82 protein-coding genes and 1 pseudogene are annotated in these 96,251 nt (G+C 60.9%); 38 read left to right on the forward strand and 45 right to left on the reverse strand.

What is annotated here, in order from left to right:
- The first annotated feature begins 98 nt into the window (after window positions 1–98).
- The 3 genes from GRI97_RS08720 to recN all read left to right on the forward strand — a co-directional run bounded on the left by GRI97_RS08720 (window position 99) and on the right by recN (window position 3,662).
- Window positions 99–1,019 (forward strand): CmcJ/NvfI family oxidoreductase, encoded by a 921-nt coding sequence (locus tag GRI97_RS08720; RefSeq protein ID WP_202392609.1) that lies wholly within the window; start codon window positions 99–101, stop codon window positions 1,017–1,019.
- Between the two features lie 101 nt (window positions 1,020–1,120).
- Entirely contained in the window at window positions 1,121–1,912 is a 792-nt protein-coding gene (locus tag GRI97_RS08725; RefSeq protein WP_161390647.1) for an outer membrane protein assembly factor BamD, read from the forward strand.
- Window positions 1,913–1,982: 70 nt separating this feature from the next.
- A complete protein-coding gene (recN, locus tag GRI97_RS08730) occupies window positions 1,983–3,662 on the forward strand; it encodes a DNA repair protein RecN (RefSeq protein WP_161390648.1) in 1,680 nt (559 codons plus the stop codon).
- A gap of 56 nt (window positions 3,663–3,718) precedes the next feature.
- Here the strand turns inward: recN and GRI97_RS08735 are convergent, their stop codons facing one another.
- A complete protein-coding gene (locus GRI97_RS08735; protein ID WP_161390649.1) occupies window positions 3,719–4,675 on the reverse strand; it encodes a hypothetical protein in 957 nt (318 codons plus the stop codon).
- Between the two features lie 117 nt (window positions 4,676–4,792).
- On the opposite strand from GRI97_RS08735, the gene ligA reads away from it, so the two are divergent.
- Window positions 4,793–6,913, forward strand: coding sequence for an NAD-dependent DNA ligase LigA (gene ligA, locus GRI97_RS08740; protein ID WP_161390650.1), 2,121 nt, complete (start codon window positions 4,793–4,795; stop codon window positions 6,911–6,913).
- Here the strand turns inward: ligA and GRI97_RS08745 are convergent, their stop codons facing one another.
- Genes GRI97_RS08745 through GRI97_RS08765 form a run of 5 tightly spaced genes read right to left on the reverse strand, consistent with a single transcriptional unit; the run spans window position 6,914 to window position 10,498 of the window.
- Window positions 6,914–7,234 (reverse strand): YnfA family protein, encoded by a 321-nt coding sequence (locus GRI97_RS08745; RefSeq protein ID WP_161390651.1) that lies wholly within the window; start codon window positions 7,232–7,234, stop codon window positions 6,914–6,916. It abuts the gene before it with no gap.
- A gap of 43 nt (window positions 7,235–7,277) precedes the next feature.
- A complete protein-coding gene (locus tag GRI97_RS08750) occupies window positions 7,278–7,964 on the reverse strand; it encodes a DUF2459 domain-containing protein (protein WP_161390652.1) in 687 nt (228 codons plus the stop codon).
- Window positions 7,964–8,872, reverse strand: coding sequence for a 50S ribosomal protein L11 methyltransferase (locus tag GRI97_RS08755; protein WP_161390653.1), 909 nt, complete (start codon window positions 8,870–8,872; stop codon window positions 7,964–7,966). Before GRI97_RS08755 ends, GRI97_RS08750 begins: the two co-directional genes overlap by 1 nt.
- Window positions 8,869–9,798, reverse strand: coding sequence for a subclass B3 metallo-beta-lactamase (gene bla, locus GRI97_RS08760; RefSeq protein WP_161390654.1), 930 nt, complete (start codon window positions 9,796–9,798; stop codon window positions 8,869–8,871). Before bla ends, GRI97_RS08755 begins: the two co-directional genes overlap by 4 nt.
- Window positions 9,788–10,498 (reverse strand): SDR family NAD(P)-dependent oxidoreductase, encoded by a 711-nt coding sequence (locus GRI97_RS08765; RefSeq protein ID WP_161390655.1) that lies wholly within the window; start codon window positions 10,496–10,498, stop codon window positions 9,788–9,790. Before GRI97_RS08765 ends, bla begins: the two co-directional genes overlap by 11 nt.
- Before the next feature lie 117 nt (window positions 10,499–10,615).
- Between GRI97_RS08765 and sdhC the strand changes: the two genes are divergently transcribed.
- The 3 genes from sdhC to sdhA are packed head-to-tail and all read left to right on the forward strand — an operon-like array spanning window position 10,616 to window position 13,202.
- Complete coding sequence (gene sdhC, locus GRI97_RS08770) at window positions 10,616–10,996, forward strand: succinate dehydrogenase, cytochrome b556 subunit (protein WP_161390656.1); 381 nt, start codon at window positions 10,616–10,618, stop codon at window positions 10,994–10,996.
- A gap of 11 nt (window positions 10,997–11,007) precedes the next feature.
- Complete coding sequence (sdhD, locus tag GRI97_RS08775; RefSeq protein WP_161390657.1) at window positions 11,008–11,394, forward strand: succinate dehydrogenase, hydrophobic membrane anchor protein; 387 nt, start codon at window positions 11,008–11,010, stop codon at window positions 11,392–11,394.
- Window positions 11,394–13,202 carry a succinate dehydrogenase flavoprotein subunit gene (sdhA, locus tag GRI97_RS08780; protein WP_161390658.1) on the forward strand — a complete coding sequence of 603 codons (1,809 nt, stop codon included), beginning with the start codon at window positions 11,394–11,396 and terminating at the stop codon, window positions 13,200–13,202. Before sdhD ends, sdhA begins: the two co-directional genes overlap by 1 nt.
- 84 nt (window positions 13,203–13,286) lie before the next feature.
- Here the strand turns inward: sdhA and GRI97_RS08785 are convergent, their stop codons facing one another.
- The 6 genes from GRI97_RS08785 to GRI97_RS08810 form a co-directional block, all read right to left on the reverse strand.
- Window positions 13,287–13,442 carry a DUF2256 domain-containing protein gene (locus tag GRI97_RS08785; protein WP_161390659.1) on the reverse strand — a complete coding sequence of 52 codons (156 nt, stop codon included), beginning with the start codon at window positions 13,440–13,442 and terminating at the stop codon, window positions 13,287–13,289.
- Between the two features lie 33 nt (window positions 13,443–13,475).
- Window positions 13,476–15,011, reverse strand: a complete 1,536-nt coding sequence (locus tag GRI97_RS08790; RefSeq protein WP_161390660.1) for a cryptochrome/photolyase family protein — start codon at window positions 15,009–15,011, stop codon at window positions 13,476–13,478.
- A 6-nt stretch (window positions 15,012–15,017) separates the two neighbouring features.
- A complete protein-coding gene (locus GRI97_RS08795; protein ID WP_161390661.1) occupies window positions 15,018–16,382 on the reverse strand; it encodes a cryptochrome/photolyase family protein in 1,365 nt (454 codons plus the stop codon).
- A 40-nt stretch (window positions 16,383–16,422) separates the two neighbouring features.
- The gene (locus GRI97_RS08800) at window positions 16,423–19,536 is read right to left on the reverse strand and encodes a sensor domain-containing protein (protein ID WP_161390662.1); all 3,114 of its coding nucleotides are present in this window, start codon (window positions 19,534–19,536) and stop codon (window positions 16,423–16,425) included.
- A gap of 198 nt (window positions 19,537–19,734) precedes the next feature.
- Window positions 19,735–20,370, reverse strand: coding sequence for a peptidylprolyl isomerase (locus tag GRI97_RS08805; RefSeq protein WP_161390663.1), 636 nt, complete (start codon window positions 20,368–20,370; stop codon window positions 19,735–19,737).
- Between the two features lie 77 nt (window positions 20,371–20,447).
- A complete protein-coding gene (locus tag GRI97_RS08810; RefSeq protein ID WP_161390664.1) occupies window positions 20,448–21,623 on the reverse strand; it encodes an alpha-hydroxy acid oxidase in 1,176 nt (391 codons plus the stop codon).
- Between the two features lie 133 nt (window positions 21,624–21,756).
- On the opposite strand from GRI97_RS08810, the gene GRI97_RS08815 reads away from it, so the two are divergent.
- Window positions 21,757–22,146 (forward strand): BlaI/MecI/CopY family transcriptional regulator, encoded by a 390-nt coding sequence (locus tag GRI97_RS08815; RefSeq protein WP_161390665.1) that lies wholly within the window; start codon window positions 21,757–21,759, stop codon window positions 22,144–22,146.
- A complete protein-coding gene (locus GRI97_RS08820; RefSeq protein WP_161390666.1) occupies window positions 22,143–23,567 on the forward strand; it encodes a M56 family metallopeptidase in 1,425 nt (474 codons plus the stop codon). The genes GRI97_RS08815 and GRI97_RS08820 overlap by 4 nt, the downstream gene beginning before the upstream one ends.
- Window positions 23,568–23,577: 10 nt before the next feature.
- Here GRI97_RS08820 and ypfJ read toward each other — a convergent pair whose 3' ends face one another.
- Window positions 23,578–24,456, reverse strand: coding sequence for a KPN_02809 family neutral zinc metallopeptidase (ypfJ, locus tag GRI97_RS08825; RefSeq protein ID WP_161390892.1), 879 nt, complete (start codon window positions 24,454–24,456; stop codon window positions 23,578–23,580).
- A 116-nt stretch (window positions 24,457–24,572) separates the two neighbouring features.
- Between ypfJ and GRI97_RS08830 the strand changes: the two genes are divergently transcribed.
- The 5 genes from GRI97_RS08830 (at window position 24,573) to GRI97_RS08850 (ending at window position 28,941) form a co-directional block, all read left to right on the forward strand.
- On the forward strand, window positions 24,573–25,331 hold the full coding sequence (locus GRI97_RS08830; RefSeq protein ID WP_161390667.1) for a 3-hydroxybutyrate dehydrogenase: 759 nt from the start codon (window positions 24,573–24,575) through the stop codon (window positions 25,329–25,331).
- 168 nt (window positions 25,332–25,499) lie between these two features.
- Window positions 25,500–26,951 (forward strand): IMP dehydrogenase, encoded by a 1,452-nt coding sequence (gene guaB / locus GRI97_RS08835; protein WP_161390668.1) that lies wholly within the window; start codon window positions 25,500–25,502, stop codon window positions 26,949–26,951.
- Window positions 26,952–26,960: 9 nt separating this feature from the next.
- Window positions 26,961–27,203 carry a hypothetical protein gene (locus GRI97_RS08840; RefSeq protein ID WP_161390669.1) on the forward strand — a complete coding sequence of 81 codons (243 nt, stop codon included), beginning with the start codon at window positions 26,961–26,963 and terminating at the stop codon, window positions 27,201–27,203.
- Window positions 27,200–28,381 carry an RsmB/NOP family class I SAM-dependent RNA methyltransferase gene (locus GRI97_RS08845; RefSeq protein WP_161390670.1) on the forward strand — a complete coding sequence of 394 codons (1,182 nt, stop codon included), beginning with the start codon at window positions 27,200–27,202 and terminating at the stop codon, window positions 28,379–28,381. The genes GRI97_RS08840 and GRI97_RS08845 overlap by 4 nt, the downstream gene beginning before the upstream one ends.
- Window positions 28,382–28,437: 56 nt before the next feature.
- Window positions 28,438–28,941, forward strand: coding sequence for a tetratricopeptide repeat protein (locus tag GRI97_RS08850; protein WP_161390671.1), 504 nt, complete (start codon window positions 28,438–28,440; stop codon window positions 28,939–28,941).
- 55 nt (window positions 28,942–28,996) lie between these two features.
- Here the strand turns inward: GRI97_RS08850 and GRI97_RS08855 are convergent, their stop codons facing one another.
- Entirely contained in the window at window positions 28,997–29,479 is a 483-nt protein-coding gene (locus GRI97_RS08855) for an RNA pyrophosphohydrolase (protein ID WP_161390672.1), read from the reverse strand.
- 119 nt (window positions 29,480–29,598) lie between these two features.
- Between GRI97_RS08855 and GRI97_RS08860 the strand changes: the two genes are divergently transcribed.
- Window positions 29,599–30,015: a hypothetical protein gene (locus tag GRI97_RS08860; protein ID WP_161390673.1), complete on the forward strand. Its 417-nt coding sequence runs from the start codon at window positions 29,599–29,601 to the stop codon at window positions 30,013–30,015.
- A 72-nt stretch (window positions 30,016–30,087) separates the two neighbouring features.
- The gene (locus tag GRI97_RS08865) at window positions 30,088–31,017 is read left to right on the forward strand and encodes a metal-dependent hydrolase (RefSeq protein WP_161390674.1); all 930 of its coding nucleotides are present in this window, start codon (window positions 30,088–30,090) and stop codon (window positions 31,015–31,017) included.
- On the opposite strand, the gene GRI97_RS18880 is transcribed toward GRI97_RS08865, so the two are convergent.
- The 4 genes from GRI97_RS18880 to purF all read right to left on the reverse strand — a co-directional run bounded on the left by GRI97_RS18880 (window position 30,965) and on the right by purF (window position 34,436).
- Window positions 30,965–31,762: a phosphatase PAP2 family protein gene (locus GRI97_RS18880; RefSeq protein ID WP_328598520.1), complete on the reverse strand. Its 798-nt coding sequence runs from the start codon at window positions 31,760–31,762 to the stop codon at window positions 30,965–30,967. The genes GRI97_RS08865 and GRI97_RS18880 overlap by 53 nt on opposite strands.
- Window positions 31,763–31,783: 21 nt before the next feature.
- Entirely contained in the window at window positions 31,784–32,131 is a 348-nt protein-coding gene (locus GRI97_RS08875; protein ID WP_161390675.1) for a PilZ domain-containing protein, read from the reverse strand.
- Between the two features lie 92 nt (window positions 32,132–32,223).
- A complete protein-coding gene (locus GRI97_RS08880; RefSeq protein ID WP_161390676.1) occupies window positions 32,224–32,961 on the reverse strand; it encodes an SDR family NAD(P)-dependent oxidoreductase in 738 nt (245 codons plus the stop codon).
- Entirely contained in the window at window positions 32,961–34,436 is a 1,476-nt protein-coding gene (gene purF, locus GRI97_RS08885) for an amidophosphoribosyltransferase (RefSeq protein WP_161390677.1), read from the reverse strand. Before purF ends, GRI97_RS08880 begins: the two co-directional genes overlap by 1 nt.
- A gap of 480 nt (window positions 34,437–34,916) precedes the next feature.
- Between purF and GRI97_RS18885 the strand changes: the two genes are divergently transcribed.
- Entirely contained in the window at window positions 34,917–36,317 is a 1,401-nt protein-coding gene (locus GRI97_RS18885; protein ID WP_161390678.1) for a sugar transferase, read from the forward strand.
- A 395-nt stretch (window positions 36,318–36,712) separates the two neighbouring features.
- On the opposite strand, the gene GRI97_RS08895 is transcribed toward GRI97_RS18885, so the two are convergent.
- On the reverse strand, window positions 36,713–36,883 hold the full coding sequence (locus GRI97_RS08895) for a hypothetical protein (protein WP_161390679.1): 171 nt from the start codon (window positions 36,881–36,883) through the stop codon (window positions 36,713–36,715).
- A 319-nt stretch (window positions 36,884–37,202) separates the two neighbouring features.
- Here GRI97_RS08895 and GRI97_RS08900 point away from each other — a divergent pair, with 319 nt between their 5' ends.
- Together GRI97_RS08900 and GRI97_RS08905 are read left to right on the forward strand one after the other, a co-directional pair.
- A complete protein-coding gene (locus tag GRI97_RS08900) occupies window positions 37,203–39,689 on the forward strand; it encodes an O-antigen ligase family protein (RefSeq protein ID WP_161390680.1) in 2,487 nt (828 codons plus the stop codon).
- A 124-nt stretch (window positions 39,690–39,813) separates the two neighbouring features.
- Window positions 39,814–40,797, forward strand: a complete 984-nt coding sequence (locus GRI97_RS08905) for a glycosyltransferase (protein WP_235917737.1) — start codon at window positions 39,814–39,816, stop codon at window positions 40,795–40,797.
- Window positions 40,798–40,896: 99 nt separating this feature from the next.
- On the opposite strand, the gene GRI97_RS08910 is transcribed toward GRI97_RS08905, so the two are convergent.
- Both GRI97_RS08910 and GRI97_RS08915 read right to left on the reverse strand, forming a co-directional pair.
- On the reverse strand, window positions 40,897–43,065 hold the full coding sequence (locus tag GRI97_RS08910; protein ID WP_161390682.1) for a GumC family protein: 2,169 nt from the start codon (window positions 43,063–43,065) through the stop codon (window positions 40,897–40,899).
- Window positions 43,066–43,100: 35 nt separating this feature from the next.
- Window positions 43,101–43,829: a polysaccharide biosynthesis/export family protein gene (locus GRI97_RS08915; protein ID WP_161390683.1), complete on the reverse strand. Its 729-nt coding sequence runs from the start codon at window positions 43,827–43,829 to the stop codon at window positions 43,101–43,103.
- A 187-nt stretch (window positions 43,830–44,016) separates the two neighbouring features.
- Between GRI97_RS08915 and GRI97_RS08920 the strand changes: the two genes are divergently transcribed.
- Complete coding sequence (locus tag GRI97_RS08920) at window positions 44,017–45,195, forward strand: acylneuraminate cytidylyltransferase (protein WP_161390684.1); 1,179 nt, start codon at window positions 44,017–44,019, stop codon at window positions 45,193–45,195.
- Window positions 45,196–45,214: 19 nt separating this feature from the next.
- Window positions 45,215–46,171: a hypothetical protein gene (locus GRI97_RS08925; protein ID WP_161390685.1), complete on the forward strand. Its 957-nt coding sequence runs from the start codon at window positions 45,215–45,217 to the stop codon at window positions 46,169–46,171.
- Here the strand turns inward: GRI97_RS08925 and GRI97_RS08930 are convergent.
- From GRI97_RS08930 to GRI97_RS08955, 6 genes are all read right to left on the reverse strand, one after another.
- Window positions 46,150–47,415 carry a glycosyltransferase family protein gene (locus tag GRI97_RS08930; RefSeq protein WP_161390686.1) on the reverse strand — a complete coding sequence of 422 codons (1,266 nt, stop codon included), beginning with the start codon at window positions 47,413–47,415 and terminating at the stop codon, window positions 46,150–46,152. The genes GRI97_RS08925 and GRI97_RS08930 overlap by 22 nt on opposite strands.
- Before the next feature lie 11 nt (window positions 47,416–47,426).
- Window positions 47,427–48,590 (reverse strand): polysaccharide pyruvyl transferase family protein, encoded by a 1,164-nt coding sequence (locus GRI97_RS08935; RefSeq protein ID WP_161390687.1) that lies wholly within the window; start codon window positions 48,588–48,590, stop codon window positions 47,427–47,429.
- A 49-nt stretch (window positions 48,591–48,639) separates the two neighbouring features.
- Window positions 48,640–50,010, reverse strand: a complete 1,371-nt coding sequence (locus tag GRI97_RS08940; protein ID WP_161390688.1) for a surface carbohydrate biosynthesis protein — start codon at window positions 50,008–50,010, stop codon at window positions 48,640–48,642.
- A 4-nt stretch (window positions 50,011–50,014) separates the two neighbouring features.
- Window positions 50,015–51,793, reverse strand: a complete 1,779-nt coding sequence (locus GRI97_RS08945) for an ABC transporter ATP-binding protein (protein ID WP_161390689.1) — start codon at window positions 51,791–51,793, stop codon at window positions 50,015–50,017.
- A gap of 8 nt (window positions 51,794–51,801) precedes the next feature.
- A complete protein-coding gene (locus GRI97_RS08950) occupies window positions 51,802–53,091 on the reverse strand; it encodes a polysaccharide pyruvyl transferase family protein (protein WP_161390690.1) in 1,290 nt (429 codons plus the stop codon).
- A 68-nt stretch (window positions 53,092–53,159) separates the two neighbouring features.
- Complete coding sequence (locus GRI97_RS08955; RefSeq protein WP_161390691.1) at window positions 53,160–54,044, reverse strand: N-acetylneuraminate synthase family protein; 885 nt, start codon at window positions 54,042–54,044, stop codon at window positions 53,160–53,162.
- Between the two features lie 349 nt (window positions 54,045–54,393).
- On the opposite strand from GRI97_RS08955, the gene GRI97_RS08960 reads away from it, so the two are divergent.
- Complete coding sequence (locus GRI97_RS08960) at window positions 54,394–56,265, forward strand: right-handed parallel beta-helix repeat-containing protein (RefSeq protein ID WP_161390692.1); 1,872 nt, start codon at window positions 54,394–54,396, stop codon at window positions 56,263–56,265.
- On the opposite strand, the gene GRI97_RS08965 is transcribed toward GRI97_RS08960, so the two are convergent.
- Window positions 56,166–56,609, reverse strand: a complete 444-nt coding sequence (locus tag GRI97_RS08965) for a hypothetical protein (RefSeq protein WP_161390693.1) — start codon at window positions 56,607–56,609, stop codon at window positions 56,166–56,168. The genes GRI97_RS08960 and GRI97_RS08965 overlap by 100 nt on opposite strands.
- 163 nt (window positions 56,610–56,772) lie before the next feature.
- Here GRI97_RS08965 and GRI97_RS08970 point away from each other — a divergent pair, with 163 nt between their 5' ends.
- A complete protein-coding gene (locus GRI97_RS08970) occupies window positions 56,773–58,167 on the forward strand; it encodes a sugar transferase (RefSeq protein WP_161390694.1) in 1,395 nt (464 codons plus the stop codon).
- A 126-nt stretch (window positions 58,168–58,293) separates the two neighbouring features.
- Complete coding sequence (locus GRI97_RS08975) at window positions 58,294–59,604, forward strand: UDP-glucose dehydrogenase family protein (RefSeq protein ID WP_161390695.1); 1,311 nt, start codon at window positions 58,294–58,296, stop codon at window positions 59,602–59,604.
- Between the two features lie 53 nt (window positions 59,605–59,657).
- On the opposite strand, the gene galE is transcribed toward GRI97_RS08975, so the two are convergent.
- Window positions 59,658–60,674 carry a UDP-glucose 4-epimerase GalE gene (galE, locus tag GRI97_RS08980; protein ID WP_161390696.1) on the reverse strand — a complete coding sequence of 339 codons (1,017 nt, stop codon included), beginning with the start codon at window positions 60,672–60,674 and terminating at the stop codon, window positions 59,658–59,660.
- A gap of 198 nt (window positions 60,675–60,872) precedes the next feature.
- On the opposite strand from galE, the gene GRI97_RS08985 reads away from it, so the two are divergent.
- Complete coding sequence (locus GRI97_RS08985; protein WP_161390697.1) at window positions 60,873–61,601, forward strand: class I SAM-dependent methyltransferase; 729 nt, start codon at window positions 60,873–60,875, stop codon at window positions 61,599–61,601.
- A gap of 19 nt (window positions 61,602–61,620) precedes the next feature.
- On the opposite strand, the gene GRI97_RS08990 is transcribed toward GRI97_RS08985, so the two are convergent.
- Together GRI97_RS08990 and GRI97_RS08995 are read right to left on the reverse strand one after the other, a co-directional pair.
- Window positions 61,621–62,523, reverse strand: a complete 903-nt coding sequence (locus GRI97_RS08990; RefSeq protein ID WP_161390698.1) for a glucosamine inositolphosphorylceramide transferase family protein — start codon at window positions 62,521–62,523, stop codon at window positions 61,621–61,623.
- A gap of 19 nt (window positions 62,524–62,542) precedes the next feature.
- Complete coding sequence (locus tag GRI97_RS08995) at window positions 62,543–63,346, reverse strand: metallophosphoesterase family protein (protein WP_161390699.1); 804 nt, start codon at window positions 63,344–63,346, stop codon at window positions 62,543–62,545.
- A 267-nt stretch (window positions 63,347–63,613) separates the two neighbouring features.
- Here GRI97_RS08995 and GRI97_RS18805 point away from each other — a divergent pair, with 267 nt between their 5' ends.
- Together GRI97_RS18805 and GRI97_RS09005 are read left to right on the forward strand one after the other, a co-directional pair.
- Window positions 63,614–64,081 (forward strand): glucuronosyltransferase, encoded by a 468-nt coding sequence (locus GRI97_RS18805; protein WP_161390700.1) that lies wholly within the window; start codon window positions 63,614–63,616, stop codon window positions 64,079–64,081.
- Entirely contained in the window at window positions 64,078–64,566 is a 489-nt protein-coding gene (locus tag GRI97_RS09005; protein WP_161390701.1) for a glycosyltransferase, read from the forward strand. The genes GRI97_RS18805 and GRI97_RS09005 overlap by 4 nt, the downstream gene beginning before the upstream one ends.
- Here the strand turns inward: GRI97_RS09005 and GRI97_RS09010 are convergent.
- Window positions 64,535–64,768, reverse strand: coding sequence for a hypothetical protein (locus GRI97_RS09010; protein ID WP_161390702.1), 234 nt, complete (start codon window positions 64,766–64,768; stop codon window positions 64,535–64,537). The genes GRI97_RS09005 and GRI97_RS09010 overlap by 32 nt on opposite strands.
- Here GRI97_RS09010 and GRI97_RS09015 point away from each other — a divergent pair.
- Together GRI97_RS09015 and GRI97_RS09020 are read left to right on the forward strand one after the other, a co-directional pair.
- Window positions 64,752–66,026: an O-antigen ligase family protein gene (locus GRI97_RS09015; protein ID WP_161390703.1), complete on the forward strand. Its 1,275-nt coding sequence runs from the start codon at window positions 64,752–64,754 to the stop codon at window positions 66,024–66,026. The genes GRI97_RS09010 and GRI97_RS09015 overlap by 17 nt on opposite strands.
- Window positions 66,027–66,028: 2 nt before the next feature.
- Window positions 66,029–67,093 (forward strand): glycosyltransferase family 4 protein, encoded by a 1,065-nt coding sequence (locus GRI97_RS09020; protein ID WP_161390704.1) that lies wholly within the window; start codon window positions 66,029–66,031, stop codon window positions 67,091–67,093.
- On the opposite strand, the gene GRI97_RS09025 is transcribed toward GRI97_RS09020, so the two are convergent.
- The 5 genes from GRI97_RS09025 to GRI97_RS09045 form a co-directional block, all read right to left on the reverse strand.
- Window positions 67,062–68,063 (reverse strand): glycosyltransferase, encoded by a 1,002-nt coding sequence (locus GRI97_RS09025; RefSeq protein WP_161390705.1) that lies wholly within the window; start codon window positions 68,061–68,063, stop codon window positions 67,062–67,064. The genes GRI97_RS09020 and GRI97_RS09025 overlap by 32 nt on opposite strands.
- On the reverse strand, window positions 68,060–69,247 hold the full coding sequence (locus tag GRI97_RS09030; protein ID WP_235917653.1) for a polysaccharide biosynthesis protein: 1,188 nt from the start codon (window positions 69,245–69,247) through the stop codon (window positions 68,060–68,062). Before GRI97_RS09030 ends, GRI97_RS09025 begins: the two co-directional genes overlap by 4 nt.
- Window positions 69,248–69,407: 160 nt before the next feature.
- A complete protein-coding gene (locus GRI97_RS09035) occupies window positions 69,408–71,531 on the reverse strand; it encodes a GumC family protein (protein ID WP_161390707.1) in 2,124 nt (707 codons plus the stop codon).
- Window positions 71,532–71,569: 38 nt separating this feature from the next.
- On the reverse strand, window positions 71,570–72,952 hold the full coding sequence (locus tag GRI97_RS09040) for an outer membrane beta-barrel protein (RefSeq protein ID WP_161390708.1): 1,383 nt from the start codon (window positions 72,950–72,952) through the stop codon (window positions 71,570–71,572).
- Window positions 72,953–72,971: 19 nt separating this feature from the next.
- The gene (locus GRI97_RS09045; RefSeq protein ID WP_161390709.1) at window positions 72,972–73,550 is read right to left on the reverse strand and encodes a polysaccharide biosynthesis/export family protein; all 579 of its coding nucleotides are present in this window, start codon (window positions 73,548–73,550) and stop codon (window positions 72,972–72,974) included.
- A 225-nt stretch (window positions 73,551–73,775) separates the two neighbouring features.
- On the opposite strand from GRI97_RS09045, the gene rfbA reads away from it, so the two are divergent.
- The 7 genes from rfbA to GRI97_RS09080 all read left to right on the forward strand — a co-directional run bounded on the left by rfbA (window position 73,776) and on the right by GRI97_RS09080 (window position 80,659).
- Window positions 73,776–74,660: a glucose-1-phosphate thymidylyltransferase RfbA gene (gene rfbA / locus GRI97_RS09050; RefSeq protein ID WP_161390710.1), complete on the forward strand. Its 885-nt coding sequence runs from the start codon at window positions 73,776–73,778 to the stop codon at window positions 74,658–74,660.
- Window positions 74,657–75,202 (forward strand): dTDP-4-dehydrorhamnose 3,5-epimerase, encoded by a 546-nt coding sequence (gene rfbC / locus GRI97_RS09055; RefSeq protein ID WP_161390711.1) that lies wholly within the window; start codon window positions 74,657–74,659, stop codon window positions 75,200–75,202. Before rfbA ends, rfbC begins: the two co-directional genes overlap by 4 nt.
- Entirely contained in the window at window positions 75,199–76,056 is an 858-nt protein-coding gene (gene rfbD / locus GRI97_RS09060; RefSeq protein WP_161390712.1) for a dTDP-4-dehydrorhamnose reductase, read from the forward strand. The genes rfbC and rfbD overlap by 4 nt, the downstream gene beginning before the upstream one ends.
- A 133-nt stretch (window positions 76,057–76,189) precedes the next feature.
- Complete coding sequence (locus tag GRI97_RS09065) at window positions 76,190–77,254, forward strand: glycosyltransferase family 4 protein (RefSeq protein WP_161390713.1); 1,065 nt, start codon at window positions 76,190–76,192, stop codon at window positions 77,252–77,254.
- 272 nt (window positions 77,255–77,526) lie between these two features.
- On the forward strand, window positions 77,527–78,672 hold the full coding sequence (locus tag GRI97_RS09070) for a DUF1972 domain-containing protein (protein WP_161390714.1): 1,146 nt from the start codon (window positions 77,527–77,529) through the stop codon (window positions 78,670–78,672).
- The gene (locus GRI97_RS18890; RefSeq protein WP_161390715.1) at window positions 78,669–79,760 is read left to right on the forward strand and encodes a Gfo/Idh/MocA family protein; all 1,092 of its coding nucleotides are present in this window, start codon (window positions 78,669–78,671) and stop codon (window positions 79,758–79,760) included. Before GRI97_RS09070 ends, GRI97_RS18890 begins: the two co-directional genes overlap by 4 nt.
- A 23-nt stretch (window positions 79,761–79,783) precedes the next feature.
- Window positions 79,784–80,659, forward strand: coding sequence for a hypothetical protein (locus GRI97_RS09080; RefSeq protein ID WP_161390716.1), 876 nt, complete (start codon window positions 79,784–79,786; stop codon window positions 80,657–80,659).
- A 503-nt stretch (window positions 80,660–81,162) separates the two neighbouring features.
- Here the strand turns inward: GRI97_RS09080 and phoB are convergent.
- The 8 genes from phoB to GRI97_RS09120 form a co-directional block, all read right to left on the reverse strand.
- A complete protein-coding gene (gene phoB / locus GRI97_RS09085; protein ID WP_161390717.1) occupies window positions 81,163–81,852 on the reverse strand; it encodes a phosphate regulon transcriptional regulator PhoB in 690 nt (229 codons plus the stop codon).
- Window positions 81,853–81,912: 60 nt separating this feature from the next.
- On the reverse strand, window positions 81,913–82,581 hold the full coding sequence (phoU, locus tag GRI97_RS09090; RefSeq protein ID WP_202392611.1) for a phosphate signaling complex protein PhoU: 669 nt from the start codon (window positions 82,579–82,581) through the stop codon (window positions 81,913–81,915).
- A complete protein-coding gene (gene pstB, locus GRI97_RS09095) occupies window positions 82,581–83,369 on the reverse strand; it encodes a phosphate ABC transporter ATP-binding protein PstB (protein ID WP_161390718.1) in 789 nt (262 codons plus the stop codon). The genes phoU and pstB overlap by 1 nt, the downstream gene beginning before the upstream one ends.
- The gene (pstA, locus tag GRI97_RS09100) at window positions 83,363–84,613 is read right to left on the reverse strand and encodes a phosphate ABC transporter permease PstA (RefSeq protein ID WP_161390895.1); all 1,251 of its coding nucleotides are present in this window, start codon (window positions 84,611–84,613) and stop codon (window positions 83,363–83,365) included. The genes pstB and pstA overlap by 7 nt, the downstream gene beginning before the upstream one ends.
- Window positions 84,606–85,985, reverse strand: coding sequence for a phosphate ABC transporter permease subunit PstC (gene pstC, locus GRI97_RS09105; RefSeq protein ID WP_161390719.1), 1,380 nt, complete (start codon window positions 85,983–85,985; stop codon window positions 84,606–84,608). Before pstC ends, pstA begins: the two co-directional genes overlap by 8 nt.
- 17 nt (window positions 85,986–86,002) lie before the next feature.
- Window positions 86,003–87,052, reverse strand: a complete 1,050-nt coding sequence (locus GRI97_RS09110) for a substrate-binding domain-containing protein (RefSeq protein ID WP_161390720.1) — start codon at window positions 87,050–87,052, stop codon at window positions 86,003–86,005.
- A gap of 342 nt (window positions 87,053–87,394) precedes the next feature.
- Window positions 87,395–88,582: a sensor histidine kinase gene (locus GRI97_RS09115; protein ID WP_235917655.1), complete on the reverse strand. Its 1,188-nt coding sequence runs from the start codon at window positions 88,580–88,582 to the stop codon at window positions 87,395–87,397.
- Between the two features lie 66 nt (window positions 88,583–88,648).
- Window positions 88,649–92,485 (reverse strand): Mur ligase family protein, encoded by a 3,837-nt coding sequence (locus GRI97_RS09120; protein ID WP_161390721.1) that lies wholly within the window; start codon window positions 92,483–92,485, stop codon window positions 88,649–88,651.
- A 317-nt stretch (window positions 92,486–92,802) separates the two neighbouring features.
- Between GRI97_RS09120 and GRI97_RS18975 the strand changes: the two are divergent.
- Together GRI97_RS18975 and GRI97_RS09125 are read left to right on the forward strand one after the other, a co-directional pair.
- Window positions 92,803–93,123 (forward strand): annotated as a pseudogene (locus GRI97_RS18975) (BapA/Bap/LapF family prefix-like domain-containing protein); the annotation flags it as partial.
- 118 nt (window positions 93,124–93,241) lie between these two features.
- Window positions 93,242–96,251 (forward strand): hypothetical protein (locus GRI97_RS09125; protein WP_235917656.1); only part of this gene is annotated, 3,010 nt, incomplete at its 3' end.

Below are 96,251 nucleotides of genomic sequence, written 5' to 3' on the forward strand. Positions count from 1 at the left end.
CATGCCGCCCTTCCGCGTCCGGTTTTGGCATCCCTCTTGTCGGGCATGGCCCGGCCATGGCACATCCCGCAGCAAGAGAACAAAATTGGGAGAGCCTGATGGCCAGCATTGCACCGGCAGCAGATACCGCGACGATCGAAGACAGCGTGCGCAGCACCCGCGCCCTGATCCGCTATGTCGATCCCGGTGATTTCATTACCCGCCGCTATGTCAGCCAGGGGGATGAGATCAACACCGGCACCTATTCCGATCATGAGGTGACCATTCGCGACGGCATGCCGATCCGCGATCATTTCCAGCTCGATGTGCATGGCTTCATGATCGCGAAGAACGGCACTGCCGTGCGTGATTTCCATGACAAGGCGGAGGTGGACGGCATCTATGAGCGGGAAGTGGAAAACCACATCCGCCAGCTCACCGGCGCAGACAAGGTCGTGGCACGCGGCTGGATGGTCCGCACCAGCGAGGATCTGACCGGCCACAAGCAGGAAAAGGTCGAAAATTACCAGCACACAGGCGGGGTCCAGCCCCCTGCGGGGGAGGCTCATGTCGATCTCAACACCCCTACGTCGCAGCGCATGGCCGATTTCACCTATCGCAAGAATTTCCCCGATGGCCCGGGGTACAAGCGCTTCTTGATCAGTTCCTACTGGCGCAGCTTTTCACCCGGTCCGCAGGATGTGCCGCTCGCCCTGTGCGACGGGCGCACCAGCTTCGGTGGGGAGGAGAAGAGCAACACGCTGTTCGTGGTCGATGAATTTCCCACCGGCGATGCGCTGACCGCCCCGGTCGAAGGGGAAGAGAACATGATCGCCGCGACCATCCCCTGCTACAGCCCGCAGCATCGCTGGTGGTATTTCTCCAACATGCAGCCCGATGATATCCTGCTCTTCAAGTTTCACGACAGCGATCACGCCCGCACCTGGCGCTGCCCGCACAGCGCCTTCAACGACAGCAGCTTTGCCCATGCGAAGCCGCGTTCCAGCATCGAAGTGCGCTCTGTGGCGTTCTGGGAATGATACGGGGCGGGGCCAGCGGCAAGGAACGGGATTTCACAGGATTTCGCAAAGGCGGATTTGCTTCACTTGGCGTTCACGCCTGCGCTGGCTATAGGCGACGCATGACCGCTCGTTCGCCTTTCAGGCTTGCCGTTTTTGCCGCAGGTGCGGCCGCCGTGACTCTGACCGGATGTGCATCCGGATCGAAGGGCGGCCCGCGCGAAACCGCCTATGTCGCCCGCGATGTCGAATCGCTCTATGCGGCTGCGAAGGATCGGCTCGATCGCGGCGATGTTCGGGTGGCCGGCGCGCTGTTCGACGAAGTGGAACGCCAGCACCCCTATTCGCCCTGGGCCCGCCGCGCCCAGTTGATGAGCGCGTTTTCCTATTATTCGCAGAAGAACTACAATCAGGCGATCCAGAACGCCCAGCGTTTCCTGTCGATCCACCCTGGCAACCGTGACGCACCTTACGCCTTCTACCTGATTGCGCTGTGCTATTACGAACAGATCAGCGACGTGGAACGCGATCAGAAGATCACCGAACAGGCGCTGACTGCGCTGACTGAAGTCAATCGCCGCTATCCCGAAACCCGCTATGCGGCCGATGCGCGGTTGAAGATTGACCTCGTGCGCGACCATCTGGCCGGCAAGGAAATGGAAATCGGTCGGCATTACGAACGCAGCGGTCGCTGGCTGGCGGCGCAGATTCGCTTCCAGAATGTGGTCAAGGATTACCAGACCACCAGCCATGCGCCTGAGGCACTGTTCCGCCTGACCGAAACCAGCCTCGCGCTGGGCGTTCCGGAAGAAGCCAAGCGCTATGCTGCCGTGCTCGGCGCCAACTATCCCGGCAGCCGCTGGTATGATCGCGCCTACAATCTGATGCGGGACAAGGCCCCGAGCGAAATCTGATCGCGAAACGGGCAGTCAGCATGTCTGCCCGCGTGACGCGCGATGGGGCTTGGGGTAAGAGCATGCACACATGCTGACTGCCCTTTCCATCCGCAACATCGTGCTGATCGAAGCGCTGGACCTGAATTTTGCACCCGGTCTCGGCGTGCTCACAGGCGAAACCGGCGCGGGCAAGTCGATCCTGCTCGACGCACTCGGCCTGGTGCTCGGCAATCGCGCCGAATCCATGCTGGTGCGGGCGGGGGAGGATCAGGCCAGCGTCACCGCCAGCTTCGAATTCGCACAGCTTCCTGCCCAGGTTCGCACGGCCCTGGCCGATGCCGAAGTGGATGTGGAACCGGGCGAACCGTTGATCATCCGGCGCCGGCTCAAGGCCGATGGCGGATCGCGGGCCTTCGTCAATGATCAGCCGGTCGGCGTCGCGCTGCTGCGCGAACTGTCCGGCGCGTTGGTCGAACTCCATGGCCAGCATGATGATCGCGGCCTGGTCAATCCGCGCGCCCATCGCGCTTTGCTCGATCGCTACGCTGCTGCTGATGCAGACAATGTCGTGCAGGCCTGGCAGCATTGGCAGGCGGCGCGCGATGAACTGGCCCGCACCCGGGCCGACATCGATCAGGCCCGCGCGGAGCAGGATCTGCTCCAGGCCCATCTTGCCGAACTGACCACGCTGCAACCCGAAGCGGGGGAGGAGGAACGCCTCGCCCTCTCGCGCGCCGATATGCAGAAGGGCGAAAAGCTCGCCGGCGATCTCGATGGTCTGCGCTCGCTCTGGGATGGGTCGGATTCGGCCCTCGCGCTGCTGCGTGGTGCCGCCCGCCGGCTGGATCGCGTGGCCGATGAACACCCGCTCCTGGCCGAAGCGCTGGCCGCGCTGGACCGCGCCGTGATCGAAGCGGGCGAGGCGGAAGAAAAGCTCGAAGCCGCCGGTCTGGCGCTTGCGTTCGAGCCGGCGGAACTCGACCGGATCGAAACCCGGCTGTTCGAACTGCGGGCCCTGGCGCGCAAGCACAATTGCCAGCCCGATGATCTGCCGCTGCGGATGCAGGCAATGCAATCCGCGCTCGATGCCATCGAAGCCGGCGATGCCGCGCTGGTCGATCTGGAGCGCGCCGAACAGGCCGCCGGCGCCGCCTATCGTGCCCATGCCGAAACGCTCCACAACAGTCGCCATGCGGCGGCAGCGCGTCTTGATGCGGCGGTGGCGCGTGAACTGGCGCCCTTGAAGCTGGACGCGGCACGCTTCCAGACGGCCGTCGCGATCCTCCCCGAAGACCAATGGGGCCCGCATGGCATGGACCGGGTGGAATTCCTGATCGCCACCAACCCGGGCGCCGATTTCGCCCCCCTGGCCAAGATCGCCAGCGGCGGCGAACTCAGCCGTTTCATCCTCGCGCTGAAGGTCGCCTTGGCCGAACAGGGCGGCGCGGCCACTGTAATCTTTGACGAAATCGATCGCGGAGTCGGCGGCGCCGTCGCCAGCGCGATCGGCGAACGGCTCGCCCGCCTGGCCACCAACAATGGCGCGGGCGGCGGCCAATTGCTCGCCGTCACCCACTCCCCGCAGGTCGCGGCGCGCGGTAGCCAGCACTATATGATCGCCAAATCCAGCGAAGGCACGGTCACCCGCACCTCGGTCGCCCTGCTCGACGCCGCCGGCCGCCAGGAAGAAATCGCGCGTATGCTTTCCGGCGCGGAAATCACCAGCGAAGCCCGGGCACAGGCCGACAGGCTGCTCGAAGGCGTGTGAACAGGTGAAAAAACGCCGTTGTTAACACGGCGCTTTTTCAGATCCCTGTCCCGGAATTATCCGGTGTAAACGCGGCCAGACTGCGCCAGCCGCTGACGCGATGTATTGCCCGGAACCGCAATGGCCTTGCCCGGATCATAGACTTTGCCGACCGCACTGCTGTTGGCTTCCACGAAGATATCGACATGAGTATTGGTGTAGCCATTGGGGCGATAGCGGACCCAATAGCCATCCGGATGCCGGCTCCACCGCGACGCGGGCACATCGACACTGCCCGCGCCCATCGGCGCGACACCGGCCAGCACGGCCACGCGTTCCATATCCTCATAGCTGGATGATCCGCTGGACAGCATCCCGCGCAGCTGCGATTCGGCTTCGACAATCGTGCGAAGAGGGCCTGGCAAACCACCGGTAACGCTGGACAATTCGCTGCTGGTCAGGATCGACAGCGCATTGCGGTTCAGCGATGCCAGCTGCCGCGTGGTCAGCAATTGCCCGGCAACCAGCTTCAGCCGGTTGTCGAGATCCTCGAACTTGGCCCGCGCCACGATCGCCCACAGCAATTGCTGGATATCGCGCTGGGCAATCTCCGGATGCGCATTGGAATTCTGCAGGATAGCAATCACCGCATCTTCCGCCGAACCCTTGACCGGGGCGTAGAGATAGCCGTCGCCGCCGCTCGGCCCATGGGTGCCAGCATGCAGGCAATAGCTTTGCGCGAGCATGGTGTAATGGCCAGGGGCGAGGACAAAGCCGCCCTTGTCATTGCGGTTCAGGCTGGTCAGCGCCTGTGCCGTGCCAGCATCAAATCCGTCGCGGGACGGATCGGCAAAAGTGGCATCCTTGATGCTGGTGGAAACAGGCTGCGGGCCAGAAAGGAAGTTCGGAACCCCCACTTCTTTCGCCACGCTGCCCAAAACTCGGCCAAGCCCGCCGAACTGCGCCTGCGCACCGGTGGTTGCCATCAGCGCCATGGCCATGCCTGCCATGCCAAGAAACAGTCCGCGCTTCATCCCGATTCCCCTCGAAACACGCTATCCGATGGCGGGGGAATAGGCTGCCGTCGCGGCGCTGTCGAGCATCGGCGAAAGCTGGTGGAACCGCTGCGGCGGAGCGGTTAGGGATGGGGCATGGACACGCCTGAAACGCCATCGACCGCCTCTGAAGCCGAAGCCGCCAATGAACTGATGCGGCTCGCCAGGCAGATCGCCCGCCATAACCGGCTGTATCATCTGCAGGATGCGCCGGAGGTGTCGGACGCAGAATATGACGCGCTGGTCCGCCGCAACGCGGAGCTGGAGGCGGCCTATCCGCATCTGATCCGTGCAGACAGTCCCAGTTCTGCCATCGGCCATGAAGTGGCAGCTTCGCCCCTGGCCAAGGTTACCCATACGCAGCGGATGATGAGCCTCGACAATGCCTTCAGCGATGAAGAGGTGGCCGAATTCGTCGCCCGCGTGCGGCGTTTTTTGGCACTGGCCGATGATCATCCGCTCGCCTTCACCGCCGAAGACAAGATCGACGGCCTGTCCTGTTCCCTGCGCTATGAGCAGGGGCAATTGGTACTGGCGGCCACCCGCGGAGATGGTCAGGTGGGCGAAAACGTCACCGCCAATGTCCAGCACATCAGCGATATCCCGCAAAGCCTGGGCAGCGGCGCGCCCGATGTGTTCGAGGTTCGCGGCGAAGTCTATATGGACCGCGCCGCCTTCCTGGCGCTCAACGCCCGGTTGATGGAAGAAGGCCGTACCCACGCAGAGACACGGGGAGAGATTTTCGATCCGGCCCGAGTTCGCCAATTCGCCAATCCGCGCAATGCCGCCGCCGGATCGCTGCGGCAGAAGGATGCCAGCGTCACGGCCAGCCGCCCGCTGAAATTCTGGGCCCATGGCTGGGGTGCCGCGTCGCATGTTCCGGGCGAGACCCAGCATGAGGTGATGCAGATCATCAAAAGCTGGGGCCTGCCGATTTCGCCCGAGCTGACCCTGTGTGCCAATGTCGAAAAGATGCTGGCGCATTATCGCCAGATCGGTGAGCGCCGCGCCGGTATGCCCTATGAAATCGACGGCGTCGTCTACAAGGTCGATCGGCTGGATCTGCAGCAGCGGCTGGGCTTCGTGGCCAAGGCCCCGCGCTGGGCGATGGCGCACAAGTTTCCCGCCGAACGGGCCGAAACCACGCTGGAACAGATCGATATCCAGGTCGGTCGCACGGGCAAGCTGACCCCGGTCGGCCGCCTCGCGCCGGTGCTGGTGGGCGGGGTGACGGTTACCAATGTGACGCTGCACAATGCCGATGAAATCGCCCGGCTGGGCGTGCGCCCGGGTGACCGGTTGGTGATCCAGCGTGCGGGTGACGTAATCCCCCAGGTGGTGGAAAACCTGACCCGGGAAGAGGCGCGCACGCCCTATCTGTTTCCGGATCATTGCCCGCAATGCGACAGCGAAGCGGTGGCGGCCGAGGGAGAGGTGGATATCCGCTGCACCGGCGGGCTGATCTGCCCGGCCCAGCGCAGCGAGCGGCTCAAGCATTTCGTGGGCCGCCCGGCGCTCGATATCGAAGGGCTGGGGGAAAAGTCGATCGACCAGTTCTTCGCCCTCGGCTGGCTGGAAAGCCCGGCCGACATCTTCCGCCTGCGTCAGCGACGCGATGCGCTTTGCGCGCTGGACGGGTGGAAGGACAAGTCTGTGGATAACATGTTGGCAGCGGTCGAGGCGAAGCGTTCGCCCGATGCCGCCCGCCTGCTGTTCGGCTTGGGCATCCGCCATGTCGGGGCGGTGACCGCGCGCGATCTGCTGAAGAATTTCCACGATCTGCCGACCCTGCGCAATATCGCCGAACGCGCCCGCGCCGGGGATGAGGAGGCGGTCGCCAGCCTGCTCAGCATCGATGGCGTCGGGCCGGTGGTGGTGGAGGCGCTGGGCGATTTCTTCCACGAACCGCACAATGTGAACGTGTGGGACGATCTGCTGAGCGAACTGACCCCGCCGCGTTACGAGGTGCAGACCACCGCCAGCGCCGTCACCGGGAAGACCGTGGTGTTTACCGGCAAGCTGGAAACCATGAGCCGCGACGAAGCCAAGGCGCAGGCCGAACGGCTGGGCGCAAAGGCGGTGGGCACGGTCAGCGCCAAGACCGATCTGATCGTCGCCGGGCCGGGCGCAGGCAGCAAGCTGAAGAAGGCGACCGAACTGGGGATCGAGGTGATTGACGAGGCGGCCTGGGCAGAGATCGTCAAGGCCGCCGGCTGATCAGCTGCGTGGCCCGAACAGGATCAGCGCCGCTCCGCCAAGGCACACGCACGCCCCGATGATATCCCAGCGATCGGGCCGGGCGCCTTCGGCCAGCCACAGCCACATCACCGACGATATGATGTAGATCCCGCCATAGGCGGCATAGGCGCGCCCGGCATGCTCGGCATCCACCAGCGTCAGCAGCCAGGCAAACAGGCAGAGCGAGGCAACGCCCGGCACGAGCCACAGCGGTGACTTGTCCATCCGCAGCCAGGCCCAGAAGGCAAAGCAACCGGCGATTTCGGCCAGCGCGGCACCGATGTAGATGAAAATGGTCATGCCACAGGATCACTGCCAGAACCGCATGCGATCTGACCAGTCTTCACTGCGGGCTCTCGATCCATTTCATCACCCCGCCGGAAAGCGGCGTCCAGCTGCCGATCCGGACACCTGCGGTCGCCAGTACATCGCTGGTCCATTGATTGCAGGTGTTCGTGATCGTGTAGCGGCCCGGCGCATCATAGAACACGTCCTGCCGGCCATAGCCGGGGTAGCGGACGCGCGGTTCGACCGGCAGGGATTTTTCGATCGCGGCAACCAGCCGCGCATATTCGGCCCCGGTCAGGCGCAGCGGGCGCAGATTGGGGCTGGCGGCCGGGCGTTCGTAATGCGCAATATGCAGCAGGCCATCCCCGCCAATGCCGATGATGCGCAGCACTGTCATGGGCGACAGATCCGCCCAGGTCGGCGTGTTGATGAACACCTCCTTCTCGCCCCAGCTGATCGAGACATGGGTATAGGCACGAACGGCCTGCACATCGCCGGCGGGAAAATCGCCGCGCCAATCTTTATCAGCCGTTACGAGCGGCAGCACCAGCGCGGTGTGAACGCCATTGGTCTCGACCATGATCTCGACCGAGCCCGGCGTGCCAGGGGCGGGCTCTTTCCACTCATCATTGCGGGCAATGGAACTGCCGATCCAGCCGGAAAGCGCGAACAAAGCCGCCAGCAACAGGATCAAGCCGAGCGCGATCGCTGCCCACCGTCCAATCAGGCGGGCGATGCGCATCAGGCAAATGTCGCCCGCTTGCGCAGCCAGAGGATGGACCAGTCGCCGTTCACGATCCGCGCCGCCAGCCGGAACCCGGCCGCGCGATAAGCCGCGCGTACTGCCGCTTCCTGCGTTTCCAGCAGCCCGGCCAGCAACAGCGATCCACCCGGCGCCACCGCCCAGCCAAATTCCCCGGCCAGGCTCACCAACGGGCCGGCCAGGATATTGGCCATCAGCAGGTCATAGGGCGCGCTGGTCTGCAGTTGATCGTCATCCAGCCCTTCGGCGATGACCATGGTCAACTGCCCCGCGCCGCTGCCCATGGCAATGTCGTTGAGCGCGGCATTGCCTTCCACCACCGGCAGGCACACCTTGTCGATGTCGCTGGCAATGGCATGGGCACGCGGCCACAGCGCCAGCGCGCCGAAGGCCAGCAGGCCGGTGCCGGTGCCGATATCGGCGCAATTGCGCACCACCAGCCCGCTGCGCTTCATCGCATCCAGCATCGTCAGGCATCCCGCCGTGGTGGCATGCTGCCCGGTGCCGAAGGCCTGGCTGGCCGGGATCGTGAAATCGATCACGCCCTCGGCCTCTTCCGCCGGATAATCGGGGGTGTGGACATGGAACCGCCCGGCGCGGATCGGCTGGACCATCTTCTGGGTCTCGACGACCCAGTCGGTTTCGGGCAGCTTTTCCGCCTTGAGTTCCGGCGCGCCATCGGCAAACAGCGATGCCACGGCCAGCCGGTCAGCCTTGAGCGGGCGGCGCGGCATATAGGCGTCCAGCTGCCAGTCGTCAGGAAGATGTTCGGCCACTTCCGATCCGGTCAGGATGATTTCCTCATCCCAGTCTTCCCGCTCCTCATGCGCGGCGAGGGCGGATTGCACGACGGCCTTGGGCGCGAATGCCACCAGCTTCCAGCTCATTGTCCGGTTTTTTCCTTTTCGGCCGCGAGCCTGGCGTCAAATGCCTGCGTCGCGCGTGCGCCATATGCGCGGCACGCCCCCGTCTCGGCAAGAGCATTGGCAGACAGGCGTTCATAAAGCCCGCTCGCCGACGGATGCGGCGTGATCAGCAGGTCGCAGTCCAGCGCCGTGATCGCGGCCAACCCTCGGCGAACCTGCGCCACATAGTCGGGGTGGTCGGCAAAGCTGTACTCGCCGCTTACGGGCGTGGTGGCGCTGTCGGCATAGGCGATCTTGCGGCACTGCGCCCCCTCGCACGACGTCCAGGTCCAACTGGTCGATCCCGACGTATGGGCCGGGGTGGCATGCGCGGTGATCGCCAGCGATCCGATCGTCAGCACCTCGCCATCGGTCAGCGTCCGGTCGATCCGGATGGGCGGAAAATCGGGCAGGCCGAACGCCTGGGGATCGACCGGATTGGCCTTGCCGCTGCGCAGCGAAGCCTGCCCGGCGGCCAGCGCCGCCACTTTCGCCCCGGTGCGGCGCTGCAGTTCGGCCACGCCACCGACGTGGTCGAGATGCTCATGGCTGGTCACGATCCATTTCACACTGTCCAGCGGCTGCCCCAAAGCTTCGATATTGGCGGCAATCGATGGCGCGGCGTCGTCCATCGCCCCATCGATCAGCACATTGCCGTCTGTCGAAACGATCAGCAGGACGGTGATGCCGCAGGTGCCGACCTGATAGACATTGCCGAACAGCCGCACCGGCGGCGCTGCATCGCTCCAACCGTCACGGCCTTCGCAGGCCGCCAGATATTGCGCCACCGGAGTCGCGGCGGGCAGGGTGGTGGCAGCTTGCGCCGTCGTGCTCGCGGCCTGATCGCCATTCGCGGTGCAGGCCGCCAATGCCAGCAACGCAGGTGCGGCCCATTTCTTAGCGGACATAGCTGGCTCCATTGGCGTCGATGGTGGCGCCGGTCATACTGGCGGGCGCTTCCAGGGCACAAAAACTGGCGATGGCCGCAATCTCCGCCGGGGTTGCCACGCGCCCCAGCGGGATATCCGCCAGCAGCGCGGGACCGCCGCGACTGGCCAGATAATCCTCGCCCTCGCTGCTGTCGGTAAATCCGGGTGCAATGGCAAAGCTCAATATGCCCTGCGCCGCATAGGCCCGCGCGATCGTCTTGTGCAGCGCCAGCAGCCCGGCCTTGGCTGCGGCATAGTGCCAATGCGCCGGCGAATCGCCGCGATGGCCGGCGCGGCTGGCGATGTGGACGATCCGTCCGGGCTGGCCGCGATCGATCCATTGGCGGATGGCGAACCGGCTCAATTGTGCAGCGGCAGTCAGATTGATCCGCAGCGTATCTTCCCATCCATCCAGCCAGGCAATGTCGGACAGATCGATCGGGTTGGCCGAAAACAGCCCGGCATTGTTGATCAGCACGTCGATGCTGCCTCCGCTGCGTTCCATGGCTTCATCCCACAGCAGCTGTGGCGATGGCGGATCGGCGAAATCGGCCGCAATCGTGCTGGCATCGACTGCGCTGGTGGCATGGCCGATGATATGGGCGCCACGGGCGCGCAGGGCTGCGGAAATGGCGCTGCCGATCCCGCGGCTGGATCCGGTGAGCAGAATCTGTGCCATGTCATATGTACTAATCATGCCACAGCCTCCGGCATAGGGGGGATGTGGGCAGGGCGCGGGTTGCCTCCCCGGCAACATTCGCTAGAGGGGGCGCATACAAAATCAACGGGACATGCCATGGCCAACCGCCCGCTTTCACCGCACCTCCAGATCTGGAAATGGGGGCCGCACATGCTGGTTTCCATCCTTCACCGCGTTACCGGCGACGGGATGGCCTTCGTCGCACTGCCAGTGCTGCTCTGGTGGCTGGGCGCGCTTGCCAGCGGCCCGGAAGCCTACGCCACATTCACCAACGCGGCCACCAGCCCGATCGGCTATCTGGTGCTGGTCGGCATCAGCTGGGCCTTTTTCAACCATATGTCTTCGGGCCTGCGCCACTTCGTGATGGATATCGGCGCCGGCTATGAACTGAAGACCAATCGTGGCTGGTCGATCGGATCGATCGCCATCGGCTTCATCCTTACCGTGGCCTTCTGGGCCGCGATCGTGCTGCTGTAAGGGGGCGCAACGTGGGTAACGGAACTTCACTGGGCCGCGTACGCGGTCTTGGCTCGGCTCATTCGGGCGCGCATCACTGGCTGCTGCAGCGTTTCACGGCGGTCGGCAATCTGCTGCTGGTTGGCTATTTCATCGTTTCGCTGGTGCTGCTGCCCGATCTTGCGCATGGCACCGTCATCGAATGGCTGCGGCACCCGGTTTCGGCCTCGGCCATGGCCTTGCTGGTCATTTCCACTTTCTGGCACGCACGGCTGGGCCTGCAGGTGCTGATCGAGGATTACCTGCCTGACGCGGGCAACCGTTTTGCGGCCCTGGCCGTGCTGAACTTCGCTGCCTTCGGTGGCGGCGCATTCGGTGTCATCAGCATTGCGCGCATTGCATTGGGGGGGGCAGCCTGATGTCCGGCGCATCGTACAAGATCATCGATCACATCTATGACGTCGTGGTTGTCGGCGCCGGCGGTTCGGGCCTGCGCGCCACCATGGGCGCGGCCGAAGCCGGGCTGAAGACGGCCTGCATCACCAAGGTGTTCCCGACCCGCAGCCACACCGTGGCGGCGCAGGGCGGCATCGCTGCCAGCCTGGGCAACAATTCGCCCGATCACTGGCAGTGGCACATGTTCGACACCGTCAAGGGGTCGGACTGGCTGGGTGACCAGGACGCGATCGAATACATGGTCCGGGAAGCACCCAATGCGGTGTATGAGCTGGAACATGCCGGCGTGCCCTTCAGCCGCAATGCCGATGGCACGATCTATCAGCGTCCGTTCGGCGGCCACATGCAGAACATGGGCGAAGGCCCGCCGGTGCAGCGCACCTGCGCCGCTGCCGACCGTACCGGCCATGCCATGCTTCACGCGCTCTATCAGCAAAGCCTGAAGTATGATGCGGACTTCTTCATCGAATATTTCGCCATCGATCTGATCATGCAGGGCGATCGCTGCGTCGGCGTGATTGCGATCTGCATGGACGATGGTTCCATTCACCGCTTCCGCTCGCAGGCCGTGGTGCTGGCGACGGGCGGCTATGGCCGGTCCTATTTCACCGCCACCAGCGCCCACACCTGCACCGGCGACGGTGGCGGCATGGTGCTGCGCGCGGGCCTGCCGCTGCAGGATATGGAATTCGTGCAGTTCCACCCCACCGGCATCTATGGCGCCGGCGTGCTCATCACCGAAGGTGCTCGCGGTGAAGGCGGCTATCTGACCAATTCGGAAGGGGAGCGTTTCATGGAGCGCTATGCCCCGTCCGCGAAGGATCTCGCCAGCCGCGACGTCGTCTCGCGTTCGATGGCGCTGGAAATTCGTGAAGGGCGTGGGGTCGGTCCGAACAAGGATCACATCTATCTGCATCTGGATCACATCGATCCGGCGATCCTGGCAGAACGTCTTCCGGGCATCACCGAAAGCGGCAAGATCTTTGCCGGCGTCGATCTGACCCGTCAGCCGCTCCCCGTGGTGCCGACCGTGCATTACAACATGGGCGGAATCCCGACCAATTATCATGGCGAAGTCATGACCATCGGCGCCAATGGCGATCCGGAAACCGTGGTGCCGGGCCTGTTCGCCGTTGGCGAAGCCGCCTGTGTTTCGGTCCATGGCGCCAACCGCCTGGGTTCCAACTCGCTGATCGACCTCGTGGTTTTCGGCCGCGCGACGGGTCATCGTCTGAAGGAACTGCTCAAGCCCGGTGCGGCGCAGGAAGAACTGGCCAAGGACAGCGCCGATTTCGCGCTGACCCGCCTCGATCACTTCCGCAACGCCAAGGGCGGCACGCCCACGGCAGCCCTGCGCACCGACATGCAACGCTGCATGAGCAAGCACGCCGCCGTGTTCCGCACGGACGAGCTGATGGCCGAAGGCAAGACCGAACTGGCGCAGATCTACAAGCGGATGGAAGACGTCGCCGTGTCCGACCGTTCGCTGATCTGGAATTCCGATCTGATCGAAACGCTCGAACTCGACAATCTGATCAGCCAGGCGACGGTGACGCTGCATGGCGCGCACAACCGCAAGGAAAGCCGCGGCGCCCACGCGCATGAGGATTTCCCCGATCGTGATGATGCGAACTGGATGAAGCACACCGCCAGTTGGTTCAACGGCTGGGGCGGCAAGGGTGGCGAGGTCCGCCTCGATTACCGCCCGGTCCACGAATACACGCTGACCGACGACGCCAGCTACATCAAGCCGAAGAAGCGGGTGTACTGATCCTGCCCGGGTGCCCCTGGCACTCGGCAATGGCAATTCCCGGGGCGCGAGCGGTTTGCCGTTCGCGCCCCTTGCTTTTCCGGATCAGGATTGACCATCGGGCTTGGTGCGCTGGCCGCGGCAACGATCCGAACAGAACTTCACATTGTCCCAATCGCGTTGCCATTTCTTGCGCCAGGCGAAGGGGCGCTCGCATGCGGCGCAGATCTTGGTTGGCAAATGGGGTTTTTTGTGCGCCATCAGGGCTCTATCCCCAATACCTGCTGCCCGGCATCAATAATCATCGCCGCCTAGTTGCTGCAGAAACGCCTCTGCCTGCGCCCGCGTTTCTTCACGCACGGCATCGCTCTGCCGGTCCCAGTTGCGATAAGGCATGGCTAACCGCTGATTGCTTCCCAGCCGTTCGCGGTGGCGGTCGAGAAAATGCCAATAGAGCGCATTGAACGGGCAGGCATCCTCCCCCACGCGCTGCTTCACGTCATAGCGGCAATGCCCGCAGTAGTCGGACATGCGGTTGATATAGCCGCCGGAAGACACATAGGGTTTCGTCCCCAGCAGGCCGCCATCGCCGAACTGGCTCATCCCCAGCGTATTGGGCAGCTCGACCCATTCATAGGCATCGAGATAGACCTCCAGATACCAGCGATGGACCTGCTTGGGGTCCGCCCCGATCAGCAGGGCGAAATTGCCGGTCACCATCAGCCGCTGGATATGATGCGCATGGGCGGTGGCCAGCGTCTGGCCGATCGCCTCGCTCAGGCAATGCATCTCTGTCTTGCCGGTCCAGTACCAGCCGGGCAGGGGGCGTCGATGGTCCAGGAAGTTGCGATCGACATAGCCCGGCCCCTCCCGCCAATAGATGCCGCGCATATATTCGCGCCAGCCGATGATCTGCCGGATGTAGCCTTCGACGGAATTCAGCGGCGCGCGCCCTTCGATATACTCCCGCTCCGCCCGCCGGCACAGCTCGATCGGGTCGATCAGCCCGGAATTGATGTAGGGTGACAGGATCGAATGCCACAGGAACCGCTCCCCGGTCAGCATGGCATCCTCATAGTCGCCGAACTGCGGCAGGGCATGGGCCAGGAAATTGGCCGCCTGGCGCTCTGCATCGGCAGCCGTCACGGCATAGTCGAACCCTGACAGACTGCCGGGATTGCCGGCAAAGCGATCCTCCACCAGCGCGATGACGTCCCGCGTGATTGCGTCGGGCGGGCAGGAGATCGGGCGCGGCATCAGCAGATCGCGCTGCGCCGGCTTGCGGTTCTCCTTGTCGAAATTCCAGCGCCCGCCTTCGGGCTTGCCGTCCGTCATCAGCAGGCCCGTCCGCTGGCGCATCCCGCGATAGAACCACTCCATCGTCAGTTCGGACCGGCCGTCGGCCCATTGTTCGAAATCGGCATGGCTGCACAGGAACCGGCTGTCGGTGCGGATCTCCACCGGAATACCGAACAGCGTTTCCCAGCTCTCGAGCATGGCGGACACCCGCCATTCGCCCGCCTCGGTCACGATGATGCGCTCAGCCGCATGGCGGGCCAAGGCGCGGGCGATTTCGCCGTTGAAGCTGCCGGTGTTCTCGGGATCGTCCAGCCGGATGTAATCCACCTGCCAGCCGGCATTCTTCAGCGCCTCGGCATGGTGGCGCATGGCGGACAGGATATAGACCAGCTTGGCCTTGTGATGGCGGACATAAGTGGTTTCCTCCGCCACCTCCATCATCAGCAGCACGCTGCTGCCCTTGTCGGCCGACGCCAGCGACGACAGATCGAATGACAACTGATCGCCGAGTATGGGGATCAGCGTGGTCATCCCCGCTCAGTCCAGCTTGCGCCCGGCCGCCAGCGCACGTTCGCGGCCCTCGCGATGGCCGATGATCTTGGCCGGATAGTCCTTGGGCAGAGCCTCCGCCGCTTCCGGGTCATGGATGGCGGAATCGGGCAGGTCGGCCAGTTCGGGCACCCAGCGGCGGATGTAATCACCCGCGTCGAATTTCTCCGACTGGGTCAGCGGCGCCATGATTCGGCCGAACATATTCGCATCCACGCCGGTGCCGGCCACCCATTGCCAGTTCACCGAATTGTTGCCGTAATCGGCATCGACCAGGCAATCCCAGAACCATCTCTCACCCGCCCGCCAATCGATCAGCAGATGCTTCACCAGGAAACTGGCGCAGATCATCCGCACGCGATTGTGCATCCAGCCGGTGTGCCACAGCTGGCGCATGCCTGCGTCCACGATCGGATATCCGGTCATGCCCTGCTGCCAGGCGCGCAGGTCACTCTTCGCTGCCGCTCCGCTCCGCCAGCCGAGCTTGTCATATTTCGCGCGTCCATTGCGCCGGGCGTAATCGGGCAGGGCGGTGATAACCCCGGCGGAAAAATCGCGCCAGGCCAGTTCCTTCAGGAATTTGTCGGCATGCGCCCGCCGGTGAACCTGCTGGTACAGCGTCCGGGGAGAGATCTCGCCGAAATGCAGATGCGCCGAAAGCAGCGACGTTCCTTCTTCCCCGGGCAGATCGCGCATTTCGGCATAGTCATGCACATCATCGGCCCATTCCTCCGCCCGGGCCAATGCCTGGGCTTCTCCTGGCGTCCATTCCGCGCTGAACCCTTTGGCCCAGTCCGGCTTGTGCGGCAGCAATGCCCAGCTGGCCAGGCTCTCGCTTTTTGGCCAGCGCTTGGGCGCAGGGATGTTCTCCGGCGCGGGGGCAGGCGCGCCGGGCGGCAAGTGCTGCTGCAGCTTGCGCCAGAACGCCGAATAGACGCGATAGGGTTCGCCGGATCCGTTCTGGATCTGCTCGATCGGCACCAGATGGCTGCCGTCATGCAGGCACAGCACATCTTCAAGCGCCGCCTCTGCCTTGCGCCACCAGGGCTCATAATGGCGGATCGCGTGAATCCGGCGGGCCCCGGTTTCTTCGATCAGCCTGCGCAGAACGGCCTCCGCCGGACCGCTGCGCAGGATCAGGCGACTGCCGCATTTTTCCAGATCGTCGGCAAGGCTGGCCAGGCTGTGATGCAACCACCAACGTTGTGCCCCGCCCATGCGCCAATCGCCCGGCCCGTCATCGTCCAGTACATAAACAGGGATGACCGCACCCTCGCTAGCGGCAGCGAGAAGAGCGGACTGGTCGGCAAGGCGAAGGTCCTGGCGTAGCCAGAGCAGGGTGGGGGTGGGCACGAATGCTTTACGCCGAAACTGGCCAGCGGTTCCCCTTGGCTCAGCCGACGCAGGCTTTGTGCTCTATTGCCTGCTCGACCGCATGGGCGATGTGGTCCGTATCCACCGCACCCAGGCGAATGAAGCTGTGCAGCGCTTCGGCTGCATCCACTTCGAAGGCGCAGGTGTCGGTCAGCGGTAAAGCCGCTTCGATGGTTTCTATCGCCTTGTGCAGCGGGTGGGATTGGCGCTGCAGCAGATTGCGCAACCGCATGTCCACGATCACCCGATCCACACCGGGGGATGCGTTCGCCGCGAGGATGCTTTCCCCCAGGAAACCATCTTGCGCCACGATCGTGACCCCCATCGCGCGCAGCCTGGCCAGATCTGCGCGCAGACTTTCCGGATTGACCCGTGCGGTGCCGCGTTCCAGCCGCAGTTCCAGGCGGTTTCCTTCCAGCCCGCTTTCGCGCAACGCGAATGTCAGCCTTTCGGGCAGATCGCTGACCAGCAATTGTCTGGGATAAATCGGAATGCACAGCGTGACCACGGGAAGTTCCATGGCCAGCCGGCAGGCTGACCGCAGTATCCAGTCGCCCAGCGGAGCGATCAGGCCGCTCTGTTCGGCAACCCGCAGAAACCTGTCGGTGCCGATGCGCCCCAAGGTCGGATGATTCCACCAGGGCTCAATTTCCACCGCAGCCTGCGGTCCGTTAGACAGGCGAACCGTGCAATCCAGCTCGAACTGCCGCGCCTTGATCGCAAAGATCATTTCATGCGCCAGATGACGCTCGGCCTCGGCCGACACATCGGCATCCTCGGTATAGAAGGTGAAGGTGCCACGCTGATTGCCCTTGGACCGATACAGCGCAACATCCGCGAAGCGGAACAGTTCATCCTCGTCCAGCGTGTCCTGCGGGGTCATGGCGATACCAATCGACAGCCCGACCTCCAGCCAGCGGTCCCCATGCGCGATCGGTTGCGAAACCGATGCAATCAACCTTTCTGCCAGAGCGGAAATCTCCGGCAGCGACAGGTTGGAGGCCGCCACCACGAACTCATCCCCACCGATCCGTGCGACAACCTGTCCGACACCGGCTTCAGCCTTCAAACGCGATGCCACTGTCCGCAGCACATGATCACCAACATCATGCCCGAAGGTGTCGTTGATCGGCTTGAAATGATCGAGGTCCAGATAAAGCAGAGCCAACTCGCTGTCCGTTTCGGCCAGCACTTCGCGCATGAAGCTGCGCAGCCCCAGGCGATTGGGCAAACCGGTGGCCGGATCGTGCTGCACCTCTATCTGGGCCCGTGTCAGATCCGCCGCGAGCATCACATCGGCGGTGATATCTGTCGCGATCTTGACGATCTTGAAGGGCTTGCCGTTCAGATCGTAGATCGGGTTGTAGGAAGCCTGAATCCATACATCGGCGCCATCGCGGGCCATGCGACGGAACTTCGCAGACATGAATCGCCCCTGCCTCAACTCGTCCCAGAACCCGGCATATTCTGCGCTGCCGATTGTTTCGGGATGAACGAACATCCGGTGGTGGTTGCCCACCACATCGGCCAATTCATATCCCATCAGAGTCAGGAAATTGTCATTGGCATCAATGATCGTGCCGTCGAGGGCAAAGGAAACCACCGCCTGCGATTTGTGAATGGCGGCAATCTGTCCCTCATAATCGCCCTGCTGCAGCTTCTGCTCGGTGATATCGACTGCGTTCTTCACTACCTTGAACGGGCGACCGTTCAGATCGAGGATCGGATTGTAGGATGCCTGCAGCCAGACCTCGCGGCCGTCTTGGCAGATGCGCTTGAACTCTCCGCTCTTGTATTCACCCGTGGCCAGATCGCGCCAGAATTCGCCATAGGCGGCGCTGTCGCGCTCTTCGGGTGAAACGAACATCGCATGGTGATGCCCGCGCACCTGCGACAGGCGATAGCCGGTCAGGTCGAGGAAATTGTCATTGGCATCGATGACAGTTCCGTCGATACCAAAAGAGACGACGCTCTGCGATTTGTGAATCGCGGCGATCTGCCCCTGATGATCCGCCTGTCGCAGCTTCTCGCGCGTGACGGCCGTGGCATATTTGACGACCTTGAACGGCTGCCCGTCCTGATCCAGCACCGGGCTGTAAATGGCCTGGAACCAGATTTCGCGCTTGTCCCGGCCAATGCGGCGGAATTCGCCACTGCGATGGCGTCCGGCGGCCAGATCGCTCCAGAAAATCTCATATTCCAGGCTGTGGGCGTGCGCCGGATCGACGAACATCCGGTGATGCCGCCCCTCCAGTTCGTCCATCGTGTAGCCCACCGCATCCAGGAAATTGCGATTGGCATCGATGATGGTGCCATCGGGCGCAAAGGTGACAACGCATTGCGACTTGTCGATCGCGGCGATCTGTCCATGGAAATCCGCGGTCTGCTTCTTGTCCGGGGTCACATCGACGGCATATTTGACGATCTTGAAGGGGCGCCCTTCCAGATCGAAGATCGGGTTGTAGGTGGCACGCAGCCACACGGCCCGGCCGTCCTTGCCGAAGCGGCGATATTCGCCGGAAGCATGCGATCCATCGCGCAGCCGGTCCCAGAATGCCTCGTAGGATGGATCGGATGCTTCTGCCCGGTCTACGAACATGCGGTGGTGCTGGCCGACAATCTCGTCCAGCCGATAGCCGGTTGCCGCCAGAAACCGTTCGTTTGCATGCAAAATCGTGCCATTCATCGCGAAATGAATGACTGCCTGCGATGTGTTGATGGCCGCGATCTGCCCGGCATCGTCCACCGCCGACATCATCCGTTCGGTAACGTCGCGGATCAGCACCACCACTTCGCTGACAGCGCCGACATCGTTTGTCACAGGCACACAGGATGCTTCCGCCCAGAACACGGTCCCGTCGCGTCGCATCTGCCGGATTTCGCCACAGAAGCGCTCGCCGGTCTCGAATACCTGGTCGATCGCGTCAGGCTGATGCGGGGGAGGGGAGACCGGTCTGAAGATACTGCGATTGCGACCAACGAGATCCCAATCACCATAACCGAACAGGGTGAGGCACTGATCATTCACACGCAGTATGGTACCATCCCGCGCATAGGCGACCCGTCCCAGGGTTCGCTCTATTGCCTCGACATCGGCAGGCGTGAGAAGGGGCTCGATTGTCTCTTGAAACATTAACCTGTTGTCCGGCTTGCGTAAGGGTACGCTCGCAGACAGAGGTTAAGATCACCTTTAGTCTGGCCCTGAATTCATTGTGATTTCGCAGCCAGGTGAATAGGTTACAGACCTGTTCACCGAACGCCACCATTTCTCGCGGAGCAATCGGCGGAGCACCTTGGTTGGTGATGTAACAGGCTTATGCAGTCGCGCGCATCATTCTCCGTCACCAATGGCGCGCCGCGCAGTTACGATGCGAACCGGTTCGGCCAGCATCTGGCCTTTCATCCAACCTTCGCCCTTTTCGGGATCGACCGGGGCATCGAAGATCGCGCGGACAACATCCATTCCTTCCACCACATGGCCGAAAGCGGCATAGCCAAGCTTCTGATCCTCGTTTGTGGCGTCAGGATCCGCGTCGAGACCTGGCTGCGGCGCCAGCATGATCGAAAAATCGCCCGTTGCCGTGCCAGGGCCAAGCCGCGCCATCGAAATGGCGCCGACCGTATGCTTCACGCCGGTTTCGCTGGTCGCCTCATGGGCAATCGGCGGCAGAATGCGGCGGGGTTCGTTCTGCGTGCCACCCTGGATCAGCCCATTGGGCTGTTCGCCCCAGTCGAGCCGCATGGCGCGATAGAACACCGTGCCGTCCAGCCGCTTTTCATCGACATAGCGCAGGAAATTGCCGGCAGAGATCGGCGCCCGCTCGGTCTCCAGCGCGATCGTGATGTCCCCCAATACGGTCGTCAGCACCACATTGGTCATCTGCTGGGCCCAAGCCGAAACCGGCGACAGGATCAGGGCGGCAGGGGCGGTGATGGCCAGCAAGGGGCGTGCGAATCGCTTCAACATGGTTTGAATGTGCCCGTCTACTGACAGCAGGTGAAGCTGGCTGATTGATCAGACATGATGCATCTTATTGCATTGCCTCACCGCCAGCGCAGATTCTCCCGCTTCAGCTGATCAACAGAAGTCTTGCCCATCAGCTTCATGTCACGGACAATTTCCGCTTCCAGCAGACCCAGTGCGCGTTCCACACCCGGCTGGCCGGCGGCGGCGAGGGCGTAGAGATAGAGCCGCCCGCCGGAAACGGCGGTGGCGCCCAGGCTCAGCGCCTTGAGCACATGGCTGCCGCGCCGCACCCCGCCGTCGAGGATCACCTCCATTTTGTCGCCCACGGCATCTACGATCTCTGCCAGCTGATCGAACGGGGCGCGGCTGCCGTCGAGTTGGCGGCCGCCGTGGTTGGAAATCATGATCGCATCGACGCCGATCTCGGCCGCGCGGCGGGCATCGGCGACCGACATGATGCCCTTCAGGCAGAACTTGCCGCCCCAATCCTGCCGCAACCGGTCCGCCGCGACCCAGTCCATCGACTGGTCCAGCATGGTGCTGAAATAGGATTGGATGGAGGTGGCGACATTGGTGCCGGCGGCAACATGCTTTTCCAGATTGGGCAGGGCAAACCTTTCGCGGAACAAATAATCCAGCGCCCAGCGTGGCTTGGTGGCGTAAGACAGGACATTGGCCGGGGTGAAGCGCGGCGGGCTGGTGAAGCCGGTCCGCAGGCAGCGTTCGCGATTGCCGCCGATGATCGTATCGACGGTCAGCGTCAGCGCGTCGAACTTGGCCGCCTTCGTCATCTCCAGCAGGGCTGCGTTCAGCCCCTTGTCCTCGTGATAATAATACTGGAGCATTTTCGGGCCGGAGAAATTGGCGCCGATCTCATCGATCCCGACCGTGGCCAGGCTCGAAATGCCGAACCAAAGCCCGAATTTCTCGGCCGCAGCGGCGACCGCGCGCTCCCCCTGCCAATGGAACAGGCGCTGCAGTGCCGTGGGGGAGAGCATCAGCGGCAGGCGGGTTTTCTTGCCCAGGACGGTCACCGATGTGTCGATGTGCTCGACCCCGGCCAGCACGTCCGGCACCAGATCGACTTCGTCGAAGGCGCTGGTGTTGCGATCCTTCGTCGCCTCGTCATCGGCCGCCCCGTCGATGTAATGAAACACCGGGAAGGGCAGTTTGCGCCGTGCCAGCTCGCGGAAATCGGCGATCTTGTGACAATCGGACAGGCGGGTGACGCGATGGCGCAAAGATGATGGCATGGCCGCACTATGGCAAAGCGCAAGGAAAACGCCAGAGGGGCGGACAGCCGTGATCAGCCGGTCATGACATTTGTGTTTACAGATGTAGTCGTATTGACTACGCCTGTAATCGAATTGAAGTGGGACCTGCGGCATGAACGATGCAGATGATCTGAAAACCGAACGGATCAGCGACGCTGAATATGCGGTGATGGATGTGCTGTGGGATCAAAGCCCGCTGACCGCCACCGAAGTGTTCGATCAGGTTGGCGACGGGCGCGGCTGGACCATGCCGACGGTCAAGACGCTGCTGTCCCGGCTGGTGGCCAAGGGCGCGCTGGCGACCCGGCCCGATGGCCGCCGGTTCCTCTATTCCCCGCTGCTGAAGCGCGATGCCCATGCCGGCGGGGAAAGCCGCCGGCTGGTCGATCGGCTGTTCGGCGGTCGCGCCGCGCCCCTGCTCGCCCATCTGGCAGAGGCAGAGGCACTGAGCGATGACGATATTTCTGAAATCGAACGGCTGCTGGGGGAGTTGCGCAAATGAGCGTCTGGCTGATCGATACGCTGCTCTACACCGGTCTGCTGATCGGTCTGGTGCTCCTGCTCCGCCGGCCGGTCGCGCGGCTGTTCGGTCCGCAGATGGCCTATGCCCTATGGGCGCTTCCTTTGGTGCGGTTGCTCCTGCCCCCGGTGGTGCTGCCAGCCACTATGGCGGAACGGGCTGAGCCCACTGTCATGCCGACCGAGGTTCCACTTGTCGCTGCTCCGGCAGCGGCTGGTTGGCCGTGGCAGGAAATGCTGGTGTCCCTCTGGCTTGGCGGGGCGCTGGCATTCCTGCTCTGGCGCGTGGTCGAATACCGGCGGATGCGCCGCATCATGCTGCGCGGCGCGCGGCCGATGGGAGATTCGGGGCCGATCCGGCTGGTCGAAACGCCGGCTGTCGGATCGCCAGTGGCCTTCGGTCTGCGCGACAAGGTCGTCGCCCTGCCACCGCGTTTCATGGCGCTGGCAGACCGGACCGCGCGCGACATGGCCATCGCCCATGAACTGGAACATCATCGCGGGCGCGATCTCCTCGTCAATCTGCTGGCCCAGCTCCTGCTGGCGGTACACTGGTTCAACCCGATTGCCTGGCTCGGCTGGCGCGCGATGCGCCGTGATCAGGAAGCGGCCTGCGATGCACGGGTGGTCGCCGGGCGCGATCGGACGGAGCGCGCTCGTTATGCCGAGGTGATTGCCGGTTTCGCCATGGGCCCGCGCGCCCTGCGTCAGGCGCCGCTGGCCTGTCCGATGCTGGGCGAAAAATCGATCATCTATCGGCTGCGCAGCCTGGCCAGGGACGACATATCCTCTCCCCGCCGATGGGCGGGGCGCTGCCTGCTGCTGATTGCAGCGCTGGCTTTGCCGCTGACGGCATCGGTCACCTACGCCGCTGCTCAACTGCCTGCTGTTCCCCAACCCCCAGCCCCGCCAGCCGCGCCTGCCGCTCCGGTTCCTCCTGCCCCACCGGCGCCCCCTGCCGAGCCACCGGTGTTGCACCACGCGGCTGAACCCGCCGTCGCTGCGGAATGGGATCGGGTGGCAGCGCAGGCTGAAGAGGATCATCGCCAGGCTGCCGCCGATGCCGCCGAAGCGCATCCGCGCGCAGGTGGGGCGTACTCAGGCGCAGGTGGGGCGCGCGCAATCGCCACCGCAGAACCCGCCGCGGCGGTGGCCGATCGGTCCGTTGCCTATGCCCGGAGCACGGTCGGCAACCAAGTCGCTGTGGCGATGCAGGGAAGCAGCGGACTGTCCGCCTGCATCACCACCGGCGGCGAAGCAGCTTGCGAACATTACGCAAACACAGTCGCAATCTCGGCCCTGCGCGGGGCACGGGCGGCGATTGCCGGCAATTCAGCCATCCCTGCCGATGTCCGCGCGAATATCCTGCGCGACCTTGATGGCGAGATAGCCAACCAAAGCTGATGGTGCCGGATCAGCCCTGCATGATCCGATCGCATTGCGTGTCATCGCCGCTCTCCAGCCCCAGCTTCAGCGCCTGCATCCGCTGCGCGCTGGTGCCATGGGTGAAGCTTTCAGGGCTCACCTGCTGCCCGGCGTTGCGCATCAGCGTATCGTCACCGATCGCGGCGGCGGCGGCCATCCCTTCTTCGAAATCGCCAGGTTCGATCAGGTTGCGGTTCTTGCCCGCCCAGACCCCGGCATAACAATCGGCCTGCAGTTCCATCAGTACTTGCAACTGGTTGGATCGACGCGGATTTTGCTGTTGCGCGCTGCGGATCTGATTGGCCACGCCGGTGATCTGCTGGATATGGTGACCATATTCATGCGCCATCACATAATAGCGGGCAAAGTCACCGCCGGCGCCCAGATCGCGTTCGAGCTGGGTGTAGAAACTGGTGTCGATATAGATGCCATGGTCGGCCGGGCAGTAGAATGGCCCCATGGATGAAGAGGCTGATCCGCAGCCGGAATTGGTGCCGCGCTGATAGAATACCAGTTCCGGCTGACTGAACTTTACCCCGGCCTGTTCGAACACCGGCTGCCAGGTCTGGTTGAGCGAGGCGAGCGCGTTGCAGGATTCCTGCGCGAAGGCGTTATCGCTGCAAATAGTTTCTGCCGAATCGCCTTGTGGCACAGGCTGGCTCTGGCCAGGCTGGTTCTGCTGCATGCCGTCGATCGTGCCGAGCATCTGGGCGGGATCCGCGTTGAAAAACAGCACGCCGATCAACACGATGGCAATCGTGCCACAGCCGATCTTGCCGCCACCACCACCCGGAAATCCGCCTCCGCTGCCGCCCCCACTGCCTCTGCGGACACGGATATTGCCAGGGTTGAAATTGTTGAGCCGCAATGGAATCTCCCCAGGAATCACATGTTCCGCAATTGGCGCTGTACCCAGCAGCCAGCCTTGTTAACACAGCGCCACATCATCACCATAACCCACCGACAGAACGCAAGGATTTGACCATGTTCCTCACCGGCAAACGCGCGCTTATCACCGGTTCGACCTCCGGCATTGGCCTTGCCATCGCCCGGGGCCTTTACGCCGAGGGGGCCCAGATCGTGCTTAACGGGTTTGGTGATGCCGATGCCATCGCCGCGATCCAAAATGAATTGGGTGGCGCGGCTTGGGTCAACGAAGATCTCACCACGGCTGAAGGCGTGGAAGCGCTGATGGCCGGGGCAGGGGATGTTGATATCCTGATCAACAATGCCGGAATGCAATATGTTTCCCCGATCGAGGATTTTCCGCCCGCCACCTGGGACAAGATCATTGCCCTGAACCTGTCCGCCGCCTTCCACACCTCCCGCCTGGCCGTACCGCATATGAAGACACAGGGCTGGGGGCGGATCATTGCCACTGCCAGCGCTCACTCGCTCGTCGCAAGCCCGTTCAAGAGCGCCTATGTCGCGGCCAAGCACGGTATCGCCGGTCTGACGAAAACGCTTGCCCTCGAACTGGCGCAGCATGGCATCACGGCCAATTGCATCAGCCCAGGCTATGTCTGGACACCGCTGGTCGAAAACCAGATTCCCGACACGATGAAGAGCCGGGGCCTGACGCGGGATGAGGTGATCAACGATGTCCTGCTCGATCAGCAGCCGACCAAGAAATTCGTCCAGTCGGAAGAAATCGCCGCGCTGGCCGTGTTCCTGTGCCGTGACGAGGCGCAGAACATCAATGGTGCCAATTATTCCATCGATGGCGGTTGGACCGCTGAATAGCTCGGGGGTGGGGTGATCAGGCCACAGCATTCCCGGAAAAATGCGCATTAAATCGCGGGCGGCGGCAAAAACCGTCGTCCGCCCCCTAGCAGCCTGCCGGTAGTGCGGTTACATGGGCCGCCACGAATCCACCCCCAGTATCTCGGCGCGCAAGGCTCAGTGGCACACATGGAAATCGAAACCGGCTACACTTTCGACGACGTTCTTCTGCGTCCCGCCGAAAGCGACATTCTCCCTTCTCAAGCCAGCACCAAGACGCGTTTGACGCGCGATATCGCGCTCAACATTCCCGTGCTGTCGGCCGCGATGGATACCGTGACCGAAGCGGACATGGCGATCGTCCTGGCCCAACTGGGCGGCATCGGCGTGCTGCATCGCAATCTGACAATCGAAGAACAGTGTGACGCCGTCCGCCGCGTGAAGCGGTTCGAAAGCGGCATGGTGATCAATCCCATCACCATTACGCCGGATTCCACGCTGGGTCAGGCCCAGATGCTGATGACCAATCATCGGATCAGCGGCATTCCCGTGGTTGATCATACCGGGATTCTGGTGGGCATCCTGACCAATCGTGATGTCCGCTTCGCTGACAATCCGGCCCAGCCGGTGCGCGAACTGATGACGCGTGAAAATCTTGCCACCGTGCGTGAAGGCGTCAGCCAGGAAGAAGCGCGCCGCCTGCTGCACCACCGCCGCATCGAAAAGCTCCTGGTGGTGGATGATGCCTACAAGTGCATCGGCCTGATCACCGTCAAGGATATCGAGAAGGCAGTACTGAACCCCGATGCAACCAAGGATGCCAGCGGCCGCCTGCGCGTTGCAGCCGCCACCACCGTGGGCGACAAGGGCTTTGAACGGACTGAGGCGCTGGTGGATGCTGGTTGCGATGTGATCATCATCGACACCGCGCATGGTCATAACCGCGAAGTCGGTCGGGCTGTCGAACGGGTCAAGAAGCTGTCGAATTCGGTGCAGGTCGTCGCCGGCAATGTCGCCACAGCCGAAGCAACCAAGGCGCTGGTCGATGCTGGGGCCGACGCCGTCAAGGTGGGTATCGGGCCGGGTTCCATCTGCACCACGCGCATCGTCGCCGGTGTCGGTGTGCCGCAGTTGACCGCCATCATGGAAGCAGCCTCCGCTGCCGGTGATGTTCCGATCATCGCAGATGGTGGCCTGCGCACATCGGGCGATGCGGCCAAGGCTCTGGCCGCTGGCGCATCGACCGTAATGATCGGCAGCCTGCTCGCCGGTACGGACGAGGCACCGGGTGAAACCTTCATCTATCAGGGCCGCGCCTACAAGGCCTATCGCGGCATGGGTTCCGTCGGTGCTATGGCACGCGGCAGTGCTGACCGCTATTTCCAGCAGGATATCAAGGACCAGATGAAGCTGGTTCCCGAAGGCATCGAAGGCCAGGTACCTTACAAGGGTTCCGCGCGCGATGTCGTGCATCAGTTGGTCGGCGGGATCAAGGCTGCCATGGGCTATACCGGTTCGGCCACCATTCCGGATCTCAAGACCCGGGGCAAATTCATCCGCATCACCAATGCCGGCCTCTCGGAAAGCCATGTGCATGATGTGTCGATCACGCGGGAAGCGCCCAACTATCCGACGCGTTAAGGCGCCAGCGTGATCGAATTCATCCCCTACCTACTGATACTGATCGGCTGGAACCCGGCGGCGCCGGCAGAAACCATGCTGATCAGTCGCAGCCTCTATCCGGATAAGGCACATTGTCTCGCAGAAGGGGATCGGCAGCTTGCTGCCGGTCCGCAGATCCAGGGCCTGCCGACAGATGCCGCTTTTCGGTATTTCTGTGTTGCGGCACCCTCCGGAGATGAAGCCGAGGCCTTGTTCGAGCAGGTGAAATGACACCGGCAGCCCGCGTTGCGGCCGCGATCGAGATTCTCGATCAAATCATCGCTGCCGCGCGCAGCCAGGGCGCTCCGGCGGATCGCCTGCTGTCCGAATGGTTCCGTCAGCGCCGCTTCGCCGGGTCCAAGGACCGGCGCGCCATTCGGGAGATCGTCTATGGCGCAATCCGCGCCTGCGGGCCTCTGCCGGATAGCGGCCGGGCGGCAATACTGCGTCTGGCGCAGGATGATGCGGTGCTGCTGCCCTTGTTCGATGGTTCGGCCTATGGGCCCGCGCCGGTTGTGCCTGGCGAACCGATCGCTGCCGGGGGGATTGCCCCGGCATGGATCGAACAACTGCTGACCCGATCCGGTATTGCCGATGGCGAAGCGGCCGCGTTGCTCGATCGCGCGCCGCTGGATATCCGGGTCAATGCGCTCAGGGCAGATCGCGCCACCTTGGTCCTGCCCGTATCCGGTGAACATTTGCCGGCCCCGCAAGGCCTGCGGCTTCCGTCAGGGACGCAGGTGGATCAGTGGAATGCCTATAGGGATGGGCAGATAGAGGTACAGGATTGCGGCAGCCAGTTGGCCTGTGCCGCTCTGGATGCGCAACCGGGCGAAACGATCATCGATCTTTGCGCCGGTGCCGGGGGCAAGACCCTGGCTCTGGCGGCGGCCATGCAGAACAATGGTCGACTAATTGCCGCCGATACCGATCGATCGCGTCTGTCGCGCCTGGCGCCCCGGGCGGAACGGGCCGGCGCGCTGATCAGTGAAACGCTGCTGCTCGATGGCGGGCGGGAAGATCGCGCGCTCTCCCCCTGGTACGATTTGGCCGATGCGGTGCTGGTGGATGCGCCCTGTTCGGGCAGCGGCACCTGGCGGCGCAATCCCGAAGCACGCTGGCGGCTGGATCCGGCTGCTTTTGATCGCCTCACCAGCCTGCAGGCCCGCATTCTCGACATGGCGGCACAGCTGGTGCGTCCGGGCGGTCGGCTGGTCTTCATCACCTGTTCCGTCCTTGATGCGGAAGGGGCAGATCAGGTGGACCGCTTCCTTTCCGCCAGATCGGGCTGGCGCGCGGTCCAGCCCGATCTGCCGCTTGGCACGGCGCGGGGGCAGGGCATTCGCCTCTCGCCGATGCGCGATGGGACCGATGGATTTTTCATCGCGCGGCTGGAAAAGCCGTGGTAGCCTGAAGTTTCATGGCCGACAGCCGCCCTTTATGGACTTCGTTCCAGGAGTACGCGATGCGTTACACACCCGCCGCCCTTGCCTTGTCGATGCTAGCGGCATTGACATCGAGTGTGGGCTACGGCGCACCTTATCAGCCTGATCCGCGCTCGGTGGTGCTGGCTGATCAAGGGCGTAGCGCGCTTGCAGCCGGCAGGGTGCAAGATGCGATCGACAGTTTCGAGGCGGCTCTGGCGATCGATCCGGGCCATGTCGCTGTCTATCTGGATCTGGCTCAGGCCGCGCGGGACGATGGTCTGCAAGGCAAGGCGATCTATTATTACCGCTCCGCTCTGGAACGCGAACCGGGCAATCTGGCTGCTATTTCCGGAGAAGGAGAAGCCATGCTGGAAAAGGGCGCCGTGGAAAAGGCGCGGCGCAATCTGGCCAAGCTGGAAAGCCTGTGTGGTGGCAATTGCCCGGAGACCCGGCAACTGGCGCGTGCTCTAGAAAAGGGGCCGTCTGCGGCAGTGCTGACGGCGGAAGCTATAACGCCCGAGACGGTCGTGACCCAGAACTGATCGCAAAGCCTGGCTCAGGGCGGGATTTGGACACAGACCCTGAGCGATAATGACCTCAGATGCGTGAGCGAAAGCCGTCGACGATTGTCTGATAGACATCGCGTTTGAACGGCACGATCAGTTCGGGCAGCAGTTCCGCATCAACCCATTTCCATTCGCAGAATTCCGGCGGGCTGTGGGCTTCCAGATCAATGTCGCCATCTTCCCCCGTGAACCGGGCCAGGAACCATGTTTGCCGCTGGCCGACATATTTGCCGCCCCACAGCTTGCCATGCAATTCCGGCGGCAGATCGTAAAACAGTTCGTCATCCAGGCTGGCGATGATTTCGATATGGTCATCGGTTGCGCCGGTTTCTTCCCCCAATTCGCGAATCGCGGCGGCGACAAGATCTTCTCCCTTGTCGACCCCGCCTTGCGGCATTTGCCACCAATCGCCTTCCTTGTTGTCAATCCGTTTGCCGACGAAGACCTTTCCTTCATCATTGATCAGCATCACGCCCACACAGGGCCGGTATTTTTTCGGGTTGCGTTCGATCATGCCCGCTAGCTACGCCCAAGCCGACCTCAAATCCAAGCAGTTTGCACCGGCCGGTCAAAACTTGTCTTATGCCGCCCCGGGCAACCGGTGGGAACGGGTCAACATCAAGTGGCAGATACATGACGCCCAATCGCATATTCTGGGGTGTGATGGGGCTGATCGGTGCAATCGCCGCCAGTGTGCTGCTGGCAGACGCGATCGGCAAATCGACTGATTCGGTGCTGCTGGTAACCCTGTTCGGCGCGCTTATCGCCGGTTTCGCGCGCATCGTGCTGCGGCCCTATTGGGATCGGATCATGGCCGAGGGTTTTCTCGGCGCCTTCGATGTTGCCGATGCGGATGATGTGGATATCAAATCCCCGTTCGGATCTGATGTCACCACCCTGTTCCTCGGGCTGCTGCTGATCTTTGCAGGCGGGCTGGCCATGCCATGGCAACCCCATTTCCCGCTGGCTCTCTCTGGCGGGGCAATGATCGGTTGGCAGGTGGGCGGATTGTTCTACCGTGGGGAGCGCGAGGACGATGCTGGCACCTAAACATCCATCGTCACCCACAAACGCCTGGCCTCGCTCGGCTGAACAATGATGCGCCTGTCGGGAGAAGGCTGAATGGACAATCTGACACACAGCCTTGTCGGCGCGCTGATCGGTCAAGCCGGGCTGAAGAAGAAAACCGGTCTCGCCATGCCAGCGCTGATCATCGGCGCAAACATTCCCGACATAGACGCCACCTGCACCATTTACGGGCTGGAGAGCCTGGCCATGCGGCGTGGGCTGACGCACGGGCCGATTGCCTGGGTGCTCCTGCCACTTGCCCTCGCGATGCTTCTGTGGGCCTGGGATCGCTGGCAAGCGAAACGGGGCAAGCGGCCCGCCGCCAGGGCACCCGTGCATTTCTGGTGGCTCTATGGGCTGGCTCTGATCGGTTGCCTCACCCATCCCGCGCTTGACTGGATGAACAATTACGGCGTGCGACTGCTCGAGCCTTTCAGCCAGCAGTGGTTTTATGGCGATACGCTGTTCATCATCGATCTGTGGATGTGGATCGGTCTCGGCCTCGCAACCTGGTTCTCGCTGCGCCGGGAAAAGCGGGGCGGCGAATGGCGCTTGCCGGCGCGCGCCGCGCTGGCCGGATTGCTGGTCTATATCGGTGCAAACATGCTCATCACCTACCGAACGGAACTCAGTGGCCAGGGAGTCGAACCCTATCCCAACCAAGTGATAGCCTCACCGCCGCCGGTTGCCTTCTGGCGGCGGGATGTGATCACCTCAACAGGCCCGGGGCTGTGGCAGGTCAACGGCGAAGACGTGGGCAACATACCGCTCAGTCGCTGCGATCTTGACGCTGCCGGTCAGACGGATCCCAGGGTTGCGGCATTCCTGTTCTGGTCGCGGGCGCCATTTCTGCATCGCAAAGCCGATGGGCAGTGGGTGCTGGCAGATGCGCGGTACGTTCGGGCACCTACAGGCGGCGACCGCTTCTCGGTCATCCTGCCCCACGGGCTGTGCCGGGAAGAGTCGCAAAAGGAAGCAGGGTAACCAGCAGCAGCGTCCAGCCCACGCCGCCCAGCCAGCCGGCAATTACGTCGGATGGGTAATGTACCCCCAGCCATACCCGCGTCCAGGCAACCGATGCGCTCAGCAGCAGTGCCCCGCCAATCAGCAGCCGACGGGCGGTTGCGTGCCTCGCAAAACCGCAGCAGACCAGCGCCAAGGCCAGCATGATGGTCGCTGCGCCAAAGCTGTGCCCGCTCGGGAAACTTGATCCTCCTGCCTCAGTAAGATGAGGCAGGAAATCCGGGCGGGGTCGCGCGAACATCAACTTCAGGCCCGTGTTGATCAGCAACCCGCCAGCCATCGCTACACCCACGAACAAGGCAGCCAGCCGGCGCTGGAGGCGCAACAGTACGAACGCCGCCATCATGGCCGCCAACAAACGTAGGCTCGTCCCGCCCAGCGCGGTGATGTCACGCGCCGCTTCAGAAAGAAACGCCGGGCCCCAAGGGTTCAACTGTGCGTCGCGTCCGAGCATCAGTCCGGCGCGATCGAAGGGGGCGGTTTTGCCGTCGGCCACGAGCCAAGCCATCGCCAGAAAACCGGCCCAGCATAGCACCGATCCGATCAAGGCCTGGCGCCGAAAGATATGCCAAGGGCAAGGTTCCCGCTCAATCGTGGGTCTGGATTGCGGATGGATCGGGTGTGTCCTGTGCGATTGATGCCAATGATTGGCTATCTGCATGGCGCAATATCGCGGCAATTTATACAGCTGGCGGTCGGCGGTCACTGACGGCCGCAGCGCCGGTGCCTATTCCTGGATCTGACCGCGCCTGGCGTGGCGTGCAAACAGGCTTTCGAGAACGAAGGGGCTTAACAGCCTGTCAAAGGCGCCCCCGCATCGATTGTCTTCCCACCAGATGATTTCTGACTGCATGGGCCCCATCCCGGGCAAGGTCAGCCAGCACACAGTGCCGGGGTGCAGAATCTGCACCGATGATGCGCAGAATCCGGACAGGGACAGATCACTGACGATCGTGTGGAAACGTCGCGTTCCGCTGGCTCTCAATTCAGCCGGAATGGCAATTCGCCCACGGACGGCCGACCGGTCTTCCTGCGCTGCACGCGCATAAGCATCGGCGCGATCAAATCCTGTCATTCCACGACAATCCAGAGATTGTGCAAGGCGCCAGCCGCCTTGCGAAAATCGACATTCGCAGGTGGATGTTACATCTCAGGCAATAGGCATGGTTAAGCGTTTGTTGACGCTCTTTCGCGATGCAGATTGTCAAAATCCACAGTAACCATATCCACGATCTGATCAGCCACAACCTCGGGCGCCTTCACGGTTTGGGGGTCTTCACCGGGATAGGCGCGCGCGCGCATTTGCGTCCGCGTTGCCCCCGGATCAAGAATGGCGACTCTTGTGCTGGAGATTTTTTCGACTTCCTGCCCATAACAGGTCAGCAGCGTTTCGAATGCAGCCTTGGTCGCGCCATACGCACCCCAATAGGGGCGCGGCTGTGAGCCGACCGAACTGGTGACACCGATTACACGCCCTGCTGTGCTACGCTTCAGCAATGGATCGAGGCTGGCGAGCAGCACCTGGTTGGCCAGCACATTCAGGGTCAGCGCCTGGTTGAAGCTCTTGGCTTCGATCTGCGTCACCGGCGTCAATTGCGGCAGTGTGGCCGCATTCAGCACCAGAATATCGAGCTGATCCCAACGTTCTGCAATGGCCGAGCTCAGCCGGGCAATCGAGTCGCTCTCGACCAGATTCATCGGCGCGATCGTTGCCGTGCCGCCGGTATTGTGAATCGCATCCTCGACCGCCTCGAGGTCGCTGACCGTGCGTCCGGTCAACACAACATGCGCACCAGCGGCGGCCAAGGCCTTTGCTGTGGCAGCTCCGATGCCGCGGCTGGAGCCAGTAACAAGAGCGACCTTGCCGGCCAGCGGGCCGGCAGCTTCCAGATTTTCAGCGGACATCAGGCAATCGCTTCTGCAACAGGGAGGGGCAACTGCGTCTCTGCATCGCGCCTTCCGGCAAGGTCGGTCAGCGGCGTCGGATAATCCCCGGTAAAGCAGGCATCGCAATATTGCGGGCAGGCGTTGTCGCGCGCGGCAAGCCCGACGGCACGATAAAGCCCGTCGATGGAAACGAAAGCAAGGCTGTCAGCCTTGATAAAGCTGCACATCGCATCGACATCCATGCGCCCGGCGAGCAGCTTGGACCTTTCGGGCGTATCGACACCGTAATAGCAGCCGTAACCGGTGGGCGGGCTCGCGACACGGAAATGCACTTCACGCGCACCAGCATCGCGCATCATTTCGATGATCTTGAGGCTGGTGGTGCCGCGCACGATCGAATCGTCGATCAGTACGATACGCTTGCCTTCCACCAGCGCGCGATTGGCATTGTGCTTGCGCTTCACGCTGGCGTTGCGCGCGCCATCGGATGGCTGGATGAAGGTGCGCCCGACATAATGTGACCGAATGATGCCCAATTCGAACGGGATGCCGGACTGCTGAGAATAGCCGATCGCTGCGGGCACGCCGCTATCCGGCACCGGAACGACCAGATCAGCCTCCACCGGACGCTCCTTGGCCAGCTCAATGCCGATGTGTTTGCGCGATTCGTAAACCGAACGGTCATTGAACACCGAATCCGGGCGGCTGAAATACACATGCTCGAAGATGCAGGGCCGCGGTGCGGGGGCGCCAAACGGGCGGTGCGAGCGGATGTTGCCGTCCAGATCGACCTCGACCATTTCGCCCGGATCAATCTGCCGCGCGAAATCGGCGCCGACGACGTCCAGCGCCACGGTTTCGCTCGCGAACACCACGGCATCGCCGATCTTGCCCATCACCAGCGGGCGAATGCCCAGCGGGTCACGGCAGGCGATCATGCCTTGCGAAGTCATGCAGATCAGCGAATAAGCGCCTTCTACCATCCGTAAAGCATCGACGAAGCGGTCGAGCAAGGTCGGATAGCGGCTCGTCGCCACGAGGTGAATGATTACCTCGGTATCGGAAGAGGAATGGAAGATCGCGCCGCGCTTCACAAGCTCCTTACGCAGGGCGGTCGCGTTGGAAATATTGCCATTGTGCGCCACGGCAAAACCGCCGCTCGCCAGATCGGCATAGAGCGGCTGCACATTGCGCAGGTCGGATCCGCCCGTAGTCGAATAACGGACATGGCCGGCGGCCATAGAGCCGCGCAGTTCAGCGAGCGATTCACCGGTGGAGAAATTCTCGGCCACATGGCCCAGGCCACGACGGGAGGTGAATGCAGTGCCATTAAAGCTGGTAATGCCGACAGCTTCCTGCCCACGGTGCTGCAGGGCGTGCAGACCTAGGGCGCAGACAGCGGCGGCTTCGTTGGCGCCGAGGACGCCGAATACGCCGCATTCTTCATGCAGCTTATCGCCATCGTCACCGAAATGCGGTTTGGGCAGGATCATGGCTCTCGCAATTTTTGGCTGGGGGTGCGCGCGCCTCCAATGGCGATTGTTTGCCGAAATTACAAGATGGTCAGCAACGGGTCGCGAATGCGTCTGTCGTGTCCGTTTCTGCAGCGGGACTAGCGGGTGACGAGATTATGACCGAAGAATTGCAACGCTAAAGCCTGATGTATCTGACTGGAAAAAATCCGCGATCAAACAGTTTGCACAAATTGCGCCGGTGACTGCTGTGGCAAGAGGTCACCAGGATCCTTCGCATTCTGCAACACATCGGCATCACCGATTGTCTGAACCGAATTTTTGGTGCAGTGCAGCGCAGCTCGCCATAGAGCTCTGAAAAAATTCGGCATGTCTTGCCGGTGATCTTGTCTCAGGTTCTTGTCCGGTATGTAAATTTGGGGTTGCCTGCCAAACGTCAGCCACCTACCGCTCCGGACGCACAGTAGCTGAAACGATCATGGTTTCGGATGGAAATTGACCGTGGAACAGGCAATGGAACATCGACCTGACACTTTTCGCTTTGGAGATCGTGCAGGGCGACCATTGGCGCCATCGTTCGAGCGCCGCCGCCTCCAGCTTTCCGTATTGATGATTCTGGTGGACAGCCTGGCGATTGTCGGCTGTTTCTTTCTGGCGAAGGTCGCGCTGGCTGGCGGCATGCCGACCTTTGTTGCGCCGGCAGAAGCAGGCTTGCTCCTGCCGCCTTATCTGATCGTAGGCGCCTATCAGGGTGTTTATTCGATCGATGCGCTGGGCAGTTGGCGGGTTGCCATATCGCGGCTGGCGATCACCATGGCTTTGGCGGTCGTGTTGGTGCTGCTGGTAACCTTTTATGCTTCCAACACCCATATCGTTTCTCGCGGTATCTTCACGCTGGGCATTTGCATCAGCTTCATCACCTTGATCGCGCTGCGTTTTGGCCAACGCCGTTTGACGGAACGGTCATGGGGGCCGAACATTCTCAACCGCCTGATCATTCAGGACGGTGGGCCGCGTTTGCCTGCAAGTAATGCCTTCGTGGTGGATGCGGAATCGCATCACCTGTTTCCGGACCATACCAATCCTGAGATGCTTGACCGCCTGGGTCGATACTTCAAGAACATGGATCAGGTGATCGTCAGTTGTCCGGTTGAGCGGCGCGGGCATTGGTCCTTCGTGATGCGCGCTGCCGGTATTCGCGGCGAGGTGGTGTCCGAAGTTCTGGAAGAACTGGGCGCCTTGGGGCTGCAGCGACATGATGGCTTTACGTCATTGATCATTTCCAGCGGGCCGCTCGGCCTGCGTGCACGGTTGATGAAACGGGCGCTGGATTTGGTTCTGACGGTGCCAGCCATCGTTGTTCTCAGCCCGCTGATGCTGGCGATCGCTGCTGCAATCAAGATGGAAGACGGCGGTCCCGTCTTCTTCAAACAGCGGCGCCTGGGGTTAGGGAACCGGTTCTTCGAAGTTTACAAATTCCGCTCCATGAGCGTTGCCGGCTCCGACAAGGATGGCACCCGCTCGGCATCCAAAACCGATGACCGGATCACCCGCGTCGGCCGCATCATCCGTGCGACCAGCCTGGATGAGATTCCGCAGCTCTTGAATGTTGTGTTCGGCGACATGTCGCTGGTTGGCCCCCGGCCGCACGCAGTAGGATCGCTGGCAGGGCACAAGCTGTTTTGGGAAGTCGATCATCGCTACTGGCACCGCCACGCGCTCAAGCCTGGGATGACAGGTCTAGCGCAGATTCGCGGCTTCCGTGGAGCCACCGATCGGGAAGAGGATCTTTCGGATCGTTTGCAGGCTGACCTTGAATACATCCGTGACTGGACCCCGCTGCGCGATCTCGGGATCATCATCGCGACTGTACGCGTCGTCGTGCACGACCGGGCGTTCTAGATCGGTTTGCGATCCGATCCCATCGGATAGCTCTCCTGTGCCTCTTATCCAAATCAGCAGTTCGCTATGCCTGCTCGGAGGGCGTTTTTAGCTCTTTTGGGGGCGGGGCGCGTGGTGCTACGCGCTGACTTTCATAGTATCTTGCCGGACGATGCTGATCTTTGTGCTGGCGGAATACGGCGCTGTTTTCCGGCAGGATGTTGTCGAAGCGTGCGATTGAAGGTTGTCGATCGGCGGCCTATTCACGCCGGCCTTATCTTTGCGGTCGCCTAATCAAGGAAGACCACACCAAAAGGTCAATATTTACTCACCACCAAGGGCGCTGTGTAAATAAGGCAAAAAAAACCGCCCGGGAATCACCCGGACGGTTCTTGAATTCCTGCTGATCAGATCAATCAGGCCGGGCTGACCGGAGTGGTCGGAAGATCGTCATCGTCATCGTCAGCGATCATCACGAGCACCACGCCGATGGCAATCAGACCACCGATCAGCCAGCCGCCAAGCGCGCGCTTGCCAGTTGCCGAACTGACATCGCCCGAAAGAGCGCCGCTTGCGCGATCCGGCATCGAATCAAGCGAAGCGCTGGAAGAGAAAGAGGCTGAACCCGGGCGAACCGGCGTTGCGGCACTGGCGACGCTCGAGATGAGAAGAAGCGGTGCTACCGTAGCCCCGATGGCAAGTTTGGTGAGCCTCATGTTCTAAACTCCACTATTCAGCTTTTTGCCTGTGCCGCTCCCAACGAAGGGGCGGCGATGTCGTTCCGTCTTGTCTGCTGCATATGCGAATAAGACCTATGGTGCAATGCCCTGATTGAGTGAAAATCCTGTAACCGCCGAGCCTCGATATGCTTTAGGGCGTGTCTTCTGGATGAAAAGGGGCGCTTCTTTGCTGAGCTTTCGCAAGTTGGACTGGTTGACGGTTGGACCCGTGGCAGTAGCCCTTCTCGGGGCGCTTTTCCTAGGCGGAAGCAGCGCCGTTCCGCCGTTTCGCACCCTGCTGGCCGAAGCCATCGTCTTTCTTGCTTTCGCGATCGTGGTGTTGCGACGCGGTTTGTCCGTCCCCGGCTGGGCGGCACGGATGCTCGTCTTGCTACCTATGCTTGTGGCGTTTGTGCAGCTGATGCCGGTTCCCCCCGCAATTTGGCGAATCGCCTCGGGCGGCGGTGCAGTGGCGCAGGGGCTGGAACTTGCTGGCGTAAGCGGCTGGCGCCCTCTGACTTTGGACGTGGAAGCCACAGTTCGGTCGGTCCTGTTCATGTTCACCTGCGTTGCCACATTTCTATCTGTGCTTGTGCTTGATCGCAGGGAAAGGCTGGGCTTGGTGGCAGCATTCATCCTCACCGCTCTGTGCAGTCTGTTGCTCGCTGCAGCGCAGAAATTGACGGGTTCTTCCAGTTTTTATCTGTTTGATGGTGCGGTGAGGGGGACCTTCACCGGCCTGTTCGGCAATCGCAATCATCACGGCGATTTTCTGGTCATGGCAACAGCCGCCACAGTCGGAATGAGCCTGCTGACACCCGACACCAGAATGCGGGCGATACTTTACGGAATTGCCGGTTTGTTCGCAGCTGCCGCGATTGCCACCATGTCCCGATCGGCCATTCTGCTGCTGGTTTTTGCAGTGGCCGCAATATTGCTGATGAATTTGCGCGTTCACCGGCGCGCCGCCCTGCTGGTCGGTGGCGGCGGACTGGTTGCCTTGATGCTGCTGTTTCTAAGCCCGGTCGCGCAAACGGCGCTTTCCCGCTTCGGAACGGAGGGCGGTCCACTCAACAGATTGGTCATCTGGCGCGAAAGCATGGTGGCTGTCAGCGAATTTTTGCCGATGGGTGGGGGATTGGGCACTTTCCCTGAACTCTACGCCAGTATCGAGCAACTCGATCTGGTTTCTCCTTACTTCGTCAATCAGGCGCACAATGATTTGCTGCAGTTGCTGGTGGAAGGTGGCGTAATAGGCGGGCTTGTTGCCCTGGCACTTGTCGTGATCGTCATATGGCAGATCTGGCTCGCACTGCGTTCTGGTCCTGATGGCGCTCTTGCGCGATTGGCTGCCGTTTGCCTGGCCATTCCATTGTTGCATTCGCTCGTCGACTATCCTCTGCGTACGATTGCGCTTGGCGTGGCAGCCGCCATGTTCGCAGGCATGCTGTTCCCGTCGAGAGACCGGGCAACAGAGGATTCGCCTAGCCCGGTCGTCAATTGGCCGCTTCGGGCCATGCCTGCGTTGATCGCCGCAGTCTTGCTCTGCCTGACTTTGCAGACAGGTATGGCCGGCTTGCTGCTTCAGCGCGGAGATGCGGAGCGGGCATTGCAGATCATGCCCTATTCCTCAGAGGCAATGACACAGATTGCCGTGGCTCAACTGGGTACTGATGGCGATCCGCAAATCGCGATTGCCCAGGCAGGTTATGCGGTGCAGCTCGATCCGCTTGATTCAACGGCTTGGGCCATGCTGAGCGTTGCCCGTAGAGGGATTGATGGGGAAGGGGGGGCTTCCGATGCCGCGCTGCTCCAAGGGGCAGCGCTTGGCTGGCGCAACCGGCTTGTTCAGGCCCTTGTGTTCGATCGCGCCGTGGCGACGGGTTCGGCGGATCTGGCGGCCCAGTCGGCCGATGCCTTGTTGCGCCAGGGGGTGCGATCCGATCTGGTGATCTCGCAAATCGATGCCCTGATGGTCGATGAAGGTTTTCGCAATGCTCTAGCAGAACGTCTTGCGGTGGGGCCGAGGTGGTCGAACGATTTTATCGGGCAGTTGAAGACGGATGATCCCCGGCTTGCCGCCGCCCACCTGGATTTGCTGACCCGTCTGGCTAGCAAGCGGGGCGACACCTCTGGTGCAATCCTGCTGCCTTATGCCCGCCGGACGATTGCAGAAGGCCATGCATCGCTGTTGCTTCAGGCCTGGCGGACATTGCATCCCGATATGGGCGATGATCCCTCACGCGGGATTGTCGATGGCGGATTCGAGCGGCTGGGGAAGACAGAGCAGCCTTTCGGCTGGCTGATGCACAGGGATAGTGCGATTGCGATGGAGATCAGGCCCGCTGATGGCGGTCAAGAACTGCATGTCGAAAGCTATGCAACAGATCCAACCCTGGTCGTGTCACAGCTCACGCTGTTACCCACCGGCCGGTATGAGATTGATTATTCGACACAGGGCAACGCGCGGTTCCAAGTCAGGGTGAACTGCATCGGGGGGGGCGCACGCCCGGTGCGCGGTGGCGTAACTGATGCGCAGGCATCGGGCAGGGTCTTGTTCAACGTCCCAGTTACCCGATGCCAAGGCCAGCAAATCCAGTTCCTGTTGCTGCCGTCACCGGATACGCCCGTAACCGGCAGCCTTGATCGCGTGGCGATCCTGCCGGCATCCTGATTTCGAAAGGCACTGGCCGATGCGCATATTGCATATTGCGCAGATCCTGCAGGGCGGGACTGCCAGCCATCTGAGCGAGGTTCTGCCTCATCAATCCGCGTTGTGGGGTCGAGATAATGTCGCCATGCTGGCTCCAGCTGATCAGGCGCATTATCTGACCGCGCTCGACCGGCAGCAGATCCGGACCTTTCCCACCGCAGAAAGAAGCTTCGGGGCGTTGGCAGCGCTGATGCGCGCTGCTGGCCGGCTGATAGAGGAATGGCAGCCAGACATCATTCACCTCCATGGCACATTTGCCGGCTTGATGATCCGTCTGCGCCGTCTCATGAATGCTCGCAAGCGCAGGGTGCCATTGGTCTATTGCTCGCATGGCTGGTCTTTCAACATGCAGGTGTCGCCATGGGTTCGCACCGGATATGGCCTGATCGAGCGCGTACTGGCCAGTCAAGCCGACCGCATCATCTGCATTTCGCGTTTCGAATACGATACCGCACTGCGGCGCGGCATTCCGGCCAGCCGCTTGCGCACGATCTACAACGGGATTGCCGATATTGGTGATGACAGCTTGGCCGCAGCGCCGCATGATGATCCTGATGGGCCGGTTCGCTTGTTGTTCATGGGCAGGGATTGCGCGCAGAAAGGATATGACACGCTGGTCGCTGCGATGCGCCTGATCCCACCGGCGCAGGCACAGCTTGTCTCGGTTGGGCCGGAGGCATCCTCGCTCGATCCTGCAAGTTTGCAGGCGCTCGGGTGGGTCGGGCGTGATGATATTCCAGGGCATGTTGCACGATGCGATGCGGTGGTCGTTCCCTCCCGCTGGGAAGGTTTCGGCTTGGTTGTTATCGAGGCCATGCGCCAGTCGCGGGCAGTGATTGCCAGCACAGTCGATGCCTTGCCAGAGATTGTTGCGGACGGGGTAACAGGTTTTCTCGTTCCGCCGGACGATGTGGCGGCCCTGGCAGCCAGGCTGAGCAGCCTGGACCGTGGAACGCTTTCCGCTATGGGCGCGCGGGGGCGGCAGGTTTATGTTGATCGCTTTACAGCGGACATGATGAACAGCCAGATCATATCTGTGTATGAAGAATTGCAGACATCCAGCCGTTAAGTAGGTGACTGCTAGCCTGGCCGATACCAAAACGCCTTGGCTCAAACGAAAATGGCAGGCCCTGAGGCCTGCCATTTTCGTTTCCAGAGGGCGCGAGAATCAGTCGCGACCGTAGCTGTAGCTGTATTTTTCGTAATTATACGCATAGCCGTAACCGGCGGTGCGGTTGCTGAACTTTGCCAGCACCACGCCGAGGATCTTGCCGCTGCTACCGGCCAGACGCTGCAACGCTGCGCGGACCGAGGAAGGATGGTTCCGCCCGGCCTGCGTCACGAAGACATACCCCTCGGTCAGATTGGCAAGCAGCGGGGCATCAGCGAGGCCGAGAACTGGCGGGCTGTCGATGATCACCGCGTCATATTGTGCGGAAAGTTCCGCGAGCGGTGCGGCAAAGCCGATCGAGATCAATTGCGCCGGATTGGTCGGGATCGGCCCTGCCGGAATGAAGTCGAAATTGCGCGACGGGATATTGATGATCGCATCAGCCAACGGGGTTTCCCCACTCAGCACATTCGACAGGCCGACCTTGCGATCAAGCCCGAAGCGGTTGTGCAGGGATGGACGGCGAAGATCGGAATCCACCAGGATAACCTTCAGGCCGCGCGCAGCGACGCTTTGCGCGATGCCGATGGCGGTTGTGGATTTGCCTTCTTCCCGGTCGGCACTGACGACCATGAGCGTCTTGGGCAGGCCATGCGCAGTTGACAGGCGCAAAGCTGTCTGAAGCGAGAAATATGCTTCGCTGAGTGAGGACTTTTGATCGACCAACGCATCGTCGACATTGTCCCGAATATCGGGAGTAATGCCGAGCAGTGGAAGACGCAGCTTGTCGATGACGTCTTCCGGGGTGCTGATCCGATCGTCGATTGCGCTTTTGATGAAGGCGATACCGACGCCGATGCCAAGGCCGGCGACCAACGCGAGCAGCAGGTTTAGAGCCAGAATCGGGCTGTCCGGCGATGTCGGGGTCAAAGCCTCATCGACCTTGGCGAAATCGCTGGCGCTGCCGCTCGATACGCCGATTTCCTTGTAGCGCTGAAGCAGGGCATCATACAGCGCGCGGTTGGTATCCACTTCACGCTGCAGCGTGGCATAGCGAATGCCGCGATTCTGCGTGTCGAACACCGAGCTACGCAGCGTTTCGAGCTGACGCTGCAGTGCCTCCTCCTGCTGCATGGCCAATTGATAGGCTGCACGCAGGCCATCGACGTTCTGGCCGCGAATGCGCGACAGTTGCGAACGGGTCAGGTCGATTCTGCTGCGCAATTCCTGCATTGGCCCAAATTCGGGTTTGAAGGTCTGCAGCTTCTGCTGATATTCCGATTGCATCGCTGCCAGCTGCATTTCCAGCCCGGCCGCGCGCGTATCAGTTTGCAGGGCGGGCAGGTTCGCTCCCCGGCCAGATTGAGCGATGCGCCAGCTTTCCTCTGCGACGATGCGCTGAGCCCGGGCTTCGGCAACCCGCTGAATCAGCGAATTGAGTGCAACGGTGTCGAGCGATTGCGAAGACGATGCGCCTGTTTCGGTGCTCTGCAGTGCCAAAATGCCATTGGCACCGGCGTAATCGATCAGCTCTCGTTCGGAGGTTTCCAGCCGTTCCTTTAACTCGGTCAGACGACGGCCGAGAAAATCGCGGGCGTAACTGGATGCAGCGAACCTGCGCTCAACGCTTGATTGGATGAACTCATCGATAGCCGTATTGGCAATCCGGGCAGCCAGCTGCGGGTTGTCGCCGGTGAAGGTGAGCTCGATCACGCTCGAATCGTTGAGCATGGTCGCTTCCAGTCCGGCACGAACCTTATTGATTGCGCTGTTGCGTCGACGATCACGAGACGCTGCCATAGCCTTTGCGTCCTCGCCTTCGGCAGCAGCCCCTTCGATAAAACCAGTATTGTCCGCCAGTTTAAGGCGATCGACCACCTGGCCGGCGAGCGCACGGCTCTTAAGCAATGTGATCTGGGTTTGCAGGAATGATCGGTCGGAAGGCGATGCGCCTTCAGCCCCTTCGATATTGGTTATGGGCGGTGTATCGCGTTGCACTTCGAAGGAGGCGCGCGCGCTGTAGATCTTGTCCGTCAGCAGGGTGAAGATCAGCGCCAGAACCAGCGCCAGAACCACACACACAGCTATCAGGGCGCGATTGCGTCCGAGAACCTGCAGTGATCTGCGGAGAGAGGAGCCGCTGTTCACCCAGCGATCGCCGTCTGACACAAGGTCATCCAGCGGCGCGGCGCCATTCGTCTCGAGGGGGCGAACCGTATCGTTCAAATCAATACTCCAGCATTCTCGGGCGTGCAGGCGTCTTAGCGGCTGATGCGTTGAACGGTGTAAAAGGCGCCAATCAGCGGCACGGTGCCGATAATATCGCGCAGCAATTGTTTTCCAGCCGATGTTTCGACGATGATCAGATCATTGCCGTAAATCGTCGGATCAGCCATCGTGCCTTCGCGGATCATGTGAAGGTCAAACAGGGCTACCATTCGCTGGTCGTTGACCTGGCGGAAAACTGCAACGGTCCGGTCATTGGCCAGATTGCTGGTTCCCTGCGCGAGCGCCATGGCCCGCATCAGCGTGGTGGAACCGGCAATCGGATAGATCCCGGGCTTACTCACGGCGCCTTCGATAGCCAAACGCTGGCTAACCGTCTCGCTGATCCCGACGCTCACCTGCGGGCTGACAAGCACGCTGGTGCGAAGGCGTCGCGTAATTTCTTGGCCAACCTCTTCGGTCGTCTGCCCACCGACGAACACACGGCCGACGTATGGAAGAGAGATGTAACCGGCCGGATCGACCATCACGGTCTGGGCCATGTCCGGTAAATCGGCGACGAAGATGGCGAGCTTGTCTGATGGTCCGACATAGTAGGCGCTCTGGATCGATCCGCCCACATCGCGGGGATCGGGCGCCGGCAGATCGGTCGAAACTACGGCAGCGGTTGCATATCCATCACGGATCGCATTGCTCGATGCACAGGCAGAAAGGCCCGATGCGCACAGGCACAGGGCGACGATTCCAGCTTTACCGGGGCGCATAGACTGCAAAAGTTCCGATCCCTCAACACATGGCGCGGCAGGCATGCCAATTCGCAATGCCCCTGCCCTTTAGCGCAGGTGAGTGCAACAGGCTAGTTACGGCGGCGCGACTTCAACATCATTGTGCAATGCACATCACTGTATAATGACAATCGTCACAGATTAAGGTCAACAAGGCATTCTGGATATGGGCGAACAGGTTTTGGCAGTGATCCCCGCACGCGGCGGGTCGAAGGGTATCCCGGGCAAGAATATCAAACTGCTGGGTGGTATCCCGCTGATTGCCCACAATATTCGCGCCGCCCTTGCCGCCCGTACGGTCAGCCGCGTGGTGGTTTCCACCGATGATGACGCGATCGCGAAGATCGCCCGCGATTTTGGCGCCGATGTTGTCATGCGCCCGGCCGCTCTGGCCACGGATACGGCCAAATCGGAAGATGCCTTGCTGCATGTGCTAACGGCACTGGAGGAAAGCGAAGATTATCGGCCCGATGTGGTGCTGCTGGTGCAGTGCACCTCGCCCCTGACGAGTGCAGAGGATATCGATGGCGTGGTCACCGCTCTCTTCGATGGTGGTGCCGACAGTTCCGTCGCGGTGGCCCCGTTCCATTATTTCCTCTGGGGCCGCGATGCCGCCGGAGAAGGGGTGGCGATCAATCACGACAAGCGCGTGCGGCTGATGCGGCAGCAGCGCGAACCCGAATTCATCGAAACCGGCGCAGTCTATGCCATGCGCGTGCCCGGTTTCCGGCAGACGAAGCATCGTTTCTTCGGCCGGACGGTGCTGCATGAAACACCGATCGAAAACCGGCTGGAGATCGATGACCCGATCGATTTCCAACTGGCCGAAGAACGGCTGGCCATGCGGCGGCGCCAGGGGCAGATCGATGCGCTGCAGGCCATGCCGCAGGCCATCGTGTTCGATTTCGATGGCGTGTTCACCGATGACTGCGTCGTGGTGGATGAAAACGGAAAGGAAAGCGTCATATGCTCGCGCCGCGATGGCATGGGGATTGAAAGTCTGCGCAAGGCCGGCGTGCCGATGGTGGTGATCTCCAAGGAGAAGAACCCGGTGGTCGCAGCGCGTTGCCGCAAGCTGCAACTGGACCATTTCCATGGGGTCGAGGCCAAGCTGGAACTGATGACGCGATGGTTGGCGGACCGGGGCTTCGATCCGGCAGCTACGGTTTATATCGGTAATGACATCAATGATGTCGCTTGCATGGCCCATGTCGGTACGGCAGTCGCGCCGCGCGATGCCCACCCGTCTGCGCTCGCGGCCGCGGATATCGTTCTGGATGCCGATGGTGGGCAGGGGGCGATCCGCCTGTTCGCCGATCTACTGGAAGCGCGTTTTCCGGTCTGATGTTGGCAGACAGAATATCGTGACCAGCGCTGCCCTGCCGCGCAGCCGGCTGCATCTGCAGTTCCTGATCGACAATGGCGCCGATCCAGACATTGTGCTGCTTCGTGATGAGATGATGCGCGCACCGGTGGCAGAGGCTTTTCCGGGGCGCGGTGTCCATCTCGGGCGGGAAACGCTGGCGGGGAAGGCGCTTTGGCGCTGGCCCGGCGTGCATCGGGCCAATCGCGGTTATTATCGTCAGGTCGGGGAACGCATGGCCGATCTCGGCATCACCCGCCTGACGATCTTCCTCGAAGGCGAACCGCTCGAACGATATCTCTGCAGCCTGCCGCAGATCAACCATCTGGAACTGTGGGAAGATGGGCTGTCGCATTATGTCGATCTGACCAGCGACCATTGGTACGCTGCGCGCGGGCTCGTGCAGGCGGCGATGGGTTTCTATCCGGCCGGCATTACCCGGCGGCGAATGAACCGTGCCCAGGCTCTAGTGCGCGACCGGTTCGAACAGCGCAATCTCGTGCTCGTGGCTCCCGCCGAACCTCAATCTTGGCGCGATGAACTGCTGCTGGTCGGCTCGCCTCTGGTGGAAGATCGAATCGTTCCGCGAGAACGCTTCCTGGCCGGGCTTGCTGCCATTCGCGCTGCGGTTCCCCTGGACATCCGCTACTTGCCACACCCGCGGGAAGATCTTGCCCGGCTGGCCGGCGATCTGGTGGCAGCCGGTATCACGCTGGAAGACAATGCCGGCGGCCTGCTCGATCATGCGGCACGCTGGGGCTATCGCGGCTATGCGGCGGCGGTGTCGACCGGCCTGCTGGATATGGGCCGCTATGATCGCAGCATCTTCATGCCGGCCCTGTTTGGGCTCGACCGGATGGACCGGGTGCTGCGAAACTGGCCTGCGCTTCCGCTGCCGCTGGCCGGGGATGCGGCGGCGCTGGGGCGCGCCGTCGCTCAGTTGCCGCCGCTGGGCTGATCCACCAGGTGGAGAATCGCTCGGGCCGCGCGCGCGGTTGCCTGGCCGTCGATAACACCGGTTTCCTGTGCCACCATCACACAATCGATATCCGCCAGTCCGTCGTGGCTGCGCAGATGGCGCAGCCCCGACGCCAGTTCCTGCGGTGTACGGGCAATGGGCAGGCCGGTTCGGGTCAGCCAATCCTGCTTGTCGGCTTCCGACTGTTCGGCAAAGGCGGCGCGCGGAATGGGAACGACCAGTACCGGGCGCCCGAGCACCAGACTTTCCAGCAGGCCGGTGGAATAATGGCCGATCACGACATGGGCGGCGCCGATCGCCTGTTCGATCGGGCGGCGCCCTTCATCCTCGACCACCTCAATGCTGGTGGTTTCGCGCAGCCGGTGAATATCGTCCCCGCTCGATCGCGGATGCAGCCGGATCGTCAGCCGGATCGCGCCATCCCCTGCTGCGGTGCTCAGGCCTTCGGCGATCACATGCAGGGCCTCAGCGGCGGCTTCCACCGTCACCTTGCCATGGGCGGCGAAGGGCTGAACCAGATACAGCAGTTCCAGCCTGTCGCCTGCAGGCAAGGGGGGCACTGCGTTGCGCAGGGTATGCAGCGCATCGAAACGCGGAACCCCGGCTAGCGCAACCTGCGCCGGGTTCACCCCTGCGGCGGCCCAACGGTCGCGATAGGCGGCAGAGGCGGCCACGACCAGATCATGTCCGGCCAGCCCGTAATCGGGAATCGCCGGCAACAGGCCGCTGCGGTCGAGCAGTGGCGCCAGCATGGCCTTCAACCGCAGTCTGTTCGCCTGCGGGCGGGCATTGCCGATGGCGCAGAAAGGTCCTTCCTGCAGCAGCACCGTGGGTGTGCCCTGGGCCCGCGCCGCGCGCAGTAGTGCGGTTTCGATATACATGCGATCATGGCACATGATCAGCGCATCGATCGGTCCGGCCAGCAGGCTGCGGGCGCGCCGCAACAGCCGGCGATAGGCCAGTGGCCCACCGCTCAGCAGCAGGTTCATGGTCTGGCTGCCGGTGCGATTGCGGATCCCGCAATCCTCCGGCGACACGGTGCGAACCTCGCCCTGACCGGGATAGACGGTCTTTCCGCGCGTCCGCAGATTGAACGGCTGGGTATCGATAAACAGAAACTGGCTATCGGGCGCCTCGGCGCGGATCGCCTGTTCGACGGCCGCCAGCGTATGCCCTGACGAACCGCCGGTACCGACAAGGGCAAAACGCAAGGATTGGCTCATATCGGGCGGGCTCAGGCGGATGGCGGGGTGGCGGAACCGACGCTGTCGATCACCTGGCGCATGAAACTGTCGAAACGTGGCCCGAAATCGGCGACCGCCTTGTCACGATCCGCGAAATAGCGGGATTCGCCGTTCAGCAGCTCTTCGGCCCGCGCAATGAGCAGATCGGCCGAATTGCCGGTCAGCGGCACCGACCAATGGGCCAGATCGCAGTCTTCCATGAACCCGACCACCTTGGGGTGGGTGGACAGGGCAATGGTCGGGCGCCGCAGGCCGACACCACAGATCACGGCATGGCCGCGCATCCCAACGATCATCTGGGCTGCCGCGTAGCTGCCGAAGAATTCGCCTGCGTGATCGGGATGTGGGGTTCCTGCCATGCGGAATGGCCGGTGCAGGGCATCTTTCCCGGCTCGAGCATAGAGCGCGCGCGAAATCGCGGCGCAAATCGGAACATCATGCGGAATATGCGGGGTCAGCTGAATGTCGAAGCCGTGGTTACGCCACATGTGCAGGCTGAACTGGACCAGCGCCTGTTCCAGCGGCGAAAGCACATCGCCGCTGCGCAGACGCTTCATGACCCGGCTGATCCGCGACACGGGGGATCGCAGATGCAGCGAATCGCCCGCTGGCTGCACAACGATGTAGGGGCGGGCGCTGGCGGATGCGGGGCGGCGGGCCGGCGCGTCGACGAAGAAACCCGGATCGGGGATTTCCACCACGGCTTCGGTTTCCGCATGGCCAAGATCGCGCTGCAGCCGGGCCAGGGACCCATCGTTCCTGACCGAGAAGAAATCGCCCTTTTCGCGAACATGCCGCAGCAGTTGCTTGAGCTGTTCGGCATGGCGGAAGGGATCGCCTTCGAACAGATTGTGTCCCAGGCCGACGAAAGCGAAGCGCGCCTTCGACTTCACATATTCGTCCATGGAAATCGGCATTGGGGTGCCGGTACGCGCAGCAAAGGGTCCGTTGGAAATTCCGCCGCCGCCGCCGACGACAACCAGATCATAGCTGTCCAACTCTGCTGCGGTCAGTTCCTTCCGAAACACCGCGACATCCTGCAGGTCGAATGAAACCCCTGCGCCGACGATGTCCAAAATCCGGGCCCGAATGGCGTGGGTCAGGGCGCCATCCCCGACATTGATTTCATGGGATGCGAGATGCAGAACTTTCATGTCAATCCTGCCCTTTTTCAAGAAGGCCGCGCGCGCCGATCATCGGCAATCAATGCCCGGAGCGCGCGATGATGTAGGTATCGGGTTCCAGCGGGGTCACACTCAGCGGGCACTGGATCATGCCGCCGATGGCGTCTGCCAGGCGGTTGACTTCCGCCAGGGGCAAACCCGGAAAACGTCGGCGGTCATCCTCGCCTGCACGCAGCCGCACGCCCAGTTTTTCGCCCATTGCCCCCGCGGCACGGCGCAGCCGCCGGATGGGATCCGGCCCTCCCAAAACGGGTGCAGGCAATCCCTCGGCGAGCTGCAGGGACAGATCCGCAATTAGTTCGCTCGACAGCGGCCCGTCGAACCCACCGATATAGCGCCGGGCGGTCGCGATCTGTTCGGCCGATTGCCAGTTCTGCTGTGGCTTGCCTGGCAGGCTTTCCAGCGCCGCAATAACATCCTCCCAATCGGCGCAGCGACGGCTGAGCAGATTGGGCAGGGGCGATGCCATACCATCGGTCTCATCTGCGGTCGGCGGGGCATAGGCGATGGGCGGCACGTCGAGCATGAAGGCCTCGAGCGCGGTGGTGCAGCTGTTGTGCAGGATCGCCTCGGCACCCAGGATCCACGGCAGCACGGAACCGCTCGCCGGCTCGATGCTCAGCCGGGGCAGGGTGTCGGCCAGCGCCTGATATGTGTCGACGGCTTCGCTGGGATGCGGACGCAGGACGAAGGTGAACTGCGGCAGCGCCTCATGCAGCCGGGGCAACCCGTCAAGGAAGGCATCGAACATCATCTGGCGAAATGCCGACCATTCGATGAACTTCTGTTCGTCGCGCGCGGTCGACAGGCGACCAGTGGCGCGCAATCGCCGCTCGAGCCCACCGGGGCCGTCTGCGTGATTGACCATGTCGAAATTGGTGTTGACCAGAATATAGCGGCCAAACCGCTGGCGCAGACCTTCCCCGTCCGCAGCGTGCAATTGGCGGAACGGGGCACGCAGCAGCTCAATCCGCGCATTGCCCAGCGGCAGTGGGCGGGGCGTGCCGTCAGGCAGGGTCTGTTGCCAGTCTTCTCCGGCCACTTCGCCCCAGGCAATCAGGGCGTCGGCTTCGGCGGCCGCCTTGCTGTCGACCCGATTGGCGAAATACCAGGCAGGGTCAGGGTAGACGAGCCCTTCCTCATCCCAGGCGATGATCCGGTGTCCGCGCGCACGATAGGCTTTCAACCGCTGGTCCACACCCGGCACCAGCAAGGGGCTGAAGACTATCGCATTCCTTGCGTAACGCGCGCGATAGTCGACAAAGCTCTGGCTGCCGACAACCACCTGAAAACCGGATTTTGCCAGATGCGCCGCCAACAGGATGCGCGCGTCCAACTCGCGCGCCTTGGTCACGATCGGCAAAAAGGCGAGCGGAGCGGCGGAAGGCATGCGCTTATGCCTTTGCCGCATGGGTTTGTGTGGGCAGTTCGGTCAGCACGCCGTAACGAACTTCCAGAATGCGGTCGCACAGCTCCAGCGTGGCCGGGCGATGGGCGATCAGGATGATGGTCGCGCTGCCTTTCAATTCGGCCAGGGTCTGGCTGATCAGGGCTTCCGATCGCGCGTCCAGCGCGCTGGTCGGTTCATCCATCACGATCAGGGCCGGCTGGCCGAGCAAGGCGCGGGCGATCGAAAGCCGCTGGGACTGTCCGCCCGAAAGCCCGCGTGCGCCGGGGCCGATCACCGTGTCATAGCCATGGGGCAGCGCCATGATTTCATCATGCACATGCGCCGCACGCGCAGCCGTTTCGATCTGTTCCTGCGAAAATCCGGGACGAAAAAACCGGATATTGTCTGCCGCTGTACCGAAAATCAGCCGGCTGTCCTGCGGCACATATCCGGTCAGCGCAGCCCAGCTTTCCGCCGACACATCCATCAGCGGCACGCCGGCTGCAGTCACCTTCCCGCTGGTCTGCTTGCGAAGGCGCAGCAACACGCCCGTCAGCGTGCTCTTGCCGCTGCCGGACGGGCCAACGATGCCAACCATCTCCCCCTGATCGATCGAAAAACTGATGTCCTTGAGGACGTTTTCGCCCGGCTTGTAGGCGTAGTTCACCCCTTCGAAACGCAGGCTTTCCAACGCGGTCAGGGCGTGGGAACCCGTATCCCACGCGTGCTCTTCCAACTGCTCCAGTTCGGTTTCGACCGCAGTGATATAGGGCGCCATCTCACGTGCGGTGTGGAAAGATCTTTGCAGCTGCCGGACGTAGGTCAGCGCTCGCACCAGCAGCAGCGCCAGCGGTGCCACACCTTCCATCCCGCCAGCCGACGTGCTCGCCAGCGCGGCAATCAGGATCAGCACCAGACCGATGGCGCCATACTGGAACAGATTGGGCACCAGCCGGGCTTCGAAACGCAGCTTGCCCATGGCCGTGGCGGCGATCTTGATTCCGCCAAGCAATTGCCTGGCTACGGCATCCGCTACGTGGAACGCCGAAATCTCCTGACCGATGCGGGCTGCCTGGGCAACATGGCCGACGATTTCCCGATTGGTCAGAACCGGCTTGGTCACATCCTGCCGAAATCGCTTGGTCACCGGCGCCAGCAGCGCAAATGTGATGCCGAGGCCGATGATCAGGCCCAGCGCAAGCAAGGGAGAACTTACGATCGCCCCGGCGATGACGGCCGCAAACATGGCAACGCCAACACAGCCCAGCGCCAATTGCTGCACGGAATTTTCCGCCCGCAACGCATATTCGCCCACCAGTTGCTGCAAAAGGCCTTCGCGCTGGGTGTCGCGATACTGCAGCGATGAATGGAGATAGGCCGTCAGCATCCGGCCACGCAGCCGCAGCATGGCCCGCGTGCTCAGCGATGCCATCAGCTGCGCCAGCGGGATCGACAGCAACATCAGCGTCGCCACCAGCGCCAAGCCGATGCCGCAAGCGCTCGGAATGCTGACCTGGATGCCAAGATCGGCCGGCCCTAGCCGGGCTAGGTGAGAATTGCCGGAGATTGCAATGGCCACCGCCGCCACCATGTAGAGCAGCGCGGTCTCGATCACACCGACGACAAATGCCAGCGCGACCGTGCCCCACAACCGTTTGCGATCGGGACCGATTACCGCAAGGCCGTTGCGCAATACGCCTAGCGGCCCGCCTGATGGCGGGGGCAGGGCAGGGCGATCTGATCCGGAAGCCGCAATCGTTCCGCGCGGGTTTTCAACTGCCATGGCGCTGCTCAGTCCAGAACCTGCAGCATATGCCAAGCCTCTTCCGCTCTTTCTGCGGCAACAGCAGCGATCTGCTGTCGGCGGTCTGCACCCTGGGCCAGCAAAACCTTCGTCCCGGCTACAATGCGGTCGATATCTGCTGAGCTGGGGAAGGCTGAGTATTCATGGGCTGCCGGGTAACCCAGCATATCCTGCAACGCGGCCGTCTTGTGCGAATTGGAACTCATGAACACGCTCGGGGTGCCGCCCAACGCCGCCATGATGCCGGGATGCCAGCGCCCGCTGACGAAGGCGCGGGCATTGGCCATCACCGCTGCGCCCGCCATGATCGGAGCATTGACGCCCAGTCGCGGCAGACCTGTTCGCCGTGCCACATCGCGCAGAAACACATCGCCCACGCAGGTCTCCACCAGCAGCACCGGCAGGCCGAGAGATGTCAGCGCCTGCGCCAATTGGGTGTAGCTTTCCGCCGCTTGTTTCTGGTTCTTGGCCGACTGCGAACTGCCTGACAGCGCAATATACGGCTCATCCGTGCATTTCGGGCGGGATGTGGCAGTGCGGTCAAACGCGGGGATCAGCCGCGACGCGTCATAGGAGAGGGCGGCGTTGCGGCGGTAGAACGGCGACCAGGTAAACAGCGCATCGGGAAAGGATGCGCTGACCATGCCCGGCAGAATATCCCGCGCCAGCGCAAGCGAACGCGGATCGCGCACCGCGATCTTTGCGCCCTTGAGCGCCTGCTGGGCGGCATCCCGCGTTGCCAGATTGAAGGCACTGGCGGGATCCAGCGAGATCATCCCGTTGATCCAGAAAATGCCCTTGCCCATCCGCCGCGCCAGCGCACAGATCGCCAGCGTCTGCAGCAGGCTGTCACGCGCGGGGGTGGAAAAGATCATTTCCCCTTCGCCATTCACCACGATGGCATCGCAGGGAGCGATTTCTGCGATCAGACGCTGCGCCTTGGCGGAATTCTCCCGCAGATCCCACAGCAGTTCGGCATCGGTTTCGATGTCATGGCTGGGTGGAAAATACTGTCCACCGGCGTCGATCGCGCCAAATGCCAGCTTGCCCAGAACCGGAACCCGCCCAACCCGTGGTCGCCGCAACCGGCGAACAAGCTGTTCATGCAGTCCGACGGGCAGGCGCCCACCAACTGTCAGCGGTGCCTTCAGCAGATCGCGGTCGATCGAACCGACGATCTCATGCCGTGTGGAAAGCACTTCCCGCAGGGCAAAGCTTGTTGCCCGGCAACCCCAATTGGGGGAGGTCGAATTGTCAGCGACCAGCGTCAGGCGCATCGCAAAGCCGGCCTATCCTGAGTAAAAATGGCCGGGGGCGCAGGCCCCCGGCGGATACAATCAATGGGTCAGGCGACTTCGGCCGATGCGGGCTGTTCGCGCCACTTCAGCTTGTCCCGCTGGGGAAGCTCGATATCGAGAATGTCGCTCTGCTTGTAGGTCAGCGCCTTGGAAACGGCACGCGCGTCGCGCACCAGGCGGCGCAGGCCATCGGGCTCCAGCGATGCGGCATGGTCGGTGCCCTTCCAGGTGCGGTCGATCGTCACATGGCGTTCGATCCATTCCGAACCCAGCGCAACGGCGGCCATGTCGGCGGCAATGCCCAGATGGTGACCGGAGAATGCGATCGCCTTGACCACTTCGCCGAACTTTTCACGCAGACGGGTGATTTCCAGCAGGCACAGCTCGTCAAACGCAACCGGATAGCCGGAGGTGCAGGAATACAGCACCACATCCTTGGCGCGACCGCGCTGGACGAAGAAATCGACGATCTGGTCTTCTTCTTCCTTGGTCGTCATGCCCAGCGACAGGTGAATTTCACCCGAATATTCATCAGCCAGCACGCCGAGCATTTCGAAGTGCAGGTTACAGGCCGAAGGGACCTTGATCAGCACCGGGTTGAGCGATGCGATCTCGCGGGCAGAGGTCACATCCCACACCGAAGTGGAATAGATGATGCCGTTCTTTTCGCATTCGGCCATCAGTTCGCGGTGCTGGTCCACGCTGAATTCCAGGAATTCGCGGTGGGCGCCATAGGTGTCGCCATAGGAATTGGCCGGATTGGGGTGCGGCGTATTGTACTGTTCTTCGGTCAGCAGCTCGCGGTTGTTGCGCTTCTGGAACTTCACCACGTCGGCCTTGGCATAGATTGCCGCCACGCGGATCAGTTCCTTGGCGATTTCCATGTCGCCCTTATGGTTGCAACCGACCTCGGCAATTACCTTAACAGTCATAAAACGCTCCCGCTTCGTACCGGCCGGCGTGTTGCCGCAATGTGCTGGCAACCAATCAACAGGCAGGTCGGTAAATGGATATTGGGCGTGGCTAGCAGCAATCGCTGCCCGGTTCCACCGTTTGCACGCATGTTTTGTTGCATCTGCGAATAGCTCTCTTCACAACACGGTTATCCTGAATGGGATCGACTGTAAAATCCCATGTTGTCACGGGCTTGCCGTGATGAACGCCAGAGCCGGAATCGGAGCGGGCAGGGTCACTGCCCGTTCATCGGCCCCCGTCGATCCTGCACCAGAAGCCGGAGCAGAGCCTCCACCCTGACCATGACGACAAGGATGCTGGGGCCGCATGAGTTTGACACGAAGGAGCATGATCGGGCTGGTCGCAACCTCGCCATTGCTCGCGCAATTGGGCCGGGCGGCGGGCCCCGATGGGGAGGCTGCGGACTGGCCGGCCTGGGCTCGCACCCGCTGGCAATTGTATGATGAACTGGCTGGCCTGGCCCGGCGCGGTACGGATGTCCGCGAATTTGGTGCCCGGCTGGATGGCACCAGCGATGATGCCGATGCGCTGGAACGGGCGCTCGCCGCCGGCGCCGCGGCGATTCTCATCCCTGCCGGGCCGGGCAGGAGCATGCGGATCGGGCGGCAGATCCGGATCACGCGGCCTACCGTGCTGATCGGCACCGGCGGACAGGCGGCCATCGAATATACCGGACGCGAAAAGGATATGTTCCTCGCCTGCGCCCTGGAAGAAGATCCCACCCGTTTCCTCGGTCCGATCCGGCTGGACAATCTGCGCATCATCCGTCCGGAACCTCTGCGCCCCCACGGCAAACTGCTGCTGGGGTACAATCTGCGCGGCGTCAGTGTGACACGCTGTACCTCGGAACGCATGGGGCTCGTCGGGATGCACCACATGCTTCAGCGCCTGCGGCGATACCGCCGTGCTGGCGGAAGCATCGCGGAAGATCCTGCGCTGAAGTCCGGCTTTTCCGCCACGCTCGATGATCTGTGCGAAGATCTTCAGGTCCATGACTGCCGAACTGACGCCCGTACATACATGAGCCAGATGGTGCGGTTCGATTTCACCCGCCGGGTGGCGATCTCCCACTGCCATGGTCGCTTCGCCAATGTCAGCTGGTGGGGCGGGGGTGGGCGGCGAGATGAAGGTGGCGATTTGCGCCATCCGCGCCGTGTGCGCGATGTCTATGTCGCAGACAGCGAATTCTCCCATGCGCTCGGCGGTATCTATGGCAACAATGGCCAGGATATTCTGATCGCCCGCAATAAGGTGGCGATGGTGGTCGATATCGGCATCGATTTCGAAGGCTGCGTCAACGCCGTCGCGCGTGACAACATCGTCACCAATGCGGGCAATTTCTGCCTGGCCACTTTCTTCGCAGCGAAGAACATCCTGTTTGAAAACAATCTCTGCATTCAGGATGGTGGAGCGACCAATATTCACCTGCAATTGCGGGCCCGCAAGATGGGGGCCGCCAATGGCCGCACGCTGTTGGCCCTGCGCAGTGCGGGCTTCGGTGCTGTCGATGGTGCTATCGAGGTGGCGTTTCGCAACAATCGCTTCGTCTGGCAGGGGTCTGACGGTGTCGGCGGATGCGTGCCCAGTTTCTTCGGCAGGCTGGAAGTAAGCGGCAACCGCTTTGAGAATGTCACCTGCAATCTTGCCTATCGCAGGACCGGCAGCCTGATCGTTGCCGACAACCAGCTCACCTTTGGCAAGGGCGTTCTTCCCGTCAGGCCGGTGATCTCGGGCAATGCGGCGCAACTGTCTGTGCAGCGCAACAGGATTCGCCTGGCTGATGCTCCCACTGGTCAATTGCGGGCCATCCAGCTGGCGCTATTGCCCGGCAGCAAGTTCGCTCTGGTGGAGGGCAACCGGATCGAAGCCGCTGCAGATCTGCCGATCGTGATGGTCGCACCCTCGGGTACCCCAGCCAGCGTCATACTGCGCAACAACCATGGCGGCACCTTGCTGGTTACCGAAGGGCTGACGGTGCGCGCCGATGGCAATCAGGATGGGTCAGATCGACCGGTTGTGCCACGCACCATCCCAGTGGAATTCGCCACAGCCGACGCGTCACCGGCCGATTCGGCTGATCAGGAAACATCTCCGTCTGCGGCTGATGCCGATGAAACTGCACTGGAAGCGGAAGCAGTGCCTGCCTTCCTGCGCTCCCATAAACCGGCAAGTGCATAAAGCACTACCGGCCAGAACAGCGTGTTGAACAGATCCGCCAGCGTATCATGCCACAACCAAGCCGGAATTTTGGGAAAAAACCGGGCCAAATCGAGGATTTCATTGCCGATTTCCAGCAAGCTGATCAGCACCAGCCCGGCCCGGCTGCGCAGACCCTGGCGAGTAAAGGCCCCGACCAGCAGATAGATGCCCAGCCCAAGATGGAAATGCATCGTGGCGCGTATTGCTTGGCCATCGGGGAGCCCGGCGTGCTTGATAGCTTCCCAGGATGTGACAAGTTGATCGATCATCGCCGGGGGCACCCAATTTTTGTTGCTTTGACAGGGTTTGTTGCGATGCAACACACTGCATAAGACATGATATGGGTAGTAGGTGTCATGCAGTTGGGATAGGACGCCCCTATGGTCGGACAGGTTGGGGCAATATCGCGGATCGTCGGTGCAGAATGTTGACGATGACAAACGATTTCGGTCAATCCGGGCCTCCGTACAGGGAAGGCATCCGGTGATGCTGCAGATTCCGCGGGATATATCCAGCCCGACAGTGGAACACACGACGTCGGAATTGATGACCAAGCGGTCGCGTCGGCGCAAGCTGCTGATGGCGCTGGTCGCGCTGGATGCCGCTGCCATCTGCGTGGCATTTCTGATCGCTGCGATCCTGCATCATGTGATCGAAAAATGGCATTGGGTCGGCATGGTCGCTGCCATCGTGCCGGTCTATCTGGCTTTCGCTGCCAACAGCAAGGCCTATTCCGGCCGGGTATTCGGCAATCAGCGCCTCGGCATTTCGCGCTGTGTCAGCGCGCTGATTTCCGCTTTCGGCATCGTCGTGCTGATTGCCTTCCTGTTCAAGGTCAGCGACAATTTCTCGCGCGTCAATTTCGCGCTTGGCGCAGTGCTGGCGATGTTCCTGCTGGCGCTGGTCCGGCTGGTGTTCCTGCGTTTTCTTCACCGGCTGTTCGCTGGCGATCCCTATTGCGTGGTGTTGATCGTCGACGGCTCCATCCCTCTGCCCAAGGGCAGGTTTGCCGCGACCGTGGATGCCAACGACTGGCTGATCGGCGATGGATCGGTCGATATGCCAGCGCTTTATGACCGGCTTGGCTCGTTGCTTGGTCAGGCGGATCGTGTGGTGGTGGCCTGTGCGCCGGATCGGCGAGAACAGCTCGTCCATGCGCTGAAGGGGGCCAATGTTCTGGCGGAGGTGCTGACACCGGAACTGGGCGGGCTTGCCCCGCTCTCGGTGGACCGCAGTGGCAATGTGCCCACGCTGGTTGTCTCGATCGGCCCGCTGTCTCCCTTCGACGAATTCCTCAAACGCAGCTTCGATCTGATCGTCTCGTTCCTTGCGATCATCGCCCTGTCCCCGATCATGATCGGGGCAGCGATTGCGGTGAAGTTTTCCAGCAAGGGGCCGGTGCTGTTCGTGCAGCAGCGGATCGGTCACGGAAACCGGGTGTTCCGTATGCTGAAGTTTCGCAGCATGCGAACCGAAGTGGCGGATGCAAAAGCGGATCGGCTGGTCACGCGCGATGATGACCGCGTCACGGCGGTTGGCCGCTTCATCCGCAAGACCAGCATCGATGAACTGCCGCAGCTGTTCAATGTGCTGCTCGGGCATATGAGCATTGTCGGCCCGCGCCCGCATGCGCCGGGTGCCAAGGCCGCGTCCAAGCTCTATTGGGAAGTGGATTCGCGCTATTGGTACCGCCATGCGGTCAAGCCGGGGCTGACCGGTCTGGCCCAGGTGCGCGGCTGGCGCGGCAACACTGTGTGCGAAAGCGATCTCACCAACCGGCTGCAGGCTGATCTGGAATATCTGCATGGCTGGTCGCTGATGCGCGACATGTCGATTCTGGCGCGCACTTGCCAGGTGGTCATGTCCCGCAATGCCTATTGAAAATGGTTGATCCTTCTTGCCGCGCGGGTGAGCGCGTGATTGCAATTCGGGTGTGAAGGAAACATAGACGGCCCGTCCCGCGACAGCGGGCATTCGGGCGTGAATTTCTCTTTCGGAGCTTCCCTCATGAAGATCGCAATGGTGGGCTCAGGCTATGTCGGCCTGGTATCCGGGGCATGTTTTGCCGACTTTGGCCATGAAGTGGTCTGCATCGACAAGGATGAATCCAAGATCGATCGCCTGCGTCAGGGCATCATGCCGATTTACGAACCGGGGCTCGATGCGCTGGTCGACAGCAATGTGAAGGCTGGCCGTCTGTCCTTCACCACCGATTTGGCGCAGGGCATCGCCGGCGCGCAGGCCATCTTCATCGCGGTAGGCACGCCGTCGCGCCGGGGTGATGGGCACGCAGACCTCTCCTTCGTCTATGCGGTGGCCCATGAAGTCGGTGAAGCGCTCTCGAATGATGCGGTTATCGTCACCAAATCCACCGTACCGGTCGGTACTGGCGATGAAGTCGAACGCATTCTTGAAAATAGCGGTACGCCGTATCGTTATGCGGTGGTTTCCAATCCGGAATTCCTGCGCGAAGGCGCGGCCATTGGTGATTTCAAGCGGCCTGACCGCATCGTGATCGGTGCGGAGGCTGAGTTCGGCCGCGAAGTGATGCAGGAGGTGTATCGCCCCTTGTTCCTCAACCGCGCGCCGCTGCTGTTCACCAGCCGCCGCTCGGCTGAAATGATCAAATATGCCTCCAACGCATTCCTCGCAGTCAAGATCACCTTCATCAACGAAATGGCTGATTTGTGTGAAAAAGTTGGTGGCGACGTGCAGGATGTCGCGCGCGGCATCGGCCTCGACAACCGTATCGGCCCCAAGTTCCTGCATGCCGGGCCGGGCTATGGCGGAAGCTGTTTCCCCAAGGATACGCTGGCGCTGCTGAAAACCTCTGAAGATTACGACAGCCCGGTCCGTATCGTCGAAGCTGTGGTCAAGGCCAACGACAGCCGCAAACGCGCCATGGGCCGTAAGGTGATCGATGCGCTGGGCGGGGCGGAACAGGCACGCGGCAAGCGGGTGGCCATGCTCGGTCTCACGTTCAAGCCCAATACGGACGACATGCGCGATTCACCGGCCATCGCCATTGCCCAAGCGCTCGCCGATGGTGGCGTCAGTGTCGTCGCTTATGATCCCGAAGGGATGGAGGCTGCTGCGCCGCTCATGCCCGAAGTGGTGATGGCGACCGATCCCTATGCGGCCATCACCGGCGCTGACGCGGTGGTGATCGTGACCGAATGGGATGAATTCCGCGCGCTTGACCTCAAGCGACTGAAGACGATCGCCAATTCCAATGTGATCGTCGACCTGCGCAATATCTATGATCCGCAGGATATGCGGGCAGCCGGCTTTGCCTATGTGAGTGTAGGGCGCCCCTGATCGCAACCGCAACCGGGCGCGGCAGGTTGCTGCCGGCCCGGAAAGCTGCGGGATTATCCTGCCCTCAGTTCTGCCAGCTTGCGTTCCCACTGCAACGCATCCTGGATGATCTGGTCCAGGTCGGCGCGCTTGGGCTGCCAATCCAGTCGCTGGCGCAGCAGGGACGGGTCGGAAACCAGCGCGGCAGGATCGCCCGCCCGGCGCGGTTCAAGCTTGCGGTTGATGGTACGGTTGGTCACACGATCGACGGCATCAAGCACTTCGAGCACTGAAAAACCGCGCCCATAGCCGCAATTCATGATCGGCGGCGGGCTGGCATCATCGACCAGCGCCTGCAAGGCCAGCACATGGGCTGCGGCCAGATCTGCCACATGGATGTAGTCGCGGACACCGGTGCCATCCGGTGTATCGTAATCGGTCCCGAACACCGCAACATTGTCGCGCTGTCCCAGGGCAGCTTCCAGCGCAACCTTGATCAGATGGGTCGCGCCGACCGTGGATTGGCCGGTCCGGCCCAGCGGATCGGCGCCGGCGACGTTGAAGTAACGCAGCGCGCAATAGCGGAACGGGTGTGCTGCGGCCGTATCGGCCAACATCTGCTCGGTCATCAGCTTCGACCAGCCATAGGGGTTGATCGGTTGCTTGGGGATCGATTCCCCCACCGGCGAAGTCGCCGGAATGCCATAGGTGGCTGCCGTAGAACTGAAGATGAAGTTTCGCACCCCGCCTGCGACCGCTGAAGAGATCAGGCTATGGCTCTTCAGCGTATTGTTCTCGTAATATTTCAGCGGGTTCTCAACCGATTCCGGGACAATGATCGAACCGGCAAAATGCATGATCGCACCGATCTCCTCGCGCGCGATAATGTCTGCGACCAGGCTGCGATCGGCTATGTCGCCTTCATAAAGGGGAACATCGTCGGGCAGGGCGAAACGAAATCCGGTCGACAGATTGTCGATCACGGCAACGCGCCAACCGCTGTCGCGCAGCGCCAGCACCGCATGGCTGCCGATATATCCGGCGCCGCCGGTTACCAGCACGGCTGGTCTGTCATTCTTTGCTGTCATCATGATACCTGCAGTGCATCCGAACCACTGAACGTCCAGTAAACACACCGATGCGGGCTGTCTTCCGGTCATGGCCGACCGCTGCAATTAAACATTGCCTGACGGTTTGGCCGGGCGCTATGTCGAAACGCAATTTCCGGGAATATCTGTTTATTGCAGCCTGACCCCCGCGCCCGTCCCATCCCCAGTGCTGGAGTAATGATGCCGATCCCATTCGAACGCTCGCACCTGGCGGCCTTTCGGGATTTTCCCTCGACCCTCTATGGGCTGGTTTCCCGATATCCCAATGCGCGCGTGCTTGAACTGGGTGGGGGCAGGGCGCCTTCCTTCCCGATTCACGACATGCCCGACAATATTGCCAGCTACACCGTCAATGACATCGATCCGTCCGAATTGGCGCGCGCCAGCGATGATTACGACAAGGCTTGTTTTGACGTTACCGGCGATGTCTCGGCCTTCAATGGCCAGTATGACATCATCTTCTCGCGCACGTTGATCGAACATGTGGCCGATGGCCGCAAGATGCATCGCAATGTGCGCGATCTGCTGCGTCCGGGCGGGGTCGCCTTCCACATGGCGCCGACGCTCTATGCGCTGCCCTTTGTGATCAACAAGCTGTTGCCCGAAACGCTCTCAACCAAGATCCTCTACACGGTCTTCCCCAAGCGTCGGAACAACAAGAACAAATTCCCCGCACATTATTCCTGGTGCTATGGTGATCGGGCGCGGATGGAAACCATGCTGAAGGAAATCGGCTTCGATCAGGTGGCCATTCGTTCGTTCTATGGCCATGCCTATTTTGACAAGTTCCCGGTCATCCGGGAGGCAGATCGGGCACTGGCCACCATGGCGGAGCGCAAGGATTGGTCCTCGCTCGGCTCCTATGCCCATATCACCGCTTTCAAGCCGGCTGCGCTGCCGGGCGGCTGATCAGGAAAGGGCGGCGGGATTACCGCCGCCGCATCAGCCGGTCCCATTCGCGGCGCGGCCGCATGGTCAGGGCTCGCGCGGAAAAACGCCGCGCTTTCACATCGATCAGCGTCACCGGGCCAGCACCGGCGAAGGTGTGGCATCCATCTATCAGTGGTGTGGCCTGCGCTGGCGCACGCAGCAGCGGTCCCGCGCTGGCGTTGAAATGCACGGAATCCAACTGCTCGATGCGAAGGATCCGCAGAGCCGCGCCATAGCTGCCGCGCGAATCCTGTACCGGCAGGTGCAGCAGGCCATCGATCAGCTCTGGCCGCCCACCGGGGCGGGCGCCGCCCAGATCGCTGATCAGCGGGTTTAACGGATGCTCTGCCCAGGGGCCGGTCAGGTCCTCGGCATATGCGGCGCAAAGGGTGGACACGCGCTCCTCTGCCGTGCCAGCCGGGGTGTAGAACAGCCACCAAACTCCGTCATGAAGGAAGGGGGTCGCGTCGATCGGCGCACCATCCAGGTCCAGCACCGCGTAGGGTTCCCAATGCCAGGGAAAGGATCGGGCGCGATACAGCGTCAGCTTTCCTGATGCGCAGGCTTCCGGCAGCATCCACAGTTCGCCTGCATGTTCGAAGACCTGCGGATAGGACAGGTGCCAGTCTTCACGAAGAACGGGCCCATGCTGGATCAGGCGCAAACGATCATCGAAGCAATAGACGCTGATCGTACCGTGCGAATGGCGGTAGTCGAACATTTCGACAAAGGCGTACAAGATGCCTTCACGCCAGATCCCGAAGGGATCGGCCGCATAGGCCAGATCGCCCGCATCGGGAAACCAGCGGAAACGGAACGGCTCGATGCTGCCGGCAGAGATGATCTCCCGCGCAGACGCTTCCACGATCAAGGGGCGCCAGAAATCCTTGATCAGTTCCATCGGTCAGAGATCCGTTTGGTCAGCGCGAAGAAGACGGAGACTGCGAACTGGACCGGCGCGGCTCGGGCCGGGCTTCGCCGGCTGTGGCAATCACTTCACGCTCCATGCCTTCCAGATACAGCGCAGACAGCACACCAGACTTATAAGCGCCGGTGTCCAGCCCGATCCGATTGCTCTGGAAATCGACCTCTGGCGAAATGCTGTGGCCATGCACCACCGTTGCACCGTGATCGCGCGCACTTTGCAGAAATTCGTCGCGGATCCAGATCAGGTCTTTCCGATCCTGCCGATTGAGGGCAACCCCGGGCTTCACCCCGGCATGGCAGAAATAATAATCGCCCGATTGCGCGGTCAGGGGCCAACCGGCCACGAAATCCATCAATTCGCGCGGCAGCACTTCACCCACAAGTTTTGTGAAACTGCCATCCTCCCGCTCCTCACGGCGCGGGATCTTCAGGCCGAAGCTTTCCAGCGTTTCGCGCCCGCCAATCCGCAGCCACGGCGTCAGCAGTCGCGCTTCGCCGGCATAGACGCGCAGCATGACCTCTTCATGATTGCCCAGCAGCATCAGCTGCCCTTCGGTGTTGCGTGACCAGTCGTGGAGGAAACGCAGCACCTTGGCTGAATCCGGGCCACGATCGACCACATCGCCCAGCAGCAGCACATGCAGCCCGGCTGGTGCTGGCAGACCTTTGGAATGCGATTCGATCCGACGCAACAGATCGCGCAGCAGATCATATCGACCGTGGATATCCCCGATCGCGTAGATTCTGTCGCCGGCGGCGCAACTCGGAATTTTGGATCGGCCTGGGCTTCTGCTCATTGGATTGTTACAAAGAGTTTCCGGCTTGGATGCCACCTGACGGAAGATCCGGTGTCATCGCGGCTATCTTGAAGAGGAGGATGCCCGGCCTTCTATCGTGATAACGGAGAAGATCGCAAGGCGTTGCCGTATTGCACCGGAAAGCGGCGGTTTTTTGCTGTTAATCGGTTGGTTGATCGTGCCATGTTGCAACCAATGCAGAATGTGCCATGAACGGATTCATGTCCGGACGCGCGTTCTTGTTGGATGTAACAAAGGGAAGCAGGGGTGCAGAAGGTTCCGGACGGTTCGTCCAAGATTTTGGTTGCTGCATCCGGGGGCGGGCATTGGGATGAACTCATGCTGCTCCGCCCAGCGCTGGACAGGTTCAATCCGGTTTACGTTACAACAAACGCCAGGCTGGCGGCACGTGACCGAGTCGGCGACATCAGGGTGCTGCCGGATGCCAATCGTGATCAGCTGCTGAAAGGGTTTCGCTGCTTCTTTGCTGCATTCAAGCTGATCATGAAGGAAAAACCAGACATTGTGTTGAGCACCGGCGCATTGCCGGGTCTGTTCTGCGTGATCATTGCGAAGATGGCGGGTGCCCGCACGATCTGGGTGGACAGCATCGCCAATTCCGACGCTCCATCGCTCAGCGGCAGGATTGCCCGGCCGTTTTCATCTCTCTGGGTTACCCAGTGGGAACATCTCGCCCGGTCGGACAATGCCCGTTATTTTGGGGCGCTTTTGTGATATTGCTGACCGTTGGAACACAGCTGCCCTTTGATCGCCTGGTAAGGATCGTTGACGAGATCGCACCGACACTGGGCGAACCGGTGACAGCGCAGATCGGCTGCGGCAAATACATTCCCGCCAACATGGAATGGCGACGGGTGATAGACCCCGTCGAATTCGAAGATCTGATGGACAGGGTAACTCTGGTGATTTCCCACGCCGGGATCGGCACCATCGTCACGGCTCAGCGGCATTCAAAACCACTGATATTGTTTGCTCGAAGCGCGCAGCTTAGCGAACATCGCAACGATCATCAGTTGGCAACGGTCAATGCGCTGGCGCAGCAGCAGGGAATTCGGGTCGCCAGCACGGTAGAAGAGCTGGAGATGCTGCTCCGCGAACCTGTAACCAAGGTGACGCGGATGGAGATTACCGCACGTCGGCAATCGCTGTGCGATGCCGTGGCCGATTTTATTCAAGACAGCATCGAAGGGCGGTCATGACCGGCGATCCAGCATCTGGCACCTCCGGCGGAAGCGGCATGAAACGTCGCTCTGGCAGATCTTCAGGCTCCAGATCGCGATCGGGATCGAGCGGCCGTAGCCGTTCGTCAGCGTCCCAGGGCGGCAGTACGCGCAGCAAGTCCATGCCTGTGCGGATGAATGCGGCAATCATTGCCTTCGTCGTGATGATGCTGCTGACCATGCTCGGTCCGTTGATGACCTATGAGTCCTCAGGCACAGCCGGTACCGGCAGCCTGGTCAGACAGATCGGCTATCTGGCTGTCGCACTGATCACCGTCTTTGCCATTCATGCCGAAACAAGGCTGAAGCGGCTCGATGCCATACCCTGGCCGATGCTGCTGGCGCTTGCCTGGTGCTGGGCCAGCCTTTTCTGGGCTATCGAGCCTGGCATTGCCTTGCGGCGCATCGTCCTGACGACCTTGGTGATCTGGTCGGTTTTCGCTTTGGTGCGAGCGATGGGCGTCGACAGGACGATCCTGATCGTGCGGGTCATATTGGTGCTGACCTTGCTGGCCAACTACGCTGCCGTCTATTGCGATCCCACGGTGGGCATCCATATGGTCGAAGAGCCTGGCGATGGCGGCCTGATGGGCGATTGGCGCGGTTACATGGCACACAAGAACATGGCCGGTCTGGTCACGGCGATGTGCGTGCTGTTCTTCCTGTTCTATCGGGAAAACATGCCGCGATATGTGCAGCTTCCGGTGCTGCTTGCGGCCGTGTTTTTCCTTGCCATGACCAGTTCGCGGACTTCGGTGGCTGTTTGTGCTGCTGCTGCCGTGATGGGGCTGTTCTTCACCCGGTACAATTTTCGCTATCGCGGTATTGCCTTCACTGTCCTGCTGGCTCTGGTGATCGCCGCAGCTGTGGTACAGAATGTCTACCAGGATCCTTTCCTGCGCACGCTCAACGATCCCACGGCCTTTACCGGCAGAACGGTGATCTGGGATGCACTGCTGCGCTATTATCGCGACAACCCGCTGCTTGGTTCCGGCTATGGATCCTTCTGGAATATCGGCCCGGCAAGTCCGATGAATCGTTACGGTTCCGACTGGCTCATCGGTGTGCAGCAGGCTCACAACGGCTTCCTGGATATGCTGATCCAGATCGGTCCGATCGGGCTGGGCGTGGTCATTTTCGCCACTATCGTCATGCCGATGATCAAGCTTCTGACCGCGCGTCAGGTGGAAGGCGCGCTGGGCGGGCTGCTGTTTGCGATACTGGTGTTTTGCATCGGTCATAACGCAACCGAAACCTCGCTGTTCGACCGCGATTCGGTGGGACAGGTGTTCGTCGTGCTGATGATCGCCTTGCTCTGGACGGCAGCCTCCAGGCGCAAGAATGCGTCGCGCGGTGGCAGCACCGATCTGCTGAGCTGGGCCAACCGCGATGACGATCAGCAATTCGACACCGCTGGTGCAACTGCCGGCAAGGATTGAGTTTGCGCATCTGCATTCTCGGCGGCTCTCCGCAGCAATGGGGCGGGCTGGAATCCTATTGCGATCGCGCCCATCGCGCGCTGGCACCATTTTCGCCCGTCTGGTTGCCCAGCCAGACCGCCTATATGCGCTTGTCGCGGCTCAAGGATGTCGGTCGCTCGCTTCGCCAATTGCAGATCCTGCAGCGCGACGGGCTGGATGTGGTGTGGTTGCAATTGAGCAATCTGCCGGATCTGGTCTATCTGCTGTGGGCCAGGCTGCTGCGGTTGCCCGTCATCGTCACCCCCCATTTCGGCTCCAACAGCCGGCTTCAGACCAAGCCATTGCGCCGCGGGTTGATCAAGACCTTGCTTCGCCAGGCCGACGCATTGGGTCTGCTGTTTGCTGGGCAGGAGCGGGAGATCGAACTTCCCGCCGGGCCAAAGCGGCATGTTGTCGGCACCTTTCTTCCGCAGGCATCGTTGTCCCTGACGGCAGGATCGGATGGGGCGGTGCTAACATTGCTGCACGCGGCCCGTTTTTCGCGGGAAAAGGGCAGCTTCCTCACGGTTGATCTCTGCCGGGCATTGGCCGACCGAGGCATCGCCTTCTCGGCGCGGCTGGTCGGCCGGGCCGATGCGGAAACCATGCGGGCCCTGGCTGACGCCATCGCTGATGCCGGGCTGGGTGACCGGATCACGATCATCGACTGGCTCGGGGAAGAGGAATTGCAGTCTGCCCTGCGTCAGACCGATGTGCTGGTGCATCTCTCGCTGCTGGATGCCTATCCGCTGATCGTGCTGGAAGCGCTGGCCGGCGGAGCTGTGCCGATCGTTTGCCCTATGGCTGGCGCGGTCTCCATGGTTGACCGCTATGGTGGCCGGGTCGTTGAGGGACATGATCCTGCGCGCGATGCCGCCGATTGGCTGGCCAGTTTGTCACTGGATGATCTTCGCGCGCAGGGACGCCGTGCCGCTGTTGCTGTCCGGGCGGATTATGACTGGGCTGTCTGTGCGCAGCAGGTGGTGGATATCGCCACCACCGTGCTTGCCGATCTCAGGACGCCGGCAGCTCCGCCCGGGGACTGATTTCGACTGAAGGGACAGGTCGGTCCGGCGGGCGACGCGGGCGGAAAAATCCGATCACGGAACTCACCGCACACAGATTCCAGTAGCAGAAGGAATAGAGACCCAGCCCGAACGAGCGACGCCGCCACGCCAGCAGGGCAACAGGCAGCGCGACGAGCGGAATGATTGCGATTGGTTCCACCATTGCGGCGAAAATCAGCATCAGCCACCAGGCCAGGATCGCTCCGATCACCTTGATGTGTCCAAGTCCGGTCAGCACGGAAGGCAGGTGAGCCTGGCCTACCGCCGCACGGAGCACCTGGCCCGCGCCCCCCAATTGACCCGAACGAAGGCGGTAGAGCATCAGCCGGTAACCGCCGCCGCCATGGCCCGTGTGGTATACGGCGGGCAGGGGCAGCCGGGCAAATTTCCACCCGTTTGCCCGCAGTCGCGCCGCCAGATCGAATTCCTCGAACGCCTTGAGATTGCTGTCGCTGAAATATCCGGCTGCCCGGATGGCGTCGGTTCGATACAGCCCGCCGCCATCCAGTCGATCCACCTCACCTGCCCGCCGGTGTGCTTCCGTGTCCATCGCCTTGGCGCGGATCTGAAATTCGGCATTCTCGAGATTGCGTTCCAGCACCTGCCCGCCGACTCCGGCAAATTCCGGATTTGCCTCCAACCAGTCATGCGCATGCCGCAGGAACTCGGGATCGATCTCCATGTCTCCATCCATCAGATAGAAATATGGCGTGTCGATATGCTGGAACGCCAGCTGTGCACCTGCTCCGCAACACCGCTGGGCCGGGTCGGCAAGCTGGTAAACTCTGGCCGGCATGGCACGGGCAATGGCAATTGTACGATCCTGTGATCCACTGTCCGCCAGCACCACCTGCCCGTCGAAGGGGGCAACGGCTGCCAGCGCGCTCGACAGTGCCTGCGCTATATGCCGTTCCTCGTTCAGCGCCTTGATGCCAATGGTGACCGTCATGCCGCCCCTTCCAGACTGTTGCCATTACCGGGGCTGGCGCTGAGCGTTGCCGCAAGAGTTGCGCGCGCGGCCAAGAAAATAAGGAATGCCGCCACCAACTCCCCGGCAGCAATCGCGGCGAGGGACCAGACGGGCTGGGCAACCATGATCAGCCCCATCGCTGCCACAACGCTGACGGGTGCCGACCACAATTTGGGATAGGCCAGTGCATCAAAGGCGCCGCATGCCTGAAGCACAACGGCTTCCGGCATGTAGGCGCAGCGGATCAGCAGCACCAGAGTCCAGAGCGCTGCCCCGATGTGCAAGGCCCGTTCGTCATGTGCCCCCCCGGTCAGCAGCTCGGGGGCAAAGCCAAACAGCAACAGGATCCCGGCTATTGTAGCCAGCAAGCCCGCTGCCAGCACGGAACGGAACAGCAGCACATTGTGCCGCAGTTCGGCCTCTTCGCCGCGGGCGATCAGCCGCGCCATCCGCGCGCGCTCAAACTCAGAGAGCGCTTGCAAGGCCACGGTTGCAGGCCGGATCAGCACGGAACTGACGGCAATCGGCACGAAAGCCTCCGCCCCCAGGGAGAATGCCACGATATAGCTGTGGGCATTCGCCGTCGCCTCCGTCGCCACCACCCCGATCAGCGACCAGGATGAAAAACGCCGCCATACGGCCGTGTAATGGAGGATGGCGCCGATGTCTCCCAGCCGTATTCTCAGGAAAGGCAGCAATGCCGATATCGCCACCAGGCTGCCGACTGCCAGCAGGATGAACACTGCCTCCATTCCCACAGCCGGATTGAAGAACAGCACCGGCAGGCCGATCAGCGCCACCGCCGTGTAGATGACATCCGATCGCACAACGCTAGACGGTTGGCCTTCTGCGTAGGCGGCGGCGCGCCCGAACAACCGCATGTTGTTGGCTATCACCATGCAGGCGAACACGGCGGATGCTCCGGGCGAGATATTGAACCGCCATGCACCGAACAGCGCCAGGGCGCCAATCAGTAGGGAAAACAGGAAGTTCGCGCTATCGAGGCTGGCTCGCGCCCTGCGGCCTTCAGGATGGGCGACATCATGTTCCAGCCGGGCAAGCGGCGCGCTGAACAAGGAGGAGCCAATAGCCCACGAAAACTGGGCCGCGATCAGGAGGAAGGTGAACCGGCCAAAATCTGCCGGGGCCAGCCGGTACAGCAACAACAGGGTCAGGATGAACTGGACGGCCGATCCGCTGGCAGATCCCCCGATGGCGAGGACGTAACGCCACACGTCACGTACTGCCCTGTCTGCATTTGGCCTCATATGGGCTCAAGCCCGCGCGCACCGAAGTGCGCGCGGATGAATTCAGAGCGTCTGATCACTGCTGATAATACTGCGAGTAGCGACGGAGGTAATACCCGCCACCCAGCAGTTCAGAGCTTTCAGCAACGGCGTTCACGATGATGCCGCTGGCTTCATGACCGCTGGCTTCCAGCGCTTCGAGCGCCTTTTGCACTACGGGGATGGGGGTTTCGTCCCACCGCGCAACCACGGCTACAGCGTCGGAGAACCCCGCGAGGGTTCGGCCATCGGCCAAGCCCAGGATCGGGGGAAGATCGAGGACGATGTGGTCGTAACGCTGGCGCATCTGATCGATCAGTTGACCCATTCTTTCGTTTTCGAACAGGTTGGCGGAGGAAAAATAGGGCGAACGCACCATCAGCAAATCCAGCCCTTCGGTGCCGGAGGCGACGATGGTGTCATCTGCAGTGGCATCAGCGGTCAGGTACTCCACCAGACCCTTGGCACCCGGGGAAACACCCGAAGACAACTGTACGGTGGCTCGACGGATATCGCATTCCAGCAGCAGCGTACGCGATCCGGCCATCGCGAGGGTTCGGGCAAAGGCAACCGATGTGGTCGTCTTGCCTTCCCCAGGCAGAGCCGAGGTAATGGCGATGACAGATACGGTGCTTCGGTTGTCTGCAGTACCCAGCAGACTCGTTCGCGCGATCCGGAATGCTTCCGCATAGAAAGATGTCGGATGGGTAACCAGCGTGTCGGCCGGCGTCTTGCCGGTGACCTGGGGGACGGCCGCGAGCAGCGGCACGCCCAGACGGTCTTCGACGTCTTCGTTAGTCCGGATTCCGCTGGACAGCGATTCCTGGATGGCAATGAACCCGATGCCGATACCCAGCCCTGCGATGAGAGCAAAAATCATGAACAGCGGCTTGTTGGGCTTGCTCGGCTTTTCCGGCGGGCGGGCCATATCGACGATCGTCGCCGATGCCAGCGAGTTGCTGGCAGCCTGCGTTGCCTTCAACGATTCTTCGGTCAGTTGCTCGTACAGCGCACGCTTGGCTTGGGCCTCACGGTCGAGGCTGTCGGCAATCACACCGGCACGCGTCTGCGATGCGCGGTCGTTTTCCAGTTGACCCAAGCTGTTACGCAGGCTCGACACCCGGGCATCAGCGGCAGAGGCGGTTGCGGAAAGTGCAGTCAGGATACGGTTTGTTTCCTGGTTGATTTCCTGATCGACGCCCCGCAGCTGTTCCTGGATCTTGATGCTTTCAGGGTGCATCGCACCATAACGGGCTTCGATGTCAGCCTTGGTATCAAGGATGGCGCCGCGTTGTACGCGCAGGTTGGAAATGGTCTGCGATTGCAGCACTTCGCTGACGCTGGCGCCCGGGCGACCAACTTGGCTGCGGGCAGTCTGGTAGTTGGCGCGAGCCTGGGCGGCAAAGCTCTCTGCCTCCGCCAGAATGCCCGAGAGCGGGGCAACCTGCTGATCGATGATCGTGCCGGAGCTGAAGCCGTCGTTCTGACCCTGCGACAGGCGGTTCTCGATCCGGAAACGGGCCGCAGCAGCGTCTGCCGCTGTCACCTGTGCGCCTAGTTCGGCCAGTTGTTCCTGGTACCATTCAGCCTGGCTGGCTGCGACGCTGGTTCGTGTTCCGACAGCGCCCTTGATGTAGTTATCCGCGAAGGAGTTGGCGATTTCGGCAGCCTTGATGCGATCGGCATTTTCATAGCCAACGCCGAGCACGTAGGTCTGATTTTCGCGAAAAACGCCCAGATTGTCGAGCAGGTAGGAAGCGATCGCCGTCTCGCGATCTTCCGGGGACGAAATGCGCTCCGGCGGCATGTCGGCAATGGCTTCCTGGAACTGGGGAACATCCGCCAAGTCCAGATCTCGCACGACGGCACGTGCGAGATCGAGCGAGTAAAACGCTGAAACCTCGGTCTCGATGGCTTCATCGGAAAGAGCAGCGTTTACCGTGCCATTCTGCGAGGCAACTGGATCGCGCGATGGGTCGATGCGCACGCGCGCCGATGCAAAATACTGCGGCGTCATCATGAATGTCAGCAGCGTGCCCAGCGCGAAAACAATCGCTGTCACGATCGCCAGCATCTTCCATCGGCGGCGAACCGTGTTGATGGCATTCCTCAACACTTCTCCCAGCTTGGGCTCATTCTGATTGGCGACTGCGATTTCCATGGTTTAATCCACCATTCGAGTAAATATCAGGGCTTACCTTAACGTTTGAAGGTAACTTCGACCCCTGTTCGGATTTCACTGTATCTGCGTTCGGTGCTGGATCTGTCAGGCACACGTTGACTGTAGTTGAGGAAACCCCCGAATTCGAGCTTGGGGGAAACCAGATAGGTCACGCCTGTATTGGCTATGAACGACCGTGCTCGCAGCGAGCTGCTCACATAATTCTGATAAAAGGCCCGAACCGATGCTTCCAGCAGTAGGTTCCTGCGCACGGCGTGATCGATACCGGCGGAATAGTCGGTCACGAAAAACGGCAAGCCGTCGATGATCCGGCTGTCCGCCAACCGGCGTGTCGCCCGAAACGTCAAAGTGGTCAGTGCGGAGGGAAACACCAGCACTTCCATTTCGGCGGACAGTCCATCGACGCGGCTGCTATTGTTGTCGTCGTAGTCCCTAAGGGTATATCCCGCCGCAATGGTGGCGCGTGCCAGTCCCACAAAATCGACGCGCGTGCCAGCAAGAACGCGCACCCCGTTCGAGTTCGCCCTAGCAATGGAGGTGCCTACAGGTGTGTCGAACTCGATCTTGCTGCCGCTGATCTGGCTGAAAACAGCAACACTTGGAGAAAAGGCATATTCGATCTGCCCATTGAGCCGGGTCACAGAACGATCGTTGGCCTCTTGGCTGAGCTCACTTCCGTTCAACAGCTTGAGCGGATTGAAATGTAGGTCGAGATGTTCGGCATTCAACGTAATCTGCGCACGCCCAGCTGCATAGCGGGCCCCAAGCAGAGTGTAATTGCGGCGATAGCTGGAAACAGAAGCAAGCTCGGTAAAAACATCGCCGGAGAAGCGATTGACGGTGATTTGCGCGATCGAGGTCGTCGAATTGAACGACAATTCTTTGGTTGCGTCAAACCTGCTGCTTGCTGATAATAGCCAATTGGCCTCGTCGCGGTTTCCCTCACCGATGTATTTGTAGAACGAACCGTCTGCGTGAAGGCGCAGGTCATGGCGATTCCAGTTTGATCGGAGGTCAAGACTGGGCACAGCTGTGATAACAGGCGCGGCAACAGTGTTGCTGGCATTTTGATATGCGTTGCTGGAAAATTCAGCGCCGGTGGAAACGCGGGGAAACAACCGAAAAGATCCAATGGCCATGCCAACCGCGTCGTAATCCTTACGTGGCTGCTCGCGCACTGGAACGTCCCGGCCTGCTCCAAACCCTGGCGGCACTACGGGCTGGATCAGCAGGCTGTCATTGTCTTGTGCCGATACCGCAGGCGCCCACAGCGATCCGGCAATCGCAGCAAGTGCCGCGCTCTCACGCCATGCATTCGCAACCCGCATCCTGGCACAAAATGCGTTCATATACCTGCCGGTCGTTTGCGCCAGATCTGGCGCCAGAAAGAAAAAGATCATGCGCCTGAATCGCTAGCGATCAAAAATAGCGCTCGCCGACGCGGATCGTGTCTCCAGGGAATATTCGGAGGCTGGGTGTCACTTCGAAGATTTGCTCTTCGGTACCGCCTTCGCGACGAATGAACAGGACCCGTTGTTCCGCGCGCGGAGAGAAGCCTTCTGCCGTGGCGATTGCACTGAGCGCATTCATGCCGGGCCGGTAATCGAACGCGCCCGCCTTGCTTACTTCGCCCAGTACGTAATAGCGGCGATAGCGGGTAACCTGCGCATTCACGCTGGGCAAACGCAGATAACCCGCGCCATACTTGCTCTGGGCTTCCGCCGCGATCTCGCTAGTCGTCTTGCCTGTCGCCTGAATATTCCCGATCAGGGGCAAGGACACATAGCCATCAGCGCCGACGATGAAAGTGCCCGACAGAGCCTCTTCGTTATAAACGATGATCCCGAGTTCGTCGCCTGCACCCAGATGATAGGTCTCAACGCCGGTGAACGCTTCGTACCGCTCGCCGGTGGAAACTACAGAAGATGTGTCGAAACTCGCGCAGGCTGCGGTGGTAAACAGGGCGCAGACTGTGACAACCAGACGAAAAACCTTCACTAGAACCCCACGAAGACTGACAATCCCATCTGGCAATTGCACGGGTGTGCAGGAGGTGCAAGTTTTCGAAAAAATTATTTTTGCACTGCGGCAAAGCTACCGTCACATTATCGTTGTTTATGGCACTTGCGCGGCAAGGTTGTTCAGCCAGGCAAAAAAATTTCGCTGCCGGGTGGACATGCAAACTCCATTGAGAAATGGAGGCTCGAATGTAACGGAGGTTCAATGCGCAGGGGAATTATTCTCGCCGGTGGTTCGGGAACCCGGCTGTATCCGCTCACCAGAGGTGTGTCGAAACAGCTGATGCCGGTTTACGATAAGCCGATGATTTATTATCCTTTGTCGACGCTGATGTTGGCGGGGATCAGGGAAATTCTCATCATCACAACGCCGCATGATCAGGCTGCGTTTAAGGCCGTGCTCGGAACAGGTGAGGAACTTGGCATCGAACTGCACTATGCAGTGCAGCCTGAACCTGCAGGTTTGGCTCAGGCCTATCATATTGGGGCTGATTTCATCGGCGAGAGGCCTTCGGCATTGGTGCTGGGTGACAATATTTTTCAGGGCCACGGGCTGGTGGAACTGCTAAAGAATGCTGCGGTGCAGCAGGCTGGCGCAACAGTTTTCGGTTACTATGTCCGCGATCCCAAAGCCTATGGCGTGGTGTCGTTCGACGCCAATGGCCGCGCCGAAACAATTGAGGAAAAACCGGAAAATCCTAAGTCCAATTATGCCGTCACCGGCCTTTACTTTTACGATGGCAAGGCCGTCGATCTGGCGCGCGATCTGCAGCCTAGCCCGCGCGGCGAATTGGAAATCACCGATCTCAACCGTCTTTATCTGGAAGCAGGGGAACTCTCGGTTGAATTGATGGGGCGGGGTTATGCCTGGCTTGATACGGGAACCCATGGCTCTTTGATGGATGCGGCGAATTTCGTCCGTATTACCGAAGAGCGGCAGGGTCTGAAAATCTGCTGCCCGGAAGAAATCGCCTGGCGGCAGGGCTTCATAAGCGATGTCCAACTTGAGCAGGTGGCTGCGCCGCTGCGCAAGAGCGGTTACGGCGAATATCTGATGGGATTGTTGCAGGGCAAGGCGGCCATGGGATGAACATTGTCGAAACATCCGTCCCCGATCTGCTGATCATCGAGCCGCGTGTGTTTGGTGATGATCGGGGCTTCTTTCTCGAGAGTTGGAACCGCAAGATTTTCCGCGAGATCGGGCTCGATCTCGATTTCGTGCAGGATAATCATAGCCGCTCGGCGCGTGGCGTGCTGCGCGGGCTGCATTTTCAGAACCCCAACCCGCAGGGCAAGCTGGTACGCGTCGTTTCCGGCCGTGCTTGGGATGTCGCTGTCGATCTGCGCCGGTCCTCGCCCAGTTTCGGCAAATGGGCCGGAGTGGAACTCTCTGCGGAAAACAAGCGGCTGTTCTGGGTTCCTCCGGGCTTTGCGCATGGTTTCGTCAGTCTCGAAGATGGCACCGACTTCCTCTATAAATGCACCGATTTCTATCAGCCGGCTGACGAGCATAGCCTGATGTGGAACGATCCCGAAGTTGGCATTGAATGGCCACTCGAGGGGATTGAGCCGCAATTGTCGGTAAAGGACCAGGCTGGTGTTGCTCTAGGCCAGTTGGAGCCTTTCGCATGAAGGCCCTGATCGTCGGCAGCAACGGGCAACTCGGACGCGGCCTGATCGGCTCGGCGCCCGCAGATGTGGAAATTGTCGGTCATGACATCGATACGCTCGACGTCACGGATCGGGCAGCGGTAGATGCGATCATAGCGGTTGAGCAGCCGAATCTGGTCTTCAACGCCGCTGCCTATACGGCGGTCGATAAGGCGGAAAGTGACCAGCAATTGGCAGAGGCGGTCAATGCCACGGCGGTTGGCCTGCTCGCCAATGCGGCGCGGCGACAGGGAGCGTCCTTTGTCCATGTCTCGACCGATTTCATTTTCGATGGGCTTTCGGGACTGCCCTATGCCCCGGATGCTTCGCCCAACCCATTGAGCGTCTATGGTCAGACCAAGCTGGCCGGTGAGCGGGCGGCTGGCGATGATGCGCTGATCGTGCGCACCGCTTGGGTTTATGCGCCCCAAGGCGACAATTTCGTCCGCACGATGCTGCGGCTGATGGCCGAAAGGCCGGAAGTGCGCGTCGTGGCGGACCAGGTGGGTACGCCTACCTATGCGCCTGATCTCGCCCGGGTGCTGTGGCAACTGGCCGAACAGCGCCAGCGCGGCGTGTTCCATTACACCGATGCGGGTGCTGCCAGTTGGTATGATTTCGCCGTAGCCATCCAGGAAGAAGCCTTGGCTGCCGGCTTGCTGCAGGCGGCAGTCCCGATCATTCCCATTCCCACCACTGCCTATCCCACACCCGCGCGGCGTCCCTCCTATTCGGTGCTGGACAAGGAAGCGACCTGGGCTGCGCTTGGCCGTGTCGCTCCGCACTGGCGTCAGAACCTGCGGGTGATGTTGCAGCATTTGCAGGCCGCCGGCTGAGTCTTTCTTCGCCGGCGCGCTTGCGCCTTCATCCGGCCTGCCTGCCGGGTTCCAGGTCTGCCTGCGTGGCCGACGAAACGATCATGTCCGACGGGGTCAAAGCTAAGATGCACTTTCCCAAGGGTAATCTCTGATGAGAACCATTGGTGTCGATGGCCATGTGCTGACCGGCCGGTTCCAGGGTACGCGCAGCACGCTGTCCGCATTGCTGCGCGCCGTGGCGCCGAAGATCGGCAGCCGTCGCCTGATCGTCTATTCGGATGCCCCCGATGAAGCACGTGCCATGCTCGGGGTTGACGGGTTCCAGTATGAAAGCCTGAACCATGTAGGTTCGATCAAGCGACTGCTGAATCTGTTCCCCAAGCTGTTCCGGCGCGACAATGTCGATGTCGGCGTCTTCCAGTATATGGCGCCGCTGACGGGGCGGCATATCGTGTTCATTCACGATCTTTTGCCGATCACCCATCCGCATCTCTTCCCGCTCAAGATGCGCATCCGCACGCGGATCTTCTTTTCCCTGGCGATCTGGCGCGCCGCCATGGTGATCGCGGTCAGCGAATTCACCAAGGGGGAGATTGCTCGGCTCTATCCTGGTTGTGTAAACCGCATCACCACGGTGCTCAACGGCCCGTCATTCCCAGTTGAAACCTTCCAGCAACCGCGCCGGCCTGCCGGGGAGCGCTACATTCTCAACGTTGGGCGGATCGAACCCCGCAAGAATGTGCCGATGCTGGTGGATGCCTTCTTGAAGGCCGATCTGCCTGATGTGAAGCTGGTTCTGGTCGGCTCGCACGACAATGGTTTTGATTACAAACTGCCTGCTGATCCGCGCATTGTGTGGAAGCAGGGCATCGACAATGATGAACTGATTAATCTCTATCGCGGTGCGGAACTGGTGGTGTATCCCAGCGAGGCGGAGGGCTTCGGAATTCCGCTGCTGGACGCGCTGTTGTTCGGTATTCCGGTGATTTCTTCCCGCCTGACGGCCATGTCTGAAATCGCCACCGGCAATGCGGTGCTGTTCGATCCCACCGAAGCTGGGGCGGGTCAATGGCTTGCTGGTCGTATCCGTGGCCATTTTACCGATCAGCCCGTCGCGGTCCCCACTGCGGAACAGCGCCGTGATCTGTTGGCCCGTTTCAACTGGGATCGCGCAGCCGATGATTTCCTGATTGCGGTCGATGCGGCCACGCGCTGATACGCTGAACACGGTTAATAATGGCCGGGGGACAGGGCCTGTTTTTCCGTCAATATAGTTTCGAACGTTATCGAAAATCCGCGCGTGTTGGTGTGCGCAGGCGGTATATTCTTACCCTTCACACATTTGACTATGTCACCATGGACGGGGCCGGGAATTCACCATGTTTGTGGGGAATTCCTCGGTTGACTACGTCTGTGTCGCGCTGCATTGCCGCAAATGTAAAGGGTGCTATGCTGCACTGCACAAAATCGACCAATCTGGAGTGAGTCTTGCGCCCAACGGTTCGAATTCTTGGCACCCATGGCGTGCCGGCAAACTATGGTGGGTTTGAAACGGCGGCAGAGAACATTGCCCTCTACCTCGTTCGAAAAGGCTGGCGGGTGATCGTCTATTGCCAGCAGGATGGCAACGGCCCGATCACCGAAGATGTCTGGCGCGGAATTGAACGCGTCCATATTCCGGTCGATCTGCCGGGCTGGCGCGGAACCTCCAAATTCGACTGGCTGTCGATCAAGCATGCCTGCCAGTTCAAGGATATCCACCTCACCCTGGGCTACAACACCGGAATTTATAATTTCTGGCAGCGGCTGAAGGGCATTCCCAACGTCATAAATATGGATGGGATCGAATGGTCCCGTTCGCGCTGGGGTTTCACCAAGCAGGCCATTCTCTATATCAATGAACGGTTTGCGGCAGCTTACGGCAATATGTTGATCGCCGATCATCCTGAGATCGAGAAATATCTCTGGACGCGGGCGCCGGCGCGCAAGATCGTCACGATCACCTATGGCGCGGATCCGGTTCCTGACGCGTCGACCGATCCTGTAACCGATCTGGGGCTGGAACCTGGCGGCTATTTCAATCTGATCGCGCGCCCGATCCCGGAAAACAGCATTCTGGAAATCGTGCAGGGCTTCTCTGCCCGGCCGCGCGGCGTGAAGCTGGCGTTGCTCGGCACCTATGGCAATGATGATCCCTATCATCAGGCCGTGCGCGCTGCTGCTTCGGACGAGGTGGTATTCCCCGGTTCGATCTATGAACCTGACAGGGTGAAGGCGATCCGGTTCCACAGCCGCGGCTATTTCCATGGTCACACCGTTGGCGGCACCAATCCTTCGCTGGTGGAGGCGCTGGCGGCAGGCAACCCGGTGATTGCACATGACAATATGTACAATCGTTGGGTAGCAGGCGATGCAGCGCTGTATTTCAACAGTGCTGACACATTTGCGGCGCAGTTGGAAACCTTGCTCGATTCACCGGCACAGGCGCAGGCCATGCACCAGGCTGCGCTGACCCGGTTCGAGGAAGAATTTACCTGGGATCATGTCGCGGGTCAGTATGAACAGCTCTTGCTGCGCTATGTGCGCACCGGCAAGGGCATCGAAGATGCAACGAAGAGCGGGGTATTGGCGTGATCAAGGTTGCGGTAGTTGGCTTGGGCAAGATGGGGATCTCGCATCTCGGGATCATCCGCCCTCACAAAGATGTCGAATTGGCCGCGGTTTGTGATTCGACCGGCTATATTCTCGATATTCTTTCGAAATATACCGGGCTCAAGACCTACACGAGCTATGACAAGATGCTCGAAGAGGCTGAACTCGATGCGGTGATTATCGCCACCCCGTCGAAGGCGCATGTGCCGATGGTGAAGGCTGCGCTCGAACGCGGCATCCATGTGTTCTGCGAAAAGCCGTTCACGCTCAGCGCCGAAGATTCCCAGATGCTGGCCGAACTGGCGGCGTCGAAGGGTCTGGTTAACCAGGTTGGTTATCACTACCGCTTCGTTGGTGCCTTTCAGGAAGTGAAGCGCCTGCTCGATGCCGGTGCGATCGGTGAAGTCAGCCATGTGATGGCCGAAGCCTATGGCCCCGTGGTGCTCAAGCCCAAGGGTTCGACCTGGCGCACCCAGCGCGTTGAAGGCGGTGGCTGCCTCTATGATTACGCCGCCCACCCGATCAACCTGCTGAACTGGTATTTCGGCATGCCGTCCGCCGTTGGTGGCAGCGTGCTGGGCAAGATTTTCTCGAGCGACACGGACGATGAAGTCTATGGCACGCTCTATTTCGACGATGGCAAGACCGCCCAGGTCTCGGTCAACTGGTCGGATGAATCCTACCGCAAGATGTCAACCAAGATCACCGTCTGGGGCACCAAGGGCCGCATCTATGCGGATCGTCAGGAAGTGCAGGTCTATCTGCGTGACGATGCAACGCCGCCCGAAGGCTATACCGATGGCTGGAACGTCCGCTACACCACCGAACTGACCGAAGAGGTCGATTTCTATATCCGTGGTGAGGAATATTCGGCGCAGCTGGATTACTTCGTCCGTTCGATCATCGACAAGAACATGGACAATGTGAACGGTTTCACCTCGGCCGCACAGACCGATGGTGTGATCGCAATGATGATTGCCGATGCAGAAGCCGGTCCGGCTGATGCAACCGAATCCCTGGCACAGCGGACGGCACCCAAGCGCAAGCGCTTCTCGCTGTTTTCCCGTTGAACGCGAAAGAATCTGAGGGTCAAATGGATAAGCTGCTGTTCGGCGATAACCAGTTTTTCGGCATCAACCACATGTCGGAAGAAAAGGCGCGCGCCCAGTCGATGCGCTTTCAGAAAATCGAAGCGGTCATTGATGTTCTGGATGCCGCCTATGATGAAGGCGTGCGGACTTTCATGTGCACCACGCATGATCGTATCGGCCTGGTAGCGGATCATATTCGCGCCAATCCGACCCGCTATTCCGATTTCGTCTTCTACCCCTGCATGCCCTATGCGCATAAATACGCCAATGCGGTGACCGAAGACGGCCCGCTGGGTGCGCTCAAGCGCTTCATTCCCAACGAAGGCCTGTTCAACGCCGCCCTGCGCGGCGGCATGTCGCTGGCGCGCAAGGATGTCGAAGGCGTCGGCACGCTGCTGATCGACGCTGAAATGAAGATGTTCGAAGGTCTCAACACCCCGATAATCTTCGTGCAGAATGTGGTGACCGATCTCATCCTCGGTCTCGGCTTCAACGAAGCCTTCCGCATCTTCGCGGATCACATTCGCAACCGTTACGGTGCCGAACCGGGCTTCATCACCATGAACACCCCGCGCCTGGTGCCAGTGCTGGAAAGCCTCGGGATCGAAAACCCGATCGTCTGCTCGAACATCAACAAGATCGGCTTCCGCATGTCGGGCGGCATGGAAGCCTACGAACGTACGCTGAAGAATCACAGCTTCCGCGCGATCGCGATGTCGGTCTTCGCTTCCGGCGCGCTGAAGCCCGATGAAGCGATCGAGTGGATTTGCAATCAGCCGAACATCGAGAGCATTGTTTTCGGTGCTTCGAGCCGCGGCAATATCCGCAACACCAAGGAACTGGTCGACAAATACTGGCCGGTAACCCAGCCTGCGTGATCAATTTCCAATCTTGCAAAACTCAGAGGGGCCCGGAATCGGGCCCCTTTTCTGTGCGGCGACGGTAAAGAGCATTGCGTCTGAAGGCCGGCGGCAAGCCTTTCGGGTGGGATCCAAATGCACTGTTAGTCTTCGATAGCCCATGAGGGGGGCGGCCTTAAGCCGGTCCATGTATTTGCTGGAACGGGAACTATCGCCATGCCAGGCATACGACGTCGGATAGAAATGAGGTGGCGCGGACATCGGACATGTTGGTTGACCGGCAGGGGATCCTACAAAACCGTGCTGTGAGTCCACACTTTCATACAAGCTCCCTTAGCGCAGCCTTCGATGATCCAACCCTAAGCGTGTGTAGGCATGTTGGATAGAGCGCCAGATCTTCCCACCAAGTGATTCCATATGGGATATACCGCTAAGCGATTGAAGATTTTCTTCTCAAGACCAAACGCCTGGATATCAACTCTCGCGTGGACATCGCGGCTATTCAAATGCCGCTATTAACTTTAAACCGGCTCGAGAGCATAACCGGCGGAGCGAACAGTACGGATCGGATCACGCAGGTTTTCCAAGGAAATTGCCTTACGCAGACGGCGAATATGCACGTCCACGGTTCGCTCTTCGATCTCGCTGCCCATACCCCAAACTGCATCGAGCAACTGGTTGCGTGAGAAAACCCGCCTGGGATGTTCCATAAAGAACTTGAGCAGGCGATACTCAGTCGGGCCGATTTGCAATGGACGACCGCGACGCTCAACCCGATGCGCCACCGGATCAAGCTTCATGTCGCCCGCTTCGATCGTTTCACCGGCTAGGGCGGGGCGAACGCGTCGCAAAACGGCCGAAACCCGTGCCAGCAGTTCACGCGGAGAAAACGGTTTGGTGATGTAATCATCCGCGCCGGTTTCAAGCCCGCGAATGCGATCATCTTCACCTTCCCGAGCAGTCAGCATGATGATCGGAACGTGGGCAGTGGCCTTTTCTCGGCGCAGCCGCCTGCATACTTCGATGCCGCTCGTGCCTTCGATCATCCAGTCCAGGATCACCAGATCCGGCGCTTCCTCTGCGGCGAGGACCAGCGCTTCGTCTCCGTCGGCAGTGACCCGAACGTCATAGCCTTCGCTTTCGAAGCGATAATCCAGCAGTTCCGCCAGGGCGAGGTCGTCTTCGACGAGCAGCAGTTTGGGCGCGGACACATTACTTCCTAACAAATGAGGTCTGACCGCTCCTTATGTCACATATGCGACAATTATGTTTCAGCGATCGATATCGTTAGGATAGGTGCCGACAGCAGCAAAATGTACCATTTCTGCCACATTCGTTGCGTGGTCACCGATCCGTTCGAGATTGCGGGCGACAAACAGCAGATGGGCAGCACTGCTGATCGTCGCAGGGTTTTCCATCATATAGCTGACCAGGTTGCGGAAGATGCTGTCGTAAAACGCATCGACCTTGTCATCGCGCAGGATGACATCGCGCGCCAGTTCGGCATCTCTGGCGGCATAGGCAGTCAGGACGTCATGAACCATTTCACCAGCCAGATCAGCCATGGCCGGGATCAGGGTGAGGGGCTCGAAATGACTGCGGCCTTCGATTCTCTTCACCCGTTTGGCGATGTTCTTGGCGTAGTCGCCCACGCGTTCGAGAACGCCGCCGATCTTGAGCGCAGCGATGATCTCGCGCAGATCGTCAGCCATCGGAGAACGAAGCGCCAGCATCTGAATTGCCATCGCATCAACTTCGGTTTCGATGGCGTCCAGCTTCTTGTCGCGTGCCACAACCTCTGCAGCGAGAACTTCGTCACCGCTGACCAGCGCTTCCATCGATTGCTGGATAGACAACTCTGCGAGCCCGCCCATTTCGGCAATCAGACCGCGCAGCCGGGTGATATCCTCGTCGAATGCCTTGACCGTATGCTCTGCCATCAGCCGTACCTGCCCGTGATGTAATCCTTGGTCCGTTCTTCCCGCGGATTGGTAAAAATATCGGCAGTCTGGCCATATTCCACCAGGCTTCCAAGATGAAAGAACGCCGTGCGCTGTGATACACGCGCCGCCTGCTGCATGGAATGGGTGACGATCACGATCGCATAACGGCCGCGCAGATCATCGATCAGTTCCTCGATCCTGGCCGTGGCGATCGGATCAAGCGCAGAGCAGGGTTCATCCATCAGGATTACTTCCGGCTGAACAGCAATGGCGCGCGCGATGCACAGCCGCTGCTGCTGACCGCCGGAAAGGGCGGTGCCGGCATCGTTTAGCCGATCCTTTACCTCGTCCCACAGACCTGCGCGCCGGAGCGATTGTTCAACCGTCGCGTCAAGATCAGCCTTGTTGTCGGCCAGGCCATGAATGCGCGGACCGTAAGCGATATTCTCATAGATCGATTTGGGGAACGGGTTGGGTTTCTGGAACACCATCCCCACGCGCGCCCGCAATTGGACCACGTCCATGCCAGACCGGTAGATGTCATCGCCATCAAGCTCGATCGCGCCGTCCACGCGTGCTGATGCGATCGTGTCGTTCATCCGATTGAGCGTGCGCAGGAAGGTTGATTTTCCGCAGCCGGAGGGTCCGATAAAGGCGGTCACATGCTCGGTGTGAATGTCGATCGACACCTCATCGATCGCCTTTTTTGCTCCATAGAAAACGGACACGTCTCGTGCACGCATCTTAGGCTCAGTTTGCGGTTGGGTTTGAATATCGGTCACCATTTCTTTTCGAACCTGTTGCGCAGATAGATTGCGATACCATTCATCACGAGCAGGAACAGCAGCAGCACGATGATGGCTGCACTGGTCCGTTCGACAAACCCGCGATCAATTTCATCTGACCACAGGTAGATCTGCACTGGCAGCACGGTGGCTGCGTCGGTCATGCCATCAGGGGGCGTCGCGACGAATGCCCGCATACCGATCATCAGCAAGGGGGCTGTTTCGCCCAGCGCGCGGGCCATGCCGATAATGGTGCCGGTCAGGATGCCGGGCAGCGAAAGCGGCAAGACATGATGGAACACGACCTGGATTGGCGATGCGCCCAGTGCCATTGCTCCGTCGCGGATCGATGGCGGCACAGCTTTGATGGCATTGCGTCCTGAAATCACGATTACCGGCATGGTCATCAGAGCCAAAGTCATCCCGCCGATCAGAGGCGCAGACCTCAATCCGGGAAACAGCGTCAGGAAGACAGCCAGCCCCAGCAGCCCGAAAATGATCGAAGGGACGGCCGCGAGGTTGTTGATCGACACCTCAATCAGATCGGTCCACCGATTGCGCGGCGCATATTCTTCCAGATAAAGCGCCGCCAGAACGCCAATCGGGAAGGCCAGCACCAAGGTGACGAGCATGGTCAGAATGGATCCCTTGAGCGCCCCCCAGATACCAACCTGCTGCGGATCGGTTGCATCGGATCTCGTCAGGAAACCGGCATCAAATCGACGCTCAAGCTTGCCGGCAGCGTGAAGCTGATCTGCCAGCGGGCGGAGCTGCTGCTGGCCGTCTCCGGCGAAAGCAGCGGCGAGCTTGCCTGTCGCTGGCAGCCAGAAATCATGCTGGCGGCTCAGCAATGTGGGATCGGAAGAGATCGCCCTTGCCACATCGCGCCACGCGTTGGGATTCAACTGGGCTGCTCCATCCTCGCCGAGCGATCTGATCGCACTCTCATGGACGAGGTCGTCAAGTCCGGCTGCCTCAAGCGCACGCATGTGAGCGGTATCGCCACTAACGCCAGCCGGCAATGACAGGCCGCTGCCGGAAAAGTCGACCTGCACAGCCAGTTCGGCTCGCTGGAAACCACCGATACCGTTGAAAGCCATGTTGAAGAGCAGGATAACCAGCACAGCGAGGGAGAACAGCACCGCGCCGAGCCCGGCCAGGCGAAAACGCCGCTCCGCAGCATAACGCCGCTTCAGTCGAGCCTCGAATGCGGCGGTGCGCGTCGGGTTGAGAAGATCACTCATAGGCTTCACGGAACCGCTTAACGACGCGAAGCGCGATAAAATTGAGCGCAAGCGTGACAAGGAACAGCACGAACCCCAGCGCAAAGGCGCTGAGTGTCGCAGGGTGATCAAAGCTGGCCTCGCCGGTCAGCATGGCAACAATCTGGAATGTCACCGTCGTCATCGCTTCGAGTGGGTTTGCTGAGAGGTTGGCCGTCGCCCCCGCTGCCATGACCACAATCATGGTTTCACCGATCGCCCGGCTGACGGCCAGCATCACACCGGCAACGATGCCGGGCAGGGCTGCCGGCACGAGCACGCGGCGGATGGTCTCATTGGTGGTTGCTCCCATCGCCAGCGATCCGTCACGCATGGCTTGGGGCACTGCTGCAATGGAATCGTCAGCCATGGATGACACGAAGGGAATTATCATCACCCCCATGACAAGACCGGCAGCAAGCGCGCTTTCGCTCGATGCATTGGCAATCCCGACCGACAACGCCACATCGCGTATGGCCGGCGCAATGGTAAGCGCAGCGAAATAACCATAAACCACCGTGGGCACGCCAGCGAGCACCTCCAGCGCCGGCTTGACCAGCTTGCGCAGCCCAGAGGGCGCATATTGGGTCAAGTAGATCGCGCTCATCAAGCCGAGCGGGATGGCAACGATCATGGCGATGATCGCGCCAATGAAAATGGTGCCCCAGAACAGCGGCAGAGCGCCATAGCGTGTCGGATCGGGGTTGGTCGCCATCGGATCCGGGCTCCAATGGGTTCCGAACAGAAAATCGATCGGGTTGACCATTCCGAAGAAGCGCACAGTCTCGAACACGAGGCTGATAAAAATGCCCAGCGTGGTCAGGATCGCGACCATGGATGCCAGATAGAGTGCAGCCATTATGGCCCGCTCTACACGCGGTTGGGCGCGGAAATCTGGCTTGACGCGCATATAGGCCCAGGCACCACCGATAAACGCAATCACCAGCGTAACGGCAAAGCCGATCGCGTTAAATCGGGCCATGGCGTCCCGGAAGGGTTGAACCAACACGGCTGCATCGGGGTTGAACACAGCGGGGGCGGATCCGGTCGCCACTGCATAGGCCTCAGCCAGCAGGGTCTGTCGCTGAAGTTCGAATTCGGGCAGCTTCTCGGCGGCCGGACTGGCAAGAACCGATTGGGTCACCAGTTCGGGAGAAATGGTCGACCAGCCAACGATACAAATCACGGCCGGAATGAGCACCCAAAGCGCGACATACCAACCATAGGATGACGGCAGAGCAGCCAGCCTGGCTGTTGGGTCCAGGCGCTTGAAACTCCAGGCGCGGGCACGGGCGGCCAGCCAGGCGGCAAGGGCCAGGCCGATAGCGAGAAGATAGAGAAAAGTCAGAGTCATCGCGCCACGCGCCAGCCTTACTTGAGTTCGGTTGCTTTGAGCGGGGTGAATTCGGTAGCAGCCTGCACGTTGCGCGCGGCAACGTCAGGTGGACTGGTGACCAAGCCGATTGCTGTCAACGGGCCATCAGCCTCCCAAGACAGTGCCCATGTGCCGACAAATTCACGCAAACCACGGATCGCCGCAACATGCGCATTCTTGACGTAAATATAGAGCGGGCGAGCACCGGGATAAGCGAAACTGGAAATATTGGCATAGGTCGGGGCAACGCCGTTCATCGGCAATCCCTGAACCTTGTCGATATTCTCTTCCAGATAGGAAAACCCGAAAATCCCCACGGCTGACGGGTTCGCCTCGATCTTCTGGACGATCAGATTGTCCTGCTCGCCCTGATCAACATAACGGCCGTCCGACCGCACTTCCGTGCAAAGCTGTTCATGCCGATCATTGTCGGTTTCGCTGGCGCTATCCTTCAGTGCCTTCATCGCCGGATCGATATTGCAACCGGGCAGCAGGATAAGCTCTTTCAGAGCGTCACGCGTACCGGATGTCGATGGCGGGCCATAAACCAGGATCGGTTTTTTCGGCAGTGTGGGGTCGACATCGCTCCACAACTGCGCTGTCTGCGCCTTGCCGTAAGGCGCCGCAGCAAGCGCGCGGTAAACGATCTCTGGGGACAGGTCCATGGTGATGCCATTGCGCGCTGCACCAAAGGCTATCCCGTCAAGGCCAACCTGAACTTCAGTTACAGAATCCACCCCGTTGGCAACGCATTTTTCGAACTCGCTGGCCTTCATCCGCCTTGATGCATTGACGATATCCGGCGTGTTCGCCCCAAGCCCGGCGCAAAAAAGGTTGATCCCGCTACCGGTGCCGTTCGCTTCAATGATCGGCGATTTGAATTCCGGGTTCGACAGGCTGAAATTTTCAGCCACCAATTTGGCAAACGGATAGACGGTTGACGATCCGACTGCACGGACGGCGTCGCGCACGCCAACCGGGCCGCCGCAACTGGCCAGCGCCAGTGCAGCTAATGCCACAGCGGCATATCGCGGTTGCAGTCTCATCATAGTCCCCGATCGGTTCATTCGTTGGGCATGCGCTAGGCATGCTGTGTTACGGACTGACGACATAGCTTGTCATCTTCTGGTCGTGCCTCGCGTGACATTTTCGGTCTTTCTACTCACGACTGACAGTCAGTCTGAGTGCCGTAGTCAGGCCTTTTGTTTTACTGGTAAGGCAGTGAAATAAAAGGAAAATATGTTCTTTACTCAACTTGTGTTGCGATTGCCCTTTTGATCCCAATGCCTTGGTAACTGCAGTTCCGGGACGTCGCAGCACCAAATATGACAAAAAAGCTTCATTTTTGTGACAGGTGTGGTGCCGTCGAGGTTTCTTCCATTTTTTGCCTATCCGGCCGCTGGTAGGCGAACTGTTACCGTTGTTCCTTCTCCCTGGACACTTTCAATATCCAGCCGTCCGCGATGCCGCTCGACGATATGCTTGACGATCGCCAATCCCAGTCCGGTGCCTCCGGCGGCTCTGCTGCGGCCAGGGTCGGTGCGATAAAAGCGGCGAGTGAGATGCGGCAAATGTTCCGCTGCAATGCCATCGCCACGATCCTGAACCGTCAATACGATCTGGTCGCGCAGCGTAGGGGCGATGGACACCGTCACAGCTGTATCAGCGGCACCATATTTCAGAGCGTTGTCGACCAGATTCCGCACCAATTGTTCCAGCTGGCGGCGATCGCCCAAGACGGCAAAACTTCCCGGAGCGTCTGCAAATTCCAGCCTGTCCTGACGATCGGGGCCAGCGCCGTCACGCGCCGATTGGTGGATCAAAGGCACCAACTCGATACGCTCGCGCGGGCGTTCATGCTTTTCGGCTTCCACTCTGGACAGCGACATAAGGTCATCGACCAGGCTTTGCAGTCGCCGCGCTTCTCGCAGCACGATGGCGTGGAAACGGTTGGCGCGGGTCATGTCGATCCGGTCGCCTTCCTCGATCAGGGTCTCCATGTAGCCAATGATCGAGGCGAGGGGCGTACGCAACTCATGGCTCGCATTGGCCACGAAGTCAGTATGCGCACGACTGACATCGGCCTCTGACGTGCGATTGATCAGTTCGATCAGACTATAGCGACCGTCGATGGGCTGGATGGTCATGTGCCAGATGCTCCGCGGACCGGTGAGGCCCTGAACGATTTCCGTCCCGCCTGTGCCCCGGTCGAGCAGTTCGACTGCCGTCGGATGGCGGAGAGCCACCCGGGCATCCTGACCTACAATGTGCGCTCCGATCGCCTCTCGCGCAGCAGCATTCGCTACGATGATCCGATTGCCATCCAGCATCAGCATCGGCAGGCCAGAATGCTCGATCAGATCGCGCATGCCGGTATGCGTAAGCTGTACACCTTCCGCGGGTTCTGCCTTGCTGATGGGCGAGGGCCGCGGAATGGCGATCCAGAGCGATGCGATCCAGACCAGCATGGCGCCTGCCACCGTCCAGATGTTCGACCCCGCCATCACCATGAGAATGCAGGTAGCCACCGCCAAAGCGATGCCGACCGCAGGAATTGTCCGCTGTTGATCCATCATGCAACCAATAGGCTGGCTATGTTACGGCTTCCAGACGGAATATGAAGCGGGCCTTGGCCAATGCGGTCAGACGGATGATTGCTGCCAACTGCTCAGCATCGTCCGAACGGCATCATCTCTCTCGAACCGGGACTTGGCCCCCAGCACGATCGCCACCTGATCGCGGCCTTGATGTGTGATGGAGAAGATCAGATTGAAGCAGGGTCCCAACCGTCCGGTTTTCAATCCGGTTGCTCCGGGAATTTCCCGCAACAGATCGTTGGTGCTCTTTTGCTGTTTGCCATTCCACTCGAAGGATCTGGCTTTGGCCATCCCTGCGATCAGCGGATGGCGGTCGATCACATGACGCGCCAGTATCAATGCGTCATGCAGGGAAATGTGCTGATTGCGACCCAAGCCGCTGGGGGATGCGAATTTCGTCTCCAGCATGCCCAGCGCTTCTGCCCGCTGATTGAGTTGCGCGGTAAAATAGCGCCCATTGCCGCTATGCCATTCTGCCAGGGCGTTGGCCGCTTCGTTGGCGCTGACCGTGATTGCAGCCTGCATCAGTGTCAGCACCGGAACCTGCTCGCCGGCATTGAACCCCCAATGGCTGTCCACTTCGGTGGCCTGCAACGAAATTTCGGTGATCTGCGTATTCGGTTCAGCATGCTGCTGCAGCTTCTCGTCAATCAGGCTCAAGGTCATGAGCTTAGTCAGTGAAGCTGGGGGATGGCGTCTCTCAGTACCTTGAATGCCGACGACCTTGCCACTGCCGCGATCGAATAACAGGGCGCTGATGTGTGGAGCGATGGCAGGCGCTCCTTGTTCGAGCCATGTCGCCAATTCGTGCATACGGCTGCCGTTGGATCCTTTGACCAGCACCGTATCGCCGTCTCGCAACTCTTCGCGCAACACCGCCTTCAGTTCTTCAGGGGAAGAAGCATGCAAGCCGCGCCGGTCTTCAGGCATCTCCGCCCGGAACCGGCGATAAAGCTCACCGACAGTATGCACGTGGTCGATGGCTTGTTTGGCGATCGACGGGGCGAGTTGCGCATGGAGTTGTTCTGAATCCGGCCCCAGTTCCAGCATTTCGCCCAGCACGGCAATCCGGCGACCTCGCGTTGCCTGATTGCCGAGCATGGCGAAGGCGGCCGTCATGGAGCCTGGATTTGCGTTATACGCGTCATCGATCAGCGTTATCCGGCGGTCATCCACTGCAACATCGATTATTCTGCCGCGGCCGGGCAAGGATCCGAAACTTTCGAGTCTGGTGACGGCTTTGCTGATGTCATGCCCTAACGCAGTCAGGGCCGCCAAAACCGCCAGGCTGTTGATCGCCATGTGCTCGCCCGCCGCACCGATGCAATAGCGGTAGGTCTGGCCTTGAGTTGACGCTGTCACGATCCTCGACCCTGCATCATAGGCCGACAGCCGAAAATCGCAGCTTTCGTTGATGCCGTAGGTCACGACGGTCAATCCGTGGGCCCGCGCTGCCTCCAGAACCCGATCCCATTCTGCCATTTCCCGGTTCAGAATTGCCACGCTGCCTGGGGCCATTCCTTCGAAGATGCGGCTCTTGCGCGTTGCGATCGTGGCAAGGTCGCGATGATATTCCAGGTGCGCGGGAAGAATATTGGTGAATATGGCCACGTCCGGACGCGCAATCTGCGTGTTCCGGCCCATCTTTCCAATCGCCATCTCCAACACGAAATGCGGACAGTCCCAGGGGATCGACGCCAGGTTCCACGCAATGCCGTGGGGCAGGTTGGCGTTGTTCCGTGTTTGCAGGGCGCCGCCGAAATCTTCCAGGACATGCTGCAGCATCGCCACCGTCGATGTCTTGCCGGCACTGCCCGTCACCCCGATCAACTTGCCGCGCAGCCTTCTGCGGGCATAGCTGCCCAGGTTGATGATCGCTGCACTGCTGTCTTCGACATGGAGGACCGGAATATCTGCCGAAAAGATGGCAGTCGGATCACTGGTGATGATGGCTGCAGGAATGTGGGGTAACTGCCTCAATGCGGCGGGAGAGATGCCTCGCTCTCCATCCTTGAGCCGGACAGCGACCATGTCGCCGGGGCGCATCGTCGGGGGATAAATGCACAGCCCGGTCGCTCGCCATCCTGCTGGTGGTTCTGCCATCCAGCTTCCGTTCGTCGCCGTCGCTGCGTGCGCGGCGGTCCAATGCACGTCGTCGGCTCCGACTTGCTGTGTTTCATGCTCGCGGTTCTGAGCATCATGGCTGAGCAGATACTCGCGATAGGCGATCAATCCTGACAGATAATGCTCAACGTCATCTATCCTCACGCGGAAGGCATGGTGACGGATGAAAAAACTGCCAACTATCCGATCAGGATTGGCGAAAAACATGGCCAGTTCCGGCCAGAAGTGGCCGTTGAGCAGATAATGGGCCCGTTTGTGCAGGGCGCGATAGAAATGGGAGATGTCGACGCCATTCAGGAGATGGCGATGTTCATCATCAGCGCGAATGCGTTCAAGCATTTTTCGCGCTGCCATCATCAATTCCAGCAGCGTTGGGAAGGTCGTGATCCTGGTTTCGACAAAATTGAGATAATCTGCGAAATTGGCGATACCGAACTGGTAATAATCCTTGTCTGGCCTTTGGGCTGTCAGTTCATTGACGCAATAGCTGAGCCAATGATCATGCGCCTGCCAGTGCTTTTCCCGAATGAAATGAGCAAAAGCTTTCTCGACGGATTCGAGCCAACGGCGATCACCGGTCAAAGCGAACAGCCGCATCAAGCCGAATGCAGCTTCGCCTTCGTAATAAATGATCCGAAACGCCTGCTTCACATCCAGAGCGGGATAATTCAGCACATGGGTGAACTGGCCTGTCGATTCATCCTGCATATGCAGAATACCCAGCGCAAGATGCTCCATCAGTTCGAGACGATCACGCTTCCCCGTCAGTTCTGCATGTTTGGTAAGGGCCAGGATCGCCACGGCATTGGCTCCGAGCTTGATCTCGCCATTGTCTTCAACGACGAATGCAAGCAGGCCGCCATCCAGGCTCACGGGCCGGATCAAGTTTTCCGTCAGATACGCCAGCCCGCGCTCGATCGCCTCAAGCAAATCTGCATCGCGAGTGACCGACCACGCCTCGAGCATGGAATAAAGTGAACTTGCGTGGCGCAATGCGTTGTACGACGGGATTGGCCGGTCAAAACATGGATGCCACCCATATTCAAACTGGCCATCAGGCCGAACCTGTGATGCCAGATATCTGCTCGCCGATCCAATGATCGATCCGATGTCATCGGCCGACAATTGCGGTGTACTGCGCCGGCCGCCGTTCAGTCCTTTACCATTGAGGTGATGCAGGCCAGATCCGTCATCCCCCAGAAAAACGCCACCAGTCGTAAACAGCCAAACCGGTGCCGCGTCCGAGAAGTCCACGGTTTCGAGTCCGTGCCGTTTGCTGGCATGCAGGGCGAAATTCTTTTCGTTTACGACAGCACATGGCTGGCCAGGACCGCCATAGAGCATGGCATTGGCGTTAAGCTCCATCTCCGTGAAGGCATGGGAGAATTCAGCATCCAGTGAAATTCCCAGACGGAAATAGTTACGCTTGATGCCGCCAAGTTTTTCACGAAGATTCCGCCAGGTCTGGCGTTCCACGCGATCGACCCAATCGATGCGGATCCACCTCGTCTGGTCTTCACGCAATGTGAGTGCGGCAGCGACCTTCGTACGAGCCTCCGCAATGTCAGCCCCGATAATCGTGACGGTGGAAGCGCGCTCTGTGCCGTCGGTCAAGGACAGGAAGAAGACATGCCGTTGCTCTTCATTGATAGTGATCGCGGGGGCAGCATCCATGGCGGCGTAAAGCGCCGCTCTATCAGCAACTTGCCCCTTGTTGATGCGGAGCAGATTTGATGCCCCCATATCGGTCCTGTGCATGGCCCAAATATAGAGCAATCAAAGTGTTAAGTACCTCCAATCAGTTCCAAATGTGGATCGAATGCTGTGGTGCACAAAACATCTCTAAATGAACGATATTAGGAGCCGATAACGAAGTAATTAACTTTTTGTTAACTATAATCACATTTAATAGTTCACTATTGAACTCTTGATCTGTTGTTTGGGCAATAATTGGATTCAATATTCCATCCATAAATTGGCGCGATTTCTCCGGACATTCGGTCTGGGGGCGTCGCACGTCACCTATGCGGGCGCATGATGGCTTGGCCGCACATGGTTTTGGGTGGAGACTTGAAATGGAAGTGCAGATCACGGACAAAGTATCCGGAGAAGTTGTTTCCACCACGACCAGCAATATTCAATTGACTGATCCGTCTGTTGTAAAACTGAATATCAACAGGGCGGATATCTTGGATTTAGTGCCTGAGGGTGATGACCTACTTGTCAGGCTGGCTTCAGGCGAGACGATCAGGATTGAGGGATATTTCACTCAGGGGCAAACGGCCCGAGGTGAAGAATACAGCGATCTGGTGATCGAAGAAGCAGATGGAAGTCAATGGGTGGCTCGGCCTGGTGCCGGGCCACAATTTTATGAATTGGCCAATTGGGAAGCCATCCTCCCACAATCTGCCGCCGCGGCCGGAGGCGGAGCCGCCGGATCCTCGTTCCTGGTACCTGCACTAGGCCTGCTCGGCGGGGCAGGCGTCGCTGCTGCAGTGGCAGGCGGTGGTTCTGATGATGACAGTGATGCCGATGCTGATGCGGACGCAGACGCTGATGCGGATGCGGATGCCGATGCGGATGCGGATGCCGACGCGGACGCTGATGCCGATGCTGACGCGGACGCAGACGCCGACGCAGATGCTGACGCCGACGCTGATGCGGACGCTGACGCTGACGCTGATGCCGATGCAGATGCTGACGCCGATGCTGATGCCGATGCTGACGCGGACGCAGACGCCGACGCTGATGCGGACGCCGATGCTGACGCTGACGCAGATGCGGACGCAGATGCCGACGCTGATGCCGATGCTGACGCAGATGCTGACGCCGACGCTGATGCGGACGCTGACGCTGACGCTGATGCCGATGCAGATGCTGACGCCGATGCTGACGCGGACGCAGACGCCGACGCTGATGCGGACGCCGATGCTGACGCAGATGCGGACGCTGATGCAGATGCGGACGCAGATGCTGACGCTGACGCCGATGCCGATGCAGATGCTGACGGCGATGCCGATGCGGACGCTGATGCGGACGCTGATGCTGACGCTGACGCTGATGCTGATGCCGATGCAGATGCTGACGCCGATGCGGATGCAGACGCCGATGCGGATGCAGACGCCGATGCTGACGCTGACGCAGATGCGGACGCAGATGCCGATGCTGACGCCGATGCGGATGCCGACGCTGACGCTGACGCTGACGCTGATGCGGATGCCGACGCGGACGCCGATGCTGACGCTGATGCCGATGCGGATGCTGACGCCGACGCTGATGCGGACGCCGACGCTGATGCGGACGCCGATGCTGATGCTGACGCGGACGCCGATGCCGACGCTGATGCCGATGCTGACGCGGACGCAGACGCCGATGCGGATGCTGACGGCGATGCCGATGCGGATGCGGATGCTGACGGCGATGCCGATGCGGACGCCGATGCTGACGCCGACGCTGATGCGGACGCTGACGCTGATGCCGATGCTGATGCTGACGCGGATGCTGATGCTGACGCTGATGCCGATGCTGACGCCGATGCAGATGCAGATGCGGACGCAGATGCCGACGCTGATGCCGATGCTGACGCAGACGCAGATGCTGACGCCGATGCGGATGCTGACGCCGACGCTGATGCAGACGCTGATGCTGACGCAGACGCCGATGCTGACGCGGATGCCGACGCTGACGCTGATGCGGATGCGGACGCTGATGCGGATGCGGACGCTGACGGCGATGCCGATGCGGATGCCGATGCTGACGCAGATGCGGACGCTGATGCCGATGCGGATGCTGACGCCGACGCTGATGCGGACGCCGATGCTGATGCTGACGCGGACGCCGATGCTGATGCTGATGCTGACGCCGATGCGGACGCAGATGCTGACGCTGACGCTGATGCCGATGCTGATGCGGACGCAGACGCTGACGCCGATGCCGACGCTGATGCCGACGCTGATGCTGATGCTGATGCTGATGCTGATGCTGACGCCGATGCGGATGCAGATGCGGATGCCGACGCTGACGCGGACGCCGATGCGGATGCGGATGCTGACGGCGATGCAGATGCTGACGGCGATGCCGACGCTGATGCTGATGCTGATGCTGATGCTGATGCAGATGCTGACGCCGATGCGGATGCAGATGCGGACGCAGATGCGGACGCTGATGCCGACGCTGATGCCGATGCTGACGCGGACGCAGACGCCGACGCAGATGCTGACGCCGACGCTGATGCGGACGCTGACGCTGATGCCGATGCAGATGCTGACGCCGATGCTGATGCCGATGCTGACGCGGACGCTGACGCCGACGCTGATGCGGACGCCGATGCTGACGCTGATGCTGATGCCGATGCAGATGCTGACGCGGATGCTGATGCAGACGCCGATGCAGACGCCGATGCTGACGCGGATGCTGATGCCGATGCCGATGCTGACGCTGATGCCGATGCGGACGCTGACGCCGATGCTGATGCTGACGCTGACGCTGATGCGGATGCGGACGCTGACGGCGATGCCGATGCGGATGCCGATGCTGACGCAGATGCGGACGCTGATGCCGATGCGGATGCTGACGCCGACGCTGATGCGGACGCCGATGCTGATGCTGACGCGGACGCCGATGCGGACGCCGATGCGGACGCAGATGCTGACGCTGATGCCGATGCTGACGCTGACGCCGATGCCGACGCTGATGCTGATGCTGACGCCGATGCGGATGCAGATGCCGACGCTGATGCCGATGCCGATGCTGACGCGGACGCCGATGCCGACGCTGATGCAGACGCTGATGCGGATGCGGACGCTGACGGCGATGCCGATGCGGATGCCGATGCTGACGCAGATGCGGACGCTGATGCCGATGCGGATGCTGACGCCGATGCAGATGCTGACGGCGATGCCGACGCTGATGCTGATGCTGATGCTGATGCAGATGCGGATGCAGATGCGGACGCAGATGCGGACGCTGATGCCGACGCTGATGCCGATGCTGACGCGGACGCAGACGCCGACGCAGATGCTGACGCCGACGCTGATGCGGACGCTGACGCTGATGCCGATGCAGATGCTGACGCCGATGCTGACGCGGACGCTGACGCCGACGCTGATGCGGACGCTGATGCTGATGCCGATGCAGATGCTGACGCGGATGCTGATGCAGACGCCGATGCCGATGCAGACGCCGATGCTGACGCAGACGCCGATGCTGACGCGGATGCTGATGCCGATGCCGATGCTGACGCTGATGCCGATGCGGACGCTGACGCTGACGCTGACGCTGATGCGGATGCGGACGCTGACGGCGATGCCGATGCGGATGCCGATGCTGACGCAGATGCGGACGCTGATGCCGATGCGGATGCTGACGCCGACGCTGATGCGGACGCCGATGCTGATGCTGACGCGGACGCCGATGCGGACGCCGATGCTGACGCTGATGCCGATGCTGACGCTGACGCCGATGCCGACGCTGATGCTGATGCTGACGCCGATGCGGATGCAGATGCCGACGCTGATGCCGATGC

The sequence above is a fragment of the Croceibacterium xixiisoli genome, from assembly GCF_009827305.1.
GTDB lineage: Bacteria > Pseudomonadota > Alphaproteobacteria > Sphingomonadales > Sphingomonadaceae > Croceibacterium_C > Croceibacterium_C xixiisoli.

Excerpts from the sequence above, each read along its gene's own strand:
- GRI97_RS09040 (WP_161390708.1), bottom strand. The coding sequence starts at position 72,952 with ATGATCTTTTTCTTTCTGGCGCCAGATCTGGCGCAAACGACCGGCAGG.
- GRI97_RS08830 (WP_161390667.1), top strand. The coding sequence starts at position 24,573 with ATGTTCCTCACCGGCAAACGCGCGCTTATCACCGGTTCGACCTCCGGC.
- sdhC (WP_161390656.1), top strand. The coding sequence starts at position 10,616 with ATGGCCAACCGCCCGCTTTCACCGCACCTCCAGATCTGGAAATGGGGG.
- guaB (WP_161390668.1), top strand. The coding sequence starts at position 25,500 with ATGGAAATCGAAACCGGCTACACTTTCGACGACGTTCTTCTGCGTCCC.
- GRI97_RS08785 (WP_161390659.1), bottom strand. The coding sequence starts at position 13,442 with ATGGCGCACAAAAAACCCCATTTGCCAACCAAGATCTGCGCCGCATGC.
- GRI97_RS08880 (WP_161390676.1), bottom strand. The coding sequence starts at position 32,961 with ATGTCCGCTGAAAATCTGGAAGCTGCCGGCCCGCTGGCCGGCAAGGTC.
- GRI97_RS08845 (WP_161390670.1), top strand. The coding sequence starts at position 27,200 with ATGACACCGGCAGCCCGCGTTGCGGCCGCGATCGAGATTCTCGATCAA.
- GRI97_RS08955 (WP_161390691.1), bottom strand. The coding sequence starts at position 54,044 with ATGACTGTTAAGGTAATTGCCGAGGTCGGTTGCAACCATAAGGGCGAC.
- GRI97_RS08935 (WP_161390687.1), bottom strand. The coding sequence starts at position 48,590 with ATGAAAGTTCTGCATCTCGCATCCCATGAAATCAATGTCGGGGATGGC.
- ligA (WP_161390650.1), top strand. The coding sequence starts at position 4,793 with ATGGACACGCCTGAAACGCCATCGACCGCCTCTGAAGCCGAAGCCGCC.
- GRI97_RS08920 (WP_161390684.1), top strand. The coding sequence starts at position 44,017 with ATGGGCGAACAGGTTTTGGCAGTGATCCCCGCACGCGGCGGGTCGAAG.
- GRI97_RS09080 (WP_161390716.1), top strand. The coding sequence starts at position 79,784 with ATGGATAAGCTGCTGTTCGGCGATAACCAGTTTTTCGGCATCAACCAC.
- galE (WP_161390696.1), bottom strand. The coding sequence starts at position 60,674 with ATGATGACAGCAAAGAATGACAGACCAGCCGTGCTGGTAACCGGCGGC.
- GRI97_RS09015 (WP_161390703.1), top strand. The coding sequence starts at position 64,752 with ATGATGCTGCTGACCATGCTCGGTCCGTTGATGACCTATGAGTCCTCA.
- GRI97_RS09110 (WP_161390720.1), bottom strand. The coding sequence starts at position 87,052 with ATGAGACTGCAACCGCGATATGCCGCTGTGGCATTAGCTGCACTGGCG.
- GRI97_RS08930 (WP_161390686.1), bottom strand. The coding sequence starts at position 47,415 with ATGAGCCAATCCTTGCGTTTTGCCCTTGTCGGTACCGGCGGTTCGTCA.
- GRI97_RS09065 (WP_161390713.1), top strand. The coding sequence starts at position 76,190 with ATGAGAACCATTGGTGTCGATGGCCATGTGCTGACCGGCCGGTTCCAG.
- GRI97_RS08905 (WP_235917737.1), top strand. The coding sequence starts at position 39,814 with ATGCTGGCTCCAGCTGATCAGGCGCATTATCTGACCGCGCTCGACCGG.
- GRI97_RS08810 (WP_161390664.1), bottom strand. The coding sequence starts at position 21,623 with ATGCCATCATCTTTGCGCCATCGCGTCACCCGCCTGTCCGATTGTCAC.
- GRI97_RS08990 (WP_161390698.1), bottom strand. The coding sequence starts at position 62,523 with ATGGAACTGATCAAGGATTTCTGGCGCCCCTTGATCGTGGAAGCGTCT.
- GRI97_RS08940 (WP_161390688.1), bottom strand. The coding sequence starts at position 50,010 with ATGCCTTCCGCCGCTCCGCTCGCCTTTTTGCCGATCGTGACCAAGGCG.
- pstC (WP_161390719.1), bottom strand. The coding sequence starts at position 85,985 with ATGACTCTGACTTTTCTCTATCTTCTCGCTATCGGCCTGGCCCTTGCC.
- GRI97_RS08800 (WP_161390662.1), bottom strand. The coding sequence starts at position 19,536 with ATGTTTCAAGAGACAATCGAGCCCCTTCTCACGCCTGCCGATGTCGAG.
- GRI97_RS08735 (WP_161390649.1), bottom strand. The coding sequence starts at position 4,675 with ATGAAGCGCGGACTGTTTCTTGGCATGGCAGGCATGGCCATGGCGCTG.
- GRI97_RS08745 (WP_161390651.1), bottom strand. The coding sequence starts at position 7,234 with ATGACCATTTTCATCTACATCGGTGCCGCGCTGGCCGAAATCGCCGGT.
- pstA (WP_161390895.1), bottom strand. The coding sequence starts at position 84,613 with ATGAGTGATCTTCTCAACCCGACGCGCACCGCCGCATTCGAGGCTCGA.
- GRI97_RS08790 (WP_161390660.1), bottom strand. The coding sequence starts at position 15,011 with ATGACCACGCTGATCCCCATACTCGGCGATCAGTTGTCATTCGATCTG.
- GRI97_RS08865 (WP_161390674.1), top strand. The coding sequence starts at position 30,088 with ATGGACAATCTGACACACAGCCTTGTCGGCGCGCTGATCGGTCAAGCC.
- GRI97_RS08855 (WP_161390672.1), bottom strand. The coding sequence starts at position 29,479 with ATGATCGAACGCAACCCGAAAAAATACCGGCCCTGTGTGGGCGTGATG.
- GRI97_RS08950 (WP_161390690.1), bottom strand. The coding sequence starts at position 53,091 with ATGCGCCTGACGCTGGTCGCTGACAATTCGACCTCCCCCAATTGGGGT.
- recN (WP_161390648.1), top strand. The coding sequence starts at position 1,983 with ATGCTGACTGCCCTTTCCATCCGCAACATCGTGCTGATCGAAGCGCTG.
- GRI97_RS08915 (WP_161390683.1), bottom strand. The coding sequence starts at position 43,829 with ATGCGCCCCGGTAAAGCTGGAATCGTCGCCCTGTGCCTGTGCGCATCG.
- GRI97_RS08850 (WP_161390671.1), top strand. The coding sequence starts at position 28,438 with ATGCGTTACACACCCGCCGCCCTTGCCTTGTCGATGCTAGCGGCATTG.
- GRI97_RS08995 (WP_161390699.1), bottom strand. The coding sequence starts at position 63,346 with ATGAGCAGAAGCCCAGGCCGATCCAAAATTCCGAGTTGCGCCGCCGGC.
- GRI97_RS08860 (WP_161390673.1), top strand. The coding sequence starts at position 29,599 with ATGACGCCCAATCGCATATTCTGGGGTGTGATGGGGCTGATCGGTGCA.
- GRI97_RS08985 (WP_161390697.1), top strand. The coding sequence starts at position 60,873 with ATGCCGATCCCATTCGAACGCTCGCACCTGGCGGCCTTTCGGGATTTT.
- GRI97_RS08975 (WP_161390695.1), top strand. The coding sequence starts at position 58,294 with ATGAAGATCGCAATGGTGGGCTCAGGCTATGTCGGCCTGGTATCCGGG.
- GRI97_RS09025 (WP_161390705.1), bottom strand. The coding sequence starts at position 68,063 with ATGACGGTCACCATTGGCATCAAGGCGCTGAACGAGGAACGGCATATA.
- rfbA (WP_161390710.1), top strand. The coding sequence starts at position 73,776 with ATGCGCAGGGGAATTATTCTCGCCGGTGGTTCGGGAACCCGGCTGTAT.
- GRI97_RS08755 (WP_161390653.1), bottom strand. The coding sequence starts at position 8,872 with ATGAGCTGGAAGCTGGTGGCATTCGCGCCCAAGGCCGTCGTGCAATCC.
- GRI97_RS08820 (WP_161390666.1), top strand. The coding sequence starts at position 22,143 with ATGAGCGTCTGGCTGATCGATACGCTGCTCTACACCGGTCTGCTGATC.
- pstB (WP_161390718.1), bottom strand. The coding sequence starts at position 83,369 with ATGGTGACCGATATTCAAACCCAACCGCAAACTGAGCCTAAGATGCGT.
- GRI97_RS08960 (WP_161390692.1), top strand. The coding sequence starts at position 54,394 with ATGAGTTTGACACGAAGGAGCATGATCGGGCTGGTCGCAACCTCGCCA.
- rfbC (WP_161390711.1), top strand. The coding sequence starts at position 74,657 with ATGAACATTGTCGAAACATCCGTCCCCGATCTGCTGATCATCGAGCCG.
- sdhA (WP_161390658.1), top strand. The coding sequence starts at position 11,394 with ATGTCCGGCGCATCGTACAAGATCATCGATCACATCTATGACGTCGTG.
- GRI97_RS08720 (WP_202392609.1), top strand. The coding sequence starts at position 99 with ATGGCCAGCATTGCACCGGCAGCAGATACCGCGACGATCGAAGACAGC.
- GRI97_RS09010 (WP_161390702.1), bottom strand. The coding sequence starts at position 64,768 with ATGGTCAGCAGCATCATCACGACGAAGGCAATGATTGCCGCATTCATC.
- rfbD (WP_161390712.1), top strand. The coding sequence starts at position 75,199 with ATGAAGGCCCTGATCGTCGGCAGCAACGGGCAACTCGGACGCGGCCTG.
- GRI97_RS09035 (WP_161390707.1), bottom strand. The coding sequence starts at position 71,531 with ATGGAAATCGCAGTCGCCAATCAGAATGAGCCCAAGCTGGGAGAAGTG.
- GRI97_RS08875 (WP_161390675.1), bottom strand. The coding sequence starts at position 32,131 with ATGACAGGATTTGATCGCGCCGATGCTTATGCGCGTGCAGCGCAGGAA.
- GRI97_RS08970 (WP_161390694.1), top strand. The coding sequence starts at position 56,773 with ATGCTGCAGATTCCGCGGGATATATCCAGCCCGACAGTGGAACACACG.
- GRI97_RS08945 (WP_161390689.1), bottom strand. The coding sequence starts at position 51,793 with ATGGCAGTTGAAAACCCGCGCGGAACGATTGCGGCTTCCGGATCAGAT.
- GRI97_RS08765 (WP_161390655.1), bottom strand. The coding sequence starts at position 10,498 with ATGGCACAGATTCTGCTCACCGGATCCAGCCGCGGGATCGGCAGCGCC.
- bla (WP_161390654.1), bottom strand. The coding sequence starts at position 9,798 with ATGTCCGCTAAGAAATGGGCCGCACCTGCGTTGCTGGCATTGGCGGCC.
- GRI97_RS09120 (WP_161390721.1), bottom strand. The coding sequence starts at position 92,485 with ATGCACAGGACCGATATGGGGGCATCAAATCTGCTCCGCATCAACAAG.
- GRI97_RS08750 (WP_161390652.1), bottom strand. The coding sequence starts at position 7,964 with ATGCGCATCGCCCGCCTGATTGGACGGTGGGCAGCGATCGCGCTCGGC.
- GRI97_RS09115 (WP_235917655.1), bottom strand. The coding sequence starts at position 88,582 with ATGATGGATCAACAGCGGACAATTCCTGCGGTCGGCATCGCTTTGGCG.
- GRI97_RS08895 (WP_161390679.1), bottom strand. The coding sequence starts at position 36,883 with ATGCCGGATCGCGCAAGCGGCGCTCTTTCGGGCGATGTCAGTTCGGCA.
- phoU (WP_202392611.1), bottom strand. The coding sequence starts at position 82,581 with ATGGCAGAGCATACGGTCAAGGCATTCGACGAGGATATCACCCGGCTG.
- purF (WP_161390677.1), bottom strand. The coding sequence starts at position 34,436 with ATGATCCTGCCCAAACCGCATTTCGGTGACGATGGCGATAAGCTGCAT.
- GRI97_RS08815 (WP_161390665.1), top strand. The coding sequence starts at position 21,757 with ATGAACGATGCAGATGATCTGAAAACCGAACGGATCAGCGACGCTGAA.
- GRI97_RS08805 (WP_161390663.1), bottom strand. The coding sequence starts at position 20,370 with ATGTTGAAGCGATTCGCACGCCCCTTGCTGGCCATCACCGCCCCTGCC.
- GRI97_RS08725 (WP_161390647.1), top strand. The coding sequence starts at position 1,121 with ATGACCGCTCGTTCGCCTTTCAGGCTTGCCGTTTTTGCCGCAGGTGCG.